The organism is Staphylococcus sp. GDY8P57P (assembly GCF_017892585.1).
Taxonomy (GTDB): domain Bacteria; phylum Bacillota; class Bacilli; order Staphylococcales; family Staphylococcaceae; genus Staphylococcus; species Staphylococcus borealis.
In genome coordinates, this window is the sequence record NZ_JAESLK010000007.1 from 57,672 (window position 1) to 173,014 (window position 115,343).

Annotated in this window: 97 protein-coding genes, 1 tRNA gene, 4 pseudogenes and 1 riboswitch (1 of these 103 only partly in view); of the genes and pseudogenes, 33 read left to right on the plus strand and 69 right to left on the minus strand. The window is 35.5% G+C overall.

The features are described from left to right. On the plus strand, positions 1–397 hold the final stretch of the coding sequence (locus tag KA878_RS03095) for an ROK family protein (protein ID WP_193838777.1). Its footprint begins 470 nt before the window's first position; 397 of the gene's 867 nt are visible here — the last part of the coding sequence; its start codon lies off the left edge, out of view; the stop codon is at positions 395–397. A 68-nt stretch (positions 398–465) separates the two neighbouring features. Here the strand turns inward: KA878_RS03095 and KA878_RS03100 are convergent, their stop codons facing one another. Then, complete coding sequence (locus KA878_RS03100) at positions 466–1,272, minus strand: MurR/RpiR family transcriptional regulator (protein WP_193838776.1); 807 nt, start codon at positions 1,270–1,272, stop codon at positions 466–468. A gap of 171 nt (positions 1,273–1,443) precedes the next feature. Here KA878_RS03100 and KA878_RS03105 point away from each other — a divergent pair, with 171 nt between their 5' ends. Beyond that, positions 1,444–2,115 (plus strand): N-acetylmannosamine-6-phosphate 2-epimerase, encoded by a 672-nt coding sequence (locus KA878_RS03105; protein WP_193838775.1) that lies wholly within the window; start codon positions 1,444–1,446, stop codon positions 2,113–2,115. 24 nt (positions 2,116–2,139) lie between these two features. After that, positions 2,140–2,868, plus strand: a complete 729-nt coding sequence (gene nagB / locus KA878_RS03110) for a glucosamine-6-phosphate deaminase (RefSeq protein WP_193838774.1) — start codon at positions 2,140–2,142, stop codon at positions 2,866–2,868. A gap of 59 nt (positions 2,869–2,927) precedes the next feature. On the opposite strand, the gene KA878_RS03115 is transcribed toward nagB, so the two are convergent. Both KA878_RS03115 and nagA read right to left on the minus strand, forming a co-directional pair. Next, on the minus strand, positions 2,928–3,176 hold the full coding sequence (locus KA878_RS03115) for a hypothetical protein (protein WP_193838773.1): 249 nt from the start codon (positions 3,174–3,176) through the stop codon (positions 2,928–2,930). 116 nt (positions 3,177–3,292) lie between these two features. After that, complete coding sequence (nagA, locus tag KA878_RS03120) at positions 3,293–4,450, minus strand: N-acetylglucosamine-6-phosphate deacetylase (RefSeq protein ID WP_193838772.1); 1,158 nt, start codon at positions 4,448–4,450, stop codon at positions 3,293–3,295. A gap of 218 nt (positions 4,451–4,668) precedes the next feature. On the opposite strand from nagA, the gene KA878_RS03125 reads away from it, so the two are divergent. Further along, positions 4,669–6,282, plus strand: a complete 1,614-nt coding sequence (locus KA878_RS03125) for a BCCT family transporter (RefSeq protein ID WP_193838771.1) — start codon at positions 4,669–4,671, stop codon at positions 6,280–6,282. Between the two features lie 275 nt (positions 6,283–6,557). Then, the gene (locus KA878_RS03130; protein ID WP_193838770.1) at positions 6,558–7,343 is read left to right on the plus strand and encodes a putative hydro-lyase; all 786 of its coding nucleotides are present in this window, start codon (positions 6,558–6,560) and stop codon (positions 7,341–7,343) included. A gap of 57 nt (positions 7,344–7,400) precedes the next feature. On the opposite strand, the gene KA878_RS03135 is transcribed toward KA878_RS03130, so the two are convergent. Further along, entirely contained in the window at positions 7,401–8,558 is a 1,158-nt protein-coding gene (locus KA878_RS03135) for a DUF819 family protein (protein ID WP_247878255.1), read from the minus strand. 233 nt (positions 8,559–8,791) lie between these two features. On the opposite strand from KA878_RS03135, the gene KA878_RS03140 reads away from it, so the two are divergent. The 4 genes from KA878_RS03140 to KA878_RS03155 all read left to right on the plus strand — a co-directional run bounded on the left by KA878_RS03140 (position 8,792) and on the right by KA878_RS03155 (position 12,297). After that, a complete protein-coding gene (locus KA878_RS03140; RefSeq protein ID WP_193839938.1) occupies positions 8,792–10,210 on the plus strand; it encodes an anion permease in 1,419 nt (472 codons plus the stop codon). A gap of 238 nt (positions 10,211–10,448) precedes the next feature. Continuing rightward, complete coding sequence (locus KA878_RS03145) at positions 10,449–10,706, plus strand: hypothetical protein (RefSeq protein ID WP_193838769.1); 258 nt, start codon at positions 10,449–10,451, stop codon at positions 10,704–10,706. 164 nt (positions 10,707–10,870) lie between these two features. After that, complete coding sequence (locus KA878_RS03150) at positions 10,871–11,368, plus strand: HTH domain-containing protein (RefSeq protein WP_194378041.1); 498 nt, start codon at positions 10,871–10,873, stop codon at positions 11,366–11,368. Between the two features lie 116 nt (positions 11,369–11,484). Further along, positions 11,485–12,297 (plus strand): hypothetical protein, encoded by an 813-nt coding sequence (locus tag KA878_RS03155; RefSeq protein ID WP_193838767.1) that lies wholly within the window; start codon positions 11,485–11,487, stop codon positions 12,295–12,297. Positions 12,298–12,351: 54 nt separating this feature from the next. Here KA878_RS03155 and KA878_RS03160 read toward each other — a convergent pair whose 3' ends face one another. The 4 genes from KA878_RS03160 to KA878_RS03175 all read right to left on the minus strand — a co-directional run bounded on the left by KA878_RS03160 (position 12,352) and on the right by KA878_RS03175 (position 16,344). Beyond that, positions 12,352–13,554, minus strand: coding sequence for a hypothetical protein (locus KA878_RS03160; RefSeq protein WP_193838766.1), 1,203 nt, complete (start codon positions 13,552–13,554; stop codon positions 12,352–12,354). Between the two features lie 130 nt (positions 13,555–13,684). Further along, positions 13,685–13,885, minus strand: a complete 201-nt coding sequence (locus KA878_RS03165) for a hypothetical protein (RefSeq protein ID WP_193838765.1) — start codon at positions 13,883–13,885, stop codon at positions 13,685–13,687. Positions 13,886–13,949: 64 nt separating this feature from the next. Next, the gene (gene bioB, locus KA878_RS03170; RefSeq protein WP_194376769.1) at positions 13,950–14,915 is read right to left on the minus strand and encodes a biotin synthase BioB; all 966 of its coding nucleotides are present in this window, start codon (positions 14,913–14,915) and stop codon (positions 13,950–13,952) included. Between the two features lie 235 nt (positions 14,916–15,150). After that, positions 15,151–16,344: an NADH-dependent flavin oxidoreductase gene (locus tag KA878_RS03175; protein ID WP_193838763.1), complete on the minus strand. Its 1,194-nt coding sequence runs from the start codon at positions 16,342–16,344 to the stop codon at positions 15,151–15,153. Between the two features lie 239 nt (positions 16,345–16,583). Between KA878_RS03175 and KA878_RS03180 the strand changes: the two genes are divergently transcribed. Genes KA878_RS03180 through lplA form a run of 5 tightly spaced genes read left to right on the plus strand, consistent with a single transcriptional unit; the run spans position 16,584 to position 20,677 of the window. Continuing rightward, entirely contained in the window at positions 16,584–17,585 is a 1,002-nt protein-coding gene (locus KA878_RS03180) for an LLM class flavin-dependent oxidoreductase (protein WP_193838762.1), read from the plus strand. Between the two features lie 21 nt (positions 17,586–17,606). Further along, positions 17,607–17,948, plus strand: coding sequence for a glycine cleavage system H family protein (locus tag KA878_RS03185; RefSeq protein ID WP_053030078.1), 342 nt, complete (start codon positions 17,607–17,609; stop codon positions 17,946–17,948). Between the two features lie 44 nt (positions 17,949–17,992). Further along, positions 17,993–18,745, plus strand: coding sequence for a protein-ADP-ribose hydrolase (locus KA878_RS03190; RefSeq protein ID WP_193839937.1), 753 nt, complete (start codon positions 17,993–17,995; stop codon positions 18,743–18,745). Continuing rightward, positions 18,729–19,643 carry an SIR2 family NAD-dependent protein deacylase gene (locus KA878_RS03195; protein ID WP_228480652.1) on the plus strand — a complete coding sequence of 305 codons (915 nt, stop codon included), beginning with the start codon at positions 18,729–18,731 and terminating at the stop codon, positions 19,641–19,643. The genes KA878_RS03190 and KA878_RS03195 overlap by 17 nt, the downstream gene beginning before the upstream one ends. Before the next feature lie 11 nt (positions 19,644–19,654). Further along, positions 19,655–20,677, plus strand: a complete 1,023-nt coding sequence (lplA, locus tag KA878_RS03200; protein ID WP_053030080.1) for a lipoate--protein ligase — start codon at positions 19,655–19,657, stop codon at positions 20,675–20,677. A gap of 233 nt (positions 20,678–20,910) precedes the next feature. Here lplA and arcC read toward each other — a convergent pair whose 3' ends face one another. From arcC to KA878_RS03230, 6 genes are all read right to left on the minus strand, one after another. After that, entirely contained in the window at positions 20,911–21,840 is a 930-nt protein-coding gene (gene arcC / locus KA878_RS03205; RefSeq protein ID WP_053030081.1) for a carbamate kinase, read from the minus strand. Positions 21,841–21,858: 18 nt separating this feature from the next. Next, positions 21,859–22,857 carry an ornithine carbamoyltransferase gene (gene argF / locus KA878_RS03210; RefSeq protein WP_193838761.1) on the minus strand — a complete coding sequence of 333 codons (999 nt, stop codon included), beginning with the start codon at positions 22,855–22,857 and terminating at the stop codon, positions 21,859–21,861. Positions 22,858–23,183: 326 nt separating this feature from the next. Beyond that, positions 23,184–24,215 (minus strand): PTS sugar transporter subunit IIC, encoded by a 1,032-nt coding sequence (locus KA878_RS03215; RefSeq protein WP_053030083.1) that lies wholly within the window; start codon positions 24,213–24,215, stop codon positions 23,184–23,186. A 796-nt stretch (positions 24,216–25,011) separates the two neighbouring features. Further along, positions 25,012–28,131 (minus strand): choice-of-anchor I family protein, encoded by a 3,120-nt coding sequence (locus KA878_RS03220; protein WP_193838760.1) that lies wholly within the window; start codon positions 28,129–28,131, stop codon positions 25,012–25,014. Positions 28,132–28,234: 103 nt separating this feature from the next. Then, on the minus strand, positions 28,235–29,863 hold the full coding sequence (locus KA878_RS03225) for an ATP-binding protein (RefSeq protein ID WP_193839936.1): 1,629 nt from the start codon (positions 29,861–29,863) through the stop codon (positions 28,235–28,237). Beyond that, positions 29,856–31,625, minus strand: coding sequence for a zinc-ribbon domain-containing protein (locus tag KA878_RS03230; protein WP_193838759.1), 1,770 nt, complete (start codon positions 31,623–31,625; stop codon positions 29,856–29,858). The genes KA878_RS03225 and KA878_RS03230 overlap by 8 nt, the downstream gene beginning before the upstream one ends. A 243-nt stretch (positions 31,626–31,868) precedes the next feature. On the opposite strand from KA878_RS03230, the gene KA878_RS03235 reads away from it, so the two are divergent. The 3 genes from KA878_RS03235 to KA878_RS03245 all read left to right on the plus strand — a co-directional run bounded on the left by KA878_RS03235 (position 31,869) and on the right by KA878_RS03245 (position 37,550). Next, entirely contained in the window at positions 31,869–34,655 is a 2,787-nt protein-coding gene (locus KA878_RS03235; protein WP_193838758.1) for a type I restriction endonuclease subunit R, read from the plus strand. Positions 34,656–34,771: 116 nt separating this feature from the next. Further along, entirely contained in the window at positions 34,772–36,328 is a 1,557-nt protein-coding gene (locus KA878_RS03240; protein ID WP_193838757.1) for a type I restriction-modification system subunit M, read from the plus strand. Further along, complete coding sequence (locus tag KA878_RS03245; RefSeq protein WP_193838756.1) at positions 36,321–37,550, plus strand: restriction endonuclease subunit S; 1,230 nt, start codon at positions 36,321–36,323, stop codon at positions 37,548–37,550. Before KA878_RS03240 ends, KA878_RS03245 begins: the two co-directional genes overlap by 8 nt. Before the next feature lie 554 nt (positions 37,551–38,104). Here KA878_RS03245 and KA878_RS03250 read toward each other — a convergent pair. The 5 genes from KA878_RS03250 to KA878_RS03270 all read right to left on the minus strand — a co-directional run bounded on the left by KA878_RS03250 (position 38,105) and on the right by KA878_RS03270 (position 44,511). Then, complete coding sequence (locus KA878_RS03250) at positions 38,105–39,664, minus strand: RNA-directed DNA polymerase (protein ID WP_193838755.1); 1,560 nt, start codon at positions 39,662–39,664, stop codon at positions 38,105–38,107. Between the two features lie 544 nt (positions 39,665–40,208). Next, positions 40,209–40,814: a stage II sporulation protein M gene (locus KA878_RS03255; protein ID WP_193838754.1), complete on the minus strand. Its 606-nt coding sequence runs from the start codon at positions 40,812–40,814 to the stop codon at positions 40,209–40,211. Between the two features lie 191 nt (positions 40,815–41,005). Then, positions 41,006–41,911, minus strand: a complete 906-nt coding sequence (rarD, locus tag KA878_RS03260; protein ID WP_193838753.1) for an EamA family transporter RarD — start codon at positions 41,909–41,911, stop codon at positions 41,006–41,008. A gap of 244 nt (positions 41,912–42,155) precedes the next feature. Beyond that, the gene (gene thiC, locus KA878_RS03265; RefSeq protein ID WP_210142061.1) at positions 42,156–43,892 is read right to left on the minus strand and encodes a phosphomethylpyrimidine synthase ThiC; all 1,737 of its coding nucleotides are present in this window, start codon (positions 43,890–43,892) and stop codon (positions 42,156–42,158) included. Positions 43,893–44,076: 184 nt separating this feature from the next. Further along, positions 44,077–44,180: riboswitch (TPP riboswitch) on the minus strand. A 115-nt stretch (positions 44,181–44,295) separates the two neighbouring features. Then, complete coding sequence (locus KA878_RS03270; protein WP_193838751.1) at positions 44,296–44,511, minus strand: zinc ribbon domain-containing protein; 216 nt, start codon at positions 44,509–44,511, stop codon at positions 44,296–44,298. Between the two features lie 379 nt (positions 44,512–44,890). On the opposite strand from KA878_RS03270, the gene KA878_RS03275 reads away from it, so the two are divergent. The 5 genes from KA878_RS03275 (at position 44,891) to KA878_RS03295 (ending at position 51,355) form a co-directional block, all read left to right on the plus strand. Continuing rightward, a complete protein-coding gene (locus tag KA878_RS03275; protein ID WP_193838750.1) occupies positions 44,891–46,450 on the plus strand; it encodes a PTS mannitol transporter subunit IIBC in 1,560 nt (519 codons plus the stop codon). A 73-nt stretch (positions 46,451–46,523) separates the two neighbouring features. After that, positions 46,524–48,560: a BglG family transcription antiterminator gene (locus KA878_RS03280; RefSeq protein WP_193838749.1), complete on the plus strand. Its 2,037-nt coding sequence runs from the start codon at positions 46,524–46,526 to the stop codon at positions 48,558–48,560. Between the two features lie 11 nt (positions 48,561–48,571). Next, positions 48,572–49,006: a PTS mannitol transporter subunit IIA gene (locus KA878_RS03285; RefSeq protein WP_033079814.1), complete on the plus strand. Its 435-nt coding sequence runs from the start codon at positions 48,572–48,574 to the stop codon at positions 49,004–49,006. Next, positions 49,006–50,109 carry a mannitol-1-phosphate 5-dehydrogenase gene (locus KA878_RS03290; RefSeq protein WP_193838748.1) on the plus strand — a complete coding sequence of 368 codons (1,104 nt, stop codon included), beginning with the start codon at positions 49,006–49,008 and terminating at the stop codon, positions 50,107–50,109. The genes KA878_RS03285 and KA878_RS03290 overlap by 1 nt, the downstream gene beginning before the upstream one ends. 487 nt (positions 50,110–50,596) lie before the next feature. Beyond that, complete coding sequence (locus KA878_RS03295) at positions 50,597–51,355, plus strand: SDR family NAD(P)-dependent oxidoreductase (RefSeq protein ID WP_080291052.1); 759 nt, start codon at positions 50,597–50,599, stop codon at positions 51,353–51,355. 86 nt (positions 51,356–51,441) lie between these two features. On the opposite strand, the gene KA878_RS03300 is transcribed toward KA878_RS03295, so the two are convergent. The 8 genes from KA878_RS03300 to KA878_RS03335 all read right to left on the minus strand — a co-directional run bounded on the left by KA878_RS03300 (position 51,442) and on the right by KA878_RS03335 (position 58,634). Next, positions 51,442–52,221, minus strand: coding sequence for a hypothetical protein (locus tag KA878_RS03300; RefSeq protein ID WP_193838747.1), 780 nt, complete (start codon positions 52,219–52,221; stop codon positions 51,442–51,444). Next, positions 52,211–52,549 carry a PadR family transcriptional regulator gene (locus KA878_RS03305; RefSeq protein ID WP_053030099.1) on the minus strand — a complete coding sequence of 113 codons (339 nt, stop codon included), beginning with the start codon at positions 52,547–52,549 and terminating at the stop codon, positions 52,211–52,213. The genes KA878_RS03300 and KA878_RS03305 overlap by 11 nt, the downstream gene beginning before the upstream one ends. Before the next feature lie 268 nt (positions 52,550–52,817). After that, on the minus strand, positions 52,818–54,179 hold the full coding sequence (gene lpdA / locus KA878_RS03310) for a dihydrolipoyl dehydrogenase (RefSeq protein ID WP_193838746.1): 1,362 nt from the start codon (positions 54,177–54,179) through the stop codon (positions 52,818–52,820). A gap of 422 nt (positions 54,180–54,601) precedes the next feature. Then, positions 54,602–54,868 (minus strand): zinc ribbon domain-containing protein, encoded by a 267-nt coding sequence (locus KA878_RS03315; protein WP_193838745.1) that lies wholly within the window; start codon positions 54,866–54,868, stop codon positions 54,602–54,604. After that, positions 54,868–56,061, minus strand: coding sequence for a formamidase (gene fmdA / locus KA878_RS03320; RefSeq protein ID WP_193838744.1), 1,194 nt, complete (start codon positions 56,059–56,061; stop codon positions 54,868–54,870). The genes KA878_RS03315 and fmdA overlap by 1 nt, the downstream gene beginning before the upstream one ends. Positions 56,062–56,228: 167 nt before the next feature. Then, complete coding sequence (locus tag KA878_RS03325; protein ID WP_193838743.1) at positions 56,229–56,636, minus strand: carboxymuconolactone decarboxylase family protein; 408 nt, start codon at positions 56,634–56,636, stop codon at positions 56,229–56,231. A 13-nt stretch (positions 56,637–56,649) separates the two neighbouring features. Further along, positions 56,650–57,846 carry a 3M3SH-releasing C-S lyase gene (locus KA878_RS03330; RefSeq protein ID WP_193838742.1) on the minus strand — a complete coding sequence of 399 codons (1,197 nt, stop codon included), beginning with the start codon at positions 57,844–57,846 and terminating at the stop codon, positions 56,650–56,652. Between the two features lie 275 nt (positions 57,847–58,121). Further along, a complete protein-coding gene (locus KA878_RS03335) occupies positions 58,122–58,634 on the minus strand; it encodes a DUF308 domain-containing protein (RefSeq protein ID WP_107629321.1) in 513 nt (170 codons plus the stop codon). Positions 58,635–58,819: 185 nt separating this feature from the next. Here KA878_RS03335 and KA878_RS03340 point away from each other — a divergent pair, with 185 nt between their 5' ends. Next, positions 58,820–59,506, plus strand: a complete 687-nt coding sequence (locus KA878_RS03340; protein ID WP_193838741.1) for a type 1 glutamine amidotransferase domain-containing protein — start codon at positions 58,820–58,822, stop codon at positions 59,504–59,506. Between the two features lie 178 nt (positions 59,507–59,684). On the opposite strand, the gene KA878_RS03345 is transcribed toward KA878_RS03340, so the two are convergent. The 7 genes and pseudogenes from KA878_RS03345 to KA878_RS03375 all read right to left on the minus strand — a co-directional run bounded on the left by KA878_RS03345 (position 59,685) and on the right by KA878_RS03375 (position 67,681). Continuing rightward, the gene (locus tag KA878_RS03345; RefSeq protein WP_193838740.1) at positions 59,685–61,028 is read right to left on the minus strand and encodes a dihydrolipoyl dehydrogenase family protein; all 1,344 of its coding nucleotides are present in this window, start codon (positions 61,026–61,028) and stop codon (positions 59,685–59,687) included. 15 nt (positions 61,029–61,043) lie between these two features. Continuing rightward, positions 61,044–61,484, minus strand: a pseudogene (locus KA878_RS03350) (MarR family winged helix-turn-helix transcriptional regulator). 140 nt (positions 61,485–61,624) lie between these two features. Beyond that, the gene (locus KA878_RS03355; protein ID WP_193838739.1) at positions 61,625–62,704 is read right to left on the minus strand and encodes an amidohydrolase family protein; all 1,080 of its coding nucleotides are present in this window, start codon (positions 62,702–62,704) and stop codon (positions 61,625–61,627) included. Between the two features lie 186 nt (positions 62,705–62,890). Further along, a complete protein-coding gene (locus KA878_RS03360) occupies positions 62,891–63,871 on the minus strand; it encodes a DUF418 domain-containing protein (protein WP_193838738.1) in 981 nt (326 codons plus the stop codon). A gap of 118 nt (positions 63,872–63,989) precedes the next feature. Next, positions 63,990–65,063 (minus strand): NAD(P)-dependent alcohol dehydrogenase, encoded by a 1,074-nt coding sequence (locus KA878_RS03365; protein WP_193838737.1) that lies wholly within the window; start codon positions 65,061–65,063, stop codon positions 63,990–63,992. A gap of 175 nt (positions 65,064–65,238) precedes the next feature. Continuing rightward, the gene (locus tag KA878_RS03370) at positions 65,239–66,018 is read right to left on the minus strand and encodes a hypothetical protein (protein WP_193838736.1); all 780 of its coding nucleotides are present in this window, start codon (positions 66,016–66,018) and stop codon (positions 65,239–65,241) included. Between the two features lie 280 nt (positions 66,019–66,298). Further along, complete coding sequence (locus KA878_RS03375) at positions 66,299–67,681, minus strand: NAD-dependent succinate-semialdehyde dehydrogenase (RefSeq protein WP_193838735.1); 1,383 nt, start codon at positions 67,679–67,681, stop codon at positions 66,299–66,301. Between the two features lie 161 nt (positions 67,682–67,842). Between KA878_RS03375 and KA878_RS03380 the strand changes: the two genes are divergently transcribed. Together KA878_RS03380 and KA878_RS03385 are read left to right on the plus strand one after the other, a co-directional pair. Then, a complete protein-coding gene (locus KA878_RS03380; protein ID WP_193838734.1) occupies positions 67,843–69,501 on the plus strand; it encodes an FAD-binding dehydrogenase in 1,659 nt (552 codons plus the stop codon). A gap of 149 nt (positions 69,502–69,650) precedes the next feature. Continuing rightward, the gene (locus KA878_RS03385; protein ID WP_193838733.1) at positions 69,651–70,049 is read left to right on the plus strand and encodes a hypothetical protein; all 399 of its coding nucleotides are present in this window, start codon (positions 69,651–69,653) and stop codon (positions 70,047–70,049) included. A 52-nt stretch (positions 70,050–70,101) separates the two neighbouring features. Here the strand turns inward: KA878_RS03385 and KA878_RS03390 are convergent, their stop codons facing one another. The 8 genes and pseudogenes from KA878_RS03390 to KA878_RS03425 form a co-directional block, all read right to left on the minus strand. After that, on the minus strand, positions 70,102–71,805 hold the full coding sequence (locus KA878_RS03390) for an ABC-ATPase domain-containing protein (RefSeq protein WP_193838732.1): 1,704 nt from the start codon (positions 71,803–71,805) through the stop codon (positions 70,102–70,104). A 178-nt stretch (positions 71,806–71,983) separates the two neighbouring features. Continuing rightward, positions 71,984–72,766: a glucose 1-dehydrogenase gene (locus KA878_RS03395; RefSeq protein WP_053030120.1), complete on the minus strand. Its 783-nt coding sequence runs from the start codon at positions 72,764–72,766 to the stop codon at positions 71,984–71,986. A gap of 14 nt (positions 72,767–72,780) precedes the next feature. Beyond that, positions 72,781–74,061: an MFS transporter gene (locus KA878_RS03400; protein ID WP_312883894.1), complete on the minus strand. Its 1,281-nt coding sequence runs from the start codon at positions 74,059–74,061 to the stop codon at positions 72,781–72,783. Positions 74,062–74,095: 34 nt separating this feature from the next. After that, positions 74,096–75,706, minus strand: a pseudogene (locus KA878_RS03405) (xylulokinase). Positions 75,707–75,887: 181 nt separating this feature from the next. Beyond that, positions 75,888–76,922 carry an SDR family oxidoreductase gene (locus KA878_RS03410; RefSeq protein WP_193838731.1) on the minus strand — a complete coding sequence of 345 codons (1,035 nt, stop codon included), beginning with the start codon at positions 76,920–76,922 and terminating at the stop codon, positions 75,888–75,890. A gap of 140 nt (positions 76,923–77,062) precedes the next feature. After that, positions 77,063–77,590 (minus strand): YfiT family bacillithiol transferase, encoded by a 528-nt coding sequence (locus KA878_RS03415; RefSeq protein WP_193838730.1) that lies wholly within the window; start codon positions 77,588–77,590, stop codon positions 77,063–77,065. Positions 77,591–77,741: 151 nt separating this feature from the next. Next, positions 77,742–77,981, minus strand: a complete 240-nt coding sequence (locus KA878_RS03420) for a hypothetical protein (protein WP_193838729.1) — start codon at positions 77,979–77,981, stop codon at positions 77,742–77,744. A 104-nt stretch (positions 77,982–78,085) separates the two neighbouring features. Continuing rightward, positions 78,086–78,988, minus strand: coding sequence for a LysR family transcriptional regulator (locus tag KA878_RS03425; protein ID WP_193838728.1), 903 nt, complete (start codon positions 78,986–78,988; stop codon positions 78,086–78,088). 142 nt (positions 78,989–79,130) lie between these two features. On the opposite strand from KA878_RS03425, the gene KA878_RS03430 reads away from it, so the two are divergent. Then, positions 79,131–80,327, plus strand: coding sequence for an MFS transporter (locus KA878_RS03430; RefSeq protein ID WP_193838727.1), 1,197 nt, complete (start codon positions 79,131–79,133; stop codon positions 80,325–80,327). A gap of 159 nt (positions 80,328–80,486) precedes the next feature. On the opposite strand, the gene KA878_RS03435 is transcribed toward KA878_RS03430, so the two are convergent. From KA878_RS03435 to arsB, 3 genes are all read right to left on the minus strand, one after another. Beyond that, entirely contained in the window at positions 80,487–81,881 is a 1,395-nt protein-coding gene (locus KA878_RS03435) for a YfcC family protein (protein ID WP_193838726.1), read from the minus strand. 234 nt (positions 81,882–82,115) lie between these two features. Further along, on the minus strand, positions 82,116–82,817 hold the full coding sequence (locus KA878_RS03440) for an NAD(P)H-dependent oxidoreductase (RefSeq protein ID WP_193838725.1): 702 nt from the start codon (positions 82,815–82,817) through the stop codon (positions 82,116–82,118). 470 nt (positions 82,818–83,287) lie between these two features. Next, a complete protein-coding gene (gene arsB, locus KA878_RS03445; RefSeq protein ID WP_193839934.1) occupies positions 83,288–84,577 on the minus strand; it encodes an arsenite efflux transporter membrane subunit ArsB in 1,290 nt (429 codons plus the stop codon). 266 nt (positions 84,578–84,843) lie between these two features. Here arsB and KA878_RS03450 point away from each other — a divergent pair, with 266 nt between their 5' ends. Together KA878_RS03450 and KA878_RS03455 are read left to right on the plus strand one after the other, a co-directional pair. Continuing rightward, on the plus strand, positions 84,844–86,451 hold the full coding sequence (locus KA878_RS03450) for a MutS-related protein (RefSeq protein WP_193838724.1): 1,608 nt from the start codon (positions 84,844–84,846) through the stop codon (positions 86,449–86,451). 165 nt (positions 86,452–86,616) lie between these two features. Further along, positions 86,617–87,798, plus strand: coding sequence for a DUF418 domain-containing protein (locus KA878_RS03455; RefSeq protein WP_193838723.1), 1,182 nt, complete (start codon positions 86,617–86,619; stop codon positions 87,796–87,798). Positions 87,799–87,889: 91 nt separating this feature from the next. Here the strand turns inward: KA878_RS03455 and KA878_RS03460 are convergent, their stop codons facing one another. The 8 genes from KA878_RS03460 to KA878_RS03495 form a co-directional block, all read right to left on the minus strand. Next, the gene (locus KA878_RS03460; RefSeq protein ID WP_193838722.1) at positions 87,890–88,441 is read right to left on the minus strand and encodes a DUF805 domain-containing protein; all 552 of its coding nucleotides are present in this window, start codon (positions 88,439–88,441) and stop codon (positions 87,890–87,892) included. A 140-nt stretch (positions 88,442–88,581) separates the two neighbouring features. After that, positions 88,582–89,448, minus strand: coding sequence for a hypothetical protein (locus KA878_RS03465; protein WP_193838721.1), 867 nt, complete (start codon positions 89,446–89,448; stop codon positions 88,582–88,584). Positions 89,449–89,592: 144 nt separating this feature from the next. After that, positions 89,593–90,597, minus strand: coding sequence for an N-acetylglucosamine kinase (locus KA878_RS03470; RefSeq protein ID WP_193838720.1), 1,005 nt, complete (start codon positions 90,595–90,597; stop codon positions 89,593–89,595). 13 nt (positions 90,598–90,610) lie between these two features. Further along, positions 90,611–91,699 carry a DUF871 domain-containing protein gene (locus tag KA878_RS03475; RefSeq protein WP_210142062.1) on the minus strand — a complete coding sequence of 363 codons (1,089 nt, stop codon included), beginning with the start codon at positions 91,697–91,699 and terminating at the stop codon, positions 90,611–90,613. Between the two features lie 294 nt (positions 91,700–91,993). Further along, positions 91,994–92,311, minus strand: coding sequence for a PTS lactose/cellobiose transporter subunit IIA (locus KA878_RS03480; RefSeq protein ID WP_193838718.1), 318 nt, complete (start codon positions 92,309–92,311; stop codon positions 91,994–91,996). Between the two features lie 14 nt (positions 92,312–92,325). After that, a complete protein-coding gene (locus KA878_RS03485; RefSeq protein ID WP_193838717.1) occupies positions 92,326–93,621 on the minus strand; it encodes a PTS sugar transporter subunit IIC in 1,296 nt (431 codons plus the stop codon). 24 nt (positions 93,622–93,645) lie between these two features. Next, positions 93,646–93,948, minus strand: a complete 303-nt coding sequence (locus tag KA878_RS03490; protein WP_193838716.1) for a PTS sugar transporter subunit IIB — start codon at positions 93,946–93,948, stop codon at positions 93,646–93,648. Between the two features lie 13 nt (positions 93,949–93,961). After that, entirely contained in the window at positions 93,962–94,813 is an 852-nt protein-coding gene (locus KA878_RS03495) for a MurR/RpiR family transcriptional regulator (RefSeq protein WP_193838715.1), read from the minus strand. Positions 94,814–95,000: 187 nt separating this feature from the next. Here KA878_RS03495 and KA878_RS03500 point away from each other — a divergent pair, with 187 nt between their 5' ends. Next, entirely contained in the window at positions 95,001–95,675 is a 675-nt protein-coding gene (locus tag KA878_RS03500) for a M15 family metallopeptidase (RefSeq protein WP_193838714.1), read from the plus strand. Positions 95,676–95,702: 27 nt separating this feature from the next. Here the strand turns inward: KA878_RS03500 and KA878_RS03505 are convergent, their stop codons facing one another. The 4 genes from KA878_RS03505 to panB form a co-directional block, all read right to left on the minus strand. Then, positions 95,703–96,605 (minus strand): hypothetical protein, encoded by a 903-nt coding sequence (locus tag KA878_RS03505; protein WP_228480646.1) that lies wholly within the window; start codon positions 96,603–96,605, stop codon positions 95,703–95,705. 185 nt (positions 96,606–96,790) lie between these two features. Then, on the minus strand, positions 96,791–97,174 hold the full coding sequence (gene panD, locus KA878_RS03510; protein WP_011274512.1) for an aspartate 1-decarboxylase: 384 nt from the start codon (positions 97,172–97,174) through the stop codon (positions 96,791–96,793). Between the two features lie 3 nt (positions 97,175–97,177). Then, positions 97,178–98,032, minus strand: a complete 855-nt coding sequence (gene panC, locus KA878_RS03515) for a pantoate--beta-alanine ligase (protein WP_193838713.1) — start codon at positions 98,030–98,032, stop codon at positions 97,178–97,180. Then, complete coding sequence (gene panB, locus KA878_RS03520; RefSeq protein WP_053030143.1) at positions 98,025–98,843, minus strand: 3-methyl-2-oxobutanoate hydroxymethyltransferase; 819 nt, start codon at positions 98,841–98,843, stop codon at positions 98,025–98,027. Before panB ends, panC begins: the two co-directional genes overlap by 8 nt. Positions 98,844–98,924: 81 nt before the next feature. Between panB and KA878_RS03525 the strand changes: the two are divergent. Next, positions 98,925–99,774 (plus strand): annotated as a pseudogene (locus KA878_RS03525) (oxidoreductase). 297 nt (positions 99,775–100,071) lie between these two features. Here KA878_RS03525 and KA878_RS03530 read toward each other — a convergent pair. Genes KA878_RS03530 through KA878_RS03555 form a run of 6 tightly spaced genes read right to left on the minus strand, consistent with a single transcriptional unit; the run spans position 100,072 to position 105,668 of the window. Beyond that, positions 100,072–100,989, minus strand: a complete 918-nt coding sequence (locus KA878_RS03530) for a D-ribose ABC transporter substrate-binding protein (RefSeq protein ID WP_053030145.1) — start codon at positions 100,987–100,989, stop codon at positions 100,072–100,074. 19 nt (positions 100,990–101,008) lie between these two features. Continuing rightward, on the minus strand, positions 101,009–101,947 hold the full coding sequence (locus KA878_RS03535; RefSeq protein ID WP_193838712.1) for an ABC transporter permease subunit: 939 nt from the start codon (positions 101,945–101,947) through the stop codon (positions 101,009–101,011). After that, the gene (locus tag KA878_RS03540; RefSeq protein ID WP_193838711.1) at positions 101,928–103,424 is read right to left on the minus strand and encodes a sugar ABC transporter ATP-binding protein; all 1,497 of its coding nucleotides are present in this window, start codon (positions 103,422–103,424) and stop codon (positions 101,928–101,930) included. Before KA878_RS03540 ends, KA878_RS03535 begins: the two co-directional genes overlap by 20 nt. 12 nt (positions 103,425–103,436) lie before the next feature. After that, entirely contained in the window at positions 103,437–103,826 is a 390-nt protein-coding gene (rbsD, locus tag KA878_RS03545; RefSeq protein WP_193838710.1) for a D-ribose pyranase, read from the minus strand. After that, complete coding sequence (rbsK, locus tag KA878_RS03550; RefSeq protein ID WP_193838709.1) at positions 103,819–104,700, minus strand: ribokinase; 882 nt, start codon at positions 104,698–104,700, stop codon at positions 103,819–103,821. The genes rbsD and rbsK overlap by 8 nt, the downstream gene beginning before the upstream one ends. After that, positions 104,697–105,668: a LacI family DNA-binding transcriptional regulator gene (locus KA878_RS03555; protein WP_193838708.1), complete on the minus strand. Its 972-nt coding sequence runs from the start codon at positions 105,666–105,668 to the stop codon at positions 104,697–104,699. The genes rbsK and KA878_RS03555 overlap by 4 nt, the downstream gene beginning before the upstream one ends. A gap of 243 nt (positions 105,669–105,911) precedes the next feature. On the opposite strand from KA878_RS03555, the gene KA878_RS03560 reads away from it, so the two are divergent. Continuing rightward, positions 105,912–106,778, plus strand: coding sequence for a helix-turn-helix transcriptional regulator (locus KA878_RS03560; RefSeq protein ID WP_193838707.1), 867 nt, complete (start codon positions 105,912–105,914; stop codon positions 106,776–106,778). Between the two features lie 256 nt (positions 106,779–107,034). Here the strand turns inward: KA878_RS03560 and KA878_RS14625 are convergent, their stop codons facing one another. Continuing rightward, a complete protein-coding gene (locus tag KA878_RS14625) occupies positions 107,035–108,384 on the minus strand; it encodes a hypothetical protein (RefSeq protein ID WP_193838706.1) in 1,350 nt (449 codons plus the stop codon). A 70-nt stretch (positions 108,385–108,454) separates the two neighbouring features. After that, positions 108,455–109,318 carry a trypsin-like serine peptidase gene (locus KA878_RS03570; protein ID WP_193838705.1) on the minus strand — a complete coding sequence of 288 codons (864 nt, stop codon included), beginning with the start codon at positions 109,316–109,318 and terminating at the stop codon, positions 108,455–108,457. A gap of 237 nt (positions 109,319–109,555) precedes the next feature. Between KA878_RS03570 and KA878_RS03575 the strand changes: the two genes are divergently transcribed. Together KA878_RS03575 and lip are read left to right on the plus strand one after the other, a co-directional pair. Continuing rightward, positions 109,556–109,645, plus strand: a tRNA-OTHER gene (locus tag KA878_RS03575). A 359-nt stretch (positions 109,646–110,004) separates the two neighbouring features. Next, positions 110,005–112,214 (plus strand): annotated as a pseudogene (gene lip, locus KA878_RS03580) (YSIRK-targeted triacylglycerol lipase). A gap of 240 nt (positions 112,215–112,454) precedes the next feature. On the opposite strand, the gene KA878_RS03585 reads toward lip, so the two are convergent. The 4 genes from KA878_RS03585 to KA878_RS03600 form a co-directional block, all read right to left on the minus strand. Next, complete coding sequence (locus KA878_RS03585) at positions 112,455–112,745, minus strand: hypothetical protein (protein WP_193838704.1); 291 nt, start codon at positions 112,743–112,745, stop codon at positions 112,455–112,457. Between the two features lie 250 nt (positions 112,746–112,995). After that, positions 112,996–113,532, minus strand: a complete 537-nt coding sequence (locus KA878_RS03590) for a VOC family protein (RefSeq protein ID WP_193838703.1) — start codon at positions 113,530–113,532, stop codon at positions 112,996–112,998. Between the two features lie 38 nt (positions 113,533–113,570). Then, complete coding sequence (locus KA878_RS03595) at positions 113,571–114,236, minus strand: MBL fold metallo-hydrolase (protein ID WP_193838702.1); 666 nt, start codon at positions 114,234–114,236, stop codon at positions 113,571–113,573. 225 nt (positions 114,237–114,461) lie between these two features. Then, the gene (locus KA878_RS03600; RefSeq protein ID WP_193838701.1) at positions 114,462–115,085 is read right to left on the minus strand and encodes a nitroreductase family protein; all 624 of its coding nucleotides are present in this window, start codon (positions 115,083–115,085) and stop codon (positions 114,462–114,464) included. Positions 115,086–115,343 lie beyond the last annotated feature (258 nt).

Consider the following 115,343-nt stretch of genomic DNA (forward strand, 5'->3'; position numbering starts at 1 on the left):
AATTGGTTATTTATTGTATCGACAAGAAGATGGTAAAACATTCGAGCAACGTGCCTCAACTTCCGCACTTAAAGCCCTAATGACGGTACATCAGTTTGAACACGGCACCGACGTACCTAAGTTATTTGATTTAGCTGAAAAGGATCATCAAGATGCTATTCACATTCTTGATCAATGGAGTCATTATGTTGCTGAAGGTATCGCACAAATTCAAATTATGTATGATCCAAGTCTTATTCTGATAGGTGGTGGTATTTCATCTCAAGGTGACACATTACTTAAATACATCGAACCTAAAATCCACCACTATCTACCTTCTGATTACGGCATTGCTAAGTTACAAACCACTCAAACAGAAAACCATGCCGCATTATTTGGTGCAATCACTCATCTATAAGGCTATAACGTTAGACGTGGGATACAATTTGATGCATTCACATTGAATACTATCCCACGCCCCCTTTTTCATTCTTTCTCATCACCTAAAATAACATGCCGCGTTTGTTGATACACGTGATGCATATGCGTGTCATTAAGTAGTATATAGCTGACTAAATCTAATAAAAAATGTGTCGCGATTTGTGAGTTAATAAATTTCGAATCATTGTTGCTGGATTGCGCAGTCGTAATTAATACTAAATCTGCATTCTTAGTGAGCATACTACCTTCAAAGTTGGTTATCACAACCACATAGGCACCCTGTTTTTGCGCAATCTTCGCAGCTTCAATTAACTCTAACGTTTCACCACTATTTGAAATAGCGACAAACATATCTCTCGATGACAATAGCGATGCAGAAATCTTCATTTGATGTGCATCTGTCGACACAGATCCTTTAATGCCCATGCGCATCGTTCGATAATAAAATTCACTTGCCGTTAACCCTGAACTTCCTAATCCCGCGAAATTGGCTTGGCGACATGTCTTCAAATTATGTGCTAAACGCTTAATCTTTTCCTCGGAAATAAATTCACCCGTTTGTTGAATAATATTTTGATGATAACGATGAATCAGTTGAACAAGTGGCGCATTTTCAACTACTTTTTCTGATTTTTCATGTTGCAAATTAAATTTCATATCTTGAAAGTTGGCATAGTTCAATTTCCCACTAAATCTTGTGATTGTAGCTGGTGATGTCCCTATGGCATAGGCTAAAGAATTAATCGTTGAGAAATTTTCATCTAGTTCATGTGTTTGTATGTAGTCGATGATTTTTTTATCCATTTTCGTTAACAAATGACGGCTTCGCTGAATACGATTTTCAAATTTCATTACATCACCTCGTAATTAAGTTAGTTAAACTGTAGTATATTTGAAAATATTTTTCAAATGCGATTTATAAATTGATAAATATTTTCTTAATGTTATGATATGAATGAATAAACGAATCAATTACAATGCTATTTCTATTTACAATTTTGAAAAGACGGAGCGTGTTTAAAAATGTTACCAAACGGATTAATCGTGTCATGTCAGGCGTTACCTGACGAACCATTGCACTCATCATTTATCATGTCAAAAATGGCGCTTGCCGCTTATCAAGGTGGTGCGGTTGGTATTCGTGCTAATACGAAAGAAGATATTTTAGCGATTAGAGAAGAAGTATCATTACCGGTTATCGGAATTGTAAAACGAGATTATGAAGGTTCAAATGTATTTATTACCGCAACTTCTAAAGAGGTTGACGAATTAATCGAAAGTGGTTGCGAGGTCATTGCTTTAGATGCCACTACCCAATCGCGTCCTAAGGAGTCACTTGAGGCATTAGTTCAATACATTCGAGAGAAAGCACCTCATGTTGAAATTATGGCCGATATTTCAACAGTTGAAGAAGCCGTTAACGCAGATCAGTTAAACTTTGATTACATTGGCACAACATTACGAGGGTATACGTCTTATACAAAGGGACACATTCTCTTTGAAAATGATTTTGAATTCTTGAAAGAAGTATTGCAAAAGGTTAATGCCAAAGTGATTGCTGAAGGAAATGTCATTACCCCTGAAATGTATAAAAAGGTAAGCGATTTAGGCGTACATTGCACGGTTGTTGGCGGTGCAATCACACGTCCTAAACAAATCACTGAACGTTTTATAGAAGCTGTCCAACAGAAATAACATCTTAATTTGGAGGCATAAATCATGAAAATAACAAACTTAGTAGACAAAAAACTGGCGAGTGATTATGTTGCCATTGAACTATTGAAACTGACTAAAGACAAACCTGATGCGATATTAGGCCTTGCTACTGGTGGCACGATGACGGATGTCTATCCCCGCTTTTCAGAATTGCTATCAGCCAATCACGTTGATTTAGCAAATGTTCAAACGTTCAATTTAGATGAATATGTAGGTTTAGAACCTTCGCATGCTCAAAGTTATCATACGTATATGCATGAATTATTATTTGATCACAATGATAGTTGGAATGAAGATCACATTCATATCCCTCAAGGGCATGTTGATCATTTAGAGGAGGAAGCACGACGTTACGAAGCACGCTTGAAGCAAATAGGTCAACCAGACATTCAATTATTAGGTATTGGTGAAAATGGCCATATCGGTTTTAATGAGCCAGGCACATCCTTTGAAAGCGAAACACGTGTCGTTGATTTAACCGAATCGACGATTAATGCCAACAGTGTGCATTTTGATCATATTGATGATGTACCTAAACAAGCTGTATCAATGGGATTAAATTCCATCATGCGTGCGAAACGAATTATACTCTTAGCATTTGGTGAACGTAAACGTGATGCGATTCATCAATTATTAAACAGTGAACCAACTGAGTCATTACCTGCATCGATCTTACATCAACATCCTAATGTAGAAATCATTGTTGATGACACGATTTTCAAACAGTTATAGTATCTTATCCTAAATAATACAAAAAAAGAAAGTGGAGATTACAATCCACTTTCTTTTTTTTATGAATGCTTAAATAATTTTAAAATTAAATACATAATAATGCTGATAATCGCAATAATTGAGAAAGTAATTAAGAATATTAACTCTGTTTGATGGAATTCAAACGCTAAAGTAAAATGATTAAAACTTTTGAATGTGCTATATACAATAAAATTAAGTACGATTACTGCAAGTAACGCAATAATTGATAGCCATGCTAACCAACTAAAGAAATGTTTAGCATTTGGGAATCTAAAGTCATTATTCATGTATGGACACCTCTTTTCCGTCGCTTGTGTTTCGTATCAAAACATTTACTACATATATACACTTGTATGCATATTTTTAAACGCGGAAAAGAGATAATCACAATTGAATACATTTTTTAATATTGATGTACAACGCCCGATTTGATTGTTTTGTCAATACGAATCGTATCATCTACCACTACGATATCCGCATCTTTGCCGATTGCTAAGCTACCTTTATGCGCATCGATGTTCAATGCAATCGCTTGATTCAAGCTTGTCACACGCCATAAGTTTTCTAATGAATCGTGTGTATAATGAATTAAATTATGCAAACCGTCATTCATTTTAAGAATACTACCTGCTAAGGCACCACTTGCTAGGCGGGCTTCTTTACCTTTAACGATAACGTTCTGTCCACCCAAGTCATATTCCCCATCTTCCATGCCTTTCGCACGCATAGCATCAGTAATGAGATACATATGTTCATTTCCTTTTTGCTTATATGCAATATGCACAGCAGCCGGATGTGAATGAATACCATCCACGATAATTTCAGTATTTAATTGATCATTCGTCCACGCTGCACCAAAGACACCAGGATTGCGATGTTCGAATGGTGTAGCTGCATTATATAGATGTGTGATGTGCTTAGCACCATGTTCCACCGCTTCATTCGCTTCATCAAATGTGGCTACCGTATGCCCCATTGAGAAGATAATATCATCATGTAACTGATTAAGCGTATCATGGGCACCTTCAACTTCTGGTGCAAATGTAATAATTTTGATTTGATGATTAGCCACATCTTGAAAATGCTGAATTTTCGACGCTGATGGACGTTGCACATATTTAGGATTTTGAGCCCCAACTTTATGTTCTGAAATAAATGGTCCTTCTAAATGAATGCCACCTACTTCCGCTGCTTCTCCTTGTTGTTGATCTGCTTGATATGCTACGATATTTTTCAATGCCTTTTCAATATTGGCATCCGATTGTGTCATCGTTGTTGCTAAGAATGTAGTTGTGCCCTCTGATAACAATTGTTCCGCCAAATGTTTCAAACCATCGTAAGACGCATCCATAGCATCCTCACCATAGCCGCCATGAATATGAATATCAATGAACCCAGGCAATACATTTTGACCTTTCACATCTATTTGTTCTAATTCGCCAGTATACGTTCCTTGCTGAATATCACTGATTTTGCCATCTTCTACTACAAGATATCCATTTTCAATAACTTGTTGTTCTGTGTAAATTTTACCGTTCGTAATGACATAGTTTGTCGACATGATATACCTTCTTTTCTATTGAATTCTTCAAATTTTCATCTCAATTATAGCATTTCATTAGATAGTATTTAGCCAAATTTCTCTTTTGGAAAAAGTTTTCAAAATAGCGCAGTATGACTTATGAATCGTTATATTTAATAAAATTTGAATTTTGAAAATATTTACTATTATCGGTATACTCAAAATAAATAAAATATAAAGGATGACTTAATTGAACAATGAATGACAAGCGACAGAAAAACAATTATTTAGTATACACGGTATCCGTGGCCATCATTATACTTATAACTGCAATGGCTGGCTTCTTTCCTAAAGCTTTCGGAAATCATGCACAACATATTTATGACTTTATTTCTAATTCATTTGGTTGGTTATTTTTACTTATCATATTCATTTTAGACATCTTTTTAATCTCTTTAGCAATTTCTCGTTATGGCCGTTTCAAATTAGGGCGTGATGATGAAGAACCAGAATTTTCATTCTTATCATGGTTAGGTATGTTATTTTCGGCTGGACTTGGTGTTGGTATCGTATTCTGGGGGGTTGCTGAACCACTCACACATTATCTCCATTCACCTTTTCCAAAAGACGTGCCGAATGCATCGGCAGAATCTGCTCGTGTAGCTATGGGTTATACTTTCTTCCATTGGGGCATTTCACAATGGTCTATATTCGCCATGGCGGGACTGATCGTGGCGTATTTTCAATTTCGTAAAAAGCGAGACGGATTAATTTCTACAGCAATGGAACCTGTCTTCGGACAAGCTTATAAACGTCCATTTCGAAATATCATTGATATCTTAGCAATTATAGCTACAGTCATGGGTATCGCCACTTCTATCGGTCTTGGAATTATGCAAATTAGTGGTGGTCTTAACCATGTCTTTCATGTACCCAACAATAACGTTACAAAAATAGCTATCACAGTACTCATGGTGTGTATATTCTTAGGTTCTGCGGTAACTGGATTAAATCGTGGCGTGAAATGGCTAAGCAACATCAATATTATTTTAGGTGCAATCTTATTATTATTTATGCTGATTGTTGGGGATTTAAAATTCATCTTTGAATCCTACACGCTAGCCATTGGCGATTATATCAGACATTTTGTTGAATATAGTTTGCGTATCAATCCCTATTCTGGTGATAATGCATGGATTCAACAATGGACCGTCTTTTACTGGGCATGGGTCATCTCATGGTCACCATTTATCGGTGGTTTCGTTGCTCGTGTATCTCGTGGACGTACCATTCGTGAATTTATTATGTGTGTCTTAATCGTACCGCCACTCATTTCATTTGTATGGATTGCTGGCTTTGGTGGTATGGCAGTGAAAGTTGCAATGGGTGGCGATAATATTGCGCAATTAGTTGATAAAGATTACACCATTGCATTATTTGAATTATTATCGAAATTCCCATTGGCTGATATAACGAGCATACTTGCCGTCGTCTTAATATTCTTACTCATAGTGACAAGCGCCGACTCAACGACACATATTGTTGCTGGCATGGCAACGGGAGGTAGTGAGAATCCTAAGGTTAAGCACAAAGTGATTTGGGGATTACTTATTGGTGCAATCTCGGTAGCAATGACGATTGCAGGTGGATTAACAAGCTTACAAACTGCCTCTGTTGTAACAGGATTACCGTTCTCTATCATTCTATTATTAATGACGCTCTCAATTATGCGCGCACTCCGTAGAGAACATACGAAGCACTTCCAAATGTCTTATATCAATGATGACAAAGACTATTCTATCCCATTGGAACAACGCGAACAGCTTAATCAGTCTAATGAAAAGGCGGATCATAATGAGAAACAATCATAATCATATGGACCAGTACTATCATTTATTACCAGTTATTGGGCTAATCATAAGTATATTTTTGTTTATATTGTTTTTTGTCATTTATCGTGTAAGTGATAATTGGATTGTCGTTAGTTTATATTGTTTATTACCGTTATTTGTTAATAGTTCTATCACTTTAGTCTATAACTATTTCAATAAATAAACTGTATCTCCTTTCTTGTCATATGTGTAATTTTAAAATATTGTAGTAATATGCACTTTCAATTATGAAGGGGAAACAAGGGGGATTTAACATGAATTACAAACAAGCATCACCTGAAGTCTTGCGCCAATTGATTCGTAAAGGAGAACTTGTCGATCACACAAGCGGTATGGCTGAGGGCTACATTCAAGCAAATGTAGTCATATTGCCATCGAAATACGCTTATGATTTTTTAAAATTTTGTTTTCGAAATCCTAAGACGTGTCCACTATTAGATGTCTCGGAAGTTGGTGCACATGCATTTCCATATTATGGACGTAACGCAGATATTCGCACTGACGTTCCGAAATACCGCATTTATGAACATGGCCAGTTGATTAAAGAAGTCGATGATATCACAGAGCTGTATACCGAAGATATGGTTAGTTTCTTAATTGGATGTAGTTTCACCTTCGAACATGCCATGTTAGAAGCTGGTTTACCTGTTCGACACATTGAAGAAGGTCATAACGTCCCAATGTATCGTACGCATATTCCTGCCGAATCAAGTGGCTATTTTAAAGGTAATATTACAGTTAGCATGCGTCCAATGACAATGACACAAGCGATTAAAGCAACAGAAATCACATCACACTTTAAGAATGTCCATGGTACGCCCATTCATATTGGTTCACCAGACGAACTGGGTATCACTGATATTAATAAGCCTGATTATGGAGAGGCTGTCACGATCAAACCAAATGAAGTCCCTGTCTTCTGGGGGTGTGGCGTGACACCACAGTCTGTTGCGCTTGATGCTAAACCTGAGTTAATGATTACACACTCACCCGGACACATGTTTATTACAGATATTAAAGATAGCGAATTAAATGATTAAATTTAAAAGGAGATACTCAGCTAAACGTTTTGCTGAGATATCTCCTTTTATGTATGCTTATCCAATGTGTATTAACAATTGATACATAAGTGTCCCGGCATAGTTCCCAATAACATAACCTAATGTGCCTATAATTAATATTGGACCAACAAGCCCTTGCCATCCTTTACTAATTGCTAATGCAGCTGCCGTCGTTGGACCACCTGCTGTCGCATTACTCGCTAACAATATTTCTTCAATCTTGAAGTTAAATAATTTCCCTACAATTAAACTTAAACCTAAATTGAAAATTAAAATAATCATCACAAAGACAAATAACAATGGCGCCGTTTTTATAATCGTCATAAATGAAGCCGGCGTTCCGATAACGACAAAGAATATATAAATAATGAACGTCCCAATTTCTGAAGAACCGGCTAATTTATCAAAGAAATCTCCCCAAATCGCCACCGTTAATAACGTCAGTGTCGTCAATAACAAATACTGATCTCCAAAGAAAGAAACAAGGATAGTTAGTAGAACATTAGACTGCGGTATCACATGTTGAATAACCTCAGATAATTTAAAACTAATAGCTACTAATGCGACTGCAATCGCCACTGAAAGTGCAATATCTAATAGTTGAATTTGCTTCGGTTTCCAATAGGATTGTTGCGTTTCTGGTGTTGACGCTGTTTGGTAATCCGTCTTGAACCATTTCTTTATTATAGGCAATGACGGTATGGCAATTAATAACATAAAGTAAAGCGCCATCACACTATTATCAGCTACAACTGTAGATGAAATCATATCACTTGGTGTTTTAAATTTAGTACTTAAAGCCGCAAAGTTTACACCACCACCGATATAGCTACCTGTCATCATCGCGCCAATCTTAGCTAAGTATGGAATCCATTGATGAAGCACAATAAATCCTACTGTGGTTCCCATTAATGTCCCAACAGACGCAATTAAGAAAATATATAATAATCGACGACTTTCTTTCCAAATCTTTAAAATGTTCGAACTGAACAATAATAAAGGAATTGAAATAGGTACGGCATAATCCCATACCGTATCATACACCGGTGATTCAGTTGGAATCACTTTAAAATTAGATAATACCATCGCACCTACCAAGGCTATAATGGCTCCTGAAATCGTGCTCGCCCATTGATATTTTTGTTCTAAGACAATACTGACTGTCGCCCAAACAATAATAATTGCCCACAATATTCACGTATCATCTTTCGCGATCAACGTCCCTATAGTTAACATCATGTCATCCCCTTTCTTTGAATAACATTTTATCCCATACACATCTAAAATTCGATAGCCTATGCGTTTTTTTAACTTAATATTTCATTGATAATTATTCTCAACAAAATGCAAAAACACGCTGTACATTACTTAAAAATAAGTCTATTCTATGTATGAAAAAGTTCGAAAGTTGGAAAGAAGGTTTCGAGATGAATCACTCTGTTAAATATAAGAAATTTATATTACCCCTTGTCGTCGGCATACTTATCGCTGTGCTTGCCCCCTTCAGACCCGAATCACTCAGTCTGGATGCATGGCTTATGTTTGCTATATTCGTAGGTACCATTATCGGTTGTATCACCCAACCGATGACGATTGGTGCCGTATCAATTATAGGATTCACGTTAACTATATTAGTTGGCGTTATCGATACTAAGACAGCAGTTCAAGGCTTCGGTAACCCAAGTATTTGGTTGATTGCAATGGCATTCTTTATCTCTAGAGGGTTTGTTAAGACTGGACTAGGTCGACGTATCGCACTTCAGTTTGTAAGACTATTTGGTAAAAAGACACTTGGTCTGGCATACTCACTCGTCGGTGTAGATTTAATATTAGCGCCAGCAACACCTAGTAATACTGCCCGTGCTGGTGGTATTATGTTCCCAATCATTCAGTCCCTATCTAAATCATTTGGTTCTGACCCGAAACAAGGCACCGAACGTAAGGTGGGCTCATTTTTAATCTTTACCGAATTTCACGGCAATCTTATTACTGCAGCCATGTTCTTAACAGCAATGGCCGGTAACCCACTCGCTCAAAATTTAGCTGAGAAAACTGCGCATGTTCACGTAACTTGGATGAACTGGTTCTTAGCAGGAGTTGTACCTGGAATTGTGTCACTGATTGTCATACCTTACATTATTTATAAACTCTATCCACCAACAGTGAAAGAGACACCAGATGCGAAACATTGGGCTGAAAATGAATTAGCAGCAATGGGTTCAATTGCTAAAGCTGAAAAATTTATGATTGGTGTATTTATCATCGCCTTACTACTCTGGGTCATCGGTAGCTTTATTGGTGTAGATGCAACATTAACTGCATTTATTGCATTATCTTTATTGCTTATCACAGGTGTATTAGATTGGAAAGATATCTTAAATGAAACGGGTGCTTGGAATACATTAGTTTGGTTCTCAGTGCTAGTTATGATGGCAGATCAACTCAATCAATTAGGCTTTATCCCATGGTTAAGCCATACTATCGCAACAAGCTTAGGTGGCCTCAGTTGGCCAGTCGTTCTTGTCATACTCATTATCTTTTACTTCTATTCACATTACCTATTTGCCAGTTCAACCGCTCACGTCAGTGCGATGTACGCTGCATTGCTTGGCGTAGCCGTTGCCGCAGGTGCACCACCATTATTCAGTGCATTAATGCTTGGCTTCTTTGGAAATTTAATGGCCTCTACAACACACTACAGTAGCGGTCCAGCACCTATCCTTTATGCCGCTGGTTACGTCACTCAGAAACGTTGGTGGCTGATGAACCTTGTTTTAGGCGTTGTGTACTTTGTAATATGGCTTGGTTTAGGTTCTCTATGGATGAAACTGATAGGATTGATGTAACGATACATTAGGAGAGGAACAAAAGATAACGTTCCTCTCTTTTTTTATCGTTTACAATTATTTTAAAAATACACTTTTATGATGCAAAAAACCGCCATTACCTTCCCTGGTAATGGCGGTTTTTCATGTTCTTTTTGTACTTTCTTCTACTTTTTAAAATTCCGTTCTTCTTGAAAGTTAATGAGTCGCCTTGGCAGGCGCCTCTAGTTTCAAACATGAAGAAACGGAGGTGAAACCTATGCTTTATAACATAATCATTCAGGAACTTGCGAAATATCAACAAACGCCAAAAAGTATCGTTAATTGTTATGAACGACTGGATTTTGGAATAGATCGAGTGAATGATCAAGCATTGCTCTTATCAATTTTTCATAATGTTTTTCACAAATTAAATCACAATGATGCGACGAAAGATAATTTAAAAGACATTGCCTCAACGCCTGATGACCTAATTGAGTGGTTCGTATTTCAGTCCTATGTCATTGGTAACGATTGAGATAGACATTATATGTCTTATTAAATTTCAAGAGCTTTAAATATGTAACGCAATATTAAATAAATTAAACTATTTATAAAATTAAATCTTTTAACTAAATGACACATATTGTCTAGGGTCATTTTTTATAATAATTATAGGTTTCGTGAAGGGAAGAATTGCGAATGGAACAGGCATTCAGAGTATTAAATATCTATTCCAAATTATTGAAAAAACAGACAGTTAATAAAGCTAATTTAGCTAAACAATTTGGCGTAAACCCAAGAACCATTCAAAGAGATATTGAAAATATTCGACATTATCTATATGAAGTGAACCTTAATTCAGATATTGCAGAAGAAATTACATTTGACCAACATAAAAACAGTTATTTTATTAAAAGTAGCCATAAAAATATGGGAACAGCACTTCAGACTACTAAAGTCACTTATGAAGTTACACCTCATTTATATGAAAAGCTTAAACATCAGTATGAAATGAAAGTCTTACAACGTACGTCTAAGTCTTACACTATCGAGATTGAAATCAATACTAAGGAAGCAATTGAATTGTGTTTCAATTATCGAAGATCATTACGACTCATTTCACCGACGACGTTACTCAATCAATTCACAACTGAACTCATTAAATTACAAATGATCTATTTACGAAATGAAGTTTAACTAAAGGTGTGAAATGGTTGCGAGATAGAATATCAGTTTATTAAAGATTGAATCATCTCGCTTCTTTTCACACTACTTCAATCTTCAACTTTAAAATAAATTAAGGAGCGTTACCTATGGACAATACTAAAGAACAACTCATGTCTGACATCGCACTAATGATAAAAGGTCATAACCAAATACAGACTTGCAATCAAACTATTAATAAGGAAAACAAAAAAATTCAAAACATGATATTAAATCATATCAAAAGAAAAAATATGTTGTTTTTACTTTTACCAGGTCTTGCTGTCATGATTTTATCCATTATATTATTTCATTCAGTTAGTTTATTTTGTATAGGTATTTTTATTATGATTGCTTGGTTCACCCAAAATAAAAAAGTTAAAAAACCAAGTAAAAATTTTATAAACTCAAATCGTTATAGTAATGCACAACAAGAGATTCACGCACAACCTGAAGCTCAAAATGCATTACAACATATACGTGACAATAAAAATATCATTACTGAAGTTAATCAAACGTTAAATACCTCTGGTGTTTATAGTCGCATTCCAAGTGCTTATTCTCATATCACAGCATTAAGTTCAATGTTCAACTATCTTTATAATCACCGTGCTGATAGTTTAAAAGAAGCCATTAATTTATTTGAAACAGAGTCACATCAAACACGTATGGAAGGTCAACAGCAACAAATTCTTTCTAAAGTAACGCAAACTAGTATAGATGCAAGAGCTGCCAAATACGCTTCTAACCTAGCTGCAACCAATTCCGCCGCTTCAGCACATTGGGCAAACCGGGCATCTGAATACTCAAAAGAAGCAAGAGATTACGCTGCTTCAGCAAGTTATCAATCCTCTGAAGCAAATCGTAAAGCCGGTTACGCAGCAGCCGACGCTCATAAAGCACGTAAGCATAGCGAACGTTGATAAAATCATAAAAACCACTTATCTAGTCACAATGATAGATAAGTGGTTTTGTATTTATATTTCATTATTCTCCAAAATAAGTGTGCCATGTTTAATTTTTAAATCTAAAAACTCGTCTTTTTTCAAACTACTTTGACGTTCACTCACACTATTATCACTTTTTTTCAAATTACCTTTTGATATTTTACCTGATGAACGCCCTTTATCACTTCTATTTGTAAAGAAGTAAAAATATTCATCTTCCATTTCTTTTAACATTTCTTTAGCATCTTCATTATTAACTTTATAATCATTTTTTAATACTGTCATAATAAGATTTTTCCATACCAAATCATATCTTCTAAATATAAATATGGGTTGGACATTATTACTTAAATCATCTTGTAGATATAATGCTATTCTTCTCAAAATAATACGCGCGCCTAATAATATTGAATCTACCTCTGTTTCAACTAAATCTCTACCAAAGTTATTATTTCCAAAGCCTAACTTAGGTTCTTTAGAACGGAATGGAAAAACTTCAAGATTACATGTCTTTAATTTTTCAACATTTTCTTTTACTATATTATAATTTTCTACTTTACCTAACTCTTTTTTTAGCTTTTGAAAAACTTTATTGTTCTCGTTATCACTTGCTAATAGAGGGTAAAAATACTCGCCTAAATAATAAAACCTATTCGTTAATTTTTTTACACCACTCATTAATTCTTTAAATTTGGATTCATCCAAATTAATTAAGTCTAATAACTCTTTGCTCAACATTGAGCTGTCAGTATCTACAATATGCTTTTTAATTTTTTCTTCATTTGAATAGTTTAAAAATTTTGCGCTTAAATCACCAGTATTTGTGCTTTCAAATTCATCAAAAAAATCTTCTAAATTTTCAGGTTCAGTTTTCTTATCTATAATTGCAATGTTTGGATTAAGTAAACATTGAAAAATTGTTGATTTATCAATGTTTCCATGAATTTGATTTGGTAAACCATAATGTATGTTTTTAGGAAATTCTTTTGCTTTACCTGTTTTTAAATATTTATTTTCTAAATCCTCTTCTATCGCTAACCATGAAAAGTTTTCACTATTGTAATTGAAATCACCAGTAAAATAATTAGATTCATTCTCTTTATTCATTATCATTAAATAATTATTAATAAGATGTGTAGCTCTTTCTTGTGCCCATGGATTGTATTTTGCCATAAATTCATTTTTATTAAATATTGTATTATCTAATAAGATCTTTTCAAATTTCTCTTCCATTTGTCCTTGCCCCATTTCTAATAAGTGAGATTTCTACGATATATTATATATTTAGAAATAGTCGTCTCATCACTTACATTTAATCATTTAACAAAGACAATATATGGGTGTATATTATTAATTCGTGAGTTCAGTCATTATTATTTTCTTTTTCTCTAATCTTTCCTAAATTAACAATCCCTATGGTAAGTGGCCCATATAGAAACATTAATGCATATGCCACATTAGTACCCATTACAAAATGGAATATACAGAATGCCAATATGCCTACTACAATAAGTAAAATGTTATGCCAACGTTTATCTCCAAATGATGATTGTTTAGATGACATGTTATTTCATCCTTTTCTAAATGTTCTTCTCTTCCATCGTAGCAAATTTCAAACGTATTCTAAACTACCCATCAATCTCAAATCCTAAATCTTCAATCATCTGATAGTCGAGTTCGTTTGGTTGTCCGCCTGTAATCAAATAATCACCTACAAAGATGGAATTGGCTGCCTTTAATGCGATGGCTTGGAGTGATCGTAAATTCACTTCTCGACCACCGGCAATACGAATTTCTTTAGATGGATTAATAAGTCGAAACATCGCGATAATTCTTAAACATTTCATTGGCGATAATAAATCGAGTCCACCGAATTTTGTTCCTTTAATTGGGTGTAGGAAATTAATTGGAATACTATCAGCATCAATATCTTTCAACGCAAACGCCATATCGATAATGTCCTCGTTCGTCTCACCCATGCCACAAATCACACCTGAACACGGCGAGATGTGATTCGCTTTCATGATTTCAACCGTACGTACGCGATCTTCATATGTATGTGTCGTTACAACCTCGCTATGATAACGTTCACTTGTATTTAAATTATGATTATAGCGATCCACACCCGCTTCTTTTAACTTCTCCGCTTGCGCTTCATTCGTTAGTCCTAAGCAGGCACAAATTTTAAGTTGTGGGTGTAACGCTTTAATTTCTTCTACTGTGTCGCAAATGTGATCAACCTCTCTATTTGTAGGACCACGCCCACTCATCACGATACAGTATGTACCAATATGGTTATCTGTCGCTACTTGTGCACCTGCTTTAATTTTTTCTGGTTCCACTAAGGCGTATCGCTGTTTGTCTTTCATTTTCACAGATTGACCGCAATAACCACAGTCTTCTGAACAAATGCCACTTTTCGCATTAAGTATCATATTTAATTTCACTTTTTTTCCGAAAAAGTGTTTACGAAGCACATACGCTTCATTTAATAATTCAAACGTATCTATCGCTTCATCTTCAAATAATGCTAACGCCTCATCCTTACTCAATAAGTCTTGATTTAAGATACGATCTGCTAAATTTAATCTCATGTTGTTAAACCCCTTATCCTTAAAAAAATCCCGCTAAACTCTAAATGTAAACTTTATATAATAATAAGTTTACATTAACAACGTAAAAAATTAAATATTTAGCCGAAAATTAAACAAAGCAAAAGGCTGAAACGTATTAAAACATCCCAACCTATATCAACATATTCTTGTTCTATTCATCATTGTAGGACAATGCAACAAAATCTTTTAACACATTCGTTTTATGCCTTGCATCCTACTCTTCATCATAATTTTTCTCTAATTTACGCAATTCATCGCGTGTTTTCTTCTGCAGGCCTTCGCCATAATCCATCATTTGTACAATATCTTTAAAGGCAGCATGTGGAATGGCCAGCTCATCTAACTCATCTGGATGTACATGTAAGTCAATGGCGTCTTCACGTCCTTCTGCCAATTTGCCCACGAAATCTGGTTCTGTGACAAATGGTGAAGACATGCCAACCATATCAGCGTTACTTAAAGCATCTAGTGCCGTCTCAGGTGAATTAATACCACCACTCGCAATTAAAGGTATACGACCATTTAAATGTTCATATACGACTTGATTAACGCGTCGTCCATAATGCGCGCCAGGTGTACGTGTCTTATTCTGATAAATATTACGCCCCCAACTTGCGATAGCCAGATAATGAATATTGGCGACGTCCATAACCCAATCGATATGTTGATTAAATTCATCGACGGTATAGCCTAAGTCACTACCTCTAGTTTCTTCAGGTGTTGCTCTATAGCCGAAGATGAAATCACTTGGTGCTTCATCATCAATCACTTTCTGTACTGCTTGCATGACCTCTAAGCCAAAGCGTGCTCGATTCTCTAATGAATCAACACCATACTGGTCATGACGTTGATTAGAGAATGTTGAGAAGAATGTTTGTAATAATAAACGTTGTGCGACTGAAATCTCAACACCATCAAAGCCCGCTTGGATTGCACGAGATGTCGCATCTGCATATTGTTGTGTAACTTCATGAATTTTATCAACTGACATCTCTAACACGTTATGTTTAATTGGTGAATGCAAAGTCATTGGACTGGGGCCATACACTTCTCCATAATTCATAATTGCAGTATTGGAGAATCTTCCAGCATGTGCGAGTTGAATAATCGCTTTATTACCATCTTGTTTCATCGCTTGCGCAACTTTTCTAAGACCAGGAATACAAGCATCATCAGAGATATTAAAGCCGTATTCAAACAATTGTCCATATGGCTCAATATATGCTGCGCCGGTTACTTGCAATCCTGCTGAACTTGCGCGTCGTTTCGCATAACGTAAATCTTCTTCTGTGATATGTCCTTCTTTCGTAGATGAGTTCGTCGTCATTGGCGAAAGGACAAATCGATTGGCTAATGTAATGCCATTAGATAATGTAATGGGTTCTAGCAATGGTGCGTACTTCGACATTTTATGACATCCTCTTTCGTTCATTTTTGTATTATTTTCAAAGTATCATGCTTTATGACAATACACAATCGACTTGTTTGTGAACGCATTTTCGGCCCCTTTTCGGGAAAAGAAAATAGCAGTAGAACATTTGTGTGACGTATAAACTAAATTACTACAAAAATTCTTTAAACACGTTAAAATGGTGGTGGGTATTATAATAAGGGACTAAACAATTAAGCTTTGGAGATGAGCACCAAGTGGATTTCAATATATTAGATTATGCCATGATTGATGAAGGTAAGGATGCGACACAAGCATTACAAGATACAACAAGACTTGCAAAACGCGCTGACGAACTAGGTTATAAACGTTTCTGGTTAACGGAACATCATGACGTTCCAGCGTTTGCGAGTGGTAGTCCTGAACTCTTAATGATGCATTTGTTAGGGGAAACGAAACGCATTAAGTTGGGGTCTGGTGGGGTCATGTTACCGCACTATAGTCCGTTTAAAGTGGCCGAAAATTTCAAGATGTTAGAGGCACTCCACCCTGGTCGGGTTGACTTGGGTATCGGCAATAATCCAGGTACAGCGGTGGTTAAACGCGCAATGGACGAGGACAAACGTGATTATCTTGATTATGCACAAAGTATTGAAGATATTCGCCATTACTTGACGCAAGCACCAGAAGCCCAACGCGTAGGACAGGTCATTAGTCAGCCTCAGCTATCTCGTCATCCTGATATGTGGCTCTTAAGCGCAAGTCAACGTTCAGCTAAATTAGCTGCTACACAAGGCATGGGCTACACATTAGGGACATTCTTATTACCAAATCAAGATAAGATTGATGCAGCTAAAGCGTCTGTCGAAACGTATCGCGAACATTTTCAACCGACTGCGTTAAACATGTCACCCACAGTCATGTTAACCACGTTTGTCATCGTTACGGATACTGAAGAAGAGGCGCAAGACTTATTACATGCACTTGACGTTTGGTTATTAGGCAAACAACAATTTGCTGAGTTTGACCGCTTCCCTTCTATTGAAACAGCTAGACAATATAAATTAAGTGACCGTGATAAACGCGTTATCGCTCAACACCGCTCACGAATTCTAGCTGGAACAATAGCACAAGTGAAACCCCGCTTGGATGCAATGATCCAAGAATTTAAGGCGGATGAAGTCTTAGTTGTACCACTATTACCAGGCATCGACCAACGATGTCGTACTATCGAACGCATAGCACAAGCGTATTTATAAAGAAAGAAAGGATGATATGTAATGGCTAAATTAGCTAATTATTTATATGTAGAAAAAGTAGGTAACCAATATATTTATCGTATGACACCTGAATTACAAGATGATGTAGGTACTGTAGGTTATGTCGAATTTATGGGCGCAGACGATGTTAATGTTAATGATGAAATCGTCAGCATCGAAGCATCTAAAACTGTATTAGATGTGCAATCTCCACTTGCAGGTAAAATCGTCGAACGTAATACGAAAGCAGAAGATGAACCAGCTATTTTAAATTCAGAAAAACCAGAAGAAAATTGGTTAGTTAAATTAGAAAATGTAGATGAAGCAGCATACGACGCATTACCAGATCCAGATGAGGATTAAATGCAGTGAATCAACAAGAACGTTTAGCTTATCTAATTGAAGCCATGTGGAAAGAACAATATGGTGACAAACCTTTAGACCTCCCTGAGACTGACATAGAACAGTGGGAATTGTATCGTGGTTTGGCCAATGTTCGTCCACCTGAGCCTGTAAGTTCTGAGTACTTAGAGATACAAGATGCCTTTTTATCTACATTGAACAACCAACAAAACATCACACATATTGAAGATTTAACACCTATTTCAGATGCGTCACTATATGTATGGCAAGGCGACATCACAACACTTGCTATTGACGGTATCGTCAACGCAGCGAACAGCCGATTCTTAGGATGTATGCAAGCGAATCATGATTGCATCGATAACATCATTCACACTAAAGCTGGTGTACAATTACGTCTTGATTGCGCTGATATTATTGCGCAACAAGGCCGTAAAGAAGGTGTGGGGAAAGCAAAGATTACCTCTGCTTATAATCTACCAGCGACATATGTTATTCATACAGTCGGCCCTCAAATTCTTAAACAACCTGTGTCACAGATGAATAAAGATTTGCTCGCACGTTGTTATCGAAGTTGTCTGGCACTCGCCGACGAACATGGCTTAAAGCATCTAGCATTCTGTTGTATTTCAACAGGTGTCTTTAGATTCCCTCAAGATGAAGCGAGTCGCATAGCAATTCAAACCACACGCGACTATTTGCATGAAACTGGCTCAAAGATGAAAGTACTCTTTAACGTATTCACAGACAGAGATTTAGCACTTTATAAGGAGGCTTTCAATGACGACAACAGATAACACGACACAGAAACAGAACTGGATTGCACTTGATAAGGCGCAACAAGCAGACGCTAATCAAACCGATATTTTAGCACAAGCGATTGATGAAGCAGATGCCATTGTTGTAGGTATAGGTGCGGGGATGTCTGCATCAGACGGCTTCACTTATATTGGTGAACGCTTTACGCAGAATTTCCCTGATTTTATCGAGAAATATAACTTCTTCGATATGCTACAAGCGAGTCTGCATCCATTTGAAAGTTGGCAGGAGTATTGGGCATTTGAAAGTCGTTTCGTGAAATTAAACTACTTAGATCAACCTGTAGGTCCTTCTTACGTGGCACTTAAACAGATGCTTCAGCAAAAGGATTATCATATCATTACGACAAATGCAGATAATGCCTTTCTAGTGGCAGATTATGATTTAGACAAAGTGTTCCATATTCAAGGAGAATACATTCTCTGGCAATGTAGCCAACACTGTCATGCACAAACGTATCGTGACGATGATGCAATTCGCGAAATGGTAGCCCAACAAGAAGACATGAAAATTCCATATGAGCTGATTCCACATTGCCCAAAATGTGATGCACCTATGGAAATTAATAAACGTAAAGCACAAGTAGGGATGGTTGAAGATGCGGACTTCCATGCACAACTGGATCGCTACAACCATTTTCTAGACACGCATAAAGATGGCAAAGTGTTATATCTTGAAATCGGTATTGGTTATACGACACCACAATTTGTGAAACATCCGTTCCAACGTATGACACGCCAAAACCCAAATGCTGTGTTTATGACGTTAAACAAGAAAGCGTATCGCATCCCTAAATCAATCCAAGATAGAACGATTCATCTTACTGAAGATATTGCGTCGTTAATCATTCATGCACAAAGACAATTAACAACTTAGGAGACGAGAACATGTATTTAATAGAACCTATTCGTAATGGTAAATATATCGATGATGGCGCCGTTAACTTGGCGATGCAAGTATATGTTAATAACCACATCTTTTTAGATGAAGATATATTACTTCCATATTATTGCCAACCGAAAGTAGAAATCGGTCGCTTCCAGAATACTGCAGTAGAAATTAATCAAGATTATGTCGATGCGCATCATATTAAAGTCGTGCGCCGTGATACAGGCGGTGGCGCAGTTTATGTGGATGATGGTGCCGTCAACGTATGTTGCATTTTAGAACAAGATACATCCATATACGGAGATTTCCAACGCTTCTACCGTCCGGCCATTCAAGCACTACACAATTTAGGCGCCACTGACGTCATTCAAAGTGGTCGAAATGACCTTGCTTTAAATGACAAGAAAATTTCAGGCGCTGCGATGACATTATTGAATGATCGTATTTATGGTGGTTATTCATTATTATTGGATGTTGATTATGACGCCATGGTCAACGTGTTGAAACCAAACCGTAAGAAGATTGAATCTAAAGGTATTAAATCCGTACGTGCCCGTGTCGGTCAAATTCGTGATGCATTAGATCCTAAATATCAAGACATCACTATTCATGAATTTAAAGATCTGATGATTACGCAAATTATGGGCATTGATGACATTAAAGATGCTAAACGCTATGAATTAACTGATGAAGATTGGGCTGGCATCGATCAATTAGTCGCTGAAAAGTATGATAATTGGGAATGGAACTATGGCCGTTCACCACGATACGAATACAACCGAAATGAACGCTTTAGTTGCGGCACAATTGATATTTCCCTATCAATTGAACATAACCGTATTGCCGCTTGTCGTATTTATGGCGATTTCTTTGGTCAAGGCAACATTCACGATGTTGAAGCACATTTAATTGGGACACGCATGGTCAAAGCAGATTTAATTGAACGTTTGAATGACATTGATTTAACCTTCTACTTTGGCAATCTTAGCGTAGAAGAATTTGTGGCATTTATATTGAGTTAATTGTAACAGAGCAATTTTAAGTTACATTATTGAATGTTACTAACAACTAAATCACATTTGATAAACCTCATTCCCTTCACTACGCCATTTAGTGGGGGATTTTTAATATTTAAATGACCACTAAAAACCTGAGCTTAGTATGTAAATCACATACACTAAGCCCAGGTTCAACTTATTTATTAAAATGTATTGAGTGTTATTTTATAACCATGTCAAAAGTCAATCACATAACATTACTTTTTAATTAATGTACCAATCTTACCATCTAAGGCATCTCCTAAGTCTTCAAGAGATGTGATTAATACACTACCTTCTGGATTTTTCTCGATGAATTGTAATGCTGCTTCTACTTTAGGTAACATACTGCCTTTTGCAAATTGACCGTCAGCAATGTGTTTATTCATTTCATCTACTGTTACTTCACCTAAAGCTTCTTGATTATCTTTACCATAGTTAATGTAAACATAGTCTACTGCTGTTAAGATAATTAATTGATCTGATTTTAAGTGTGCTGCTAATAAAGCACTTGTTTTATCTTTATCGATAACAGCATCGACGCCTTTGTAGTTACCTTCTTCTTTAACAACTGGGATACCGCCACCACCAGCTGCAATAACGAGTGTGCCGTGTTTAATCAATGTTTCAATGCTATCTAATTCTACAATGTTGATTGGCATTGGAGAAGGTACAACTCGACGATAGCCACGTCCTGAGTCTTCTACAAATTGATAACCTTTTTCTTGCATTGTTTGATCCGCTTGTTCTTTAGTATAGAATAGACCAATTGGTTTTGTTGGATTATCAAATGCTTGGTCATCACCAGCAACTTCTACTTGTGTTACTAATGTAACAACTTGTTTATCGATACCTAATTCATGAAGTTCATTTAATAAACTTTCTTGTAGTTGATAGCCAATGTAAGCTTGACTCATTGCGCCACATTCTGGGAATGGGAACGCTGGTCCTTGGCCATTTTCAGCTGCGTAATTTAATCCTAAATTAATACTGCCGACTTGTGGGCCATTACCATGACTGATTACAACTTCATAACCTTTTTGAATTAAGCTAACTAATGATTTAGCTGTTCCTTTAACTAATTCTAATTGCTCTTCAGGTGATTGTCCTAAAGCGTTACCACCTAAAGCCACTACGATTTTAGACATAGGTAGGTCTCCCTTCGATTATTCTCCTAAAGTTGCAACCATCACAGCTTTAATAGTGTGTGCTCTGTTTTCTGCTTCTTGGAAGACAACAGATTGTTCACTTTCAAAGACTTCGTCAGCAACTTCCATTTCAGTTAAGCCATATTTTTCTTGAATTTCTTTACCAATTTTAGTTTCAGTATCGTGGAATGATGGTAAGCAGTGTTCGAAGATTGCACGTGGGTTACCAGTTTTTTCCATCATTTCTTTAGTTACACGATATGGTTCTAATAATTTAATACGTTGTTCCCAAACTTCATCAGGTTCACCCATTGATACCCAAACGTCTGTGTAGATAACGTCTGAACCTTTAACACCTTCGTCGATGTTATCAGTTACTAAGATTTCGCCACCATTTTTAGCTGCGATTTCTTTACAACGATTTAATAATTCATCTGTTGGATTTAATTCTTTAGGGCAAACTAAGTGGAAAGTCATTCCCATAATTGCTGCACCTTGCATTAATGCATTTGCAACGTTGTTACGTCCGTCTCCAACATATGTGAAGTTAATTTCGTGGTATGGTTTTTTCAATACTTCTTTTGCTGTTAAGAAGTCAGCAAGTACTTGAGTTGGATGATCTTCATCTGTTAAGCCGTTCCACACAGGCACACCTGAATATTTCGCTAATTCTTCAACAGTACGTTGTGAGAAGCCACGGTATTCGATTCCATCATACATACCACCTAATACACGAGCAGTATCTTTAGCAGATTCTTTTTTACCCATTTGGCTTCCAGTTGGTCCAAGATATGTCACGTGAGCGCCTTGATCATATGCTGCAGTTTCAAACGCACAACGTGTACGCGTAGAGTCTTTTTCAAAGATCAAAGCGATGTTTTTACCTTTAAGCTTTTGTTGTTCTATACCAGCGTATTTCGCTCGTTTTAAGTCCTCAGATAGATTTAGTAAAAACTCAACCTCTTTTTGTGAAAAGTCTAATAGTGTTAAAAAACTTCTATTTCTTAAATTTTGCATCTTGTACAACTCCTTTGTGATATCTTTCACATGTATTGTAAGCGATAACAAAATATAATACAACACTTTTTAAATAAGTTTATAAATTATTTATGTATAATTGACAAAATGTTTACAATAACATGATTTTAGATATTTTTACATTTTATAGCGTTATAATGAAAGAGATTACTCCAATTTTTATATTTTTATTATTACACATAAAATAGTATTATTAAACTTATTTAGTAATTCGTTTCTCATTAGCAATACTTATTCCATTTTTTTAATTTATATACTAAAAAAACTTCTTTGTCACAATGGTACAAAGAAGGTTTATTTTGATATTATGCGTCTTTAGCGCCTCGATTAATCATGTCCTGTTTAGTAACAATTGGGTATTTTTTAAATACGAGTGAACCAATCCAACCTGCAAGTCCACCAACGATAGCCATCACTACACCGTATATAACAACTGTCATTGGATTATTAAAGCCAAACATGACAAGGAAACCTGCAATCGGTGTCGCTGTACCTGTCGCATCATTAACCATACCAGATAATGCGATAATTAGACCTGCTGCTGCACCACCGAAGAAGTTGGTTATGTATATTGGAATTGGGTTAGCTGATACGATATCTGCTTGAGATAACGGTTCAATACTTACTGAGATTGTTGATTTACGATCACCTAGTTTTAAACGGTGGAATAATGTTCCGTTCATAAATGCTGAACTAAATGCAGCCATTGCCCCGATTGCCATTGGTATACCTGTTAATCCGAGTAATGCGGTTAATGCCATTGAACTTAATGGTGCTGTACCAACAACTGTAATAATACCTCCGAGAACAATACCCATAAAGATTGGATTCGTGTCTGTACTGCTTTGAATAATGTCACCAATTTTCAAGAGTGTATTATTAACGACTGGTGTTAAGCCAGCTGCAATTAATCTTGCAAGTGGCGCAAGGATCACAACCGAACCAATTAAATCGACACCGTCTGGAACATATTTCTCTGTGTATTTCATAACGTAACCAATCAGATAACCTGCGAAGAAACCTGGTAAGAGATCCATACCACCACAGGCAGCACCAATCACTAGTGCATAGACTGGAGACACACCAATCGCAAGTGCAGTTAATCCTGCTGCAGCAACGCCACCAAGGCCTCCCGCAGCATCCCCTAACTCTTCAAGAAACTTGATGCCAAAGACTTCTCCGCCTACATACTTGTTGAATGCTTCGACTAAGAATGTTGCAATCGCCGCATTTGCTAGTGCTCCCATCGCACGCATACCATTGGGCGCTTTATACGTAAATAATGTAAAAATAATAAGAACTAAAATTAAAAATAACGTGCCAATAAGTAAATCCATAAAATTTTTCCATCCCCTTATAGATAATAAAAAAAGAGAATATAAGTTAACTGTTTTAAACCCCTAAAGTTATCTTTTATCCTCATTTAGTGACTATTTTACTAAAAAAACAAATTATATTCCACGGAATTTATTATTTTTTATGTAAAAAGCAAAATAAATACTATGCAAAATCATATATACGTAAATCGCATTTAATTGTATCGTTTTGTAATGGAAAAACTTAGAAATCGTAGGATAGCATGGCACGCTAAAAGAAAATATCTTTATCTTCACTAAAATTAATATTTTTATCCTTTTTGATTGTAAAAAGAGTTTTATTTTAAATTGAATGGGTATTTATCAAAAGTAGATACATGATTTATGTATTTGTTTTGGGAGACTAATTGCATTCGTAATGTTCTTTACGTGATCAATTACATGCTCTTTTCTTTTCAATTTAGTTTGAATTACTCAAACTTCTTTAAATTATTGAGTACATTTATGAATTACTAGTAATCCCATGCCAATAAAATGTATCCTTACGTACATTTTATTAAAAACCCAATTTTTATATTTTCCCAAAACGCCAATATGGCCGTTGAAGCACTTATAGTTCTCCCAATCTATAAGTGCTTTTGTTGTGTGAAAAATAGGAGTGGGACAGAATTCTTTTGAATTCGTCGTCCCACCCCCGCAAGGATGACTAGAACTGAGAAAAGCTTGATTTAAGCGCCTTCTCAGTTCAGTCAGCTACTGCGAATTTGCAAAATAGCTTCATTATATTATTTATGTTCCAGCCTCACTCTCTGAAGCATTATTTCTCAGATTTTGACGTTTTGCGTTTTTTAATTAATACAAGGCCTAGGCCTCCTAAAAGTACTGACCATAATGTTGTGTTTGTATCAGTTTGACCTGACTTTGGTAGTGCTTTTGTTACGTTGTCACCCGAAGTATTTGAATGGTTTACCTCATCAGATACTTCACTTGCATGATGAGTTATCACTTCATGATGACTTGAAGATTGAGTGCTTATCACACTCAAGTTATGAGTGTTAGATTTTGTTGTTTGTTGATTATGGCTTTCTTCTTGATGATTGTTATGAGCACTATGATTCATATCGTGGGAAGAACCTTTACTCTCCTCTACTCCTTCATTTGACTGTGCATTGTTATCTTCTTGATTTGAGATAACGACGTCACTATCATCTTCATATATGTCACCACCGACTTCATAAGGTGGTTCTAAGCCCTCATCATTTCCATTATTATCAACAGAAGCATGATTGCCTTCTTCGTTACTTGAATTATCGTTTTCGATATTAGGTTGTTCGCCATTATCTACACCATGATTGGTATTGGGTGATTCATTTTCAGGAGCAGGGTTATCTGAATCATCTTTAGACGCCCCGTTAGTATTTCCCGGGTTATCATTAACTCCTTCATCATCACTTTCTTGATCACCTGTTAAATCTTCTAATTCCCAAGCGGATGTTGTGCCAGATAACTCAAATGACGCAATCAACATTGGTTTACCATTTGGACTGTCTTCAGCGCTTTCAAACGTAATGCCCTCAGGTGAAATATCTTTATTATCTGGGTCATATAAATATTTCACAAAATACGGTTCATTAGGGTTTGTAATATCATAAATCATAATACCACCCACACGTTCTAAACCGACAAAGGCATATGAATGACTGCCTACTTTACCAACTACCACATTTTCAGCTTCTGGACCTTTATCATCACTACGATCATCTACTTTAATGTCATCAGCTGATTCATAATTGGCATTAAATCGTTCAGGCAATATATCTAATACGCGTTGCTCAATATCATTACCACTGTCATAGATCATTTCCAAATCAGAGGCTCTTAAGATAGAGAATGAACGACCACCATATGATACTAGCGCATTGTATTTCCCATTGGCATCTTTGAACGCATGTGACGTCGTAACTTTCAAACGACCCAATTGTTCGTCATCAAACAAGCCATTTTTCACCATTTCATCTAGTTCTGCTTGTGTGTAGTCTTGGTAATAACGTGCATCCAATTGAATATCATCTTTCAATTTCTTCACACGTTTTTCCTCAGAATAACCCTCATAATCTTGAGAATCACCTTCATTTGCGATCAATAAATAGTTTTCACCATTATAGTCATACGTATCGATACCATCTGGCTGCAATAACCCTAATACAGGCACACGTCGTAACTCTGATTTACCATCTTCATCAGACGTATCCATCGCATTTTGGGCAAGTGAATGGTCCTTATACGGTAACCCTTTCACTTGGACAATGTTTCCCTTCGCAATGTCGATCTTCGCGATGGCACTCACTTCTTGTAACGTGACATAGGCATATTTACTTTGGCTATCAACCGCAATATATTCTGGTTCAATATTCAAATAGGCATCTTCCGCATTAGGTCCTAACGCGCGAATACTTTCTTGATGTTCTTTCGTAAACATTGCTGTACGTATGTTATTGGCAGTTACATTTTCAGGACCATTCGCCACATCAATCACTGACACAGAACCTGGTGGGTTAACGATATAATCGTCACTTGGTTCCCCTTCATTAGCGACCAATAAATATTTGCCATCTTTTGAAAAAGTGACCATATCCGGTAGACTGCCGACCGTCACGTTATTGATATATTCACCATTTGAACCATAAAATATAACATGCCCGGGCTTCGTCTTATCCACTGCTGGCGCTGACACAGCTACATACGCTCCACTCGGATGTACTGTCACACTCGTTAAGTCACCCGCTTCAATTCCATTATCTTGCAGGTAAATACGCTTCACTAAATGAATTGCGCCATCCTTTCCAGGATGCTTTACATCAATAATATCCAACGCTTCCTTATCACCATTTACCGAATACGCATAGCCATTCTTTGGATTGTATTTCACAATTTCAGTTCCACCCTTATCGAAATCCGAACCACTTGTATAACGTCCTGTATGCGTGATGTTCAATTGATCTTGACCAGTGCGAGACGCATTCTTTGTACGTTGTGCCGATGTCCATTCAGGTGTTGTAGAAAGGATTGCTTTCGGTTGTTGATCTTGCGCGTTCGCATCACGTTGTAACGCATTGAAGAGCACTTGCTTTTGTTGCGAAGACATATGCGTCAGTTGTGATTTAGGCACATCCGCAACTGTGACATCACGCGCTTCTGTAGCCGTTACTTTATTCATTTGCGTTTCTTTTGAAAAAGGGTGTGCATTCGTACGTGTCACATTTGAATGTTGTACTGCTTCAGTTGATGTTACGTTGGATTGAGATACATCAGAATGTGCATTTTGGTTAGATTGTTGTGTCGTATGACTGTTTTCTGTTTGTCTGTTTTTAGTCGCTGGTTGTGTTGCTTTTTTTGTTTCTTGTGTAGGTGCTTCTTGCGTATTGTTTTGTGATGATGTTTCTTTAATTTCATGTTGAGGTTGTTCTTGAGTTTGTGATTGTTCTTTTTTAGGTTGTTCTTGTGTAGTTGGTGTTTGAGATGTTGTTACATCCTTAGATGGTTTACTTTGTTGTGTTGTTTCTTTAGTTACTTGTTCTGTTTGATTATTACTTTGATTCTCATTATGTATCGCTTTATCTTCCTCTGTATCCGCTTCTTGAGACGGTACTTGTTCAGTAGATGCTTCTTCCTTAGTTTGAATGTCTTGTGTTGCTATCGCTTTATTTTGTGGTTGTGCCACACGTTGCGTTGAGGCTTCATAACTCGGTTGTTCTTTAGATGATTGCGTTTGTTCCGTTGAAACCTTTTCAGAAGTGTTCGCCTCATGACTTTCCGCAGCAGACGCTTGCCCCCCACCTATCAATAATAAACTCCCAACAAGAATAGACGTCGCCCCGATTGAATATTTACGAATCGAATACGCCTCACGCTTATTCCTAAACTGCTTCTTATCCATAAAAAAATCCCCCCTGTAAGATAAAAGTGTATACACCACCATCTTACAAGAGGAATATTTATGGATTATTGGGAGTGAGTAAAGAAATGGTAAAGTGCAAATGTTACTCAAACACACCTCTAGAAGACATCACTCTCTTGTACTCTACTACAATGTCTTCGTCTATAATTTTATTAACATGTTTTTTATGTTTAAGTTCTAGACGGGCATTTTGAAAGCTTCTAAATCCTAAATCCACAAGACCAGGTTTATTTACAGTCATAATAAAAGTAGCAATCCCCATTGGTTGAGTACCTCCTTTAGTCCCAGCCATAATAGTTCCATGAGTAACATCTATACTAGTAAATGTCGAAGAACTAACTAGTAATAAACGTGAGAACTCTCTATTTTTCGCTATAGGTAAACTTTCTTTAAATGATTTACCATAATAAAAATATTGTTTATAAAACCAATATATACGCACCAATGTCTCAAAAATTATGACTGGTATTAACTCAGTTGTGAAGGCTCTAAGGTCATATCCATTTTTAAACATCCAATCAGTAGCCTTTGCTATATTCATATCTTGATTATTAATTTTTATTTTACCAAATTGTAATTTTTTTAATAATGCTTCCCCAGGAACAGCTAAGCCACTGCCTCTTCCTTTTGAACCACTACTTCCTGAGACATCACTCATTAGATGACCAAACCAATTGTTCACTGCTTGAATAATTTTATTTACTATATTTCCTGTTAATTCAATATTTTTATTTTTTGCTTCTGTCGTAATAATTTTACCTTCATTTGTAATAAAACTAGCCGTACCAGTTAATTGATTATAAACACTACTTATTAAGCCTAACAAACTAGCATCATGTCCTAATGAAAATAAATGATGGTTATCCGGTGACATTCCTTGGACAACCTTAGAATGTCCAGCATCATAACCAACTGGATGTTTTTTCTCCAAGTACTTAATACACGACTTTAAACTAGCATTGTGTTTATTTTCTTTAATTTTATTTATTTTCTTATTTAGTTTTTCAATAGCTTCAGGAGAATTTGCCTTTTTCTTATGTTTTTTTAATTCTGCAATTCTTTCATGGTATGCATATTCTTTTACTAATTTTGCATAACCACCATCTACAACCTTTTGTAACCCCTTTGCATCTTTACCTTTAGCAATTGTGCCCACAAAAACTACATCGATAAATCCTGCTATAACACCTGCTGCAGCTGCAAATCCATAGTCCTCTTTTTCAAGTTCTAGTAAGTCAAATTTTTCTATCATTTTACGAGCCACTTCAACCTGCTCATGTTTACTATATAAATTTAAAAATGGACTTGTTAAATCTATATTATTTTCTAATGCGAATTGTCTATTATATTCGTAAGAATTAAAATCATCTCTATCAATATCTATTGTTTTAACATTTTTTGTTTCTACCAAATCAATAGATTTTGAAGCATATATTTGGCCATCTCTTAGTTTATTTCTCAACACTTCATCATTAAATTTTGTGAGATTAGAATCTTGAGACTGAGTATTATTTAATCTTCGTTTTCTTAATTCATTCAATAAGTCTTTTTTCATATTAATTTGATTATCGATATTCTCTTTCATAACATCAATATTATGCAAAGACTTATCAAGGTTGTCATTAGCTTGATTTCGTAATTCATAATCTACTAACAGATTTTCTGCTAAACCTTTTAGTTCTTTTTTATCTTTTCTCCCCTGTCTACTCATCTTTTTCTCCACTAAACAATGATTTTTTCAAACCTGAAAATCCTTTTTTAGCAAGTGATTTACTTTGAGCAATACTTGATGCTTTTGTATCGAAGTAACCGATATCTTCAAGAACAGTATGCACTGCTTTTAATTCATCCAATTCGATATTCTCTCTTAAAGCGACATCGTCAGCTTCAGATTGATTATCTAAATCTCCATTTATCAAATAAACATTTTTAATTACTTCATCCGCATAAACTTTATTAATATTTTTAGCTAATAATTCATTATATTTTCCTATATCTAAACTTTCAGGAACCATGGTTAATAACAATTCACGTTCAGAATAAGTTTCATCCTCTTCAATTAAACTACCAGCATCAGCTAATGATTGATTTTGATTTATAATTAATTCTAATTCTTTATACAACTCTGAACTAAGTTCATTTGATTCACGTAATTTTAAAGCAAAATCTGTCATTTTTTGACTTAACCAATTGATATCTTCAATAATGTATGCATTAGCAATACGTAGTTGACTAATACGGTCATTAAGCGTTTGAATTCTAATACCAAACTTCTCTGCTTCTCCTGTGCCAGAGAAGTATTTAAGTCCTCTATAAACACCGAATCCCGCTATAATTCCCAGGTAAACAGTTCCACCACTAGTAAGTAGTCCCAGAGCCACTAATCCGGCTCCACTAGCCACAGCAGCAAGTTCTTTGTTTACTTCTTTAATTTGACTATCTGTCATTCTACTTTCAATAATTTCTTTATCTGCTTTAATTTTTCTCAAAATAAACTTCAGTTGTTTATCTGAAATATTTAATCTATTAAGCATTCTAACTAATACTTCGTCATCCTTAATAGTGTCTAATTTACCACTATTCATTCCTATAATATCCATAGCCAAAGTTTGTTCTACTGCAGCTTCTGAAAAATTATCTTTATTAGTTTGACTTTTAAGTTGATCTATTAATTCTTCAATAGTTAAATCTTCTTTATCTTCGAATCGATACTTTCTTAAATCATTGGCCAATTGTTTGCTAACTTTTATTTTAGTCATCAAACTGATGAGTTCTTTATACTCCCGACTATCAATAATGCCATCATCATCTTTTAAATATGCAATAACAATTCTGAAATATAATTCCAATATTTCAGAACTCATTTGACTAATTTGCACTACTTGATTTTTAGAAGCAATATTATCTACACGTTTATTAAAATCATTCAATAACTTTGCAATAAGTTTATACGGCAAATCACTATCAAATTGTTCAGAGCTAAATTCTATATCTTCACCGTTTTCATATGAAACGATTACTCGATGATATTCAATTACTTTTCCCTTATTATTGATTGTTCTGTCAGAATCATACTCAGCTGATATTATATTTTCAAAAGGGATTTTCTTAACACTATCAAACGTAGTTTTTAAATACATTTCAGCCCCAGTAAATACTACTCCTGATTTGCCATTATTTAATAAACTAGTATCGATTAATGCTATAACAGTATTTGGATCAATACCTTCCGCAATACTGACTGATGCATTTATGAGAACTTTTTCAGGAATATCAGGTGTAATCATGATATCTGTTAGATTTGTTTCATTTAGTAATGACTTAATATACACATCTGAACTTACCTTCTCTATTACATCCACTTCTTCGATTTTTTGACTATTATTGTTTATACTTGCAATTTTAAATCCGCATTCCGGACAAAATTTAGCATTTTCAATTAATTTATTTCCACATTCTGGACAAAATTTCATTTCAATTATCCCCTTAAAGTACTTATTTTTCGAAATTAGTTTAGCACAACAATCATAAAATTAGTTAAAAATTATTGTAATTTTTATAAATATTTTTATATCTTTTACAATTCGAAAATAAGTGTAGTATTTCACTCTAAAATATATAATTAAGTCTGCGTATTTAGTTAATTTAATTGTTTTCTACAACACTTTATTCTCTTATGCTATATTTAAACCAAATACTATTTTTCGGGTGATGTTATGAGTTATCAAGGTGAATTGGCGTTAGAGAATGAAGTGATTAAGCAACTAGAGTCTCAAGGTTATGAAAAAGTAATCTTAAGAAATCATGACCAATTGGTTAACAATTTTCGTCAAATTTTAAATGAACGAAATATGGACAAACTTAATAATAAACCGCTCACTGATACTGAATTTGCGCGTTTGATGACTGATATTAGTGATAAGAGTGTCTTTGAAAGTGCAATGCAACTGCGCGATAGTTACACGCTTGAAAGAGATGACGAATCGAAGGTGTACTTATACTTCTTTAATACGGAACATTGGTGTCAAAACAAATTCCAAGTTACGAATCAAGTATCAGTCGATGATAAATATAAAGGTCGCTATGATGTGACGCTTCTCATTAATGGTCTGCCACTTGTTCAAATTGAACTTAAACGTAGCGGTATTGCGATTACACAAGCGTTCAATCAAATTGAACGTTATCGTAAACATAACTACAGAGGCTTGTTCCGCTTCATTCAATTATTCGTTGTGAGTAATAAGAAGGAAACACGTTATTATGCGAACAGTGATAAAGAAATATTCAAAAGCTTTATGTTCTATTGGAGCGATAAAGACAATCGTCGAATTAACAATTTAAAAGAATTTATCCAAGACTTCCTTGACCGTTGTCGCGTGGCGAAAATGATTAGTCGCTATATGATCACAAACGAAACTGATAAACTTTTAATGGCACTTCGACCATATCAAGTGTATTCAGTGGAAGCACTCATCAATCGTGCTACGGAAACGAATAATAATGGCTACATTTGGCATACGACTGGTAGTGGTAAAACACTGACATCATTTAAAACGAGCCAAATTCTATCTAGAGATCCTGGCATTAAGAAAGTCATCTTCCTCGTAGACCGTAAAGATTTAGACAGTCAAACACTCGCAGAATTTAATAAATTCCAAATGGACTCTGTTGATTTAACCGATAATACACATAAACTTTTAAAGCAGGTTGATGATCCTTATCAGAAACTCATTGTTACTACGATTCAGAAGATGTCCAATGCGGTTAAGACTGGCGCTAAAGTAATGGATAAATATAAGGAAGATAAAGTTGTCTTCATTATTGATGAGTGTCACCGTACGCAATTTGGCGAGATGCACCGTCTTATTAGACAACATTTCCTTAACGCTCAATATTTCGGTTTCACTGGTACGCCTCGCTTTGAAGAGAATTCAAGTCAAGATGGTCGTGCGACTGCAGATATTTTTGAAAAGTGTTTACACACCTACCTCATCAAAGATGCGATTCGTGACGGCAACGTACTTGGTTTCTCAGTGGAATATATCAGTACATTTGCGAAGGAATTACACGAGATGGACGACACATATGTCGCTAATATCGATGAAAATGAACTATGGATGGCTGACGACCGTCTTAAATTAGTTGCCCAACATATGATTGATAACCATCATAAGAAGACACGTAATCAAATGTATACTTCCATCTTCACTGTACAAAGTATACCAATGGCAATTAAGTATTATAAAATCTTCAAACAACTCAAAGAAGAAGGCAAACATGATTTAAATGTTTCTACCATTTTCACTTACGGAGCGAATGAAGATAGTAAACAACAGTCGGATAATAAGCATACTAAAGATGAACTTGCCGAAATAATGAAAGATTATAACGCGACCTTCGACAAGAATTATTCACTCGATTCATTCGATGGGTTCTTTAATGACATTTCTAAACGTGTGAAACAAGGTAACCCCGCCGAACGTCTTGATATCCTTATTGTCGTCGATATGTTCTTAACTGGTTTCGATAGCAAGAAGCTAAACACACTATATGTCGATCGTAACTTGAAATATCATGGTTTAATCCAAGCCTACTCACGTACCAATCGTGTTGAGAAAGAAACGAAGCCTTACGGTAATATCGTTTGCTATCGAAATTTGAAAGACAATACAGATAGAGCCATTGAGCTCTTTTCACAAACAAACGATACGGATACCGTATTAAGTCCATCATTTGATGTCATATTGTCACAATTCAAGTCAGAGTTAGAACAATTATTCAAACTTGCCCCAACGCCAGATAGTGTAGATGACTTAGAGCGTGAAGAAGACAAGTATCAATTTGTAATGATTTATCGTGCCCTAGCGAGTATTATGCAACGACTTAAAACATTCGACGAATTCTATTTCACAACAGATGTGGTAGGTATTGATGAACAAACGTACGAAGATTATAAGAGTAAATATCTCAATATTTATGATCAAGTCAAAGCAACCAATACTGCTGAAAAGACATCTGTTTTAGAAGATATTGACTTTAAAATCGAAGTACTTAGAAACGATTTAATCAATGTTCAATATATCTTAGACTTACTTAATAACATTGACTTAACAGATAAAAAACAAACTGAGCGCGTGCGTAATCAAATCAAACAATTATTAGATAAAGCTGACGATGATAAACTTCGCCTAAAAGCCGAATTAATTAGAGAATTCTTAGATAAAGTCATTCCTCATTTAGATGAAGATGCTGTTGTTGAAGATGCTTACTTTAATTTCGAGGAAACGGTCAAAGAAAAAGAAATTCAAGACTTCGCAGATTCAAAAGAATATCCAGTCGAACTGCTTAAAGAAGTCATTAATGAATATGAATTTAGCGGACAATTAGACAATGCCGTTGTTGAACAAGGTATTACAGGGGGCTTACTAGTACGTACCCAGAAGATTGAAAACGTTAAATCCTTCGTTCAAGAAACAACAGAAAAATATGGCGCAGCAAACTAAATAAGTTAGGCGGTTTCCCGCTTAACTTATTTTAATTTGTGATTTAAAATAAGAAATAAAATATAAAAACTTAAATATCAAACAATATAATTACATTTATTAAGGGGGAAACATCAGTGTCAACGACAGAAAAACAACGTCAACAACAAGCTGATCTACAAAGAAAATTATGGTCCATCGCCAATGACTTACGTGGGAACATGGACGCCAATGAGTTCAAAAACTATATCTTAGGCTTAATCTTCTATCGCTTCCTAAGTGAGAAGAATGAAGAAATCGCTTCAGACTTGCTAAAAAAAGATGGCATCTCGTATGAAGAAGCCATGAAGAATGATACATATAAACCTATCGTTGAGAAAGAATTAATCGCACGTATTGGTTTTGTCATTAAACCTCAATACTTATTTAGTAATTTAATTAAAGAAATCGAAAAACAAACATTTCAAATTGAAGATTTAAGCAATGCCGTGAAAAACGTTGAAAACTCTACACGTGGTCATGAAAGTGAAGATGACTTTATTCATCTCTTCGATGATATGGACCTAACATCTAGCCGTCTTGGTAATACAAACGCGAAACGTACACAACTGATTTCAAAAGTGATGGTCCAAATTTCAACCTTGCCTTTCGTTCATAGTGACCTTGAAATCGACATGCTTGGTGATGCCTACGAATACTTAATCGGTCAATTCGCGGCAAGTGCAGGTAAAAAAGCTGGTGAGTTTTATACACCACAACAAGTATCTACAATCTTAGCTAAAATTGTTACAACAGGAAAGCAAGACTTAAAAAGCGTTTACGACCCTACGTGCGGATCTGGTTCCCTACTCCTTCGTGTTGGTGCAGAAGCTAAAGTGCGTCAATACTATGGTCAAGAATACAATAGTACGACATACAACCTAGCTCGAATGAACATGTTACTCCACGATGTGAACTATAAACGTTTCCAAATCGAAAATGACGACACGCTTGAAAGCCCTGCAGTACGTGAAGAACGCTTTGATGCCGTTGTAGCTAACCCACCATACAGCGCGAAATGGAGTGCTGACCCTTCATTCTTAGATGATGCACGTTTCAGTAACTATGGTAAACTTGCACCTAAATCTAAAGCCGATTTCGCCTTTATTCAACATATGATTTACCACTTAGATGATAATGGCACTATGGCCGTAGTCTTACCACATGGAGTTTTATTCCGTGGCGCAGCAGAAGGTACCATTCGTAAATATTTAATTGAAGAGAAGAATTACTTAGATGCCGTTATCGGCTTACCTGCTAACCTATTCTTCGGTACAAGTATCCCAACAAGCATTCTAGTATTTAAGAAATGTCGTGAAGCGAATGACGACGTAGTGTTTATTGATGCTTCTCAATCCTTTGAAAAAGGTAAAAACCAAAACCATCTTACCGACGAAGACGTCAACAAAATCGTTGAAACCTACCGCAATAGAGAAACCATTGATAAATACAGCTATATAGCAACTTTAGAAGAAATTAAAGAAAATGATTATAACCTTAATATCCCAAGATACGTCGATACATTCGAAGAAGAAGAACCGATTGATCTAGACCAAGTCCAACAACAACTCGCAGACATCGACAAAGAAATCGCCGACGTAGAATCAGAAATCAATGATTATCTTAAAGAACTAGGAGTGTTGAAAAATGACTGAACAGCAAAATACTCCAGAACTAAGATTCCCAGGGTTTGAAGAAAATTGGGTAACTAGCAAGTTAACATTAGTAACAACTTTATTAAAAGATGGAACACATGGCACTCATAAAGATGTTGAAATAGGTCCATGGCTTTTAAGTGCAAAAAATATAAAGAATAACAAAATAACTATAGTGGAAAATGATAGAAAAATAAGTCAAACTGACTTTAATAAAATTTATAAAAACTATAATTTAAGAACAGATGATCTTTTACTTTCAATAGTCGGCACCATAGGTAATGTTGCTCTTGTAAAAAATCCTTATAACATTGCCTTTCAAAGAAGTGTAGCTATTTTAAGATTCAAAGATTGTTTTTCAAGTTTATATTTTTTATACCTTTTTCAAACTTTTGTATTTAAAAAGAAACTCAAAAGAAATCAAGTTGTCTCCGCACAACCAGGTATTTATTTAGGTGATTTAGGCAAATTTGAAATTAACATACCCGAATCTAAAAAAGAACAAGTCAAAATAGGGGTTTTCTTTAGCAAACTCGACCGCCAGATTGAGTTAGAAGAACAGAAACTTGAACTTTTAGAACAACAAAAGAAAGGCTATATGCAAAAGATTTTCTCACAAGAGTTGAGGTTTAAAGATAAAAATGGCAATGAATATCCAGAGTGGAGTATAAAGAAATTAAAAGATATAGCCGAAATTATTGGTGGAGGAACACCTAGTACAAAAGATGATACTTATTGGGATGGTAATATAAATTGGTTTTCACCAGTTGAAATAGGGGATAAAGATTTTGTTAACGAAAGTCAAAAGATGATAACTGAAAAAGGACTACGAAAAAGCTCCGCAAAACTTTTGCCAATTGGTACTGTTCTATTTACGTCAAGAGCTGGAATAGGGAAAACAGCAATACTTTCTAAAGAATCAACAACTAATCAAGGTTTTCAATCTATTGTACCTAAAGAAAATTTATTAGACTCTTATTTTGTATACTCTATGACAAGTCTATTAAAGAGATATGCTGAAAGAGTAGGAGCAGGTTCAACATTTACAGAAGTTTCAAGAAAGCAAATGGAAGAAATCAAAATATCAACTCCTACAATAAAAGAGCAACAAAAAATAGGGAGATTATTTTATAAAAATAATCGATTAATAGAGAAACAGAAAACTAAACTTAAATTACTAAAACAACGCAAGCAAGGACTCTTACAGAAGATGTTCTTGTAATTCTGATAAAGTCCCATTATGTAAAGGATAACTACCTGAGAAACAGGCAGTTATCCCTAAAGCTATAATATTACTTTAACGGCTAGCGTCTAAAGACGTTAGCTTTTTCCTGTTCAACTCAAAACAATATTATCTCTTTAGTTTAAGTCTCATGTGTCTTTGTATTACTTTAACAAATACTAAAATATAATTTATATTTTAAATTCATAGGCTTATCACAATATGAGCATGTTCTCACATCACGTGAACTTCTCAATTTCTACGACCTTCCATTTTCAATATAATTTTATAATCTCTACTATTGATAATCCATGTTTATTGCGAATAAGCTTTATTTTATATTTTGCCGTAAAAACAATAAAGTATTTACACAAACATTTTGTATGGGCTGAAATATAGTGTTTAAAAGTCAGTTACAATTTTTTGTTTTCATAATTACTTTTGCTAGGACATCATAAAAACATGAAGTAGATATTTAATTGTATATCTATTATTGTCGCCAAAATAGTAGATGATATATTTTTTTATGCATACGCACTTAACTGATCACAGTATTAATTAATATTACTATGGTCAAAAGCATTGAATATACTATATAGATTGAATTCATATTTAATAAAACTTATTCCTTTTTCTTTCATAGCCTTCCATTCTTGCTTAGACAATTGTTCTTTAGATAGAACCTCATAAATAAATAACCAATATGCATCAAAATTATCTTTTGATAAATCTTTAGCTAATTTAGTCAATTTTTTCTTTCCTTTGCCGAATTTAAATGCCATACCATACATGTATAGAATTAATAATAATAAACAGTCTTCACAATTTATTAGTTCATCATATTCTTCAGTATTGAGAATATTGATATTATATTTAACAGCTAAGTAAAGCGCATAACTAACACCCTCATAATTATTAATTCTATAGTTTTCTTTATAAATTTGATAAAGAACTCCCTTTAACTCACTCTCGTTAAATTGTTTTAAGGATAAGATTTGTTCTTCAAGTAATGGTAATAAATATGGATATATAATCGCTAAATGAAACCAAACTTTAGTTAGATATCTTTTTGCATTATTTGAAAGCCTCTCTTTATTTAAAACTTTAGTTGCATAATTTATAATTGCCGCATTAGATTCCTTTTCAGCCAAACTAATTGCTAAATTCATGTAATACTTACAACTGTTGTAATCAATATAATCATTAGAATTTTTTATGAAAAAAGTTTTGATATTTCTAATCCAATTCTCTTCAGTTTCTTTAGGAAGTTTATCAATTTTTGTTTTTTTATAATTTAAGCTCAAACCATAATTTCGTAAATGCTTTTGTAAAGAATATAAAAAATTATTTGCTTCAGATATGCTAGCAGTATAGCATGTATAATCATCAATATTTCTAATATAATTAAATTTCTCTGAATGCAAATTATTATCTATTTCACATAAAATAACTTCTGCTAATAAATTAGATGTATGTGGGCCTATGAGAAGGCCATGTGTCTCCCCTTCTTTCATATTTCTCGTATATAAATCAATTTCATTAAACCATTCATTTTGATATTGTCTGGATTTATATTTTTTTGCCTCAATTTTTGAGATTAATGCCCAAGTGATAGCATGTGTATATATACTTGGAAAACAATTAGAAATATCTGCAGAAACTTTGTATTTTGCTCCAATTAATAAATCAATATTGGGACTCCCATCTATTTTATAATTAGAATAATTCATTTCGAACAAGCCATTTTTCTTGCTTTTTTTTCTGATGTGAATTCGACTAATTTTAAAATGTTGGTTTTCAGTTAATTTTTGAAAATGATTTACATATTCTGTCCAATTTTCCGATAATGTTTCACACTGTAATGAATAGGAAAATGGATTAGGAATAGCTAACTGTCTAGGAATGTTTATATTTCGGTAACTTTCATATAATATATAAGTCTTTGGTTTTTTCATGTTTTTATCAAATTTAATATTAGTATTTTTATAATATTGATAATACTCTTTTGATTGAAGGAAAGGTGGTAACTTATCGTTAAATAATCCATAACTTATAAATTCTTCTAATACTTCATCTTTAGTAATTTCTTCAATATATTCATAGTATTTTTTCATATAGACCTCTAAGCTTTTACATATAAATTCTTAATTATTTCTAAAATTTACAACTATTATACACTTAATTTTTATTTACTATTACAAATTATTTATAAAATAAAGATTTATTTCAAAAAATTTAGCACGCTTTTCATATTCATCTTACCTTCCATGATATTCATAACGATAAATGCAAAGATAAATGTTAATACAGATGATAGAACGAAGTTGTTTCAATAGGAATGTCATGTCTGCCACGATATTGTTCGGTGGTAATTTACTCATGATAAATTTATGTGAATAATAACTACATATGAAACCTAACATATTAACGATAATGGCTAATAATATAGTTTCACGATAAACGTACATGACGTTTTCTTTTTTATAGACCACTAAGTCTGTTAGAGTTGCAACTTCTCATGAATGTTCTCTGACGTTAATGTTAGTCAAAATAAATATTTCAACCACGAACTCCTGAATATCCAATCAGAAATTGAATAAATGCACAAACAAGCCAAATGAACGCAAGATAGGGTTCATTTGGCTTTATGTATGAGAATCAACTCAAAATATTAAATATAAAATTAGCTACATATGTTTCTAGAAATGCTGCGATGATGATTAATGGTAATGCGATCAATACATAGGATTTGATTACGTTGATTAAGTTAACTTTTAACGCGTAGTTTTCTTTTTTACTTTTCCTGAAGAGATTGGTAAAGCGACGTGTGATGGCTTTATTCAACATATACAATGCACTTGCTAAAATGCAAAAGCCCATGACTTCAAATGTATAATGCGGAATAAATGCAATACATCCTATCAAGCCTTTATGTAAATCAAAACTCAGAAGAAAGCCAAACATTATGCCAGGCATAAGAATGGTAACCACTAAATTGATCAAATAAAGATAAGGTATAGGTAGTAAGGCTAAGATAAACATTTGTAGTGGCACTTGAAAGCCGTTATTAACGATATATTTCCACACTTTCTCAAGTCCTTTAGCTTCGCCAATCTTTTCGCTCGCATTTCCCATATTCTTCAAGTCATTAATTGACGGATGAACAAAATAACAGAATAGCGTAGTAATGATTACACATATCGTAGCCACTATAAATATTTTTACGGCACGTTTAACAATATCCAAGTTAATTGATTTCAGCATAATCGACCTCCTCTGTCGCCACTTATACTAACAAATCTTATACGGTATTTTAATATCTTTTTCAGAGATTTAAGGTAGACTTAATGTTCGCATGTACACGTTCACATTAGCGCGCTCTGACATTATAAAAGCTATGAGGAAACCTTGCATTATCGGTTTCTTCATAGCTTATTTTAACTAGATTGAAGTGATTATTGAGGTCCTGGATTGCGTTTCATCTTCACATATTGAGAGATACTGTATAGTATAATTCCGAACCAAATAAGTGCGAACGTAACTAATTGTTGTGCGTCAAAATGTTCTTTAAAGGCAAAGATACCTAAGAAGAACATGATCGTTGGTCCAACGTATTGAATAAATCCTGTTAGAGATAAAGGAATTCGTTTAGCACCTGCTGAGAATAAAATTAATGGAATGGCTGTTACTGCCCCTGAGAATAGTAGCCAGAAGGTATCCATGTTCATACCGACTGATGACGTTCCTGTCTTCCATAAATAAATCATATAAATTAATCCCGCTGGCGCTGTGACGATACATTCAATCGCAATACTGCTGATGGCTTCGATTTTAACAATCTTCTTCAACAAGCCATAAATGCCGAATGAGAAAGCAAGCATTAATGAGATAACTGGAAATTCTCCAACGCGTATCGTCATATAGAGTACTCCGATTGCCGCAAATACGATGGCTAAAGATTCAAATTTATTAAACCTTTCTTTTAGGAAAATAAACGCCAATAATATACTGACTAATGGATTAATGTAATAACCTAAACTAGATTGAAGGACGTGGCCATTAGATACAGCCCAAATGAACGTTCCCCAGTTCACCGTAATCACATAACCGGCAATAATGATGACGATAAGTTCAATTGGATGTGAGAATAGATGTTGCAAATCACGCTTGAATGTTTGTGATTTCTTTAAAACGACGATCATTAGAATCATAAAGATCATGGATAATACAATGCGATAAGCTAAGATTTCAAATGCACTAACGCCACCAATTAATTTCCAATAAATTGGCAAGATTCCCCATAGTACATATGCCCCTAACGCATATAGAATCCCTTTTTTGAATTCAGTATTGGAATTCATCCAAACCCTCCTATCGGTATAACCCTGGAAATATGTATTTAGTAATACAACTATGGTACCAATAGTTAAGAAGGTTAGATATATAAACTGCTCAAAATCTCTTAAATTCCCAATGAATCAGGTCGAATTAACCCGAATTTAGACATCCATCACTCTAACATCACACAACCCGAAGTCTTACCCTTTAATTCAAAAATAATAATGGCAGTGACTACACAAGCCACTGCTATAAGGTAATTCTGTATTATTGATAGATTTTGTTGCCTGATTTTCTAAACTCTTCGTCTTTTTCTCTCATACCTTCTAATTGTTCTTTATATGAATCACGAATCTCATGTGACAATTTCATTGAACAGAATTTGGGTCCACACATACTACAGAAATGTGCAATTTTTGCAGCTTCAGCGGGTAAGGTTTCATCATGAAATTCTCTTGCGCGTTCTGGGTCTAATGATAAATTGAATTGATCTATCCAACGGAATTCAAAGCGTGCTTTACTAATCGCATCATCGCGAACCGTAGCACCTGGTAAGCCTTTCGCTAAGTCGGCTGCATGCGCTGCGATTTTATATGTTACAACACCATCACGAACATCGTCTTTATTTGGTAAACCAAGATGTTCTTTAGGTGTTACGTAACATAACATCGCTGTGCCATAACTTGCAATTTGGGCTGCACCAATGGCAGATGTTATATGATCATATGCTGGCGCGATATCAGTGACTAAGGGGCCTAATGTATAGAATGGTGCTTCTTTACAATAGAAATCTGCTAAATCCTGGTTCTCTTTTATTTTATACATTGGGATATGTCCTGGTCCTTCAATCATGACTTGCACATCATGTTTCCAAGCAATTTCAGTTAATTCACCTAGTGTTTTAAGTTCTGCAATTTGGCTTTCATCGTTAGCATCATAAATTGAACCTGGACGTAAACCGTCTCCTAGAGATACTGCCACATCATATTTGTTTAAGATTTTACAAATATCTTCAAAATGCGTATATAAGAAACTTTCTTCATGATGTGCAAGACACCATTGCGCAATAATTGATCCTCCACGCGATACAATACCTGTTAAACGATTGACAGTTAGTGGAATGTAATGTAACAACAAGCCAGCATGAATCGTGAAGTAGTCGACACCTTGTTCGGCTTGTTCAATTAACGTATCTCGATAAACTTCCCAAGTTAAGTCTTCAGCTACACCGTTTACCTTTTCCAAAGCTTGATAAATTGGTACCGTACCTACTGGAACTGGTGAATTACGAATCAAATATTCGCGAGTAGAATGGATGTTCTTACCTGTCGACAAATCCATCATCGTATCTGCACCCCAGTGAATTGCCCACACCAATTTCTCGATTTCCGCTTCAATCGAAGATGAAACGATGGAGTTACCAATGTTCGCATTAATCTTAACTTTAAAATTCTTTCCAATAATCATCGGTTCTGATTCAGGATGATTGATGTTACTCGGTATAATCGCACGTCCTCTCGCAATTTCTTCTCTCACAAATTCTGGGTCTACTTGTTCACGAATCGCAACGAATTCCATTTCTTTAGTGATAATGCCTTGTTTCGCATAATGCATTTGGGTTACAACTTTATCTTTCATTGCACGTTTCGGTTGATAATGAAAAGGGTGTGCTACATAGTTTTTATGACCATCTTTCTTAAAGCCATTATCAATCGATTGAACCTTGCGTCCTTCATAGCATACGACATCTTCACGTTCAGCAATCCATGATCTTCTATTTTTTGGAATCCCTCGATTAACATTTACCTCATAACTCTCATCATGGTAAGGTCCCGCTGTATCGTACACTATTATTGGTTCATTTTTAAATGAACTACTTTCAAGTTGCGTATCCGACAACTCAATTTCACGAAATGGAACTTTGATTTCGTCGTTCTTTCCTGTTTTAAAGATTCGTTTGCTCGCTGGAAAATTCTTTTTAAAATTAATCAATTCTTGTTTCATATACATAACCTTCCTATGCCACTAGGTATATCTCAAATGACTGATCAATACATGCACAAAAAAACATTCAGCTGAACACTGAATGCATAAGAAAATAAGCAAAGTATATTAAACAAATTTATATGTATCTTAAATTATTAAAGTGAAAGTGAACAAACCTTTTAACTTTAATATCTTTTAGTCTAAATGTACTCACTTGCTTCCCTACGCTAGTATTAACTAGATCAGGTACGAAGGGTTGGAGTTTTAAACTCCTTTCAGCCACTTAAAGCACCCCTAGCAGATGATATTGTATTACAAGCATAATTGTACCAAACGTGTCATATTACTACAAATTAAGATTTATTGTGCATAGAAAAACAGTGGTCTTAATAACCACTGTCTAAAATTCTATTTACTTAACTTATCCACCAAAGAATAAATCAATAATATCACTTGTTCTATTTTTATCAGTTTTATAAAACTCTGTATAACCACAATTCTTGCAAGTGATTGTTTTAAAGTTGTTATGTTGGACATCAAACATCTTAGATAGTCCAGAACCTGTTGCCGATAGTGTCCCCTCTTCCACTTCTGTATGTCCACATTTCACACAGCCGTTTCCTGCATTCCCAGTCATACACAACACTCCTTTATTGTTTCTTACTTATTTTATAGCCTATTTATTAATCGCTAATCTTTAGATATTAAATATCTCCAGTTGAATTACACGTTTGTTTTAAAGATGTTTGACATCACTCTTTTAATTCTCAAATTATAGATAAGTCATCTTATAAATAACAATCTAAATTCAGGATTTTCGGCAAAATATATGCAAAACTTGGCTTTCAGATTTGCTCGCTAATTACTTCTATCCAAACCCTAAACCCATTCTCCATGACCTTGCCACACTGTTGTCACATTTACTGTGACAAAGTGGCATTTTCTTTATGTTGAAGACGCTTTCTTACGCCCTTACAATTGAAGTATCAAATCAGAATAAAAAAAGAGGTGTAGTTATGGCTCAAACAGAGACACAAGAGAAAAAAGGTCTCGGCCGTAAAGTTCAAGCGTTTGGTTCATTCCTTAGTAGTATGATTATGCCAAACATCGGTGCGTTTATCGCATGGGGCTTTATTGCTGCGATTTTCATTGATAATGGCTGGTATCCTAATAAAGAATTATCTCAATTAGCAGGACCAATGATCACGTACTTAATTCCATTACTTATCGCATTTAGTGGTGGTCGTTTAATTCACGACTTACGTGGTGGTATCGTTGCAGCGACAGCAACTATGGGGGTTATTGTTGCATTACCAGATACACCAATGTTACTTGGCGCAATGATTATGGGACCACTTGTTGGTTGGTTAATGAAGAAAGTTGACCAATTCTTACAACCTAGAACACCACAAGGCTTTGAAATGTTATTCAATAACTTCTCAGCAGGTATTCTAGCATTCATTATGACAATCCTTGGCTTCAAACTATTGGCGCCAATTATGCAATTCATCATGCACATCTTATCAGTAGCAGTTGAATTCTTAGTACACTTACACTTATTACCAATTGTAAGTATCATCGTAGAACCAGCTAAAATTTTATTCCTTAACAACGCGATTAACCATGGTGTATTCACACCACTTGGTACTGACCAAGCCGCAAGTGCAGGTCAATCTATTCTATTCGCAATCGAATCAAACCCTGGACCAGGTATCGGTATCTTATTAGCGTACATGATCTTCGGTAAAGGTACTGCTAAAGCAACTTCATATGGTGCAGGTATCATCCACTTCTTCGGTGGTATTCATGAAATTTACTTCCCATATGTATTAATGCGTCCATTATTATTCATCGCTGTTATTTTAGGTGGTATGACTGGCGTAGCAACTTACCAAGCAACTGGTTTCGGATTCAAGAGTCCGGCTTCACCAGGTTCATTCATCGTGTATTGCTTAAATGCACCTAAAGGCGAATTCTTACACATGGTATTAGGCGTATTCTTAGCAGCACTTGTTTCATTCGTAGTTGCCGCATTAATTATGAAATTAACTAAAGAACCTAAACAAGATTTAGAAGCAGCAACAGCAAAAATGGAATCTACTAAAGGTAAAAAATCTAGCGTGTCATCTAAATTAACTGGTGCCACTACTGGTACTGGCGCAGCTGGCGTAGCAGCAAACAAAGCTGAAGGTGACAATCATACAGAAGCTTCATCAGAAGACGAAGAAGAAGACTTACTTGATAACTACAACACTGAAGACGTAGACGCGCATGACTATAGCAATGTTGACCATGTTATTTTCGCATGTGATGCGGGTATGGGTTCTAGTGCAATGGGTGCAAGTATGTTACGTAATAAATTTAAAAAAGCAGGCATTTCAGACGTTAACGTTACAAATACTGCAATTAACCAATTACCAAATAATGCACAACTTGTTATTACACAAAAAACATTAACCGACCGTGCAATCAAACAAGTTCCAAACGCAATTCATATCTCAGTGGATAACTTCTTAAATTCTCCACGTTATGAAGAATTATTAAACAACTTGAAGAAAGATCAAGACAAAGCATAATTAAATAGTTTAGGAGTCGAACATAGCGCGATTGCTTCCTATGTTCAGACTTCCTTCAAAGGGGGGACACACCATGTTAATGAGTACACGTGAAAAGGAAATCATTGAACTGCTAATTAAGTATTACGGTCAATACGTCACGATTTATGAAATTGCTCAACAACTTGGCGTGTCCTCTCGTACAATTCATCGTGAATTAAAAGGCATTGAAACCTACCTTCAAGGATTCAATATGACACTTGAACGTGCGAATAAAAAAGGCATTAAGTTGTCTTGTAACGATGACCAAATTCAACTTTTAAAACAAGAAATGGCCCAACACGATACGATTGACTTGTCTGTTGAAGAACAAAAAGCGATTATCTTATACGCACTGATTCAATCCAAGCATGCGGTGAAGCAATATAGCTTGGCGCAAGAAATTGGCGTATCTGTTCAATCATTAACCAAATTACTTGATGACTTAGAGAAAGATCTCGCAAGCTATCAACTTAACCTTTATCGCAAACGTGGTGAAGGGGTATATCTTGATGGCCCTGAATCGAAGAAACGTGAGTTCTTAAGTCAATTGATGGTAAATAACTTAAATAGTACAAGTGTTTACTCCGTCATCGAGAATCACTTTGTCTATCAATCGATTAATCAGTCACAACAAGCGTTAGTCGATTTGGATAGCATCTTTAAGATTGAACGTATCTTAATGGATTACTTAGGCCAATTGCCGTACACCTTAACGGAGTCGAGCTACCTTACCTTAACCGTCCATATTGTATTGAGTATTGCGCGCATTCAAAATGGAGAGTATGTATCCATAAATGAAGCGATTCATCATTCTGTTAAAGACACATTTGAACATCAAATTGCTACAGAAATTGCGAAACGTATAGAGACACTATACGATATCGACTTTAATCAAGCGGAAGTTACATTTATCACCATTCATTTACGCGGTGCAAACCGCCGAACAACCTCCAAGATGTTTGAGAATAATGAATTTGACGACCGTAAAATACAAGCATTTGTAAACCGTGTTGAACGTCTATCAGGCCAAACATTTGAAGACTATGCGACACTTGTTCATGGCTTATCATTGCACATCAATCCAGCGATTAATCGTTTGGAAGCCAATATTGAGACATACAATCCACTCACTGAGATGATTAAGTACAAATACCCTCGTCTCTTCGACATCGTGCATAAAGCGATTGATCAGACGTGGCCGGAGTTAGTCTTCCCGGATAGCGAGATTGCCTTTATTGTCTTGCATTTTGGTGGCTCCTTAAAAAGTCAGTCGAGCCAACTGCTACATGTTTTAGTTGTCTGCAGTAGTGGTATTGGAACAAGTCGATTATTAGCAACACGATTACAACAATCGTTCAATGAAATAGAGAAGATTACACAAGCGTCCGTCAGTGATTTGAAACGATTAAATCTTGAAGATTACGATGGTATTATTTCAACCGTTAAATTGGATATTTCAGCACCATTCATTACGGTTAACCCACTACTACCAGAAGCTGACGTGACCTATGTGGCATCATTCTTAAAGACGACTGAGCATAAAGCAAAACAACATGAAATACGCGAAGTAAAACATTCGATTCAAAATCCTAATCAAGTAGTCAGGAACATCGAACAAGGCTTAGCATTGTTGAACTCTATGCAATTTGAATATAAAGATGTAACTATTTGGAATCACTATTTAGCTGACTATCTTGAGGACAATGGCGTGATTGCGCCGAATAGTCAGACGTCATTCGCTGAGCTGTTGCAAGATAAATTGAATCAGAATCCTGGTTGGATATTGCAACCCTACCCTGTTGCTATTCCACATATGAAGGATGATTTGATTCTTCGTCCATTGATTCTCATCACGATATTGAATCAAGAGATGGACATGCAAAGTACTCAAAATGACCTTTTCAAAATTAAATATATGGTTAGCCTATTCATCCCAAATAATGATGAAATGGCACAACTTGTCGGGGAACTATCTGCTGAATTGGGTCATCATCTCGAGCAAATTGATGACTTCATGCAAGACCCTGACGCTATGAAACACATATTGAGAGATAGCTTTTTAAAACGAATTCAAAACCAATTAACTTAGGAGTGTATAAAATGACTGAATTATTTAGTAATGACAATATCTTTTTAAACGTATCTGTAGGAAGCCAAGACGAAGCCATCGAAAAAGCAGGTCGTGCGTTAGTAGATAGCGGTTCTGTAAACGAAGCGTATATCCAAGCAATGAAAGAACGTGAACAACTTGTTTCTACATTCATGGGTAACGGATTAGCAATTCCTCACGGTACTGATGAAGCTAAAGGTGATGTATTAGCATCTGGTTTAACATTACTTCAAATTCCTGAAGGTGTAGATTGGAACGGCGAAACAGTGAAAGTTGTCGTTGGTATCGCTGGTAAAGACGGCGAACACTTAGACTTATTATCTAAAATCGCAATTACATTCAGTGAAGAAGAAAATGTTGACCGTATCGTCAATGCTAAATCTGCGGAAGAAATCAAACAAGTCTTCGAGGAGGCTGATGCATAATGAAAGCTGTACATTTCGGAGCTGGTAATATTGGTCGTGGATTCATCGGCTATATTCTTTCAGATAACAATATTGATGTCACATTTGCAGACGTTAACGAAGACATTATCACTGCATTAGATAAAGAAGGCGCATATAACGTTATTCTTGCTAATGAAGAGAAAACAACAACACGCGTGACTGGTGTTAGTGCAATTAACAGTGGTCAACCTTCAGATGAGTTGAAACAAGCAATTCTTGAAGCAGATATCATTACAACTGCGGTTGGTGTAAACATTCTTCCTATTATTGCGAAATCATTCGCACCAGTGTTAAAAGAAAAAGAAAATCACGTCAACATCGTGGCATGTGAAAATGCAATTATGGCGACTGATACGCTTAAAGAAGCAATCTTAGATATCACTGGTCCATTAGGTGATAACATTCACTTCGCAAACTCTGCAGTTGACCGTATTGTCCCACTTCAAAAAAATGAGAATATCTTAGACGTTATGGTTGAACCTTTCTTTGAATGGGTTGTTGAAAAAGACGCTTGGTACGGTGAAGAATTAGAACATATTAAATATGTTGATGATTTAACACCTTATATCGAACGTAAATTATTAACTGTTAATACAGGTCATGCCTTATTAGCATATGCTGGTCGTTTCTATGGTAGAGATACTGTCTTAGATGCGGTTAAAGATGATGCTATCGTTGCAGATTTACGTCAAGTATTAGGTGAAACAAGCGAGTACATCGTAGATAACTTCAGCTTCACTAAAGATGAACAAGCGGCTTATGTTGAGAAAATTATTGGTCGTTTTGAAAATCCATACCTTTCTGACGAAGTAACACGTGTAGGTCGTGGCACAATCCGTAAAATCGGTCCTAAAGATCGTATTATCAAACCTTTATCTTATCTATATGAAAATAACTTACGTCGCAAAGGCTTATTAAAAGCAGCAGCGTTATTATTGAAATATGATGATATGAACGATAAAGAAACAGTTGAAATGCGTGAATATATTGATGCACATGGTGTAAAAGCATTCTTATTAGAATATGCGAAAATCAATGACCGTTTAGCAGATGAAATTGTAACTGTGTACGAAGAACTATAATGCGTTAAATACTCTAACAATTGAATGCGTGCAGGTTACACAATACTACGTATTGTTGCTGCTCGCTTGCTCTAGGCATTGCTGGGAGCGAAACAGAATTCTAGTGTTTAAGAATTCGTTTTTTCGCCCCCACAAAGTTGATTAGACATTAAGCATGTAAATGCTTAATGTCAATCAACCACTATGAAGCCAAGCTATTTATAATTGAAAAGAGTTAAATCACTTTATAAGCCTTTTTCAAAGTCTTGTAGGTTGTGATTTAACTCTTTTTTTATTTAAGTTTTGTCTCAGTGCTAATGCTATTCCTAGTAGCGTCTCGCAACCAATTCTTCGTAAATTTAGTTGAACCTATGTGCTTAATTAATAATCATTCAAAGTCTCATAACTTAAAGTTATGAATACATAAATAAGTGATATGAATACTTTCACATTTTAAAGGAATAGTTAAATAAAGGGTGTTCATGAATATATCTTGGAGGGATTATTAATGGGAAAATTAGATGGTAAAGTCGCATTTATTACAGGTGCAGGTTCTGGTATGGGTAAAGCACAGGCCATTCTTTATGCATCAGAGGGTGCTAAAGTTATCATCGCTGATATCAATGAAGAAACTGTGAACCAAACTGCTAGTGACATTAAAGCACATGGTGGCGAAGCACTGCCAGTTACGATCGATGTATCTAATAAAGAAAGTGTTGACCACGCTGTTAAACAAGGTGTTGAAGCATTTGGTACGATCAATATCTTAAGTAATACAGCTGGTATTCTAGATGATTATAAACCAACGCTAGAAACGTCAGAGGAATTATGGGATAGAATTATTAATATTAATTTAAAAGGTACCTATCTTGTAACGAATGCAGTGTTGCCACATATGATTGACAATGGCAAAGGTACGGTTATTAATATTGCTTCTATCGGTGCATTTGTAGCTGGCGGTGGCGGTGCAGCTTATACTTCTGCGAAACATGGTATTGCAGGTTATACGAAACAATTATCATTTGATTATGGCCTTAAAGGTATTAAAGCAAACGCCATTGCACCTGGTGCCGTTGATACTGGCATGACACATGCGATGTTTGAAGAAGGTTCTGCAGATGTTATGGAAAAAACAAATTCTGTACCTGCTGGTCGTTATGGTCAACCAGAGGAAATTGCACAATTGTCACTCTTCCTAGCAAGTGATGATTCTGATTTCATCCATGGTTCAATTATTCCAATCGATGGTGGTTGGTTAGTCGATTAATGATGCATTCATATTTCAATGATGCGTCACTAATAAAAGCGTTGAGTCACTATTAATGAAGTGATTCAACGCTTTTTATCAATCATTTAAGAATGATGTTTTCGCTCTTTTCGGTTCGTATAATAAGCATGACCAAAGAATGCGATATTGATTCCAATAAGTAATACGATATACAGTACAAGTGATATCGTTAGAAATTGCTCATTAGAATGATGGTGTGCTTTAAAAATCTGGCCGATTAAATTAGGTAAGCACACGATAAAGATGACAAGTGCAAATAGCTTTTGTTTCACAATGAAACATAGCAACATAACAATTGCTAATAATATGAGTCCAATAACGATACTTTGCGTTTGATTAAGGCTCACAAGTGTATAGATAGGATATTTTCCAGCAATATACGTACTTACAATCATTAGTATAAAAAGAACCATACCGCCTATAAACGCATAGACATAGACACGTTTAGCATCGCCATATTTTACAATTGCTTTTCTTATTAAGAACCACGGCACAATGATCGCTAATACGAAGATAAAGATTATATTTAAAATATAGCCCACCGTGAGTGTAAAGGTCGTTTCAAAGAAATCTGGTATCGTAAATATCGCAATCATAAAGCATACGAAGTACGTTAAATATTTAGGTAACCCTTTAGTGAAGCTCATTTCTTTAGAGAAGTTATCCGCATAATCTTTCACAGGCGTGTTCAGAATATCGCTCACATCGTCACCATTCGCTTCTGCCATTTCAAAGTGGTCTTGTAATTCATCACCAATGGCATGGACTTCATCCTCATCCTTACCTCTAAACATTAATTCTGCCTTTAGCTTTAATATATAGTCTTCTTGTGCTTTAGTCATCATATTCATCACTCCCGAATAAATTATTCATTCCTGAGTTGAGATAACGCCATTTCTCCTTAAATCGTTCCAATTCTTCTTGCCCGCTTTCAGAAATCGTATAATACTTACGTTTAGGGCCACCGTTATCTGATTTACGCGTGGTTGTGTGAACGTAGCCTTTCTTACTTAATCTAAGTAACACTGGATAAATACTACCATCGCTAATTTCAGGAAATTGGTTTTCTTTTAATTTCTCTAAAATTTCATACCCATACGTCTCACCCTTAGCTATAAGTCCTAGAATTGCACCATCTAAAAGCCCCTTCATCATTTGATTAGATACTGACATGTCATCACCTTTTACTAACTATCTTATAATATAAGATAGTGCATTTTAAAAAAGAAGTCAACTATCTTACAATAAAATATAGTGACGCTTTAATCGCTACGCTAATTAATAAGTTGCATAAATAAAACATTAAATCCCCCAGCAACTTTGGCGCGCCTGGGGGATTATCCATACTCGTTACGTAAATATTAAAATTCATTTTGTGTAATTTATAAATCAATCGCTAATGTATTTGACTTGGTTTTTGAAAGATAATGATTGTTCACACTTAATGGTATATTGCTTTTCCAAAAGATGCCTCTGCACTTTCACCAATCACTTCTGATAGTGAAGGATGTGGTTGAATAATGTGCGCAATATCGTTCAACGTACCTCCTGCCACTTTAATGCCTAAGATTTCACTAATTAAATCTGTCGCATGCGGCCCAATGATAAATCCACCTAAAATCTTGCCATCTTGCTTATTCGCTACTATTTTAACAAGTCCTTGTGTTTCACCTTTCAAGATTGCTTTAGGATTCTTCTGAAAAGGCGCAGTTGTCACTTCAACCTCATAGCCCGCTTCTTGTGCTTGTAGTGCTGATAAACCAACAGACGCAGATTCCAATCTTGTATAAATACATCGCGGTATATCTTCTTGATTAATCGCCTCTGGATGATTGCCTGCAATATGTTCTGCTACATACTTACCATGCGCACTTGCGGTATGTGCTAGTTGGTAACCTGGCACCAAATCACCAATTGCATAAACATGTGCGTAGCTCGTTTCATAATGTTCATTGACTTGGAGGCACTTCCCATCCTGTTCTAGCTTTAATGCCTTAGCCACATGAACATTAGGTTGTCGTCCTGTCGCAAAGAGTAACGTTTCATATGGTATTTCTTTAGGCCCATCTTTGCCATCTATTTCTAAGGTTGTAGCATTCACTTTCGTTGTTTCTGAATTGGTAATAATTTGTACACCTTGTTGTTTCAAATATGAGGATAGATGCGTATGTATCTCCTCAATTTCACTAGATAAAATGTTATCGCCCTTTTCCAAAATCGTAACATCTACGCCTAAATCAGCCATTGAAGAGGCGATTTCCGAGGCAATCACACCGCCACCAATTATCACGAGTTGTTTCGGCAATGCATCCATGTTGAAAAATGTGTCAGCTGTTTCAAAGTGTGCTTGATCTAGACCTTCGATTGGTGGTACAAACGGCTTTGTCCCTGTTGCTAAAATAATATCTTTCGCCGTGTAAATGGCCTGATTCACTTGGACTTTCAATCCTTCAAGTACTTCTGCTTCGCCTTCAATCATGTCAACATTGTGTTGCTGTAATGCATCTCGAACGTCATCCGTTACGGTCTTAACCACTTGGTCTTTACGTTGCACAAGACCATTTAAATCGATATCTATGTGATTCGTCTTAATTCCCCAATTGTTTGCAGATTGTATGTCTCTCACTTTCGCACCATATTCTAAAAATATCTTTGACGGTATGCAACCTACGTTCAGACATACACCACCCACGTGTTGTTTCTCAACAATCGCTACATCCTTTCCTAATTGCGCTGCTCGAATTGCTGCCGCATAACCTCCAGGCCCTACTCCAATAACGATCAAATCATACGATTTAGACATCATTTGTACCCCTTTCACCTTTGAAGTTGTCTTTCCATCCCTTAATAATGTTAACTTTGAACATAATCACCCTAATTGGGTGTAAGCGCTTTACACCCTTTCAATTATATATTAGAGTTATCTTTTTATAATTTCAAATAAACGTAAGTGACAGATTTTTTACTTTTTTTAAATAAGGGGCGTGTTTAGATTAAGGCATGAAAATGGGAGAGGGACAGAATTCTTTTAAATTCGTCGTCTCTCTCCCAACTTGCTTTGCTTGTAGAATTTCTTAGTGAAATTCTCTTTGTTGGGGCCCCACCCGCAAGGATGACTAGAACTGAGAAAATCTTGATTTAAGCGCCTTCTCAGTTCAGTCAGCTACTGCGAATTTGCAAAATAACATTAATATATTATTTATGTCCCAGGCTCGTCTCATACTATTAATGACCAGCCATCCAGGGACGAGCTACTCTACTAGGCTTTGATTTCATTGACGGAAGTTTATCTTTACTTACTAATCGAGGTTCTTGTCCCCGTTCAATTCGCTTTTTTAACTTTCCATCCATTTTATACGTTTGAAAGCTATTAAACACACGTGTTCCTTCACTTTCACATGAAGGACAAGTCGCTGTATCATGTTGAGTGTTCATTGATTGTCGAAGTGTAAATTCTCCGCATTTTGCGCAATTATAAGTATAATTAGGCATTACTTATCCGGCTCCAAGTTTGGAATAATATCCTCTTTAAAAATTTCTCGAGGAATTGCGATTGTACAACATGCATTGGGAACATCTACAATGCCAGCTACAGTGCCTTGTACAGGAGCTGTACCTAGTAACATGTATGCTTGTTCGCCAGTAAAGCCACGTGTTTTTAAGAATTCAATTGCGTTTAATACAGCATTTCTATATGCCGTATTAGCATCTAAATACGTTTGTTTACCACTAAATTCGTTAACAGAAATACCTTCAAAGACGATGTAATCCGTATAATTAGGCATTACTGGACCTGGTTTAAATGCTGGATTCTTTTTAATATGATATTTTTCCATGCCACTTTTAATAACATTAACTCTAAGTTCAATCCAACCAGGCATTTCAATACCACCACAGAATGTGATTTCGCCATCACCTTGAGAGAAATGTAAATCTCCTACTGATAATTTTGCGCCATCAACAAAGACTGGGAAGTAAATACGTGAACCTTTAGATAAGTTTTTGATATCACAGTTACCACCATTTTCACGTGGTGGAACCGTACGTGCACCTTCTTTAGCAACTTTATCAAAGTCTTTTCCAGTTAACGTACCAGCAACTACAGCGTCTGTGTCAGGTAAATTGGCCAATACGGGTTCTCGATTTGGGTCAGTATCAACAAGTTCTTTTTCACGGCGATTCCATTCATCTAACATTTCTTGAGAAGGTGCCACACCAATTAAGCCAGGATGAATTAAACCTACAAACTCTACTCCAGGTACATGTCGACTCGTCGCATAAATACCATTGAAATCCCAAATTGATTTTTGCGCATTAGGATAATGATCTACAAGGAAACTTCCACCATTCGTTTTATCAAAGATACCGTTGAATCCCCATTGATGTTCATCAAATACACCAATATCTAGAATATCCACAACAAGTAAATCTCCAGGTTCCACACCGTTAACATGTACTGGTCCACTTAATACATGAACTCGATTTAAATTGACGTGTTTAATATCACTCGGATCATCATTATTACTAATTTGACCGTCTGTCCAGTCTAAACATTCCATTCTGAATGATTCTCCAGGATCCACTGAAAAAGCCGCTGGAATATCTGGATGCCAGCGATTGTGACCTGGATGATCTTGTTGGTCCATTGTCTTGTTTAAATCAATACTAAATAACTTTTTAGGCATGAGCCTAACCCCCTTGTTTATAAAGTTATAAAAATTGATTATGACTGAATATTCTGTTTCTTGTATCATATCATATAAAATTATAAATAGAGAGTAATAATATACTTTTTGACAATTTGAATATTTGAAATAAAAATCCCTCTAGCCAAATAGACTAGAGGTTTGTGTTATGGTTGTAATTTCATTATTGCACCAAAGTTCTGTTGTGCGTTGGTGAATGTAATAAATGCAATGAGTTCAACGATTTCTTCTGTTGTTAGATTGTCTTGAAGTACTTTAATAATGTTGTCTGGAATGTGGTCGCCCATTTTGATAAACACCTCGGTAAATCCTATGCAAATGGATGATTTTTCATCTTTTAGACTGCCGGTAGGTTGACCTTTTGCCTTACAGTATTGGCACCCATTCTTCTGGGCTAACATTCTTCGTATTTCTTCTTTCAATGCCTTGCTAAGTGCGCCGTCACTTTCTAACACATCACTTAACTGTGACCATAACTGCATCATTTTGTCTTGATGGCCTAATAACTTTTGAAATGGTGTCTGACCATTGTTCGATGGGGGTATAATTGACATGCATTATCTCCTTTTAAACCAATGCGTCTTTTATTTTTTGTAATCCTTTTTTCATAACTTCACGTGGAATGGCAATATTGATTCTAATGTGACCTTCCGCGTTATGCACGAATTGTTCTTGTCCTTCAATGATCACGCCTGCATATTTGATAAAGTATTTCGCGATGGGTTCGTTGATTTCTTTTTCTTTGATGTAATAGCTTAAATCTACCCATGCGAGGTACGTGGCTTCTGGTATTTTAAATTCTGCATGTGGGAGTTCTTGTTCTAAGAAGTTTGCCAAATATTTGAAGTTGTCGTCTAAATAATCATTCATAGCGGCTAACCAGTCTTCGCCCTTTTCATAAGCGGCCTGTGTCGCAACGATACTTAATGGATTCTCAGAACTAAAGTGATGTAACTTCCATGTCTTTAATAATCTTCTATTCGGAATAATGATGTTTGAGAACATTAAGCCTGCTATATTAAATGCCTTACTTTGCGACATTGCGGTCACAATCTTATCGTAATCTGGCACTGCTTTAGCAAAAGGGATGTGTGTTTGACCGGCACGTTTAATGTCACAATGAATTTCATCTGAAATGATCCATACATCATTATCTGCCATGATTTGACCAAATTGTTTCAATTCATCTTCTGACCATACGCGGCCTGTTGGATTATGTGGGTTCGCAAAAATACATAGTTTAATATTTTCTGATTCTACTTTTTGACGTACATCGTCAAAGTCGATGTCATAGTACCCATTATGATTAATCAGTGGGGAATATATCGTCTTGATATTGTTTTTATCGCATGCCATTTTAAATGGTCCATAACTTGGTGTTAAAATAAGCGCTTTGTCATCTTCATCACAAATATAACTTACAAGTTCAATTAACCCAGCAACTATACCATGGGAGAATACAAGGTGGTCTTGTGGGAATGTATAACCAAATCGTCGCTCTGTCCATGAGACAAAGGCGTCATAATAATCTGTACCAAATAAGTTAGTGTAACCTAGAATCTTTTTATCTAGTCTATCTTTAATCGCATCTAACACAACGTCGGGTGTGGCGAAATCCATATCAGCGACCCACATACGGATGAGTTCATCATGGTCTTCTAAGTCTGAAGTATCTGCATCTCCAAATAAGTAACCTTTATAACCTTCAACATTCATCGCATTAGTTTCACGGCGATCAATGATTTCATCAAAATTGTACGTCACATGAATGCCTCCTATAATCATTGTTTAATATATTTTATTGTAATACTTCCAAATCATGAATTCACTTTTTAAGATTTTCTCTTCTAAATATAAAAATTGGGAGAAAGACAACGGGAGTGGGACAGAATTCTTTTTAAATTCGTCGTCCCACCCCCGCAAGGATGACTAGAATTGAAAAAAGCTTGATTTAAGCGCATTTTCAGTTCAGTCAGCTACTGCGAATTTGCAAAATAGCATCATCATATTATTTATGTCTCTCTCCCTACCCCAAAAATTTATGCAAGGCCGTCAATGACATAAGTTACACCTAAAATTGCAAATGTGATCGCAATCATTGTTGAAACAAGTATCATTCCCATCATAGGATTAAATAATAAAATCATTCCTAATAGCAAGCCTAAAATATTAACTATGATAGATAGTCCTTTTAAACGGCTTTGCTTAGAAATCGTAAGTAGACCGATAATTGAACTTACAATAAACCATGCGGCAAACATAAAAATAAAGAATGTTGAACTTGCACCAACATTAAACATGACTAGCAGTCCAAATATAATATCTATAATTCCTATAACCATAATAAGCCCAGTACCACTACCAGCGAGCGCTCTTGCAGCACGACGGAATAACAGCTGAATCACACCGTTAATAAGAATAAATAAACCAATAAGCCAAGTCAGCGTGTAGAAGTTTTTAACAGGATAACTAAAGATGATAACTGCCACAATTAACAGTAATGTCCCCATTATTAAGCTTGACCATTTCAATTTGTTATTATCTTGTGCCATTCTAATTCCTCCTTTCGCTAACAATCATCATTATATTAAGTATATTGAAGTTGTATTTGACGCACAACGAATACATCTTACGTCTTTTTACTTGAAACATGATATCTTTAATACACGACTACTTCAGTTTCCTACTTTTCTGAAAAGGGTAGACTGAAGGTAGTATAAAATGAGGAGGCGTATCAATGAATACAAAAAGAGCATTAGTGGTTGTGACAAGTGTAACGAAATATCCAGATATGAACCGTCCAACTGGTCTATGGTTTGGCGAGGTTGTTCATTTCGCGGATGTCTTATATAAAAATGGTTATAAAGTGCATTACATTAGCCCAGAAGGTGGTTATACTGCCATTGATCCACAAAGTCTACAAGAGGATATGATGACTGATTTAGATTGGAAATACTATCAAAACAAAGACTTTATGACACGTCTTGGCCATACCGTTACACCTGATGCTGTCAAAGCTGAGAATTACGATATTATCTACTTCGCTGGCGGTCACGGTACGATTTGGGATTTCAAAGACAATGAAGATTTACAGAAATTAACACAAGAAATCTATGACAATAACGATGTCGTTTCATCTGTTTGTCATGGCGCAATCGGCCTATTAAATGTTAAAGATGCTGAAGGTAACTATATCATCGATGGCAAGACAGTTACTGGCTTCTCAAATAGTGAAGAACAAGCGGTTGGTTTGGCAGACGTCGTGCCTTATCTTACTGAAGATGAACTGAAACGTCGCGGTGCTAACTATGAGCAAGGCGATAACTGGACTGAATTTGTAGTCGCTGATGGTCGCATCATTACTGGTCAAAATCCACAATCTGGTAAAGCCGTAGCTGAAAAATTCTTGGAATCACAAAAGTAAGTTTTTAGACTGCGCGTACAGTTAAAATATAAAAAGAAGGGAGTGGAACAGAATTCTTTTAAATTCGTCGTCCCACCCCCGCAAGCGCCTTCTCAGTTCAGTCAGCCACTGCGAATTTGCAAAATAGCTTCTTTATATTATTTATGTCCCCGTCGCTTATTTATTGATTTATATTAATTTACAACATAGTCACTTTCAACATATCAATGACACCACTAGAGGCACCAGGGAAGGCAAAGATCAATTGATTTAAATCTTGTGCTGTCATACGTTGATTAATGATAAATACGAGTAAGTTTACTAAATCCGCTGCGTCAATACCATAAATTTCTGCGCCGACCAATCGCTTATTTTCATCTAACACAGCGTACATTTCTGCATCTGTTTCATTTTTATATTCGAATGCCATTTGTTTACCAAATGGAATGTGTTTAACTGTATAACGTTCATCTTGCTCTGCTTCTTGAACAGTAACGCCAATTTGAGAAAGTCGAGGTAATGAATAAAGTACCGAAGGAATCGCTGGATAGTGTATTTCATCTTGCGTCATTCCTAAGATATGTGCAGCAATATAATTTGATTCAAATGTTGCTGTTGGTGTTAATTTAGGTATAGCTTTATCTAAGACATCGCCGCTCGCATAAATAGTGTTTACATTTGTTCTTAAATGACCATCTACAGAGATACCTTTTTTACTATATTCAATTCCCACATTATCTAAACCGATGCCTTCAACATTTGGATTTCTACCTGTCGCATCTAAGACATAATCTGTTTCAATCATTAATCCAGATTCTGTTGATACTTGATAAGCATCGCCTACTTTTTCGACTTTTTTTGTCTCTTCATTAAAGTAGAATTGTACGCCTTCGTCTTCTAATTTCTTAATTAATTTCGTCACATGTGTGTCATTAAAGCCTTTAAGTGGTTTGTCTGAATGGTGAATCATACTCACTTCAACACCTGATTTAATCATAATAGACGCAAATTCTACACTAATAATACCAACGCCGATAAATGTCATACGCTTTGGAAGTTCATCCATAGATAAAAATTCACGGCTATCATGTGTGAGTGCTTGACCTTCAATGTCCAATTTATTGCTATGTTGACCTGTCGCAATGACGATATTCTCCGTTTGTAATGTTTCACCATTTACTTCCACTATATGCGCTTCTTTAATGACACCTTTGCCCATATAAACGTCGATGCCTTGTTGTTCAAACATGCCTTTTAACATACCATTCATTGGATTAATCACTTGTTTTTTATAATCCATTAAATGAGACCAATTCACATTGACATCTTGTGATTGGATGATGTTAGGATATTGTGCTGATGCTTCTAGCACTTCATATGGGCCCTCTAATAGGATTTTGGCATTACAACCATAGTTTGTACATGTACCTGCAATGGTATCTTTTTCAATAATTGCAACTTCTTTTCCTGCGTGTTTAAGTGTTAGTGCTGCATGCCACGCTGCGTGTCCGCTTCCTATAAATACAACATCATATTGTTTCATTCAACTCATCCTTTTTTATTTATTCGTGAGTGCTTTTAATGACTGTTCTAGGTTATTCAAGACTGCTTTCGCTTCGTTATATTGTGCTTCATCTAGTTCTGGCGGTAGACATTGAGCCACTGCTTTAAAGATCGCTTCTTGTTGTTCATGCCCTTTTCATGTTAACGAAACGACTAATTGACGTTTATCTGCCTCTGAACGTTGCCGTTGAACCCACCCTGACTGTTCTAATCTTTTTAAAAGGGGAGTCAATGTATTACTCGATAAATCCAACTGTTTCCCCACTTCATGTAAGGGTTGATTGTCACGTTCCCATAATGCAAGTAACACCAAATATTGTGAATACGTTAACCCAAAGGGTTTCAATTGTTGTTCATAGAATTTCGCAAATAGACGACTCACATTATATGCAGAAAAACAAAGTTGATTTGCTAATTTCATATCATCATTGTTCAAGACATCACCTCTTTTCAATCGTGCGCGATTAATTAAAGTGTAAATAATCGCGCGCGATTAATCAAATATTAAGTGTTAAAAAAGCAGGACATCCTTTCATGTATTATACAAAATTGGTTGCCCTGCCTCTATAAAGTTATTTATTTAAATAATTTCGTCGTGTTATGACTGAAAATATTTGCTTTTTCAATGTCACTAAATGCTCCAGTATTATCTATATCTTGCTCCATTTTGGCGATCCATTGATTTGGGGCGTAATGTGCATCCGAACCAAATAAAATATGTTCAGTATCTGTCGCTGCTTTCAAGCTGGCGAATGTCGATTCTCCAGTAGATAAGCCAGTGTCATAATAGAAATGACTCATATAATCAGCCGCAGTTTTAGTTATTGTCTTACTTGGTTGCAAGCCATGACGATAGAATTTAAACATCTTCGCATATTGAATTGGATGTTTGGCTACCTCTTTAATGATTTCAGACTTACCGTTATTCATCAATGACTTGAGTCTATTTTTAGGATCTTGAATTATATACTTTTGCGTTTCTAATGTATTATTGATACGCCATTGGATATATGGCAATGTACCTCCAGCATGAGCTAAGATAAATTTAATATTAGGATAGCGTTCTACTGTGCCACTAAATATTAAATTGGTAGCTGCACGTGTAGTATTAAATGTAAACTCTTGGATGAAATCTGCAACCACATATTGTGGCGGTTGGAAATCTTCAGCGTTAGCGCTCGGATGAATAAATACTTTGGCATGATGCTCATTAAGTACCACCATGACCTTTTCAAATACATCATTTCCTAAATATGCATTTCCATAATTTGAGAATAATCCAACGCCATCTAATTTTAAGACATCTAACGCATATTCAATTTCTTTAATTGTTTCTTTGACATGTGGCATAGGAACCAAGGCAAAGCTTTTAAATCTATCAGGATACTTTTTCTTTAATTGTGCTTGATATTCATTCACTTGTCGTGCTACTTTAGCAGCTTTTTTTCTATTAAATGGTATCGTTGCAGGTTCTGATATTGAAGTATAACCCACATCTATATTTAACTCATCCATCATTTGAATGCTGTCTTCGGGTTCCCATTTTCTAATAGGAAAGCCACCAGCAGTAGTCACACCGATTTTACGCAAGGCATCTCTATATACATTTGGAATAATATGGTGATGAATATCTATAATTTCTTGTCTTTTGTTCATAACATAATCTCCCCTTACACATTATCTATTGATTAAATTAACACACATATTATTTGCTTTCTTTTTTTTAAAGTAAGCAAACGATAATTAATAGACAATTTGCGCATACACTAAATTTCATCTAAAAATAGCAAAATCGGATTTTGAGCGTATTAACTTATACATACTCATCACCCGATTCAAGGATTATTTATTTTTCAGCACATTTTTATACGTCCATTTGCGCCATAATATTTCTAGTGGGCCTTGGCGATGACAAGATAACCACCAATAAGTTGCTAAAATATTAACTACCAATATAGGCAATCCAATATAAAGTGATTGCGTTGGTGTTGGGTGGTCATAAGGAAAGAAGCATTTCACCACAATATAGAGTAATACCATTTGCGTCATGAAATTCGTAAATGCTGTTTTGCCTAACTTTTCAAAAGGCTTAAGCATTTGCTGAATCGTCACTTTCTGTGTCATAAACATTAAGACAATAAAATAAATAATTGCTTGATAAGGCGTTACTAAATCTTCAATCGTTGTCCAATTATATGGTAACCCAGTTACTTTCAATATGACTAATAACGCTACAACGAAACTATTGATACATAATGTGACTATAAACCATGTGCGTTTTTCGTGAAAATGATAAATCAAGCCACTTTGAGATAAATACAAACCAAATGCCATCATGCCTAGTAGAGTATAAAACATAGGATTTGAAGATGGCGTAATCAAAATTTCAACGGTTGTACCGACAATCAAAACAAGAGAAATCCATAAAGTATAGCGTGGTTTTGGTAATAAGAATAAAAACATCAAAATAAGACCACTTAGGGCGTATTGTGCGTAAGGCAACACTAGTATCATGCCAGGGATACCGACAATAAGTAAGAAAATGAGTCGGCGAAACATTAATTTAATCGGTGATAGAGATTTTTTTCGTGCATTATTCATGAATATTCCCATACCGATACCAAACAATAAGGTAAATAAGGTGATGAAACGTGCATCAATCAAAAGTGCAAAGAACTGTTTAACAATGTGGTCCGCGTGTGTAAACGTTGGTTTTACTTCACCTTGAACTATAGGAAGAATATCTGAAACATTGGCAAATAATACTACAGCTATGGCAATACCTCTAATGATATCTAATCCAACAATACGTTTTTCACTCATAAAATAACCTCCTTACCTATTATGGTAGGAGGCTCAATCGTCATGCGCATTTATCTAATCTTACATGTTAAGACCATTCGCTTTCAAAATTGAAAGTTAGCGTACGCATTACTTACAGTTATTTATCTAAAAAGCCATTTGGATATACCATCACTTTCAAGGCATCACCTTTACTTGTACGTGTTAATTCCATCGCTTCTTTTGTATCGGCAAGTTCAAATTGATGTGTGAATAATGAATCGATGTCAGCGTCTGTTGTACTTAAGATTTGAATACCTTGTGGGTACGTATTCGCATATCTAAACACACCTACAATATTGATTTCATGATTCGCTATAAATGGCACATTAATTTCGTTCATATCTTCTTGAGGTAAGCCAACAATTGCTAAAGTGCCACCATCTTTTAATGAATTTAACGCACTTCTTAAAGCAATCGGATTACCTGCAGTTTCAATGGCATAGTTCACGCCTTGACCGTCTGTTAAGGCTTTAATACGTTCAACAACATCTTCATTTTTAATATTAATTGTCGTTGTTGCACCTAAACGTTTAGCCGCTTCTAAACGATTATCTTCTAAATCTGAAACGATAATATTTGTTGCGCCGTAAGCTTTAGCAGCGACAACCGCCATTAAACCAACGGGACCCATACCCATGATGACAACTGTTGAACCTGGTTTAATATCCGCACGTTTACATGCTTGTAACCCAACTGAGAATGGTTCAACTAATGTCGCTTGTTCATAAGTCACTGAGTCTGGTAAATGATACAGGAAGTCTGCCGGATGGCTTACGTATTCACAGAATGCACCATCGTACGGTGGTGTTGCCATAAATTCCATATGTGGGCATAAGTTATAGCGTCCAGATTTACAGTATTCACATTCACGACAAGGTTCCCCAGGTTCGATAGCAACTCGATCACCAACTTTAAAGTCTGTGACATCTTCCCCAACTTGTGCGACCATACCTGCACATTCGTGACCTAATACGATTGGTTTCTCAACAACAAATTCACCTACACGACCGTGTGCATAATAATGGACGTCAGAACCACATACGCCTACCGCCATCATCTTAATTAGGACATCTTTAGGACCTACTTCAGGCATGTCTCTTTCGACAATTTCAATATCATAAGGTTCATGCATTAATGCAACATTCATTTTCTCCGGAATCGTCTCACTCATAAATAACATCCTCCTAAGTTTATGTATCTTATACTATTCTTTCACTGAAAATGGTTTATGTAAACGATTTCATAAATATTTGTAAAGTAATTTTAAACTAAAATGATGAATTCACAATAATTTTTCCAATAAAAAAATCGCTACTTTATTAGGTAGCGATTATTAGTTTAAAGCTCTATTTACTTTCAACTTCTAAAATGTAAGTCAGCCAGTTTCCAAATTCACAGCATAAATGATATTGATGTTGATGAATCATATAATTTGGTAAAATCGCTGGAAATTCAACTAATGCTTTAAAACGAAAGCCATTATTTTCATTGCGAATTTGATGACGCATACCGCCTATAATCATGCCGTTTTTCAATTTAGCAACGCCCGGTAATTCAATTTGGTAATCTTCCGACATACGTGATTTAAGTTTGGTTTCATCATTATAATGAGCAAATAAATGTGTCGGTAACGGACTACCACCTGTAGTTTCAAGCACTTCTTGAATTTCTGAAGTAATGCCTTCGAGTACATAATGATCCGGATTTGCTTTCACATTAATTTCATCATGTTCTGGCGTTTTCTGCATCATTACTTGATTTAAAACATTCATCACTTCCTGAGCATTTAAATGACTATTAGGTATAGCGATTTCAACTGTGCTCATTTTGCGTTGTCCAAACGATAGCTTAGTCGCTATTGCTGATATTAAATTACCTACTGTATATTTAAATCTCATTGATTTTCTTAGTTTTGAGAAGGTGATGTTAAGTTTAGCTTGAGCAATTTCCTGTTTCATATTATCTAAATCATTATTTTTAACCCATAATTTGACATTTTTATTTAACTGAGCTTCTGGATATTTCGATAAATATTTATAAACATTTTTTAAACGTTGCGTTTCCCATTTATTCACTTTCTTTTGAGTCACTTGTGTACCGTTAATGTAAAATAGCATTTTTGTCATTATGTTCTCACACCTTCTATCTGTTAGTCATTTCATAATAGCATAACATTAATTTACATAAAATTAGAGGATGGGACAAAAATAATATAATGAAGCTATTTAGCAAATTCGCAGTAGCTGACTGAACTAAGAAGGCGCTTAATTCAAGCTTTTCTCAGTTCTAGTCACCCTTGCGGGCGGGGCCCCAACAAAGAGAATTTCATCAAGAAATTCTACAAACAAAGCAAGCTGGGAGTGGACAACGAATTTAAAAAGAATTCTGTCCCACTCCCGTTGTAGCTTAAATATTACCGATTGATAAATATTTTGTTTCTAAATAAGGTTCAATACCTTCTGTGCCACCTTCTCGGCCATAACCACTTTCTTTCATACCGCCGAATGGTGCATGGGCTGCTGATGGTCCACCGTCATTCCAACCGATCACGCCATAATCAAGTGAATGATATAAGTGGAAGCCTGTGCGATAATCATTTGTAAAGAAATAAGCAGCTAAGCCAAATTGTGTATCATTCGCCATTTGAATCGCATCTTCTAAATCTAAATATGTTGCAACAGGCACGATAGGACCAAATGTTTCCTCTTGCATGGCTAACATCTCTTGGTTCGCATTTGATACGACAACAGGTTTCAAGAAGTTACCACCTAACGCTTGTGCATCCTCTAAAGAACGTGATAATTGAGCACCTTTAGATGCCGCATCTTCCAATTGATTAACGACTTTCTTCACGCCATCTTCATTAATTAACGGCCCAATCGTAACGTCTTTATCCATACCATTTCCGACTTTCAGTTCATGAACTTTTTGCGTTAATTGCTTAACAAACGCATCTTCAACCGCTTCATGTACGTATACACGGTTTGCACAGATACATGTTTGACCCGCATTTCGGAATTTTGAAGCAATTGTTTGGTCTACCGCATAGTCAATATCGGCGTCTTCATGAACAATCAGTGGTGCCAGGCCACCCAGTTCCATTGTGACATTTTCAACGGATTCAGCCGCTTGCGCAATAAGTTTCTTACCTACATTAGTTGAGCCAGTAAACGTCACTTTCTGCATCACTGGATGTTTCGTGAACAATTCACCTGCGTCTTTACCTGACATAATAACGTATTGAACGGCATCTTCTGGGATTCCCGCTTCATGCGCCAATTCAATGAGACGAATCGTAGTTAATGGTGTTTGCGTCGCAGGTTTACACACAATGGTACAACCTGCAGCTAATGCTGGCGCAATCTTACGTGTAATCATTGCCGCTGGGAAATTCCATGGCGTAATAGCGCCAACTACACCTACCGGGAATTTCTTAATGATAATGTTTTTATTCGGTGTATTCGCAGGAATGGTACGTCCGTAAATACGTTTGGCTTCTTCGGCATACCAAGAAACGTATGAATTCGCGTAGTCTACTTCACCTTGTGCTTCTTTTAAAGGTTTACCGCCCTCTTTAGTAATAAGTTCTGCCAATTCTTCTTTATGTTCGTTAATCAAAGCGAACCATTTATATAATTTGTCTGCACGTTCATGTGCATCTACCTCTCTCCAAGATTTAAACGCTTCATGTGCTTTCTCAATTTGTTGTTTCGCTGTTGCTTCGTCAGTATAGTCTAATGTTTGAATCACTTCGTTTGTCGCTGGATTAAGCACTTCTAATGTTGCCATTTACATCCACCCCTTTAAGAACATTTGATACAAGTATATACCCGTAGAAGTTGATAATCTATCAAACCGTTTTGTTAACATTTAGGTTGTCACTTTCGTATGACAATATTACTTGATAAAATATGTAGACTACATAAAACAATGGTTGTAAGGAGTTTGTTATGAATAAAAAGATATTTGTCATTGGTTCAGGGTTAAGTGGGTTAGTTGCTGCGACAGAATTATTAAAGAAAGGCTATCACGTCACAATGTTAGACCAGGAACCACGTCAAGCGATAGGCGGACAGGCTTACTGGTCATTTGGCGGGTTGTTTCTTGTAAATTCTAAGATCCAACAACGTCTAGGGGTTAAAGATTCGTATGAACTTGCGCTGAATGATTGGTTTGGCTCTGCTCAATTTGACCGCCCGGAGGATGAAGATTATTGGGCGAAACAATGGGCTGAAGCCTACGTGCGCTTTGCGACTTTTGAAAAGGAAAATTATTTAAAATCGATGGGCGTACGCCTAACACCGATCTTAGGTTGGGCTGAACGTGGCGGTACGTCTGCTTCAGGTCATGGCAATTCTGTGCCACGTTTCCATATCACATGGGGGACAGGTCCTGGATTAGTTGAGCCGTTTAGTCGTTACGTCCTTGAAAAAGAACAAGAAGGTCAATTTGAATTTCTCGCACGTCATCAAGTAACAGATATTGGTATCAAACATAATCAAGTGACACACATTGCTGGAAATATTTTAGAACCAAGTGATGTGGCACGTGGTGAGAAATCATCCCGTACCGTGATAGATACATTCCATTTCGAAGTGGATGCACTGTTAATTACTTCAGGTGGCATTGGTGCCAACATGCCACTTATTCGTAAATACTGGCCTAAACGTTTAGGTAATCCACCAAAAACTATGATTCAAGGGGTACCTGATTCAACGGATGGCCGGTTAATTCAAATTACTGAAGATGCAGGTGCAAACATCGTGAATAAAGATCGTATGTGGCACTACACTGAAGGTATCCAGAATCATAGCCCAATTTGGTCGAACCACGGCATTCGTATTATTCCAGGTCCATCTTCTATGTGGTTTGACGCTACTGGCAAACGTATGCCTGCGCCTGATTATCCTGGTTTCGACACCTTACATACATTAGAAACTATCATGAACACAGGTTACGACTATTCGTGGTTCATCTTAACAGAAGACATTATTAAGAAAGAATTCGTCCTTTCAGGCTCTGAACAGAACCCTGATTTAACGGACAAAGATATCAAGTTGCTACTTCAAGAACGCTTAGGTCGTAAAGCAACCTCTCCAGTAGAAGCCTTTATGAATAATGGCCCGGACTTTGTTATCGCTGATGATTTAGGTACGCTTGTTCGAAAGATGAACGACTTAGTTGGTAGTACGTTACTTGATTATGAAGCGATTAAGGAAGAAATCAAAGCACGCGACTTACAAATTGATAATCCGTTTACGAAAGATCCACAAGTCGCCTTCATCAATAATGCACGCCAGTTCTTAGGCGATAAATTAATACGTACGGCCAAACCTCATAAAATATTAAGTGGAAGAAACGGACGTTTAATTGCCGTCAAATTAAATATTATTAGTCGTAAAACACTTGGTGGCATTCAAACAAATTTAGAAGGCCAAGCACTTAATTCAAAGATGCAATCGATACAAGGTCTATATGCGGCAGGTGAAGCTTCTGGTTTTGGTGGTGGCGGTGTCCATGGTTATCGCGCTTTAGAAGGCACTTTCCTTGGTGGTTGTATCTTTAGTGGCATACGTGCAGCTGAAGGTATCCACCATTATATACAGTAATTTTCATAAATATACACTTCCGAAATAAAGTATTTTCAAAATGTATATCCCACCACTTTTTATGCATTTTATTGTAAAATTATATCAAATATTATTTTTTTCAAGTAATAGTTATCAATTTTACAATTTTTGCAAAAGAAGGTGATGGTATGCCTCGCGATAGCTTGAAATCTTTGAAAAATAAAACTGTAACCGTCATAGGTCGAATTGAACATATTACTATAACACCTAAAATACACATCCCAAATAAACCTATTTTCTCGAAAATTTTATTAACTGATGTGAACATCGGCGGTCAATATTTCGATCATGTTTGGGTTTATGCAGCGAAGCGATATTATCACGACCAAGATCCATTTTTACATCAAGTTGTTAAATTTAAATCAAAAGTAACGCCTTATGTTAAACATGGCCAACACGGCTATGTCGAAGACTATGGTATTGATTATGTCAAAAGCTTAAGCATACTGCCTAATACGTCAATTGAAGAATATGACGAAAGATATTATGATGATGATATTACCGTAGACTTTTTCTTAACGAATTAAAAGCACATTGCAAAGCTTGATTAACTATCAAGTGCAATGTGCTTTTGTTATGTTATTTCACTTTTAATCCACGGTAACGGTTTAACGTTCCAATAAATTCTTGTTTACGTGGTAGCGCTAGATTACCTGGATGACCATCGAAGTTAGATACCGCTTCGATGCCATGCTTTTCAATCATCTCATACATTTGGTTCGTCGCCTCAATAAGACTTAAATGATGATCTATCAGTTGATGTCTAAAGTAATTAATCATAACCGGCAATGCATTGGTTTGACTATCGTCGACCAGTTGCTCTAAACCAGATAAATCAATTGCTTCCTTGCCGTACATGACTGTGCGTAGTCCTTTCGCTTTCAATCGATCATCTTTTCCCTTTTTAGAGAAAGAAGTGGCTAACGGCACCCGAGATGGAATCTCACCAAATGACGTTTCTACTTGTGTGTCGCGTTGATAGCCGTCTGATTGTGCAATGGCTTTCGCTTCATCCGTCACATCCTTCAAATGATACTCATCCATCATTAATACTTGATCGGCTACGTCAAAGTAATCACCAGAGCCACCGACAATCAAAATGGTTGAAACGTGATGTGTTTCAAAGAGTGGTCTCACTTTATTTGAAAATGGTATAATGGGCTCTTTATCAGGCGCAATCAATTTCTGCATGCGCCCATCACGTATCATAAAGTTCGTTGCTGATGTGTCTTCATCTATAAGCAATGTTGACGTTTGCGTTTCCAATGCTTCCATCACATTTGCCGCTTGAGAGGTACTGCCACTCGCATTCTCAGTTGAAAAATGCGTCGTGTCCTTCTTACCAGGCAAATTATCTATAAACGGACTAATGTTAACGTTGTGAATACCACGTCCATCCTCAGCACGTATCTTCATAGCATCATGACGTGTAATTACAAATTCACGTCCATCATTTGGAATATGATCATAAACACTACGTTCAAGTGCTTCTAATAAGGTCGATTTACCATGATAACCCCCACCAACAATCAATGTAATGCCTTCAGGAATAGACATCCCTGTGACTGCCCGACCACTTGGTAAGTTAAACGTCGTTTCAAGCGTTGTTGGACTCGTAAATCGAATCGCACCTTTCATTGGTTCATCAGACACACCACTTTTCCTTGGTAAAATAGCATTATTCGCAACGAAAGCAACTAGATGTTGTTGTTCAAGTTGTTCTCTAATATACGTTTGGTCGAGTTTTACTGTCACTTGATGTTGGAGTGCTTGCTGATCAATATTTTGATACATAATGGCTTGATTTACAATCTTTGGTAAACCGTTGATCAGTGTTTGCGCTGCAGCTTTTCCAAGAATCTTACGTCCTGCAGCTGGCATACCAACTTCAATGCGCACTTCAATGGTTTTATCATTGATTACAACCGACGTGCGTTCTAGCATTTCTTGGCCACAATGATCGATAAAGATTTTTCCATTTTTCCCAGAACCTTTTACAGTGCGATTAAACGTTGCGACTTGATAGGCAAACGCTCGGGTCAAGAAGTCCGATACTGCAAGCCGTTTGTCTTTCGTATCTAGTAAATGATCCGGAATTTGAGCAACATCTCGTTGGATCATAAGTCGCATTTTTGAAGGTGGCGCAAAAGGATCCACCTGTACATGATCAATAGCTAAACGAAATTGATTAAAGGCATATGTTCCTTTAATTCTTTTATACGCGCCGTATTTTTGTCCATCTAAAGATTTCAATGTCTTATCGAGATCTGTCGAGCGTTTCATCATTATTCCTCCGTTCAATACGTCTATATGTACTGTTTACCCGACCTAACCGGCAAGCATAACGTCATTCTTGAAATTCCTGATCTGCTTATAAAAAATACACCTCATACAGATGGATTTTCACCTACTGTTGAGATGTATATTGTACCTATTTATCTTTGGCAATCATTAAATATGATTATAATGCTGTGTAACCACCGTCAATTGTAAATACGCTACCTTGTGCGAATGATGACGCATCTGATGCAAGGTATACAACAATGCCACCTAGCTCTTCTGGTTCACCTGGACGACCCATTGGTGTTGCTCCCATCCAATAGTCAATCATTTCGCCACCAGTATTAAACATTGGTTCAGTTAATGCCGTTTTCATGTATCCTGGCGCAATTGTGTTTACTTTGATGCCATATTTAGACCATTCCATTGCTAAACTTTTCGTTAACATGATAACGCCTGCTTTAGACGCATTATAAGATGCTTGTTCTTGAGGTTTATTGGCAATTAAGCCTGACATAGATGAAGTATTAATGATTGAACCATAGCCTTGTTTGATCATTTGACGTCCTACTGCTTGTGCTACTAAAAAGACACCATTTAAGTTTAAGTTAATTACTTTTAACCAATTTTCGTAAGAAACATCTTCTGCTTTTTCATTAATGGTCATACCCGCATTGTTGACTAAGATATCTACTTTGCCATACTCATTTACGACGTCATCCACCATTTTGTTAACGTCTTCTGGATTAGTTACGTCTACTTTTAATGCCGTTGTTTTAACACCTTCATTATCAGCAATTGCTTTCGCTGTTTCTTGCGCTAAGTCTAATTTAATGTCTGCAATTACAATATCTGCGCCTGCTTGTGCCAATGCTTCTGCCATCGCTTTACCTAGACCCATGGCACCACCTGTTACGATTGCTACTTTACCATTTACTTTAAATTGATCAATAATGTTTGTCATTTTTATCATCCTTTTTAATTTGATTGTGAACTAATTGTTGTTTTGACTTGTCTTCCAGGCTGTTGTACTTTCATAAAGAATGTAAGAACAAAGCCTAATACATAAATCACTGCATAAGCCCAAATAGTCACTTCTGCTGAAGCGAAGATGAGCATCACACTTGCAAGTCCATAACCCAGGAAATTACTTAATCCTGCTGCTAGGTTATGTACAGATACTGCGGCACCTTTATGTTCTGGCACCAACGTTGGGAATATAGCTGACATTGGGACGAACGCAGCAACTGCGAAACCAAACATAATCGCAATTAACGTTGTCACGATGATATTAGGCCCACTCCATGATGGGAAGTAATAAAACGCTAATGTGGATACGGCCATACCAATACAACCGAACCAACGGACTTGGCGTACCCAACCAATTTTATCGCCCATAATACCCCAGAATAAGTTTGTGAATATGGTAATAATGTACATTAAGCCCCATACACGTAACCATTCTGACGTAGTGAAACCGAAATCTGCAGTGTAAACATGAGGTAAGAATACAACCAAGCCGAATAATGACAATTGGTTAATAATACGTACGACAAAGGCAACTGCTACATTCTTATTTTTAAGAATGGTAATCCCTCGACCAAACTCTCTTAACATTTCTTTCTTAGTCATATGTTGCGCTTCTACGTCTTTACCTTTTTTATCTTTAACTAAGAACATCGCGATTAATCCGCCAATTAAGATGAAGATTAATGATGACCATAAAGTGCCCATCTCACCAATCACTGGAATTGAAAAGCTTGGTAAATATGAACCTAATACACCTATACCAATTGAATACATTGCCCAGAACCAACCCATGGCTGACGCAAGCTTGTAACTTGGTGAAGAATATGTAATCCATACGACAAAGCTATAAATAAACATTGGATATGCTAAACCACGAATACCATACATGATCATCATCATGGCATAGTTCTGTTGTTCTAAACCAAAGACTAAGAATCCAACATGGAAGACCATCCAAATGATAAATGCGAATGTCATCACACGTCTTGGGCTAAAAATCTCAGCCATCACACCTGATAACCACGAAGCAATTGCTACCACTAAACCGTAAACGGTTAAGACATTACCAGCTTCTGAATTATCAAAGCCCAGGCTCATAATATATTTAGATAAAAACGCCTGTTCCATACCATCTCCGGTCATGAAGATTGCTACGGCAATATAACCCCATATTAATACCATAGGCAATCCTAAAAATTGACGTTCTCGTTTTTCTATCTCGTTCGTCACTTTAATCCCACTTTCTACCTTTGTTTATTAGTTGTTATTTATGTTCTGAATGAAATTGTTCATGCGCAAGACGTTCAAGTGGAATGCCTTGTTTAAAACGTTCTGTATACTGCTCAAAATGTGCAACTTCATCTTCAGTTGGCGTTATAGTCATTGATTCTGTTCCTTTAAATGCGAAATCATTTAAATAAGTTGCTAAATTAGATGTCTTTGTTTCAATCATGTATCTTGCTAAGACAGCGATACCCCAAGCGCCACCTTCACTCGCAGTTTGCATGACACGCACTGGACTATCTAAAGCGGCTGCTAAGAAGGATTGCGCAACTTTTTCAGTCTTAAAGATGCCACCATGACCAAACATTGAATCAATATGAATATTTTCTTTTTCTTTTAGTAAATCAATACCAATTTTCAACGTACTAAACGCGCTATAAATATGCGTTTTCATTAAGTTAGCTAAATTAAAATTGCTATCTACTGATCGTACAAGCATTGGATAGCCATGTTGTACATCAGTAATAAATTCACCTGAAATATAACCAAATGACAATAACTTACCTAAATCATCATCGCCTTTTAAAGCACGTTCAAACAATTTGGTAAATAGTTCACCTTTATCATATTGAACGCCCATCGTTTCAAAAACTTCGCCAAATAAATCAACCCACGCGTTAATATCTGATGTACAGTTATTCGCATGAATCATTGCTACTTCATAACCATCTGGTGTTGTAACAATATCTACCTCTGGATAAACATCTTTGATTGGCTTTTCAAGAACAATCATTGAGAAGATACTTGTTCCTGCCGAAATATTCCCTGTTCTTGGTGCTACACTATTCGTCGCTACCATTCCTGTAGCCGCATCCGCTTCAGGTGCACATAATGGACATCCAGCTTGTAACTCACCGTTCGGGTCTACTAATTTCGCACCCGTTTCCGTAAGACGTCCGGCATACTCTCCTGCTACAACCACTTTAGGCAAGAGGTCTCTTATGTCTTGTGTGTAACCCTTTTCAGAAAATTTCTTATTAAAACGCTGAATAATATCTTCACGATAGTCTTGTGTTTCACTATCAATTGGGAACATGCCTGATGCATCTCCGATACCCAATACTTTCTCATCAGTTAAATACCAGTGTATGTATCCCGCAAGTGTCGTCATATAACGTACTTTCTCAACATGTGCTTCTTAATCTAATGCTGATTGATAAAGTTGCGCAATACTCCAACGTTCTGGAATATTGACTTGGAAATCTTCACGCAATTGTTCAGCTGCTTTATTAGCATTGTTATTACGCCAAGTTCTAAATGGCACGAGTAAATCATCATTGTCATCAAATGGTAAGTAGCCATGCATCATACCACTAATACCTAATGAAGCGAGTTGATGCACCGTCACATCATATTTGTCTTTAAGTTCTTGCGTCATTGCGCCATATGCACGTTGAATACCTACCCACGCGTCATTCATCGAATATGTCCAATAACCGTTACGGTAACTGTTCTCCCACTCAAATGAACCTGTTGCGAGTGTTTGGCATTGATCATCAATCGCTATCGCTTTAATTCGTGTTGATCCGAATTCAATACCAACCGTTAAATGTCCTGCTTCAATAAATTGTTTAATCTCTGTATTATTCATCGTTTCACCTTACTTTTTGTTATGAAAACGTTATCATAGATTTATACTAGCATATGTATTTTTCATGAAACAAGAGAAAAAGTAAGCGCTTTCTAAATTTTGTAAGTAAAAAAACACCTTTATCTTCTAATTACAATATTATAGATAAAGGTGCTACCTTAAATGGCGTATTCACTTATATTTATTTTAAGATGTGGTGTTCTATCATACAATCAACAGATGCTAAGATGGCTTCTTCTTGTGTGTAGTTTGGTGTCCATCCTAGAATTGTTCGTGCTTGTTGGTTACTGACATTTCTATTCATTTCAAGTAATAACTTTCCTTCTTGTGCTTCACTATTAAATCTAGCGCCTAACTTAATCGCAAAATCTGGAATTGTCTTAGTTGAAATTTTGTCTGATAGTTTAGGGCGTTCTTGTTTAATTAATTGTGCAATTTCAGGCATAGTGATTTGTCCATCTGCAGTAGCAATAAAGCGTTTGCCATTGGCTTCAGGTGTCTTCATTGCTAAAACATGCATTAATGCCACATCTCTGACATCGACAATATTCATTGGGATATTAGGGATACGTTTCATTTTGCCACTGGCGATATTCTCTACAAATTGGAAGCTCAATGACATATGTTGATTCAACGAAGGACCAAGTATTGCCACGGGATTGATGGTCGCAAATTCAATATGATTTTCAGTCGCTTTAACAAAGTCCCATGCTGCGCGTTCTGCAATCAATTTAGATTTTTCATACACAGAAAGTCCTTTTTCATTAGGGTCAGTCCAATATGCTTCTGTTGTCACACTCGACTTATCTTTATTACTAAATCCAACTGCCCCAAAGTTTGCTGTCATAATGACACGTTTGACATCTGTCTTCTCAGCAGCTCTTAAAATACGTTGAATCCCTTCAACTGCTTGTTTATTAATGGAGTGTTCATCGGTCACACTTACACTCCCCATTACTACAGGCGAAGCGACACTCATCACATATGTACAATCTTCCATAGCTTCTTCCCAGTTATCATCTTTAGATAAATCCGCTTCAACAAACGCTAGGTTTTGCGTGTCAATTTGTTGTGCTTTCAATGTTTCAAGTACCGTTTCTTTCTTAGACAATGAACGAATTGTTGCACGTACGCCATAATCTTGTTTTAACAACTCTGCGACTATACGCAAACCTAAGAAGCCTGTACCTCCAGTTACTAAAACTTGTTCCTTCATGAAACTTCCTCCCCTATCTATCTCTTAGTAAGTTCAGATTATAACAGTTTTATACTTTTAGTATGCGTATTAACACTTACTTTTGATAAAGTTCATTCTTAGGTTGTAGAGACTTCTTCATATAATTATTTTTGAACACTTTATGCTTGTGACACATCTTGGTCTGATAAAGCAATCTTGATGTGTTCTAGATGATGACGCTCATGCCATGATAATTTTGCCAATAATTCTGAAACTGGTACTTGGCTACCATCTGAAAGCTTAATCGAACGTTTTAAATCATCTTCTGTAACATGATTCCCCATTTCAACAATGCGTTGATTGAGCCCATCTAAAATATTCATTGATACTTGGATAGGTAAATTTGAATCTGGTAGTTCAGCCCAACGTTCTTGATCAAACATATATGCTGTTATCTGTGTCTCAGTAAGCGCCATTTTTAATCTTTCATATAAATTAATTTGAGAGTCTGCGATATGATGTACTAATTGTCTGACTGTCCAACTGCCTTCTCGATAACGACGTGCTAATTGCGCATCAGTTAACGAATTGACCGTTGCACTAAGATGGTCAATATACACTTCTATGTCACTCATCCATTCCTTCACATCGACTAATGACGGGTTACTAGGTGCTTCAAATTCTCCTATCGGAAATCTTACGTCCATGATAAATCCCCCTTAGTTATCTTTCGTTATACCTTCTATTTACCCTTAATAAGACGTAATAAAAAGAAGCGACCACAGAAATTAATGTTATCGATTAATTTCTGTAGCCGCTATCTTATATAAATTCAAAATATATGATTTTCTCACACGCTTATGCTAGTAATAACGGGCTTGAGAAAATAACTAAAAATACAATATTTAAAATCAACATTGTAATATTAATGGCTTTGTTGCCTTTCAAGATGCCTAAAACACTCGCAATAATAGCTAATAACATGACGAACAATCCTGGAAGAAACCAGAACATGCTAGTAAACATAATTGAAACTACTAATAGAAATGATAATAAGCATAAAATACCTGAAACTAAGTTAATGTTATTTAAATTCATAAGTTGCTCCTTTCAATCGGTGTTACACAGTATTATATACTAAAATTTATTTAAATTGAGCAAAATTTTTATAACAAAATCGACACATCTTTGTCATATGTTGTTTACAACGTCTTATAGTCTTTTAAATAATTAATAAATTCAAGCACGGTTGGATCATTTTGATGTTCTTGATGTGTGATGGCTACAAAGTCAACTGTATAATCGAAAGATCGTCCTAAAGGTAACGCTTTAATCAATTCATTGTTTAAAAAAGGCTCATTCTCAACCATAAAGCTTGATACAATACCGACACCTAGCCCTTCAGCAACAGTTCTCATTAAGACAATTGGATTATTTGTACGGAAGACAATCTTCAAATCTCCATTCGCTTCTTGAAATTTCTTTAAATGATGATGATAAAAGCTACGATCATATAAGACAAATGGGTACGCTTTAATATCCTCAAGATCCACGGTTTCTTTAAACGAAAGTTTCGATTTAGCTGGCACGATCAATTTAAAATTCGAACCAAAATAAAGCGGAAATTCAATAATATGATTTGATATTTCAGAATGATTGGTCTTACCTATCAATCCTAAATCAATATCATGGTCTTCAATCATTCTTAATATATCTTCTTTGTCAGATTCAATGACTTCGATGTCTACATTGGGATGATCTTTTTTAAATTGAGAGAGTACTTTAGGAAGTAATTTATGGAACAAGGTTGGATTCGTAGCAATTTTAATTCTACCTTCAAAATGTGTTTCAATACTATCAACTTCTGAAAGCAGCGCCTGTTTGGCTTCAATAATATCTAACATTTTAGGAATGAGACGTTTACCGATTTCTGTAGGTACTGTCCCTTTTCTAGAACGATAAAATAATTTATAACCTAATTCTTCTTCTAAATGCGCTATAGATTGGCTCATTGCTGATTGACTAATGTGCATACGTTCACTGGCATGAATCATAGATTCCTGTTCATACACTGTTTTAACATAACTCAATTGTTCGAAATTCATATATACCCCTTTATATCAGTTCTACTTATATTAAATTCATTTATTCTAATTATACATTAGTTTTAATTATTTATATAATAAACCATGCGCTTAAAAAACAATATAGAGTCTAAGTCACTCTAACTATTTTAGGAGGGACATGATGGAACATCGCTTATGGACAAAAGATTTTATCTTCGTTACATTAGTGAACTTCTTTATGTATTTAATACATTACATGCTTATCGTAACGGTCACAGCGTTTACTATTGACGAATATCACGCATCTGAAAGCATTGGAGGCTTAGCAGCAGGTGTATTTATTATTGGTATGTTAGGTGGGCGCTTAGGTTCGGGTCGTATCATTGATTACCTCCAACCGAAATCGATATTATTTTATAGTGTCATCGCTTCAGTGGTCGCAATTGCTTTATACTTCACTATTACGAATATATGGATTCTCATGTTAGTTCGTTTCATACATGGCATTGCTTTTGGATTCGCATCAACAGCAACTGGCACAATTTCCTCAAGAATTATTCCTGAAGCACGTAAAGGTGAAGGTATCGGTTATTATGGATTAAGTGTGACATTAGCGTCAGCTTTAGGACCATTTTTCGGGTTAATTTTAAATCAGCGTCTAGGTTTTTCTTCTATCTTTACGATTAGTTTAATCAGTATCGTAATTGCTTTAGTTTTCACTACTTTTGTTAAAAGGCTTCCAATCAATATCGCCTCAAACAAAGATGAAGCGAATGCTCAACCTAAAGGCATTCACGCTTATTTACAACGAGAAGCCTTACCGATTTCAATGGTTACAATGTTGGTTGGCATAGCTTATTCAAGTGTGCTATCTTTCTTATCCATTTATGCCGAGTTACTAAATTTAGTTACTGCAGCAAGTTATTTCTTTGTTGTATATGCCTTAGCGACATTTGTAACCCGACCTTTCACTGGTAAAATTTATGATCATTATGGTGAAAATAAAGTAATGTATCCAGTTATGATTAGCTTTGTAGTTGGTTTAGTTATATTGAGTATGACAACCTCATCATTATTTTTACTTATATCAGCAGCATTTATCGGCTTTGGTTATGGCACCATTATTCCCACTGCACAAGCCATTGCAATTCAGCAATCTCCTAAGCACAAAATGGGGTTAGCAACATCAACCTATTTTATTTTCGTAGATTTCGGTGCCGGTATGGGACCATTTATACTTGGACTAATCATTCCATTTATGGGATATCGCAACTTATATTTAGCCATGGCTCTACTATTAGCCGTCGCAATTATTGTGTATTATATCGTCCATGGTAAACATCATAAACATCCATTCAATACAACAGTAGACAACTAATTGATCATATGAAACAAGCGCGTTTCTGTAATGTTAGGAACGCGCTTACCCATTGTTATGACAGCATTCACTAGACACACTTCCCTCTAACTTCAGACAAACGTCAGTCTTGCCTCATTTTATTTTCACACTGTTTATATCTAGATTTAAATACACATTTTAATATCCAATTATAAGTGCCACCGACATGGCTACTGCACAAATAACCACCCAAAGCAGTATCAATTTCCATACAAATTTTATCCATTGTGTATAGGTAATACGTCCAACAGCTAGCGCACCCATTAAGATTGCTGACGTTGGGAATAAAATATTGCTTATTGAATCTCCATATTGGAAAGCAAGGACAGTTAACTGACGATTAATATGAAGCAAATCCGATATTGGTACCATTAAGGGCATGGTTGTTAATGCTTGTCCTGATCCAGATGGTATAAAGAAATTAAGTAGAAACTGCAATATAAACATCGCAATAATAACAAATGAAGCTGGTATATCTGACAACAGCATTGTCATACCATGAACAATCGTATCGATGATTTTGCCATTTTCCAAAATAACAACAATACCTTTAGCGAATCCAACAATCATTGCACCAAATAAAATATTTTGCATCCCTTCGATTAAAGCATCAAATGTGCCATTTAAACCGAGTCCACTTACTAAACCAGCAATCATACCTGCAAGTAAGAAATTGGCACTCATTTCATTAAATGTCCAATCAAATACAAATATTCCAAATACATTAAATAAAATTGTAGCAACGATAATCAATAAGCTTGCTGCTTGTCGTTTACTAAAATGTTGGTAAGTAACTTCTTGTACTGTATGTCCTTCTTCTTTTTCGAGCTCATACACAATACTCTTAGATTTATCTTTCTTCACTTTATTAGCGTATAACATCACTGTTGAAATGGCGGCGGTTAAGATAAATAAATAGATAATCGTACGTAAGCCCCAGCCTGAGAACATGGGTAATTCAGCGACAGTTTGAGCTACCCCAACTGTGAATGGATTTAACATCCCTCCACTGAAACCACTCGCAGCACCTAAAATCACCATAGCTGCACCTGTTAAAGCATCGTATCCTAATGTGCGTGCGATGATGATTCCAATTGGTACAAAGATAATCGTTTCTTCTGCTAAACCAATTGTAAACCCTAATATTGAAAATACCGTCATCGTTAACGGAATCATAAGAAAGTTGGCCTTTCCTAGCATTCTCATTGCTTTGTTAACACCATTTTCAAAAGCACCTGTCTTATGAATAATGCCAAAGGCGCCACCCACAAGGAATATGTAGAATACGATCTCTCCACCACTAATCAAACCTTCAGGAATGGCTCTGAATATTTCGAGAAAATTGACATTTGCCGATTCTACCGTATGGTATGTTCCTGAAACGACAAGCGTTTGGTCACCCTTCTTTTCACGTGCATACTCACCAGCAGGAATGATATATGTTAGCAACCAAGCTAGAAAAATGACAAACATTAATAATGCATATGTATGCGGCGTCTTAAACTTAAATGTCTTCCGTTTCTTCTCTTCCATGACTCATCAGCACCTTATATAGAATATTACTATCATTCACTCAATGATTATTTACATCATACCCTATTTACAATCAGATATACTATTACAATTTAAATTACATTTGTTATTGTTGTTATTTCATACGTGTGCTAGCAGGCTTTGAAAATTGGTGAACTAAAAAAGTATCGGGAGTGACACAGTATTCTATTTGAATTCACTGCGCCACGCCCGATACTTCTAACTACCAAACATTTATTTTAATTGGCCATTATCATCGAAATCGGCTAATTTAGGATATTTAATTCTAGGAATTGCATCAATATGTTTTAATTTTTCGGCTAATTGTTCAAGATAGTCGTGTCTTACTGCTTCACTATGACTTACTTGATAAGCGATAAATGGTTCTAACGGTGTCATTCCAGAAAAATAAATCATGCCGTGATTAATATGGAATAGTACTTGTTCGTGTATATCTCCTGAGAAACCATTGGCAGTATAACTGCCTTCGGGTGAACCCGTTGTCGTTGAAATCATTGCGATTTTATCAGTCAAGCGTGCTTTATCGTAACGGTCATATTCTCCACCGTAAATGCCACCAAAAATAAAGATTTTATCAAACCAACCTTTAAGAATAGCTGGAACACTAAACCACCATAATGGAAATTGGAAAATGACTAAGTCAGCCCATAATAATTTTTCAAATTCTCCCTTAATCACTGATGTCAGTTCATCGTTATCATAGGCATGTTTTTGCTCCACTGCATATTTGAAGAAGTCAGGATCTGTCAGATTTTCAAAATCCTCTTTTCGAGCTACTGGATCAAAGTTCATTGCATATAAATCGGAAACTTTAACTTCATGACCTTGTGCCTCTAATGTTTCTACAGCTTTATCTTTTAATGCACCATTGAACGACTTTGGTTCAGGATGGGCGTATACAATTAATGCTTTCACACTCTCACCTCTATAGAATTGGTATAGTTATAGATTTAAGATACTATGACACCATCATTTCACCAAAAGTTATGCTCGTTTTAATGTCATTAACATGTTTTTTAACTAAGTTTTTAAAAGGCATAAAAAAATGAGATAGACGGATCATAGACGACACATCCGCTATCTCACTTAAGTCACTAGTACTAGACGCTCAAAGGTCTTCTAATGACAATTTATGTATATTCAATTATGTATATATCTAAGCCTTATATTACAAGGAGGTTAGACTGCAAGATGTATAAAAGTTAGTCATTAACTGTTTGAATGGTCGAATTATACTTTAACATTTTGGGATGGCGAGCAATCTAACTTCTCTTGAATATACTTTTAACATGTTATCAGATGATTTAAACCTGATGTCCATCTATTCTTAAAAGCTACGTATCAATGCCTAACTGTCATATCCCTCTTAAAATATGATTGCTATGTTAAAAAATGAGTAATGTCAGAAACAGACCTAACAACGTCATAAAGAGTACAGGAATTGTAATAACGATGCCCGTTCTAAAGTAGACACCCCATGATATTTTAACGTCTTTTTGAGCCAAAACGTGAAGCCATAACAAGGTGGCTAATGAACCTATAGGTGTTATCTTCGGACCTAAGTCAGAACCTATGACGTTAGCGTAAATCATACCTTCTTTAAGCATACCTGTTACTTGTGATTGATGTATGGCAATCGCATCAATTAAAACAGTCGGTAAGTTATTCATAATGGATGATAGTATTGCGGATATGAAGCCTACACCCATAATACTGGTAAATAGGCCATGCGTAGATATCGATGCGAATATATGCCCTAAGACAGTTGTGATACCCACATTTTTAAGTCCGAAGACGACTAGATACATACCTAGTGAGAAAATCACGATATTCCATGGCGCACCTTTGATGACTTTTCTAGTAGAAACAACGTCTGATTGACGTGCCAAGAGTAAAAAAATAATGGCGACAAAGCCGGCTATTAGAGACACTGGTACGTGTATGAACTCGCTGACAAGATAACCTATTAGGAGTATTGCTAAAACAAGCCAAGACATACGGAATAGTTTCTGATCTTTGATTGCAGTATTAGGACTTTGAACCTTTTGAATATCGACTGTCTTCGGAATAGACGTTCGGAAATACAGCCAAAGGACAATGATGCTTGCAATTAATGAAAATATATTGGGCATAAACATACGACTCAAATATTCTACAAAACCAATATTAAAATAATCCGCTGAAACGATGTTCACTAAGTTACTTACTGTAAATGGTAATGACGTTGTATCCGCGATAAAACCACTTGCGATAACAAAAGGAAAGATGACTTTCTTATTGAAGCCAAGATGACGTACCATAGCTAACACAATTGGCGTTAGAATCAGCGCAGCACCATCATTCGCAAAGAAAGCTGCGACAATCGCACCGAGAATCATGATGTACACAAACATTCTGAAACCGTCACCTTTAGATGCTCGAACCATATGTAAGGCAGCCCACTCAAAGAAACCTATTTCATCAAGAATCAATGAGATTAAAATGACCGCCACAAATGTTAGCGTCGCATTCCAAACAATATGCGTTACTTCTACAATATCTGACCAACCCACAACCCCAGTAATGAGTGCTAAAACTGCGCCTATAACGGCCGTTATTCCTATATCTAATCCTTTCGGTTGCCAGATGACAAAAATGAGCGTTATGACAAAAATAGTGATTGCTAGAAATGTCATCATATACATTCACCATGGCACACGCACATGTTATAGTTCATTAAATTATATGTAGATGCTATTTGTTTCTCTATCATATCAACCAAAGCCTCCTATACCATTATTAAGCATATCACGAGCTATGACGTGAAATCTATGTGACAAAGGTTATCTGAGTAATCCTATATTATTTTTATACTGATATAGCGTGATTTATCTATTTTTGTTAATTACATCATATTATGAAATAATTGCATAAACGAATTAAATTTTTAAGGAGTTTAGTTATGAATATTTATCAGACTTATGCATTATTGGTGATTGGCATCATCATTCTGGGGTTAATTGTGAATATTGCTTTGAGCATATCAGACAAGCGAAAGTTGATTCATCATATACATACACTTTGGCGTAATAAGAAGCCAATTGAGAACTTTATACGTCCAAATGCTCGTTTCGATTATCAATTTGAGCTCAAGCGTGATCAGCACGACAATCTTATTGACGATAAAACATGGTCAGATTTAAATATGGAGGAAATCTTCCATCGCAGTAACTTTAACTTCACAGCTATTGGAGAAATGCGTTGGTTCGCTACATTGCGCAATATGTTTAAGGTTAATGACCATCAACTCTTAGACTACTTTAATAACAATGAAACTTTTAGAGTTAATGTATCTTATCATCTCGCTTCTATCGGAAAAGTGGTTTATCCTATCTTTCCAGATCAACTTAAACCGATTAAACGTAATAATTTATTTATGATATGTCCATTCTTACCATTGATTGGCATTATTATCATTCTATTTTCGCCATCAAATGGTGTACTTATAACTATTTTCGCAGTGCTATTGAATATTATTTTATCTGGTAGTCTTAAACGCACGTATGATCAAGATTTAAAGTCACTATTCTACACAGCAAAAGTACTTAAAGAAGGCTATCATCTTGACCAAATCGAAGGCACACCAGAAGTTAAGACGAACTTTAATCACTTTAAAGGTGCGCGTCTATTTAGCGGTCTACTTGGCAAAGTGGGCGATCAAGATATTGGCGGCGCATTTATCATGTTAATCAAGATGGCATTTATGGTTGACTACTTCCTCTTTCATATCATCCAGCATACGTATTATCGATATCAAGACGAAGTGCTCGCCTGCTATGACTATGTGAGTACCTTAGATAATCACTATTCATTAGCCATGTATCGACGCACATTGGACACATATTGTGAGCCGACTGCCTTTTCAGAAGAACAGAACGTATCATTCACAAACTTAGTTCATCCTTTACTGGACAATGCCGTCCCAAACGACCTCGACATTAAACACAATATTCTATTAACTGGGTCAAATGCATCAGGAAAATCAACATTTATGAAAGCTGTAGCCATTAACATTATCCTTGCACAAACGATTGAAACTGCGACAGCCGATACATTTAGCTATCGACCTGGCTTAGTTTATACTTCCATGGCAAATGCCGATGATGTGTTATCAGGCGATAGCTACTTTATGGCTGAACTCAAATCGATTCGTCGCTTATTTGACATAGAAACGATATCGCCCGTTTATTGTTTCATAGATGAAATCTTCAAAGGTACCAATACAACTGAGCGTATTGCGGCTTCAGAATCCGTATTATCGTATTTGAATCATTTGCACAATTACAGAATTGTAGCAGCAACACATGATATCGAACTTTCCGAATTGTTAAAAGACAATTATCATAACTATCACTTTAATGAAACGATTGAAAACAATGAAATTCATTTCGATTATAAGATTAAAACAGGTAAAGCCAATACGCGAAACGCTATTGAATTATTGCGTATTACCCACTTCCCTGACAGCATTTACAAACGTGCCAAAGACCAAGTTAAAGATTTGGATTAACATTGTTTCATGTAAAACATTATCGGCATATGTGGGGTGTTGAGCTTAAATTATACTCTCATCACCCCACTACTTTGTTGTGATATTAATTATTTAAGATAGATTTAAGGTGCATTTATGCTAGATTTTATCATTATTGTTTACTGTATGTATTGAGGTGACATTATGAAACGTATTACATTTGCTGACAGTTTAAGAGGTTTCAGCTTATTAGGTATATTTCTTGCTAATTTACTTATATTTCAATTTAGTTTATCCGGCAAAGACTACATCGAACATTTCCATTTAAGTCCCATCAACCAAGTCATATTCAATCTTATCATTATACTTGTTGAAGAGAGCTTTTTACCTATTTTTGCCATATTATTTGGCTTTTCGATGGATAAGTTGTATCAGTCTATGAAATTAAAAGGATTACCCCGACCTAGATTAAAATTATTACGTCGTGCCATTTTCTTACTGATTTTAGGCTTTATACATGCATCTTACATATGGGAAGGCGATATCTTAACCGCTTATAGTTTAGCGATGTTATGTGTCATCCCTTTCATTTCACTTAGTACGAAAGCCTTTAAATGGTTTAATATTATCATCATTTCTCTCGTCTTCATCATGGGCTTTTGGTCTATGTTTGATGATTCACAATCGTCTACAACATCCGACAATCATGATGCTGCTGCTTATATCCATAAGGTACAGCAGATTTACGCACAAGGTAGTTATGACGACATTCATCATGTAGATGACATTGCGCCATCTCCTAAATTTGCAGAATTAAAAGATCAATTAGGTGATAATAAGAGCGCCATCTTCTTGGTAGCCATCCTTTTTGAGGTACCGTTATTTACTTTAGGCATCTTTCTTTCTAGATCTGGTTGGTTCGAAAAAGATGCAAGACACTTTTGGTCGTCGAAATTATTCATATACCTGATACCAATAGCGATTATTGCCAAATCAACCATACTTTGGTTAAATAACGATGCAATTCCCGGTGTACTCCTTGCTATGTTTGGACCTGTTTTATCATTTGGTTATATGAGTTTATTTAAATATTTATATCAACGTCATGGGAAACATCCTATCTTTAAAGGTTTAGAAAATGCCGGCAAAATCTCGCTCACCGTTTATATTACTCAAAGTATTATCGGTACACTTATTTTCTATAGTTACGGTCTAGGATTATTTGGCAAAGATATACTCATCTATACCAGCATTTTATTTATTGTGATTTATATTCTTTTAGTTGTATTAGCAACATTACATCAAAGACACTTCCGCTATGGTCCATTAGAATATCTTCTACGTATGTTCACTTATTGGAAATGGCATGTAGGTAAGCGAAAATAGACATACTAAAAAAGGTTCAACGTGGTTATAATGATAAACTACACGTTGAACCTTAATTTATATCGCTAAAAGCATTTTTTAAAACAATGAATTATTCATAATGTCCTTTAAACTTAGGACTTACTCCATATTTATTCTTATTAAATTTACTATTTAAACATGTAATCACTAATTGATAAATTGAAATAGCAAATTGAACGAGTGCAAGAAGAAGAATAAACAATAATGCCCAACCATTGTCACCGTTAGGGTCATTAATATCCCAAATCAATTGGCTAATAAAAGATATCACACCTAATATAACCGATAAAATTGGAATAAGCATCGTACGGTCGGTGTCATGGAAGCGTCTGACTGTCAATGCTAAATTCGGAATGAAAGTAATAATTGCATATAAAATCATATAAATGATTGTGCCAACTAACATGACTATACTTACTATCGATAACGCGTCAGATTCTAATGCTACTGAGAACATAATCATGATTAAAGCAGCAATATAAAGAATAAGTACTGGTCCGTAAAAAATGACATGCCATAATTGCATAAACCAGAATTCACTACGTCTTGAGCGTCCTTTAAAATTAAAATAATTCTTCCAAAATAACTTAAATGCTTCGCCAAAACCTACCTTTGGATTCATAAGCATAAACTCCTTTGTGTGATTTTAATTGCCGTCTTTCCCTTCAGTTTCATCGTACCATACTGACATAATTATAAAACCCTATATAAAAAGTTCTCAGGCTAAATTAATTAACATGAGAACTCTATAATACTGATTTATTAATTTTCTTGTTTAATGACTTTACCATTAGGGTCTAATTTAAGAATTTTATTATTTTTAGTTTTATACGTCCCTAAAATTTCGCCATCTTTATTTCGATAATTGACAATCCAATCGCCACTATGACCAACCATTTTAACATCATCCCATAAATAGTTTGTCTTACCTACCGCAATACCTTCGAAATCTGAAATCATTTGATACACTTGGTTACGGAAATGTGTATTAACTGTTCCTGATTTTTCTAAGTATGCTGCAGATAATGGATTATTGTCTTCTTTATCTTTTTTAGATAATTGATCTACAATATTTATTTTGTCAGTTAATTCTGGTAAAGCTTTGTTATCTTTATTAGCTTTATAAACATCAATGAGTTTGACCTCTTTGCCTTTGCCTAATAAGTCTTTATAATCTAATGAACCCGATTGCATACGTCCAACAAAGATTTTGTCGTTACTCACACCAATCAATGCTTCAAAGTTCCCTTTATTAGGTGATACATTGTAGAAATTCATACCTTTAGGTGCATTATCAATATGTTTTGCATATTTCACAAGTTTGAAATCAACTAGCTTAAAGTTTTTATTACCAGACGCAAGTCTGTATTCATAAATACCTGTTAAAATTTCATTCTTAGTCAATGTATAGCGATCAACATCTTCCACACAGAAGGCAAGAGCCAATTTTTGTTTTTCAGTAAGTTTTGCTACTTCTTTTTCCAACTCTTGGTCTTTTTTAGACTTCTTAGATTTTGTTTGTTCTGCATTAGATTTCGTTTTACTATTATCTTCTTTAGAACCATCATTAGAACCACAAGCTGCAAGTAAAAGTAAAAACACCCCACATATAAATACTAGTTTTTTCATCTATGTCTCCTCATATCATTTGCATTTTTAAAATCAATTAATTATACTATATTTTATTTATAAAAGTGTACTTTGTAAATACTTAATTGAAAGTATTTCTTGCAAAAAAGAAGTGTTCCTTTATCATCTTAGGAACACTCTTTTTTAACTTAATGTATCAATCTCTTTCCAGCTACGTTCAATTGTTTGTTGAATTGTATGAGTAAAACTATTTTCGCTATTTTCTCTTAAAGATAGTGTATAGGCTCCAATCACCGGTGGAAATTTAGGTATTATAATTTCATTACTCGGATAAACTTTTTTTAATTTATTCATAAATGTCTCTTTAAACTGAATATTAGAGAATAGACCTCCACATAATACAATAGGTGGATGATATTGTGACTTATTAATTGAAAGAAACGCACCATTAATTAATTCAATCAATGCGTTCATACTGTTACTAATGATATCTTTAGCAACCATATCACCACTGTTGGCAACCTCAAACACTACTTTAGTTAATGAAGCAATCTCTGATCTCATTTCCATATTTTGATAAACAAACGGAATTATTTCTGTTTCTCGTACCAAGTTTAATTGTTGCTTAACCGCTTCAGTTAATTGAGTTGATTGGCCTCTACCATCATAATTTTTCATTACTGCAGTAAGTGCTTTTTTGCCTATATCATACCCACTGCCTTCATCACCTAGTAAATAACCCCATCCACCGACTCTATTCATTTCATTTGTTTCTTTATTAAAATAATATGATATAGAGCCAGTTCCTGCTATGAGCACAATACCAGAATCTCCAAATGTCCCGGATGCCAAAGCACATATAGCATCATTTTCAACGACAATTTTTATCTTTTGTAATTTGTACGCTTCCAATGATTTTATAATCAGATGTTTTTCTTCTTCTCTCCCAGCACCACTTAATGATAAATAAATCGTATCAATTTCATTTAAGTCTATCTTTGCTTGTTTTCTCAATATAGATATCATATTCATTAATATCTCTTTAACAGTGTCCAAACCTTTAACTTGTATATTTGTAGATTCTGCTAGGGTATGTCCAATAATTTCTCCGTAATTATTACCAATGACACCTTCTGTTTTGGTTCCTCCACCATCAATACCAATATAGTATTTTTTATTAATACTCATTGTTATATCAATCCTATTCTTTCACATTTAATACGAAAGATTCCCAAGGCTCTATCATATCTAATAGAAATTGTTCATTTTCAGTTATTTTACCTATAACATTTTTTACACCATCATTTTCCATATTTTGAAGTGCTATCTGCATTTCTCCCTTATAGTGACCATAAGTTTCGTTGCAAATCAAAATATCTCCTCTTTTAATTTTAGAAGTATTATGAGGCGGGAAATCTTTATCTTTAAAATGTACTCTGCTCATTGTTGAGCGAATAACATACTCTGAGACATCGCCACGATTAAAATGATCTTCTTCTAACACAATCTTTTTTTCTAAACTAGAAATTTCAGGATTTAATTCTATATCAAGCGTAGGCATTGATAAATTAATCTTAGATAATGCGTATAACTCTTCCTCAGAAGCAAATGCGTTACTTATAATAATATCATCGATTAATCCAGTCATTAATAAGTGCTTTGCTTGAACTTCAATAGGTAAATTTCTATGACTTTCTAATGTAGGTAACCCCTCCATTACTTTCCAAGGCCCTACTTTACCGTGTTGAGATGTTACGAATGCCGCAGTCGTCAATTGATGCTGTTTATATGATTCTGAGTTTTTTTTAAAATGCTTAAATGATATGCCTGTATATTTTTGTGGATAAAAATTATGACATCCTATTAACTTATCTCTATCAGGTTTAAAATTTAATACATCATTGATAAATGTTGCACTTGTACTTATATTTAATTCAATAGACATATTTTGCTTATTATGCGTCATTTTCGCTGTTTCTTGAGCAGAAAATCCAGAATCAATTCGAATTCCAGATACACCTAAATCTTTAAAAAATGATAAGTCTAAATTATCTATTTGAAGATCTTTAAATACTTCTCGATTTATATCAGCTATGACCTCCATACCGTTCTCATTAGCATATTTCACTATTTCCTTAAACTTCTCAAAAACTTCACGATCTTCCTGTTTTACTGATAGCAGATTAGTGAATATACGTTTGAAGCCATATTTCACACTGGTATCAATGTAATTCTTCATTCTCTCTAGATCAGATTGTGTAGGGTAAATTGAAATACCTAATCGATGCATTTACTTGCCCTCCTCAGATTTATAAATAACGCCTTTAATTTTTTTATTTTCAAGTAATTGTCTTGACTGTTCAAAAAATAAAATACTATTGAATATGATCAACACGTAAATAACGGTCCATCCGAATGAATTAATCTCATCAAAGATTAAAACTGGAATACCAATAATAAATGGCATAATAATTAAAAGTAACCATCTGTTAATTGCAACCTTCTTAATAATCAACTGTGATAACTTGAAGCAAAAAAATATTAAAAATAATAATCCTAGGATATATAAAAGTCTCATGGAATATCACTTCTCTTCTAACTTTTTGTATAGCTCAATCATTTTTTCAATTAAACTTTTTTCACTTAATGCTGTCATAAGATGATCTTGTGCATGAATCATTAATAACGACGTATCAACTTTTTCACCATTAATTTCATCTTGTATTAAACGTGTTTGTGTTTTATGAGCCTCTGCCATTTCTCTCTCTGATTCATCAAGAAATTTTTCCGCTTCTTCAAAGTTGCCTTCAGTAGCACTGTTTAATGCCTCATAAGCTAAACTTTTTGCATTTCCTCCATGTGCAATAATTTCAAATATCTCTGTTTCATTTTTATTGTCCATAACAATTACCTCTCCTAATCTTTTTCAGTAGCCTCTTCATTAAGACTTTGTTCTTGAGCTAACATTTCACGCTCATATTTTTTAAAGAAAGGATAATAAAGTACAATTGCAATAATGATATTGATTAATACTAATATAAGTGCTTTCCAATCTCCATTAGTCGCAAACAATGCACCAATAGGTCCAGGTAATGTCCACGGTGCTAAGATGGTAATTTTTGCAATTAATCCCAATTTAAAAACGAAGTACGTAATAGTAGTTAAAACTAAAGGAATACATATGAATGGTAAAGCTAGAATTGGATTCATTACTAATGGTGTCCCAAAAATGAGAGGTTCATTTATGTTAAATATACTTGGAATAATTGAGAATCTACCTACTTTTTTAAGATATTCTGATTTAGAGAAAACCATTAATATACACAGACTTAATGTCGCACCTGCGCCTCCAATCCAGACAAACCATTGGAAAAATGGTTCTACAACTATATTTGGTAGTTGTTCTCCCGCTGCTTTAGCATCAATATTTTGATCTAAGAGTGAGAACCAAATTGGTTGGAAAACAGCACCCATGACAGCAACACCATGAATACCTGCAGCCCATAAAAGTACGATAAAGAATACTGGTATCAAAGCGCCTAACAATGAATCTCCTGCAAATTTACCGAGTGGTTCAAATAGCATGTTAACAATCTTATTTAAATCTACATTTAATATCACACGGATAAACCATGAAATAACAATAACTAAAGTAGCCGGAATTAAAGACTCAAAAGATCTGGCAACTGAACTAGGGACTTGTTCAGGCATTTTAATAGTAAAACCAGATTTAATAACTAATCTGCTTATTTCTACTGCAAATATCATAGAAATGATAGCTACAAATAAACCAGACCCTCCCAAATCTGCCATAGGCAATACATATCCAACGGCATCCTTTTTAGCTAATTTATCATCTAAATTCAATGGAATATTCATCATTAGAAACGTTGCTAATGAAAGTAAGCCACCTGAAAGACCATCCATCTTATATGATTTTGATAAGTTATAACCCATACAAAATGCTGCGTATAAAGCCATTAACCCCAACGTCATTCTATTTGCAATCATAATCTTCTCAGCATGTGGTTGTACTAAATCTGCGAGATAGGGTATTGGTGGTGATGCAAACAAAGTGAAGAATGAACCGACGATAATCAATGGTAATGTTGCAATAATACCGTCACGAATGGCAACTAAATGTCTTTGCTCCGATGCTTTTGCCATTGGTGTCATTAATACTTTTTCAAGCCATTGTAATATCTTTTGCATAAGACCATCTCCTAAACATGTATATTAGTTATCGTATTCTTTAATTTGTTTTAAAATTTTGGGTGCACCTATTGGTGTATAACCCATTGGATCAACTACATCAACTGGTTTACCAACTTCTTCTCCCATTTTTTTAAATTTATCTAAACGATGTTTAACTTGTGGGGCAACTAATCCTAAATCATAATGTTCAATTTGATTTTCAAATTCTTCAGATCCTACTGCTTTAATTTCAAGATTATAGTTTTCTTTATCTGCTTGTTTCTTAATTGAATCAACTACCATTGCACTTGACATTCCACCTGAACAAACCATAATTACTTTCATTTAAAACACTCCTCTATTTTAATTTATTGTTTTTTATAGCATTTCTTGTATTCTCTAATTTCTGGCGATTACTTAAATAATCATCACTAGCGATGCAAATATACAAAATATCAATGATGCTTAGCATAGCAATTCTTGAACTCATTGCCCCACTTCGTATCGTTTTTTCGGAAGAACTAACAAACAATTGTACATCTGCTAATTTAGCTATAGAATTATCACCATATTTAGTTATAGAAATAATCTTTGCACCCTTTTCTTTAGCTAATTGCGTAGCGTAGACTATATCTTTAGTTTGACCTGAATTTGATATTGCAATTACAACATCTTCAGAAGATAGGTTAGCGCTTAAAGTAACTTGCTCATCAAAACTACTTCCTACATCACACCAATAATCTATACGCGTTAACTTTTGTTTAAAATCTTGTGCAATAATAGCTGATGCACCAATTCCATAAATACAAGTTTTTCTTGAATTGATAATTAATTCAAAAGCTTGCTTAATACTAACTGTGGATAAAATCCTTTCTGTATCTTTTAAAGTTTTAGTATTGTTATGAAATACTGATTGCGTGACTTCTTCAATTGAATAATCTTCATCAATTTCTGCATAATCGCGTTGTACATTCCCAGGTTCGTTTAAATCAAATGCGATTTTCAATTTTAATTCTTGAAAGCCCTTACATTTCATCTTTTTAGATAACCTAACAATCGTAGCTACGCTTACGTTTGTTAGGTCGGCTAGCTTTTGTACTGAGTAATTAATAATTTCTTCTGGATGTTTAAGAATATACTCTGCAACTCTACGTTCCGAGGGGTTTAAATCGCTTAAAGATGATTCAATAAAAATTAAACTACCATGCAATAAACATCACCTCTAAAAGGAATAATATTTCACTTCAATTACAATTTACAAAATATTATTACATTTGTCAAAATCTAATTTGTATGTAATTTAGTTATTTTATATCTTATTTCATTTCTTTTTTTATGCTAATCTTACATTGTAAGAATACTCTATTAACAAACTTTTTTGGGAAAGGAATTATATTGTGAAGAAGCTTATTGCAATTTTAATTTTGAGTACTTTAATTTTATGTGCATGTCATGATAATCATGACTCTAAAAGCAAAAATATTCATGAGTCATCACAAAAATCAACTCATCATGTACACAAGAAAGAAATCAAAAATGGTCGAACGTATTATGACGATATTTTAATTGTTAATAAAACAACAAAGCTCCCACCTGATTACAATCCTGGTGAAAACCCGAAAGCGCAACGTGCATTACAACGGATGTTTGCTGATGCTGGCGAAGAGGGTGTAAACCTTTATCAGATAAGTGGTTTCAGAAGTTACCAAACACAAGTGAGTTTGTATCAGCAGTATGTTGCGCGTGATGGCGAACAAGCTGCGAATCGATATAGTGCGCGTCCTGGCACTTCTGAACATCAAAGTGGATTAAGTTATGATGTAGGTGCTATTGGATCAAATTGCAATTTACGCGAATGTTTTGGAGAGACTAAAGAGGGGCAATGGATTGCACGCAATGCTCATAACTATGGTTTTATTGTGCGTTATCCCAAAGGTAAAGAACAGGTAACGGGCTATCAATATGAACCATGGCATCTTCGCTACTTAGGAAAGGACACAGCTACTAAAGTAGCCCAATCTGGCAAAGCCTTAGAAGAATATGTTCATTATAAAAAACGCTCAGAAAGCTAACTTATGACTCTCTGAGCGTTCTAAATACTATTCAACCTTTTTTTCTTTGACTACATTACCATTAGCATCGAGTTTTTGAAGTGTGCCATTTTTATTTCTATAGGAACCAACGATTTCTCCATCTTGATTGCGATATCGTACCGACCAATCTCCATTTGAATTAAGTAACTTCACATCTTCCCACAAATAACCTGAATCTGTTAAACTAACACCTTCAAAATCTGCAATAATTTGGTAAATTTGATTTCTAAGATGTAATCCTACGCCACCCAATCTCTCCAACTGTTTATAAGAGATGCCATTCTCATCATAACTAATGTCAGGATACTTATTATCAATATGCATTTTACTTACTAATTCTGGCAAAGCTTTGTTATGTTTATTTTTTAAATAGACATCGCTTAAATTCACTTCTCTACCATGTTGCATCAATGCATTATAATCTATGATTGCGGCTTGTGTTCCTCCTAAGAATATCTTTTCATTATTCACACCGATGATTGCAGCAAAATTTCGTTTATCAGGATATACAGTGTAAAAATGCATATCTTTTGGCGCATTTGCAACAGGTTTATCATGCTTAACTAATGTGAAATCGACTAATTTATAATGATACTCTCCAGCTGGTGCTATAGCTAAATAAAATCCAGTTAAAATTTCATTTTTAGTTAATGTATATTGGTCAACATGGTCGACACAAAATGCTAAAGCTAATTTTTCCTTTTCTGAAAAGTTAGCTACTATATCTTTAGTTTTTTCTTCATTCTTCTTTTTACTTTCAACCTTATTTTGTTTTTTATTGTCTTCTGTTGTCTTAGTATCCGTTTGTTTCGAATGTGAATTAGTTTTACCTTCCTTGGACGATTCATTCGTACTACAAGCTGTTAAAATCAACATAAATGTGATGCTAAGTAATATAAATCTTTTCATAAACAAGCCCTCTAATCTAAACAATTTATATAATTTTATTATACTATATAAAAGTTATATATAGAGGCGTTACTTATAATACTTTGACCCACAACATACACAAAAATACACAAAAATCCGATAGCTTTTAAGCTACCGGATCGAAATCATTTCAATATTTTTAGACTGCCGTCATACTTATTTATTTATTTAATTATAGTGCCTTCTTTTTCATGAATCATTTGAATAATTTCATTCTTTTCATTCATCACAGCAACTTTCGGTGCATGATCAACTAATTCACGTTCATCTAATTGAACATAAGTCATAATAATCACCACATCGTCAACTTCAACTAATCGAGATGCTGCACCATTAAGGCAAATCTTGCCACTACCTCGTTCACCAGCAATGACATAGGTTTCAAAGCGGGCACCATTATTGTTATTCACGATGGCTACCTTTTCATTCGGTAAAATATCAACTGCATCCAAGATATCTGCATCTATCGTAATACTTCCAACATAATTTAAATTTGATTCTGTTACTCGTGCTCTATGAATCTTACCATTCATCATTGTTCTAATCATAACTTACGATTCACTTCCTAAAATAATATTATCTATTAACCGTGCTTTCGAGAATTTAACAGCGAGTGATATAAAGATTTGACCTTGTATTTCTGTCGCAACTTCTAAACCGGGGTAACTGTAAATTGCAACTTCATCAATATGACCACGCGTATGTTCCGTTAAGTATGCCTTAATCTCACCAACAATAATATGACTACGACGTTCCCCTTGATTATACAACGTTTGCGCTAATGCTAAACTTTTACTTAGGTGAACAGCCTCTTGTCGCTCATCGTCAGTTAAATATACATTTCGCGAACTGCGTGCGAGTCCATCCGCTTCACGTACAATATCAACACCAACAATTTCAATTGGGTGGTTAAAATCTTCAACCATTTTTTCAACGATTGCAAGTTGTTGCGCATCCTTCTTACCAAAGTAAGCTTTATTAGGACTGACGATGTTAAATAATTTATTCACGACAGTCACAACGCCGTCGAAATGACCTGGACGTTGTGCGCCTTCTAAGACTTCCGCTAGACGTCCCACCTTCAATGTTATGCTTAATTCGTCTGGATACATTTCTTCTACTGTTGGATGAAAGACGTAATCCACATGTATAGCTTCAACTAAAGCTACATCTTGATCAATTTGACGTGGATACGCATCGAAATCTTCGTTTGGTCCGAATTGTAGTGGGTTGACGAATACACTAATCACCGTAACATCATTGTCTTCAACTGAGCGACGCATCATACTTAAATGCCCTTCATGTAAGGCGCCCATTGTAGGGACAAAACCAATTGTCTTACCCGAACGTTTCAATTCTTGCGTAATGTGTTGCATCTCAGCTACAGTTTGAATTACTTTAGTCATTACCATTTACCTCGTTCAATATCTTTTTCTTATATGTGTGTGCTTCAGCTGGAAACGTCCCTGCCTTAACTTCCTCATCATATTGTTTGATGCCTTTAATTCCCACTGAAAAATCACCAAACTGTTTCACAAATTTAGCATAACGATCTACACCATAATTCAACATATCGTGATAAACCAATACTTGACCGTCTGTGTCTTTTCCTGCGCCGATACCAATCACTGGTATATCTAATTGGTCACTAATTAAACCAGCTAAGTCACTAGGGATTGCTTCTAATACTAAGGCAACTGCACCTGCTTCTTGTACCGCATGTGCATCTTGAATTAATTGTTCAGCTGCATCTTTCGTACTACCTTGTAAACGATAGCCCATAACACCCACGCTTTGTGGCATTAAACCTAGGTGCGCTACAATTGGTATTCCAATTTGCGTTGATTTCTTAATGAAATTAACTAAATGTGCACCTTCTGCTTTTAACGCATTCGCATTTGTTTGTTGATAAAGTGTGAGCGCATTTTTCAAATCATGTTCGTCACTCACACCAACTGCGCCAATTGGTAAATCTACTACTACAAAAGTATCATCTGCGCCTCTGCGTACCGCTTTGCCGTGGTGAATCATGTCATCTAGCGTCACTTGTGTTGTCGTCTCATAACCAAGCACTGTCATTCCAAGTGAATCACCCACTAAAATCATATCTATATTTGCATCTTGTGCTTGTTTTGCGCTTGGAAAGTCATATGCCGTAATCATCGAAATTTTTGTTTTTTCTTGTTTCATTTCAACTAATTTTGCTAAATTTTTCATTTTTAAATTAACTCCTATATTAAAAGTTCGATAATAATACGTATAATTATATGTAAGAATACCTAGAAAGGAAAGTTTTAAATGCAAATTGCTGTTATTGGACCAGGTGCGGTTGGCACTACGATCGCCTATGAACTACAAACATCGTTGCCAAACGTCACACTAATTGGTCGTTCTAATAAATACATAACCATTCAACCCGCAAATCAAGCGGTAGAAGTATTTAATATAGATGACGTGACGTCGACCTTTGACGTTATAATCATTGCTGTCAAAACACATCAGCTTAATCATTTAATTCCAAAGTTACATCGTTTAGCCCATGACGAAACGCTATTTATTTTAGCTCAAAATGGCTACGGCCTACTATCTCGTCTTCCATTTCAACACACTTACCAAGCTGTTGTTTATATTAGTGGCCAAAAGTCGGGAAACGAAGTCGTACATTTTCGTGATTATCGCTTACATGTCCAAAAAGATGCTCAAACAATGCGCTTAAAACAATTACTTGATCACACAAAAATTGAACTCGTACTTGAAGACCATATTGAAGACAAAATTTGGTATAAATTATTAGTTAACCTCGGCATTAATTCTATTACTGCGCTTGGTCATAATACCGCTCAAATCTTAAAAAATTAAAGAAGTGGAACAATTATGTAGAAACTTATTATACGAGGGACAACACGTAGCTTTATCAGAGGGCATTACGCTTCCTGATTCATTGGTCGATGATATTATGCAGATTTATGCAGGTTATCCTGACCATATGGGTACGAGTATGTATTATGATGTGATCAATAGCCAACCGCTTGAAGTTGAAGCCATTCAAGGCTTTATCTATAGCAAGGCGAGATACTATAATCTCAACACACCCCACCTAGACACTGTTTACGCCCTTTTACTGTCACATCATTCTATTGCAAAATAAAAAGGGAATGAAACAGCATTCTTTTTAAATTCGTCGTCCACTCCCAGCTTGCTTTGCTTGTAGAATTTTGCTTGTAGCATTTCTTGATGAAATTCTCTTTGCTGGGGCCCCGAACCCCAACTTGCTTTGTTTTTATCATTTCTTAGTGAAATGCTCTTTGCTGGGGTCCCGCCGACAAGGATGACTAGAACTGAGAAAAGCTTAATTTAAGCGCATTCTCAGTTCAGTCAACTACTGCCAATATATATTTGTAGCCTGAGACATTGATTGATATATGTCCCAGGCTCTTTTTTCTAGTTAACTCTTACTTTGTTTTAACTTTAATGGCACTTTAATTTGTTTATCGACAGAATCGCCTTTCATTAGACCATTAACTACTTTAATTGCTTCTTTACCCATAAGTTCAGGTTGTTGCGCAATTGTCGCATCTAGTTTGCCATTTTTAATAGATTTCATCGCATCTTCATTACCATCAAATCCAATGACTTGAATATCCTTACCACCAATTGCTTCTATTGCACCTAAAGCCATTTCATCATTTTGGGCAAAGATTGCTTGGATATCAGGGTGTGCTTCAAGCATGTTTTGCGTTACATTTAACCCCTCTGCTCTATCAAACTTTGCACTTTGTTTGGCGATGACTTTTAACTGCTTATCCGCAACATCGTGGAACCCTTTACCTCTTTCTCTAGTCGCACTTGCCCCAGGTACACCTTCAAGTTCACCCACTTTGGCATTTTTACCGACTTTATCTACCAAGTAATTTCCAGCCATTTTACCACCTTCAACGTTATCTGACGCAATAAATGACGCTACATCACCTTTATCTACAGATCGGTCTAACGTAATTACCGGAATCCCCTCGTTATTAGCTGATTCTACCGCACTTGAGATTGCACTTGAATCTGTCGGGTTAACAATTAAGTAATCTACTTGTTGTTGAATTAAATCTTCAATGTCATTCGTTTGTTTTGCTGAATCATCTCGTGCATCTACAACTTTGACTTTCATCCCTTGTGCTTTGGCATCTTTTTCAATACCATTTTTAATTTTAACGAAGAATGGATTGTTTAACGTTGAAATACTTACACCAATTGTAATCTCTGATTTTTTCTTATTTGTTTTACCATTTTTATCATTTTTCAAAGGTGATTCTAAGGAACACGCTGCTAAAAATAGGACGAGTGCTAATGTAATGGCTAATAATTTCTTCATATTGTTATCCTGCTTTCTCTTATTTTTTACGGTCAATTAATACCGCAATTAAAATGACTACACCTTTAACGAGTTGTTGATAGAATGAAGACACACCGAGTAAATTTAATCCATTATTTAAAACACCAATGATAAGTACACCTATAAGTGTTCCAACAATTCGTCCTTTACCACCTGTCAATGACGTACCACCAAGCACGACCGCGGCAATCGCATCTAACTCATAAGACATACCTGCTGTTGGTTGTGCAGAATTCAGACGTGATGTTAGTATTCCGCCGGCTAACGCTGACATTAATCCTGAAATACCATAAATAAAGATTTTAATTTTATTCACTTTAATACCTGAAATTTTAGCTGCTACCTCATTCCCACCAATTGCATATGTATGACGACCGAACGTTGTTTTTTGAAGAATGATAAGTAAAATGATAAATACGATAATCATCGTTACTGCTGGTACCGGAATACCAATAAAGTAGCCTTTACCAAATAATTGGAATAAATAGCTATCACCTAAATTAGTGATTGGATTGCCGTCAGTAATGACTAATGTTAATCCACGGAAGATCGTCATTGTCGCAAGTGTTGCAATAAATGGCGCCATATTCCCTTTCGTCACTAGTAAACCGTTGACTGCACCTAAAACGAAGCCTATCAGTACACCTATAATTAAGGCGATAATTGGATCAACGCCGCTTGTAATCATCAGTGCAATAAACGCAGATGATAAAGCAAGGATTGAACCTACTGATAAATCTATGCCACCAGTTAAGATAATAAATGTCATCCCAAAGGCAATCAGACCATTGATAGAAATTTGTCTTAATAAGTTGAGTAAATTAGATAAATCTAAAAATGATGGATTTAAAATACTCACTACAATAATTAATAAAATCAGACCAATAAATGGAATGATCTTTTCCATGAACGATGTTTTAGCTGTTAACTGTTTCATTTAAAGTTCCCCCTGTAGCTAACGTCATAATATTTTCTTCTGTAATTTCATTTCCTGTAAGATCTCCTTTGATATTACCTTCATGCACGACCATCACTCTATCGCTCATGCCAATGACTTCTGGTAATTCAGATGAGACCATAATAATAGACACACCACGATCTGTAAGTTCATTCATAAGTTGATAAATTTCTCTCTTAGCGCCAACATCAATACCTCTTGTAGGTTCATCCAATATGATGATTTGCGCACCCGTACCAATCCACTTAGCTAATACGACTTTCTGTTGATTACCTCCTGATAATGAACCAGCTGGTAGCTTGCCTGGCGATTTAATGTTCAGTCTTTTGCGCATCGTATCAACAAATTGCTCAGAACTCTTATCGTCTACGATGCCACGTTTTGAAAAGCTAAATAACGAAGGTAACACCATATTGTCTTGAATGGAGAAGTCTAAAATTAATCCTTCTTCCTTACGATTCTCGGTTATAAAAGCAAGTCCATGTTTCATCGCTTCAATTGGGGACGTGATCGTCACTGGTTGACCTTTAATTTCAATGTCATTGTCTGCTTTATCCACACCAAATAAACTGCGCATCATTTCCGTACGTCCTGCACCCATCAAGCCACTTACACCTAATATTTCACCTTCTTTAAGATAAAATGACTGATTCTCAATGTGATGTAGCGGATTATTGAGACGTTTTACATTTAAGATAATATCTTGTGGTTCATACGTTCTATGTGGAAATTGTTCATCTAATTCACGTCCTACCATTGCTTTCACAATTTGGTTGTACGTTAGATGACGTGTTTCATCGTACATAACAGAAACGCCATCACGCATGACCGTTATTTCATCTGAAATTTCAAATATTTCAGCCATTCTATGCGAAATGTAAACAAAGGCAACACCTTTTGCTTTTAAATTACGAATCATATCGAATAGACGTCGGATTTCTTTGTCTGTTAAGGTAGCTGTCGGTTCATCCATAATAATGATTTGTGCTTTCGTCATCATCGCTTTAGCGATTTCTATCATTTGTTGCTCACCAATCGAGCAATCTTTAACTACTTTATTTAACGGAATGTAAAAATCTAATTCTTTAAATACTTGTTCCGCCTGTTGTTTCATTGCTTTTGTATTGAGTATGCCCATTTTGTTGCGGATTTCTTTTCCTACAAACAAATTATCGAGTACTGTTAATTCTGGATATAAATTCAATTCTTGGTGTATAAAGGTTAATCCTTTTTCTTCCGCTTCTTTAGGATTGCTATATTCTATTTCAACATCAGAATACGTCATGACACCTTGATCTTTCTTATGAATACCTACTAAAATTTTCATTAGCGTCGATTTTCCAGCCCCATTTTCTCCCATTAAGGCATGGACGGTACCTGGTTTCAAAGTAAAGTCAACACCCTTAAGCACCTCGTTATCACCAAAGGCTTTATGAATATTAGTCATTTGAATCATTAATCTCACCCCTTAAAATATGACACCACTTTGAAGTATGATGTTTGCATATGGTGTTGCTTCACCTGTACGTATAATCGCTTTCGCATCCTTCGTTAATGCTTTAAATGTTTCATGATCGACTTGTGTTATGTCTGAAAAGTCATGTGTCACTTGCTTATAAATAGGTGCATTGTTGACTTCCATTTCCTCAGCTATCGTAATATGTTCAATTTCCATGTGTTGCTTAAGGACGTCATAAACGTCTAGGAAACTAGGCTTCCCTAACGTTAATGCTAGGTCAATCTTCTTAACATCTTTAGGCACTGGTAGCCCACAATCGCCAATTACAATTTGATCTGTATGTCCTAAGTCGCTAAGTACCTTTGAAATATCGCTGTTTAATATGCCTGTTTTATACATCGAATTCACCTTCTATTTCTGAAAAGGTCGGCATACCACCTTGAGCCCCCATACCTGTTACTGAGTGACTTGCTGCTAAATTCGCAAGTGTAAGGGCCTGTGCAATGGAATATCCTTTTTGTAATCCTACTGCGAAAGCACCATTAAATGTATCTCCGGCACCTGTGGTATCTTTAACTTCTCGCTTAAATCCTGCTATATGAACCTTTTTAGTGCCGTTATGATACATAGCACCTTTATCCCCTAATGTAATAATCAGTTTGTTAGGATAATGTGCTAACGCTTCATCAATGTTAGTCTGGAACATTGCGTTACTCTCTGTTTCGTTAGGTGTAATATATGTCGCTTTATCAATGACTTCTGATTCTACTTCTCGGAATGGTGCCGGGTTAAGAATCGAGATTAAATCATGATCGTCACAATAAGTTATGACGTCTTTAACTGTTTCGGCAGGAATTTCTTGTTGAATTAATACAATGTCGCCTGCTTGCGCTTGATCTAATGCTTCCAATGCATACGCTGAAGTCACATAATTATTAGCTGAAGGCACCACAATAATGCTATTGTCATTGTCTGATAATGTAATATGCGCTGTCCCTGATGCTGAATGTGTAACGGGTTTCAGAAATGTCGTTAAAACATGGTTGTCTTCTAAATTTGTGAAAATTTGATTTCCAAAATCGTCATCCCCAATGCGTCCTACCATATACACATCATCACCAAGTCTGGCAGCTGCTACAGCTTGGTTCGCACCTTTGCCTCCAGGTGTCGTAAAGAATGACTCACCTAGTACGGTTTCGCCTTTACTTGGTACTCGATTCGTAGAAACGACTAAATCAATAGATAAACTTCCAACTACATAAATACTTGTCATTTTGTCTTCCTCCTTGTAGATTCTCTATAAATTAAATCAACATCTAATACTACCTTCGTTGTGATGTCATTATGTTCTAATTGTTGAATCAAACCTAATGCTGCTTTCTTACCAATGTCATATGCAGGTTGTTTGATTGTTGTGAGACTTGGATAAAATAGCTTAGCTAACGGGATATCATCATACCCAATGACTTGTACGTCATCTGGAATAGTAATATGTAAATCATGTAACCATTTCATCATTTTCAGTGCTGATACATCATTGCTACATATCACACTATCGATATCATTGTGCTTAATGTAACGCTGTAATTTATCCATAGTGATATCACGCTCATCTTCAATCCATAATTGAATGCCCTGACTTTCTAACGTCGTTCTTGCACCGTTGAATCGTTCTTCAAACGAACGATAATTCAGGTCTTGATGTAGCACTAATACACGTTGCGCATTGCCTTCTATAATTGCCTCAGCTTGTAATTGACCACCTTTATAATGATCTGCTTCGATACATTGTTGATTATCTGTAACGCGGTCAATGAGAACATAGGGTAATTGATAGGAGTTGAATTGATCAAAAGCAAATTGCGTCGATAATTGTGAAGCAATAACGCCACTGCAATTATTTACTTTAAATGTGGTTAAATAGTTAAGTTCTTTATGTTCTTGCATTTCACCATTACCAATCATGACATGGTACCCTTTTTGAATTGCAGTATCCTCAACACCTTTAGCAACAATTGTAAAAAATGGATTACTCATATCTGGTAAAAGCAGTCCAATCGTTTTAGATTTCTTTGTGAATAGGGTTCTTGCAGTTTCATTTGGATAATAATCTAGGTCTTTGATGACTTGTTCAATTCTTTTACGTGTTGCTTCTTTAACATAACCACTTTTATTAATCACTCTTGAAACTGTGGCTACTGAAACATTTGCTTGTTTAGCCACTTCTTTAATCGTTCTCACTTTGCCACTCCTTTTATGTGTAACCGCTTACACAAAAATTTATCACTTTTTTCTTTTAAATGCAATATTAAATAAAACATTTATAGATTATTACTTTTGTAAATGTACGCTATCTTATTAGTTATGTTTATTGATATATCGCTACTTTTTAAATTTGGAATTATACACATTGCAAAAATAATATGATACTATATAATTAATTTTCAAAGTAAATATAGAATTGATGCAAAGGGGACCCAATTCTTGGATAAATCAACTCGTATACTAAATATTTTAACTTTGCTTCTTAAAGGTTATGTTGTTACGCAACAAGACTTAAATCAATTCACTGATGTAAGTAAAAAATCAATTCAACGTGATATTAATACGATTAACACTTTCTTTTATGAAAATGAGTTTTGGAATCCTAGTAATACTAGAGTCGTTTATAATCATCAATTGGCAGGATACGAACTTAAGCAGGATACTCAAAGTAAACACAGTTTGGGCATTTTGAGTCTGCTCATTAAACTTCAAAGCTTAACGCCTATATTGCATCACGATATTCATAAATTTTTACTTAGTTCAATTACTTCAATGAAAGTTTCAGATAAACATGTTTTAATGAGTACGTTACATCAATTTAAAATCAGACAAGAATTATTGCCTGGGAAACATCTTATGCTCCTGCAAAAAGCAATCGTGAATAAAGAAATTGTTCGCATTGAACTTCAAGATAAAAAGATAGTGGTTAAACCATTATCTATCTTATATATGCATTATGACTATTGGTTTACATATGAGGAAGACCATGAGATTGAAACGATTCTTCTTCGAGATATTCTGTCTGTTAAGATTTTAAATTTAAAATTTAAGAAAGATGGCACATGTAATCCTGTGTTATTCCAAATTCACACACACTTTTGGAACCAATTCCAACAACAGTTTTCAATTAAGGAAGTCGTTGAACACAGCGAAGATAGTATCACGGTATGGGTGAATTGTACGCGTTTTGATGCGTATTATATTGCCTATCAGTTAGCGCCATACGCCAAAATTCTAAAACCACAATCGTACATTGATAGCTTTGTGGATAGATTAGATGAAATTAAAGACATATATCGATCATAGAAGGGTTCGACGAAACGTCTTTTAGTTAAACCCTAAATTCAAAGCAAGTCCACAGCCAAAGCAAGCTGGGGGTCGGGACCACAGCACAAACAATCGCGAAAGTGATTTTATAAGCAAAGCAGCTGGGAAAGATGAATTTAAAACACATTCTGTCCCAATCCCTCATCAATGTAACGACCAATTACAAAAAAGGCATCTCGTTGATTTAGTAAACATCACTAAACTAAATTAACGAGGTGCCTTATATATTATTAACTTATTCTTCTTCACCATTTTCATCATATTTCGTAACGCTACCGTCTGAGGTTACTATATATGATCCAGCTAACTCACCATTTTTATCAGTAAATGAGAAGCCCCAATCGCCGTCAGCATTTTTTTCTGGTTCTTTATAGGTGTATGTGTCTGTATCTAAGGTATGCCCTTCGTATGCTTCGACTTTATCAATCACATTATCGCGTGTCACCGTTTCATCACTTGAACTCTTATCGTTATCTTCTGAACTACTATCTTCTGAGTTTGAACTATCGAAATCTTCAGGTTGTCTAGCTGTTTCTGACGTAATATAACTTGCTACCTTTTCAATTTCTGAATCTGACGCGTTCTTCAACTTCTTCGTTTGACCATTATTTAAAATTCGAGCAGTTTCTTGTTTAGAGTAACCATCTTCAATCCAACGATGGTCTTGGAAATGACTTGGCACATCATAAAATGTGACTGTCCCATCATTATTATCTTTAAACGTAATGTGACCAAGCGCTGTAACAGATGGACTTAATACAATAGTTCCCTCCGGATACACTTCTGACGCATCTTCATTATATGAATTAATCGGTTTGCCCGACATATCTATAGGTTCATACGTATGGTCTTCTCCATTAAATATTTCATCCGCGTCATTTCGTGCTGTCAGCCATACTTTAGCAAAGTATTCTTTCGTATTTTTATCATTACTGTCGGCCGAATGCGTACTATTAGAACCGCCACTAATTGAAATTTGTTTTGCCACTTTTTTATAATCTGAATCCTTACCATACTTTCGATATAACGCATTTAAATCAAGCTCGTATCCTAAGTCGGATTGAATAAATTGTTGGTATTTGCCTGGACTTTGCGTACCTATTACTGCTACTTTATCCTCACTCACACCGATTAACGTCGCAAAGGATCCTTTGCCAGGTGAAGCACTATAAAATGTCATCCCTTCTGGTGCGTCTTCAACTGCTTCTCCAGTTGCTTGTAATTCATATTTATCTATACTTTGTTGCCTTTTTCCAGTATTACTATTTTCAATGTATGAATGACGCTTTAAATCATTGGCAGTTATCGCTATATTAGACACACGGTCATCACTTAGCGCTAATGCCACTTTCTCTGCTTGATTTAAATCTTCAACGCTATTGTCAGAATGGGCCTGTTCATTCTTATTAGTGTGATTCGTACTATTATCAGACTTAGAATCCTTATCTTTATTTGATTTATCCGTTTGTGATGATTTGTTATTATCGTCGGATGCTCCATTTCCAAGTCCAAAGTCACTTAAACTACAACCAGCTAATAACATTGTCCCCGTTATTGCACCAATCATTAAATACTGTTTCTTCATTTCTCGCCACCCTTTATTCCCTTTGTAAGATAAATTGCAAAACGCTTGTCATTCCATTTATTCAATCAACTTACTTAATATGCTGACGGACAAATTTACCAGCGTACCCTTTAAATGACTCTCCGCCAGCCATTTCTTGCTTACCATACAAATCAGTCGCGGTACCACCTAAATTATGGCCATACGTTCTCATACCGTACATTGTATTATATTTACTATTTAACATCGGTGAACCAGACGCACCTGATCTAAAAAAGTCTTTCGTTTGAATTTCGGTGCCATTAGGAGAAAATTGTGTAACACGTAATTTACTGTAATATGGTTTCGTGTTGTCTCCGTTTATTTTTGAGTAACCTAAAGAATATAATGGTGTATTAAATTTCAATTTTTTAATTTCTGAATCTGTTGCAATACGTATCGGTTTAGCATACTTCGACATATTTTCTTTTGTATGGACGATGGCAATATCATACTGCGGTACTTTAATCACTTCACTCGCATGAAAAGCATACGGGATAGATTTACCATTACGATTCAATTGAAAGGTAATATATTTTGGTGCTGCAGCTTTACCAAAGCGATCATCAATCACATGTGCATTTGTAATAAAGGTATGCGCACCAATGACCGTACCTGTACCCATTGAGTCCTGACCTTTATAGTATGGGTTTTTAACCTTCCAACCGTTTAGATTCGACACACGACCAATAGATTTTAAATTACTTTTAGATGCATTTGGATAATATTGGTTAGAAATTGAACTTTTTGCAATTTTTTTAGCTTTTAAATACCCTGAATACTCACCTGCATGCGTGCCATCATAGTAATAATTACCAACAGCCTGCGCTTCTTCATGATGTCCAGCATAACCAAACATCGATGCTCCAATCACTACACTAGCAATAAACGTTTTACCAACTTTTGTTTTCCACATCGTCTTCTCCTCAATACCTTTCTTAAATAAAGTAACGATTTTACGACATACATCGCTCAATATCATCATTTTTCAATATAATTATATAATATGAGACGGACAATATACGTCTTTAGATATATAAATTATTAAGATTTTATACTTATTTTCAAATTTAATAAGAAATATAAAATATTTTTTTGTTTACAAAATAAATTTTTACATGTAAACTATACAACATATCACATAGATAGTTATGGAGGGGTACTCAAGCCTGGCTAAAGAGGCCAATCATTTATGGTTGGTAGGAGCTTTTTGCTCGCGTTGGTTCAAATCCTTCCCTCTCCGCTACTTTGAGACTGAAACGATGATCGTTTCAGTCTTTTTTTTATGGTTTACGTCTCAGACGCTACAATTATATATTGGCATGAGTTGACAATTATCTGCGCGCAAGGTTACTATTTGTTTAAATTACTTTGAAAGAGATACGTTTCTCCACTTGAACTGTCCTTATCAATACATATTTTTTTATCTAGTTCTGCAAACGCTTTCTCTTTTCAAAAGAAAGGAAGGTCATTATGGAAGAAATTAAGGCGATATTTAGCAAATTGTTTGAATTCTTACCACGTGTAATTATTAATTTATTTATCTAACATGGATTCACTGATTTACATTTTCAAAAATTAAATAAAATAGAGGTGCTGTTTATGAAAACAAGAGAGAACCGATTTAGTATTCGTAAATTAAGCGTAGGTGCGTCATCAATTGTAGTAGCGACTTTGCTATTCATGGGAGGTGGCTCAGCACAGGCAGCCGAGAAACAACAGGAAGTGGGAACTCCTGATACGGCGTCAGCACAATCTATTGGGGATAATGACACACCAGAGGCTCAAAAGGGACAAGTTCAATCCGTTGAACAAGCAAAGCACGATGTGTCTCAAATTAAAAATGAAAATAAAAATCAAACAAGCTTACATAATGAACTTCATCAAACGGATGCATCTAAGGATCATGTTTCTTCCAAAGAGACGCATCAACCTTCTACTGAAGAATCTGAGAAGTCAGATTCAAATACAGACAATCAACATACAGAAGTGACATCAACTTCTCAACAAACACATTCAACTGAAACACCAACTTCTAAAACAACTACAAACGAAGTCACATCAACAGAACACACAGCATCATCAGAGCAAGATGAACCATCTTTACAATCATCTGAACCATCATCGAAGACGAATGATTCAACTAAGAAAGTGACACCACATACTGAATCACAAGCTAACCAAACATCTGAAACTAAACAAGAGGACTTAAATCAACCACATTCAAATACTGTTAAATCTAAGGATACAAGTGTGTCTTCAAATGACGTACATTCGAGCAAAAGTGCAGCAACTGAACAACAACAGTCAACGCAATCCACTCAATCCAAAGACGACAATCAACAAGCGTCATCACAACTAAAAGATAACCATCAAAGCGAGGCACTTAAAGCAACCACACCGTCACAGCAACAAACGATAACTAAAAAAGAAGCAACGACAACTCAAGCATCACAAGATCTCAACACAGAAAAGGACGATCATGCTAACATTTCTATTGATGCACAAACTAACCCTTTCAATAACGACAACCCTTCTAAGCAAGATAAAGATGCACAATCAGGGTTAAATACACTTAAAAATAATTCAGTCGCAACAACTAATACGCAATCTAAATCTCAAGTGGCACAAAAGATCAAACCAATAAAGTTGCGAAACAAGCTCAGTATAAAAACCAAGATCCTATTATTTTAGTTCATGGCTTTAGTGGTTTTACTGATGATATAAACCCATCCGTATTAGCACATTATTGGGGCGGCGATAAATTAAACATTCGCCAAGATTTAGAAGAAAACGGTTATGAATCTTATGAAGCAAGTATTAGTGCGTTTGGTAGTAACTACGATCGTGCCGTTGAACTTTATTACTATATTAAAGGTGGAACGGTTGATTATGGGGCTGCACACGCTGCTAAATATGGTCATGAGCGTTACGGCAAAACATACGAAGGTGTCTATAAAGATTGGCAACCAGGCCAAAAAGTACATCTAGTCGGACATAGTATGGGTGGTCAGACCATTCGTCAATTAGAGGCATTATTAAGAAATGGTAATCCAGAAGAACAGGAATACCAACGTGTTCATGGTGGTGACATTTCACCATTATACCAAGGTCAACACGACAATATGATTTCTTCTATAACGACGCTTGGTACGCCGCATAACGGTACACATGCATCAGATTTATTAGGTAACGAGGCGCTTATTCGTCAAATTGTCTTTGACGCAGGAAAAGTACTTGGCAATAAAGATTCACGTGTAGACTTCGGTCTGTCTCAGTGGGGTCTAAAACAACAACCGAATGAATCTTATATCGACTACGCCAAACGAGTTAAAGATTCTAAATTATGGCATACAAAAGACAATGGCTTTTATGATTTAACACGTGAAGGCGCGACAAACCTTAATCGCCAAACATCTTTAAATCCAAATATTGTATATAAAACATACACTGGTGAATCAACACATGCATCATTATTCGGACGTCAAAAATCAGATTTAAATTTATATTTCCCGTTCACCCTTACTGCTAATGTGATCGTCAAAGTAGCTGAAAAGGAATGGCGAGAAAATGATGGCTTAGTGTCTGTTATTTCGTCACAACATCCATTTAATCAAGCCTTTACTCAAGCTACAGATACGAATCAAAAAGGCGTTTGGCAAGTCACTCCAACGAAACACGATTGGGACCATGTCGATTTTGTAGGTCAAGATAGTTCTGATACGAAGCGTACTAGAGACGAACTACAACAATTTTGGCATAGTTTAGCCGATGATTTAGTTCAAAGTGAGTCGCTAACACGTGAGGCTTAACACATATTTCAATCTAACCGAAGGGAGGTCCTCTCATGTCTGGTACTGTGCTTCAATTAATAGGTTCTTTATTTAATATTTTGAAAGTCTTATTTTCATAAATAAATGACAAATCAAATAAGCACCACTTATCTTAAAAAGCATTTGCTTCTTAACATAGGTGGTGCTTATCATTTGTCGTTGATTGCCATTGTACTTGAAAGGTCTCATGTGCATCATGATTACGTTAACCACGACTGACTATTTTGCCCGCGCATTCATAGATTGTACGTTACTGGAGGCATTACCTGCAGTGGAGACGGTTACTTTATCGATCGCGTCATTTGATTGATCAACCTTGTGCTGCAATTCACTATTTAGACCTAGCAAATTATTCGCTTGCGTTTCATCGCTATTCAACTCTTCCAAGCCATTGACAATCTCAGTCGCTAATACTTCACATGCATCGTCACTTTCAACATATACTTTTTCTTTTACAATACTTTCAATTGCTTCGATTAATTCTGATTTTTGAATTTGAATATCAATCATGACTATTACTCCCTTAAATTTTTGTTGACATATCAAAAAAATTATGTCTTTAAATTTATACCCTTTTTAAGCATAGATATTCAAAATAGTATCTATCAAACAACCCGAACTCCCCTATAACATCTAGCTCATTAAGCCCCTTGAAAGGCTTGATAAAGGCATTATACCTTAATTCAAAAGGAGAAAATACTTAAATTTTTAAATATGACAAATGTGTCATATTAATGAATATTGATATATTTTTCACTAATCAATCGTCTAACTTTTTCGGCACAAAAACGGCTGCTTCGCTATCATCTGGATAGTAAAATCCATTCGGCACGGTTTGTAATTCGATTAAGCTTCCCCATGGACTTTTCACATAAACGGTACGGTTACCTTCCGTATCTTCATATTTTGTATTCGCATGAGGCTCAGATATTGGCTGTCCACCAGCACGCGTTAACTGTTTAACAGCTTCATCAAAATGTTCTGCCTCGATATAAAATGAAATATGCGTAAAACCAATATCCTGTAATGATTGCGCTTGACCTTGATGCGCATCTTTAAATTCAAACATTTCGATATTCGGTCCATTGCCAAAGACCATCATACGTTTATGAATAATGGCGGCCCCTTTTTCTAAGCCAAGTATGCGTTCAACCGTTTCTCCACCACGTGGCGCGTCGTTCTTTCGTTGACTATCATAGGCAATCTTGCCATTAAGGCCCTCCTTGAAAAAGGCTGTCGCCGCTTCGATATCAGGTACAGTCAGTCCAATATGATTAATGCCTCTATTGATATTCATATGCTATCACCCCGTTTAATAAGCTATTCATATTATGTTTACGTATTTTCACCACGACGTATACGGTCAATTATCTTTTGCACTCTATTTTGTTTATCCTCTTCATTCTCAACATAATAAATTGCATCTTCACCCTCAATCGCAACCCAAGGTACAATCGCATCAAACGCTAAATCACGAATCATTTCCAAGCTTTTAATCGATGCGTCTCGATTACTTGAACGCAATATCACAGTACGCCATTCGCCACCTTCTACACATAAAAAATCACCAGTAAACAGAAAACGATGTTCACCATTATTCCATAGAAACATGGTTGTACCAGGCGTATGTCCAGGTGTAGGAATGACTTCCAAATCATTTGCAATTGTTTCACGTTGTTCGAATTGCCCATCAATGGCCACTGTATGACGTATAGCGGCTACATCATCTCGATGAATCCAAAACGGTACATCAATCTGAGGGTGTCCACCTAGAGATTCATGCTCATGATTCATTAAAACGCGCGTCGCACCACCTAATAATTGAATATCTGAATCTGCCTCATTTAACCCAGGAGAGTGATATATGATGATATTGCCTGCTGATCGCTCTAATACAAATGATTTGATACGGTAACGTTTATCAAACGGTAAGGCTGCCTTTGTAGTTTCATATAACCCTTTTTCTATGTGTGTTAATGTCTCGAATTGTTTATTTTCCATGTGGATCACCCTTTGTGAAATTCTGTATCTTTAGCTATACCCTTTTTCTATATATTGAATATGACCATTGATGTTCACGGTCTTTATTTTAATTAAAAAGGACGAAACAGCATTCATCATGAATTTACTGTTCCGCCCCACCATGTGGATGACTGTAGCCAAAACTCGTTATCGACAGCGGTCAATGGCGTTCGCTACTGTGTCTTGTAAGATATGTTTAACGTATTATTTATAGTCGATGACACGATCAACTGGCATTCTGAATGATGTATGTGCCTCTTTAGCCTTCTTACCGATGGCAACAATCATGACAGGTACATAACGTTCTAAATCATAGCCAAATGCTTTTCCGATTTCTTCATGTTCAAAGCCACCAATTGGATTTGTATCGTAACCGTGTTGTTTTGCTACTAACATTAATTGCATAGCGGCTAAACTACTATCTACTTTCACAATATCATTCATTGATTGGCGTGTGCGATTTTTATAATTCTCTAAGACGATTGGCAACATTTGTTCTTTAACTTCTTGTGGCATGTGCCCATTAAGCACCGCTTGTTCATAAATATATTCGCCTTCTTCATAGCAATGTAAATCGCCGAATATAACAATCATTGCTGATGATGTGTCATTTTGATTCGTATTGAATTGAATCAATGGACGCAATTTCGCTTTCGCTTCGTCACTTTCAACCACAACAAAACGCCAAGGTTGCATGTTTACTGAAGATGGTGCTTTGGTTGCTTTTGCAATCATCTCATTCATTTCCTCATGCGGAATTTTATAGTCTGGGTCGAAACCTTTAACTGATCTACGACCTTCTAATATTTCATTAAAGTCATTAAGCATGATTTAGCCTACTTTCTATTCATTTTCTCTAGTTATAATTTAAATGCAAATAGCATCTATGTACAATAATATGTTTTCTGTTGTTACTATACTTTAGACTCACGTCAGTCTTCCTTAGTAACGAAAGCGCCAATGAAATCACTGATTTGATGTATCACACTGATTTCAATCCACGTATCTGCGCTTGTTAAAATAGCCCGAACATTTGAGTATCAATTGATTAAAAAATAATAAATAGGGTATCATTAATCTTAACAA

Bases quoted from the DNA above. Each gene is read 5' to 3' on its own strand.
- KA878_RS03100 (WP_193838776.1), bottom strand. From the start codon at position 1,272: ATGAAATTTGAAAATCGTATTCAGCGAAGCCGTCATTTGTTAACGAAA.
- KA878_RS03105 (WP_193838775.1), top strand. From the start codon at position 1,444: ATGTTACCAAACGGATTAATCGTGTCATGTCAGGCGTTACCTGACGAA.
- nagB (WP_193838774.1), top strand. From the start codon at position 2,140: ATGAAAATAACAAACTTAGTAGACAAAAAACTGGCGAGTGATTATGTT.
- KA878_RS03115 (WP_193838773.1), bottom strand. From the start codon at position 3,176: ATGAATAATGACTTTAGATTCCCAAATGCTAAACATTTCTTTAGTTGG.
- nagA (WP_193838772.1), bottom strand. From the start codon at position 4,450: ATGTCGACAAACTATGTCATTACGAACGGTAAAATTTACACAGAACAA.
- KA878_RS03125 (WP_193838771.1), top strand. From the start codon at position 4,669: ATGAATGACAAGCGACAGAAAAACAATTATTTAGTATACACGGTATCC.
- KA878_RS03130 (WP_193838770.1), top strand. From the start codon at position 6,558: ATGAATTACAAACAAGCATCACCTGAAGTCTTGCGCCAATTGATTCGT.
- KA878_RS03140 (WP_193839938.1), top strand. From the start codon at position 8,792: ATGAATCACTCTGTTAAATATAAGAAATTTATATTACCCCTTGTCGTC.
- KA878_RS03145 (WP_193838769.1), top strand. From the start codon at position 10,449: ATGCTTTATAACATAATCATTCAGGAACTTGCGAAATATCAACAAACG.
- KA878_RS03150 (WP_194378041.1), top strand. From the start codon at position 10,871: ATGGAACAGGCATTCAGAGTATTAAATATCTATTCCAAATTATTGAAA.
- KA878_RS03155 (WP_193838767.1), top strand. From the start codon at position 11,485: ATGGACAATACTAAAGAACAACTCATGTCTGACATCGCACTAATGATA.
- KA878_RS03160 (WP_193838766.1), bottom strand. From the start codon at position 13,554: ATGGAAGAGAAATTTGAAAAGATCTTATTAGATAATACAATATTTAAT.
- KA878_RS03165 (WP_193838765.1), bottom strand. From the start codon at position 13,885: ATGTCATCTAAACAATCATCATTTGGAGATAAACGTTGGCATAACATT.
- bioB (WP_194376769.1), bottom strand. From the start codon at position 14,915: ATGAGATTAAATTTAGCAGATCGTATCTTAAATCAAGACTTATTGAGT.
- KA878_RS03175 (WP_193838763.1), bottom strand. From the start codon at position 16,344: ATGTCGAAGTACGCACCATTGCTAGAACCCATTACATTATCTAATGGC.
- KA878_RS03185 (WP_053030078.1), top strand. From the start codon at position 17,607: ATGGCTAAATTAGCTAATTATTTATATGTAGAAAAAGTAGGTAACCAA.
- KA878_RS03190 (WP_193839937.1), top strand. From the start codon at position 17,993: ATGTGGAAAGAACAATATGGTGACAAACCTTTAGACCTCCCTGAGACT.
- KA878_RS03195 (WP_228480652.1), top strand. From the start codon at position 18,729: ATGACGACAACAGATAACACGACACAGAAACAGAACTGGATTGCACTT.
- lplA (WP_053030080.1), top strand. From the start codon at position 19,655: ATGTATTTAATAGAACCTATTCGTAATGGTAAATATATCGATGATGGC.
- arcC (WP_053030081.1), bottom strand. From the start codon at position 21,840: ATGTCTAAAATCGTAGTGGCTTTAGGTGGTAACGCTTTAGGACAATCA.
- argF (WP_193838761.1), bottom strand. From the start codon at position 22,857: ATGCAAAATTTAAGAAATAGAAGTTTTTTAACACTATTAGACTTTTCA.
- KA878_RS03215 (WP_053030083.1), bottom strand. From the start codon at position 24,215: ATGGATTTACTTATTGGCACGTTATTTTTAATTTTAGTTCTTATTATT.
- KA878_RS03220 (WP_193838760.1), bottom strand. From the start codon at position 28,131: ATGGATAAGAAGCAGTTTAGGAATAAGCGTGAGGCGTATTCGATTCGT.
- KA878_RS03225 (WP_193839936.1), bottom strand. From the start codon at position 29,863: ATGAGTAGACAGGGGAGAAAAGATAAAAAAGAACTAAAAGGTTTAGCA.
- KA878_RS03230 (WP_193838759.1), bottom strand. From the start codon at position 31,625: ATGAAATTTTGTCCAGAATGTGGAAATAAATTAATTGAAAATGCTAAA.
- KA878_RS03235 (WP_193838758.1), top strand. From the start codon at position 31,869: ATGAGTTATCAAGGTGAATTGGCGTTAGAGAATGAAGTGATTAAGCAA.
- KA878_RS03245 (WP_193838756.1), top strand. From the start codon at position 36,321: ATGACTGAACAGCAAAATACTCCAGAACTAAGATTCCCAGGGTTTGAA.
- KA878_RS03250 (WP_193838755.1), bottom strand. From the start codon at position 39,664: ATGAAAAAATACTATGAATATATTGAAGAAATTACTAAAGATGAAGTA.
- KA878_RS03255 (WP_193838754.1), bottom strand. From the start codon at position 40,814: ATGCTGAAATCAATTAACTTGGATATTGTTAAACGTGCCGTAAAAATA.
- rarD (WP_193838753.1), bottom strand. From the start codon at position 41,911: ATGAATTCCAATACTGAATTCAAAAAAGGGATTCTATATGCGTTAGGG.
- thiC (WP_210142061.1), bottom strand. From the start codon at position 43,892: ATGAAACAAGAATTGATTAATTTTAAAAAGAATTTTCCAGCGAGCAAA.
- KA878_RS03270 (WP_193838751.1), bottom strand. From the start codon at position 44,511: ATGACTGGGAATGCAGGAAACGGCTGTGTGAAATGTGGACATACAGAA.
- KA878_RS03275 (WP_193838750.1), top strand. From the start codon at position 44,891: ATGGCTCAAACAGAGACACAAGAGAAAAAAGGTCTCGGCCGTAAAGTT.
- KA878_RS03280 (WP_193838749.1), top strand. From the start codon at position 46,524: ATGTTAATGAGTACACGTGAAAAGGAAATCATTGAACTGCTAATTAAG.
- KA878_RS03285 (WP_033079814.1), top strand. From the start codon at position 48,572: ATGACTGAATTATTTAGTAATGACAATATCTTTTTAAACGTATCTGTA.
- KA878_RS03290 (WP_193838748.1), top strand. From the start codon at position 49,006: ATGAAAGCTGTACATTTCGGAGCTGGTAATATTGGTCGTGGATTCATC.
- KA878_RS03295 (WP_080291052.1), top strand. From the start codon at position 50,597: ATGGGAAAATTAGATGGTAAAGTCGCATTTATTACAGGTGCAGGTTCT.
- KA878_RS03300 (WP_193838747.1), bottom strand. From the start codon at position 52,221: ATGATGACTAAAGCACAAGAAGACTATATATTAAAGCTAAAGGCAGAA.
- KA878_RS03305 (WP_053030099.1), bottom strand. From the start codon at position 52,549: ATGTCAGTATCTAATCAAATGATGAAGGGGCTTTTAGATGGTGCAATT.
- lpdA (WP_193838746.1), bottom strand. From the start codon at position 54,179: ATGTCTAAATCGTATGATTTGATCGTTATTGGAGTAGGGCCTGGAGGT.
- KA878_RS03315 (WP_193838745.1), bottom strand. From the start codon at position 54,868: ATGCCTAATTATACTTATAATTGCGCAAAATGCGGAGAATTTACACTT.
- fmdA (WP_193838744.1), bottom strand. From the start codon at position 56,061: ATGCCTAAAAAGTTATTTAGTATTGATTTAAACAAGACAATGGACCAA.
- KA878_RS03325 (WP_193838743.1), bottom strand. From the start codon at position 56,636: ATGTCAATTATACCCCCATCGAACAATGGTCAGACACCATTTCAAAAG.
- KA878_RS03335 (WP_107629321.1), bottom strand. From the start codon at position 58,634: ATGGCACAAGATAATAACAAATTGAAATGGTCAAGCTTAATAATGGGG.
- KA878_RS03340 (WP_193838741.1), top strand. From the start codon at position 58,820: ATGAATACAAAAAGAGCATTAGTGGTTGTGACAAGTGTAACGAAATAT.
- KA878_RS03345 (WP_193838740.1), bottom strand. From the start codon at position 61,028: ATGAAACAATATGATGTTGTATTTATAGGAAGCGGACACGCAGCGTGG.
- KA878_RS03355 (WP_193838739.1), bottom strand. From the start codon at position 62,704: ATGAACAAAAGACAAGAAATTATAGATATTCATCACCATATTATTCCA.
- KA878_RS03360 (WP_193838738.1), bottom strand. From the start codon at position 63,871: ATGAGTGAAAAACGTATTGTTGGATTAGATATCATTAGAGGTATTGCC.
- KA878_RS03365 (WP_193838737.1), bottom strand. From the start codon at position 65,063: ATGAGTGAGACGATTCCGGAGAAAATGAATGTTGCATTAATGCATGAA.
- KA878_RS03370 (WP_193838736.1), bottom strand. From the start codon at position 66,018: ATGACAAAAATGCTATTTTACATTAACGGTACACAAGTGACTCAAAAG.
- KA878_RS03375 (WP_193838735.1), bottom strand. From the start codon at position 67,681: ATGGCAACATTAGAAGTGCTTAATCCAGCGACAAACGAAGTGATTCAA.
- KA878_RS03380 (WP_193838734.1), top strand. From the start codon at position 67,843: ATGAATAAAAAGATATTTGTCATTGGTTCAGGGTTAAGTGGGTTAGTT.
- KA878_RS03385 (WP_193838733.1), top strand. From the start codon at position 69,651: ATGCCTCGCGATAGCTTGAAATCTTTGAAAAATAAAACTGTAACCGTC.
- KA878_RS03390 (WP_193838732.1), bottom strand. From the start codon at position 71,805: ATGAAACGCTCGACAGATCTCGATAAGACATTGAAATCTTTAGATGGA.
- KA878_RS03395 (WP_053030120.1), bottom strand. From the start codon at position 72,766: ATGACAAACATTATTGATCAATTTAAAGTAAATGGTAAAGTAGCAATC.
- KA878_RS03410 (WP_193838731.1), bottom strand. From the start codon at position 76,922: ATGAAGGAACAAGTTTTAGTAACTGGAGGTACAGGCTTCTTAGGTTTG.
- KA878_RS03415 (WP_193838730.1), bottom strand. From the start codon at position 77,590: ATGGACGTAAGATTTCCGATAGGAGAATTTGAAGCACCTAGTAACCCG.
- KA878_RS03420 (WP_193838729.1), bottom strand. From the start codon at position 77,981: ATGAATTTAAATAACATTAACTTAGTTTCAGGTATTTTATGCTTATTA.
- KA878_RS03425 (WP_193838728.1), bottom strand. From the start codon at position 78,988: ATGAATTTCGAACAATTGAGTTATGTTAAAACAGTGTATGAACAGGAA.
- KA878_RS03430 (WP_193838727.1), top strand. From the start codon at position 79,131: ATGGAACATCGCTTATGGACAAAAGATTTTATCTTCGTTACATTAGTG.
- KA878_RS03435 (WP_193838726.1), bottom strand. From the start codon at position 81,881: ATGGAAGAGAAGAAACGGAAGACATTTAAGTTTAAGACGCCGCATACA.
- arsB (WP_193839934.1), bottom strand. From the start codon at position 84,577: ATGACATTTCTAGCAATCACTATTTTTGTCATAACGCTCATTTTTGTC.
- KA878_RS03450 (WP_193838724.1), top strand. From the start codon at position 84,844: ATGAATATTTATCAGACTTATGCATTATTGGTGATTGGCATCATCATT.
- KA878_RS03455 (WP_193838723.1), top strand. From the start codon at position 86,617: ATGAAACGTATTACATTTGCTGACAGTTTAAGAGGTTTCAGCTTATTA.
- KA878_RS03460 (WP_193838722.1), bottom strand. From the start codon at position 88,441: ATGAATCCAAAGGTAGGTTTTGGCGAAGCATTTAAGTTATTTTGGAAG.
- KA878_RS03465 (WP_193838721.1), bottom strand. From the start codon at position 89,448: ATGAAAAAACTAGTATTTATATGTGGGGTGTTTTTACTTTTACTTGCA.
- KA878_RS03470 (WP_193838720.1), bottom strand. From the start codon at position 90,597: ATGAGTATTAATAAAAAATACTATATTGGTATTGATGGTGGAGGAACC.
- KA878_RS03475 (WP_210142062.1), bottom strand. From the start codon at position 91,699: ATGCATCGATTAGGTATTTCAATTTACCCTACACAATCTGATCTAGAG.
- KA878_RS03480 (WP_193838718.1), bottom strand. From the start codon at position 92,311: ATGGACAATAAAAATGAAACAGAGATATTTGAAATTATTGCACATGGA.
- KA878_RS03485 (WP_193838717.1), bottom strand. From the start codon at position 93,621: ATGCAAAAGATATTACAATGGCTTGAAAAAGTATTAATGACACCAATG.
- KA878_RS03490 (WP_193838716.1), bottom strand. From the start codon at position 93,948: ATGAAAGTAATTATGGTTTGTTCAGGTGGAATGTCAAGTGCAATGGTA.
- KA878_RS03505 (WP_228480646.1), bottom strand. From the start codon at position 96,605: ATGAAAAGATTTATATTACTTAGCATCACATTTATGTTGATTTTAACA.
- panD (WP_011274512.1), bottom strand. From the start codon at position 97,174: ATGATTAGAACAATGATGAATGGTAAGATTCATAGAGCACGAGTAACA.
- panC (WP_193838713.1), bottom strand. From the start codon at position 98,032: ATGACTAAAGTAATTCAAACTGTAGCTGAGATGCAACACATTACGCAA.
- panB (WP_053030143.1), bottom strand. From the start codon at position 98,843: ATGAAAAATTTAGCAAAATTAGTTGAAATGAAACAAGAAAAAACAAAA.
- KA878_RS03530 (WP_053030145.1), bottom strand. From the start codon at position 100,989: ATGAAGAAATTATTAGCCATTACATTAGCACTCGTCCTATTTTTAGCA.
- KA878_RS03535 (WP_193838712.1), bottom strand. From the start codon at position 101,947: ATGAAACAGTTAACAGCTAAAACATCGTTCATGGAAAAGATCATTCCA.
- KA878_RS03540 (WP_193838711.1), bottom strand. From the start codon at position 103,424: ATGATTCAAATGACTAATATTCATAAAGCCTTTGGTGATAACGAGGTG.
- rbsD (WP_193838710.1), bottom strand. From the start codon at position 103,826: ATGTATAAAACAGGCATATTAAACAGCGATATTTCAAAGGTACTTAGC.
- rbsK (WP_193838709.1), bottom strand. From the start codon at position 104,700: ATGACAAGTATTTATGTAGTTGGAAGTTTATCTATTGATTTAGTCGTT.
- KA878_RS14625 (WP_193838706.1), bottom strand. From the start codon at position 108,384: ATGAAGAAACAGTATTTAATGATTGGTGCAATAACGGGGACAATGTTA.
- KA878_RS03570 (WP_193838705.1), bottom strand. From the start codon at position 109,318: ATGTGGAAAACAAAAGTTGGTAAAACGTTTATTGCTAGTGTAGTGATT.
- KA878_RS03585 (WP_193838704.1), bottom strand. From the start codon at position 112,745: ATGATTGATATTCAAATTCAAAAATCAGAATTAATCGAAGCAATTGAA.
- KA878_RS03590 (WP_193838703.1), bottom strand. From the start codon at position 113,532: ATGAATATCAATAGAGGCATTAATCATATTGGACTGACTGTACCTGAT.
- KA878_RS03595 (WP_193838702.1), bottom strand. From the start codon at position 114,236: ATGGAAAATAAACAATTCGAGACATTAACACACATAGAAAAAGGGTTA.
- KA878_RS03600 (WP_193838701.1), bottom strand. From the start codon at position 115,085: ATGCTTAATGACTTTAATGAAATATTAGAAGGTCGTAGATCAGTTAAA.